Source organism: Ancylobacter pratisalsi (genome assembly GCF_010669125.1).
In the GTDB taxonomy this organism is placed as follows: Bacteria; Pseudomonadota; Alphaproteobacteria; order Rhizobiales; family Xanthobacteraceae; genus Ancylobacter; species Ancylobacter pratisalsi.
This window is the reverse complement of record NZ_CP048631.1, coordinates 1-111,975: the sequence shown is the minus strand read 5'-3', so window position 1 is coordinate 111,975 and position 111,975 is coordinate 1. Positions and strand designations below refer to the sequence as shown.

The 111,975-nt window shown below is 63.8% G+C and carries 113 protein-coding genes, 7 pseudogenes and 1 other annotated feature (1 of these 121 only partly in view); of the genes and pseudogenes, 62 read left to right on the top strand and 58 right to left on the bottom strand.

Translation table 11 applies throughout. From position 1 onward, the window contains the following. The 9 genes from G3A50_RS22100 to G3A50_RS22060 form a co-directional block, all read right to left on the bottom strand. Positions 1–436, bottom strand: the start of a protein-coding gene (locus G3A50_RS22100; protein ID WP_163078268.1) for a type II secretion system F family protein. It extends 557 nt beyond the left edge of the window; the window shows 436 of its 993 coding nt (coding positions 1–436); its start codon is at positions 434–436; the stop codon falls past the left edge of the window. Beyond that, positions 436–1,830, bottom strand: a complete 1,395-nt coding sequence (locus G3A50_RS22095) for a TadA family conjugal transfer-associated ATPase (RefSeq protein WP_163078265.1) — start codon at positions 1,828–1,830, stop codon at positions 436–438. Before G3A50_RS22095 ends, G3A50_RS22100 begins: the two co-directional genes overlap by 1 nt. A gap of 8 nt (positions 1,831–1,838) precedes the next feature. Continuing rightward, positions 1,839–3,143 (bottom strand): CpaE/TadZ family protein, encoded by a 1,305-nt coding sequence (locus tag G3A50_RS22090; protein WP_163078263.1) that lies wholly within the window; start codon positions 3,141–3,143, stop codon positions 1,839–1,841. Further along, the gene (locus G3A50_RS22085) at positions 3,143–3,880 is read right to left on the bottom strand and encodes a CpaD family pilus assembly protein (protein ID WP_163078261.1); all 738 of its coding nucleotides are present in this window, start codon (positions 3,878–3,880) and stop codon (positions 3,143–3,145) included. Before G3A50_RS22085 ends, G3A50_RS22090 begins: the two co-directional genes overlap by 1 nt. A 14-nt stretch (positions 3,881–3,894) precedes the next feature. Next, positions 3,895–5,400 (bottom strand): type II and III secretion system protein family protein, encoded by a 1,506-nt coding sequence (locus G3A50_RS22080; protein ID WP_163078259.1) that lies wholly within the window; start codon positions 5,398–5,400, stop codon positions 3,895–3,897. 16 nt (positions 5,401–5,416) lie between these two features. Continuing rightward, complete coding sequence (cpaB, locus tag G3A50_RS22075; protein WP_246252619.1) at positions 5,417–6,199, bottom strand: Flp pilus assembly protein CpaB; 783 nt, start codon at positions 6,197–6,199, stop codon at positions 5,417–5,419. 14 nt (positions 6,200–6,213) lie between these two features. After that, positions 6,214–6,738, bottom strand: a complete 525-nt coding sequence (locus G3A50_RS22070; protein WP_163078256.1) for a prepilin peptidase — start codon at positions 6,736–6,738, stop codon at positions 6,214–6,216. Between the two features lie 46 nt (positions 6,739–6,784). Further along, entirely contained in the window at positions 6,785–6,988 is a 204-nt protein-coding gene (locus G3A50_RS22065; RefSeq protein WP_163078253.1) for a Flp family type IVb pilin, read from the bottom strand. Positions 6,989–7,086: 98 nt separating this feature from the next. After that, on the bottom strand, positions 7,087–7,290 hold the full coding sequence (locus G3A50_RS22060; RefSeq protein WP_126281622.1) for a Flp family type IVb pilin: 204 nt from the start codon (positions 7,288–7,290) through the stop codon (positions 7,087–7,089). A gap of 239 nt (positions 7,291–7,529) precedes the next feature. On the opposite strand from G3A50_RS22060, the gene G3A50_RS22055 reads away from it, so the two are divergent. From G3A50_RS22055 to G3A50_RS22045, 3 genes are read left to right on the top strand one after another with little or no spacing between them, the layout of a single operon-like run. Continuing rightward, positions 7,530–7,985: a pilus assembly protein N-terminal domain-containing protein gene (locus tag G3A50_RS22055; RefSeq protein WP_246252645.1), complete on the top strand. Its 456-nt coding sequence runs from the start codon at positions 7,530–7,532 to the stop codon at positions 7,983–7,985. Further along, positions 7,960–8,526 carry a TadE/TadG family type IV pilus assembly protein gene (locus tag G3A50_RS22050; RefSeq protein WP_246252617.1) on the top strand — a complete coding sequence of 189 codons (567 nt, stop codon included), beginning with the start codon at positions 7,960–7,962 and terminating at the stop codon, positions 8,524–8,526. Before G3A50_RS22055 ends, G3A50_RS22050 begins: the two co-directional genes overlap by 26 nt. Positions 8,527–8,535: 9 nt before the next feature. Continuing rightward, complete coding sequence (locus G3A50_RS22045) at positions 8,536–9,129, top strand: TadE/TadG family type IV pilus assembly protein (RefSeq protein WP_163078246.1); 594 nt, start codon at positions 8,536–8,538, stop codon at positions 9,127–9,129. Between the two features lie 196 nt (positions 9,130–9,325). On the opposite strand, the gene G3A50_RS22040 is transcribed toward G3A50_RS22045, so the two are convergent. Beyond that, a complete protein-coding gene (locus G3A50_RS22040; protein ID WP_163078243.1) occupies positions 9,326–9,679 on the bottom strand; it encodes a MarR family winged helix-turn-helix transcriptional regulator in 354 nt (117 codons plus the stop codon). 288 nt (positions 9,680–9,967) lie between these two features. On the opposite strand from G3A50_RS22040, the gene G3A50_RS22035 reads away from it, so the two are divergent. Both G3A50_RS22035 and G3A50_RS22030 read left to right on the top strand, forming a co-directional pair. Continuing rightward, positions 9,968–10,522, top strand: coding sequence for a hypothetical protein (locus G3A50_RS22035; protein ID WP_246252615.1), 555 nt, complete (start codon positions 9,968–9,970; stop codon positions 10,520–10,522). Positions 10,523–10,537: 15 nt separating this feature from the next. Then, positions 10,538–11,140, top strand: a complete 603-nt coding sequence (locus G3A50_RS22030; protein ID WP_163078240.1) for a type II toxin-antitoxin system VapB family antitoxin — start codon at positions 10,538–10,540, stop codon at positions 11,138–11,140. Here the strand turns inward: G3A50_RS22030 and G3A50_RS22025 are convergent. Together G3A50_RS22025 and G3A50_RS22020 are read right to left on the bottom strand one after the other, a co-directional pair. Further along, entirely contained in the window at positions 11,131–11,826 is a 696-nt protein-coding gene (locus tag G3A50_RS22025) for an outer membrane protein (RefSeq protein WP_163078237.1), read from the bottom strand. The two genes, G3A50_RS22030 and G3A50_RS22025, sit on opposite strands and share 10 nt — an antisense overlap. Before the next feature lie 228 nt (positions 11,827–12,054). Next, positions 12,055–12,963, bottom strand: a complete 909-nt coding sequence (locus G3A50_RS22020) for an ArdC family protein (RefSeq protein WP_163078234.1) — start codon at positions 12,961–12,963, stop codon at positions 12,055–12,057. Positions 12,964–13,636: 673 nt separating this feature from the next. Between G3A50_RS22020 and G3A50_RS22015 the strand changes: the two genes are divergently transcribed. Continuing rightward, a protein-coding gene (locus G3A50_RS22015) for an IS3 family transposase (RefSeq protein ID WP_246252613.1) occupies positions 13,637–14,868 on the top strand; the annotation gives its coding sequence in 2 pieces (ribosomal slippage) (positions 13,637–13,934 and positions 13,934–14,868; 1,233 coding nt in all). Continuing rightward, positions 13,921–14,037 (top strand) — a sequence feature (AL1L pseudoknot). It overlaps the preceding gene by 117 nt. A 20-nt stretch (positions 14,869–14,888) precedes the next feature. Continuing rightward, positions 14,889–15,284, top strand: a complete 396-nt coding sequence (locus G3A50_RS22010) for a hypothetical protein (protein WP_163078228.1) — start codon at positions 14,889–14,891, stop codon at positions 15,282–15,284. Positions 15,285–15,596: 312 nt separating this feature from the next. On the opposite strand, the gene G3A50_RS22005 is transcribed toward G3A50_RS22010, so the two are convergent. Genes G3A50_RS22005 through G3A50_RS21995 form a run of 3 tightly spaced genes read right to left on the bottom strand, consistent with a single transcriptional unit; the run spans position 15,597 to position 17,433 of the window. Then, positions 15,597–16,229 carry a transmembrane anchor protein gene (locus G3A50_RS22005; protein WP_163078225.1) on the bottom strand — a complete coding sequence of 211 codons (633 nt, stop codon included), beginning with the start codon at positions 16,227–16,229 and terminating at the stop codon, positions 15,597–15,599. Positions 16,230–16,256: 27 nt separating this feature from the next. Beyond that, positions 16,257–16,991 (bottom strand): HupE/UreJ family protein, encoded by a 735-nt coding sequence (locus G3A50_RS22000; RefSeq protein WP_163078222.1) that lies wholly within the window; start codon positions 16,989–16,991, stop codon positions 16,257–16,259. Positions 16,992–17,040: 49 nt separating this feature from the next. Next, on the bottom strand, positions 17,041–17,433 hold the full coding sequence (locus G3A50_RS21995) for a hypothetical protein (RefSeq protein WP_163078219.1): 393 nt from the start codon (positions 17,431–17,433) through the stop codon (positions 17,041–17,043). Positions 17,434–17,555: 122 nt separating this feature from the next. On the opposite strand from G3A50_RS21995, the gene G3A50_RS21990 reads away from it, so the two are divergent. From G3A50_RS21990 to chrA, 7 genes are all read left to right on the top strand, one after another. Then, positions 17,556–17,837: a metal-sensing transcriptional repressor gene (locus G3A50_RS21990; RefSeq protein ID WP_163078216.1), complete on the top strand. Its 282-nt coding sequence runs from the start codon at positions 17,556–17,558 to the stop codon at positions 17,835–17,837. A 7-nt stretch (positions 17,838–17,844) separates the two neighbouring features. Continuing rightward, entirely contained in the window at positions 17,845–19,053 is a 1,209-nt protein-coding gene (locus G3A50_RS21985; protein ID WP_163078202.1) for a nickel/cobalt efflux transporter, read from the top strand. A 3-nt stretch (positions 19,054–19,056) separates the two neighbouring features. After that, positions 19,057–20,376, top strand: coding sequence for an MFS transporter (locus tag G3A50_RS21980; protein ID WP_163078199.1), 1,320 nt, complete (start codon positions 19,057–19,059; stop codon positions 20,374–20,376). A 25-nt stretch (positions 20,377–20,401) separates the two neighbouring features. Further along, a complete protein-coding gene (locus tag G3A50_RS21975; RefSeq protein WP_163078196.1) occupies positions 20,402–20,839 on the top strand; it encodes a YqaA family protein in 438 nt (145 codons plus the stop codon). Positions 20,840–20,841: 2 nt separating this feature from the next. Beyond that, positions 20,842–21,567: a nickel/cobalt transporter gene (locus G3A50_RS21970; protein ID WP_163078194.1), complete on the top strand. Its 726-nt coding sequence runs from the start codon at positions 20,842–20,844 to the stop codon at positions 21,565–21,567. 126 nt (positions 21,568–21,693) lie between these two features. Continuing rightward, on the top strand, positions 21,694–22,512 hold the full coding sequence (locus tag G3A50_RS21965; RefSeq protein WP_163078191.1) for a chromate resistance protein ChrB domain-containing protein: 819 nt from the start codon (positions 21,694–21,696) through the stop codon (positions 22,510–22,512). An 11-nt stretch (positions 22,513–22,523) separates the two neighbouring features. After that, complete coding sequence (chrA, locus tag G3A50_RS21960) at positions 22,524–23,924, top strand: chromate efflux transporter (protein WP_163078189.1); 1,401 nt, start codon at positions 22,524–22,526, stop codon at positions 23,922–23,924. Positions 23,925–24,177: 253 nt separating this feature from the next. On the opposite strand, the gene G3A50_RS21955 is transcribed toward chrA, so the two are convergent. Next, on the bottom strand, positions 24,178–24,858 hold the full coding sequence (locus tag G3A50_RS21955) for a class I SAM-dependent methyltransferase (RefSeq protein WP_126281268.1): 681 nt from the start codon (positions 24,856–24,858) through the stop codon (positions 24,178–24,180). A 149-nt stretch (positions 24,859–25,007) separates the two neighbouring features. Between G3A50_RS21955 and G3A50_RS21950 the strand changes: the two genes are divergently transcribed. Further along, positions 25,008–25,445: an Rrf2 family transcriptional regulator gene (locus tag G3A50_RS21950; protein ID WP_131837174.1), complete on the top strand. Its 438-nt coding sequence runs from the start codon at positions 25,008–25,010 to the stop codon at positions 25,443–25,445. 293 nt (positions 25,446–25,738) lie between these two features. Here the strand turns inward: G3A50_RS21950 and G3A50_RS21945 are convergent, their stop codons facing one another. From G3A50_RS21945 to G3A50_RS21935, 3 genes are read right to left on the bottom strand one after another with little or no spacing between them, the layout of a single operon-like run. Continuing rightward, the gene (locus G3A50_RS21945; protein WP_163078186.1) at positions 25,739–26,236 is read right to left on the bottom strand and encodes a LeuD/DmdB family oxidoreductase small subunit; all 498 of its coding nucleotides are present in this window, start codon (positions 26,234–26,236) and stop codon (positions 25,739–25,741) included. Then, entirely contained in the window at positions 26,233–27,495 is a 1,263-nt protein-coding gene (locus G3A50_RS21940; protein WP_163078183.1) for a 3-isopropylmalate dehydratase large subunit, read from the bottom strand. The genes G3A50_RS21945 and G3A50_RS21940 overlap by 4 nt, the downstream gene beginning before the upstream one ends. Before the next feature lie 30 nt (positions 27,496–27,525). After that, a complete protein-coding gene (locus G3A50_RS21935) occupies positions 27,526–28,422 on the bottom strand; it encodes an isocitrate lyase/PEP mutase family protein (RefSeq protein WP_163078181.1) in 897 nt (298 codons plus the stop codon). 260 nt (positions 28,423–28,682) lie between these two features. Between G3A50_RS21935 and istA (G3A50_RS21930) the strand changes: the two genes are divergently transcribed. From istA (G3A50_RS21930) to G3A50_RS21905, 6 genes and pseudogenes are all read left to right on the top strand, one after another. Further along, positions 28,683–30,212: an IS21 family transposase gene (istA, locus tag G3A50_RS21930; protein ID WP_163078435.1), complete on the top strand. Its 1,530-nt coding sequence runs from the start codon at positions 28,683–28,685 to the stop codon at positions 30,210–30,212. Further along, positions 30,202–30,996, top strand: a complete 795-nt coding sequence (istB, locus tag G3A50_RS21925) for an IS21-like element helper ATPase IstB (protein WP_163078178.1) — start codon at positions 30,202–30,204, stop codon at positions 30,994–30,996. Before istA (G3A50_RS21930) ends, istB (G3A50_RS21925) begins: the two co-directional genes overlap by 11 nt. Before the next feature lie 185 nt (positions 30,997–31,181). Beyond that, positions 31,182–32,150 (top strand): annotated as a pseudogene (gene istA, locus G3A50_RS21920) (IS21 family transposase); the annotation flags it as partial. Positions 32,151–32,310: 160 nt separating this feature from the next. Further along, a complete protein-coding gene (locus tag G3A50_RS21915; protein ID WP_163078175.1) occupies positions 32,311–33,924 on the top strand; it encodes a Mu transposase C-terminal domain-containing protein in 1,614 nt (537 codons plus the stop codon). A gap of 12 nt (positions 33,925–33,936) precedes the next feature. Beyond that, positions 33,937–34,818: a TniB family NTP-binding protein gene (locus G3A50_RS21910; RefSeq protein WP_163078172.1), complete on the top strand. Its 882-nt coding sequence runs from the start codon at positions 33,937–33,939 to the stop codon at positions 34,816–34,818. Further along, the gene (locus tag G3A50_RS21905; protein WP_163078170.1) at positions 34,815–35,681 is read left to right on the top strand and encodes a TniQ family protein; all 867 of its coding nucleotides are present in this window, start codon (positions 34,815–34,817) and stop codon (positions 35,679–35,681) included. The genes G3A50_RS21910 and G3A50_RS21905 overlap by 4 nt, the downstream gene beginning before the upstream one ends. 66 nt (positions 35,682–35,747) lie before the next feature. Here the strand turns inward: G3A50_RS21905 and G3A50_RS21900 are convergent, their stop codons facing one another. The 6 genes and pseudogenes from G3A50_RS21900 to G3A50_RS22760 form a co-directional block, all read right to left on the bottom strand. Continuing rightward, positions 35,748–36,440: a FecR family protein gene (locus G3A50_RS21900; protein WP_246252641.1), complete on the bottom strand. Its 693-nt coding sequence runs from the start codon at positions 36,438–36,440 to the stop codon at positions 35,748–35,750. A 140-nt stretch (positions 36,441–36,580) separates the two neighbouring features. Then, entirely contained in the window at positions 36,581–37,084 is a 504-nt protein-coding gene (locus tag G3A50_RS21895; RefSeq protein ID WP_163078165.1) for an RNA polymerase sigma factor, read from the bottom strand. Positions 37,085–37,397: 313 nt separating this feature from the next. Further along, complete coding sequence (locus tag G3A50_RS22765) at positions 37,398–37,772, bottom strand: hypothetical protein (RefSeq protein ID WP_246252639.1); 375 nt, start codon at positions 37,770–37,772, stop codon at positions 37,398–37,400. A 2-nt stretch (positions 37,773–37,774) separates the two neighbouring features. Next, positions 37,775–38,068: a type II toxin-antitoxin system RelE/ParE family toxin gene (locus G3A50_RS21885; protein ID WP_163078162.1), complete on the bottom strand. Its 294-nt coding sequence runs from the start codon at positions 38,066–38,068 to the stop codon at positions 37,775–37,777. After that, entirely contained in the window at positions 38,065–38,334 is a 270-nt protein-coding gene (locus G3A50_RS21880) for a CopG family ribbon-helix-helix protein (RefSeq protein WP_163078159.1), read from the bottom strand. The genes G3A50_RS21885 and G3A50_RS21880 overlap by 4 nt, the downstream gene beginning before the upstream one ends. Before the next feature lie 123 nt (positions 38,335–38,457). After that, a pseudogene (locus tag G3A50_RS22760) lies at positions 38,458–38,736 on the bottom strand (transposase); the annotation flags it as partial. A gap of 1 nt (position 38,737) precedes the next feature. Here G3A50_RS22760 and G3A50_RS21870 point away from each other — a divergent pair. Continuing rightward, positions 38,738–39,629, top strand: a pseudogene (locus G3A50_RS21870) (IS110 family RNA-guided transposase); the annotation flags it as partial. Positions 39,630–39,983: 354 nt separating this feature from the next. Here the strand turns inward: G3A50_RS21870 and G3A50_RS21865 are convergent. Together G3A50_RS21865 and G3A50_RS21860 are read right to left on the bottom strand one after the other, a co-directional pair. Continuing rightward, positions 39,984–43,118 carry an efflux RND transporter permease subunit gene (locus G3A50_RS21865; RefSeq protein ID WP_163078429.1) on the bottom strand — a complete coding sequence of 1,045 codons (3,135 nt, stop codon included), beginning with the start codon at positions 43,116–43,118 and terminating at the stop codon, positions 39,984–39,986. A 23-nt stretch (positions 43,119–43,141) separates the two neighbouring features. After that, the gene (locus G3A50_RS21860; protein ID WP_163078156.1) at positions 43,142–44,227 is read right to left on the bottom strand and encodes an efflux RND transporter periplasmic adaptor subunit; all 1,086 of its coding nucleotides are present in this window, start codon (positions 44,225–44,227) and stop codon (positions 43,142–43,144) included. 408 nt (positions 44,228–44,635) lie between these two features. Here G3A50_RS21860 and G3A50_RS21855 point away from each other — a divergent pair, with 408 nt between their 5' ends. From G3A50_RS21855 to G3A50_RS21830, 7 genes and pseudogenes are all read left to right on the top strand, one after another. Next, a complete protein-coding gene (locus G3A50_RS21855; RefSeq protein WP_246252635.1) occupies positions 44,636–45,247 on the top strand; it encodes a TetR/AcrR family transcriptional regulator in 612 nt (203 codons plus the stop codon). A 409-nt stretch (positions 45,248–45,656) separates the two neighbouring features. After that, entirely contained in the window at positions 45,657–46,214 is a 558-nt protein-coding gene (locus G3A50_RS21850) for a PadR family transcriptional regulator (RefSeq protein ID WP_163078425.1), read from the top strand. After that, positions 46,214–46,456 (top strand): annotated as a pseudogene (locus G3A50_RS22755) (DUF2218 domain-containing protein); the annotation flags it as partial. The gene G3A50_RS21850 and the pseudogene G3A50_RS22755, both read left to right, overlap by 1 nt. 129 nt (positions 46,457–46,585) lie before the next feature. Then, a complete protein-coding gene (locus tag G3A50_RS21845; protein WP_246252643.1) occupies positions 46,586–47,155 on the top strand; it encodes an O-methyltransferase in 570 nt (189 codons plus the stop codon). Positions 47,156–47,375: 220 nt separating this feature from the next. After that, positions 47,376–48,515, top strand: a complete 1,140-nt coding sequence (locus G3A50_RS21840; protein ID WP_163078150.1) for a DUF3500 domain-containing protein — start codon at positions 47,376–47,378, stop codon at positions 48,513–48,515. Continuing rightward, positions 48,512–49,060 carry a hypothetical protein gene (locus G3A50_RS21835; protein WP_163078147.1) on the top strand — a complete coding sequence of 183 codons (549 nt, stop codon included), beginning with the start codon at positions 48,512–48,514 and terminating at the stop codon, positions 49,058–49,060. The genes G3A50_RS21840 and G3A50_RS21835 overlap by 4 nt, the downstream gene beginning before the upstream one ends. A 45-nt stretch (positions 49,061–49,105) precedes the next feature. Continuing rightward, complete coding sequence (locus G3A50_RS21830; RefSeq protein WP_163078144.1) at positions 49,106–50,464, top strand: peptidase; 1,359 nt, start codon at positions 49,106–49,108, stop codon at positions 50,462–50,464. Positions 50,465–50,743: 279 nt separating this feature from the next. Here G3A50_RS21830 and G3A50_RS21825 read toward each other — a convergent pair whose 3' ends face one another. Together G3A50_RS21825 and G3A50_RS21820 are read right to left on the bottom strand one after the other, a co-directional pair. Next, positions 50,744–51,559 carry an NAD-dependent epimerase/dehydratase family protein gene (locus tag G3A50_RS21825; RefSeq protein WP_163078141.1) on the bottom strand — a complete coding sequence of 272 codons (816 nt, stop codon included), beginning with the start codon at positions 51,557–51,559 and terminating at the stop codon, positions 50,744–50,746. Beyond that, the gene (locus tag G3A50_RS21820) at positions 51,556–52,014 is read right to left on the bottom strand and encodes a MarR family winged helix-turn-helix transcriptional regulator (protein WP_163078138.1); all 459 of its coding nucleotides are present in this window, start codon (positions 52,012–52,014) and stop codon (positions 51,556–51,558) included. The genes G3A50_RS21825 and G3A50_RS21820 overlap by 4 nt, the downstream gene beginning before the upstream one ends. 209 nt (positions 52,015–52,223) lie before the next feature. On the opposite strand from G3A50_RS21820, the pseudogene G3A50_RS21815 reads away from it, so the two are divergent. The 4 genes and pseudogenes from G3A50_RS21815 to istB (G3A50_RS21800) form a co-directional block, all read left to right on the top strand. Further along, a pseudogene (locus G3A50_RS21815) lies at positions 52,224–52,712 on the top strand (helix-turn-helix domain-containing protein); the annotation flags it as partial. Positions 52,713–52,779: 67 nt separating this feature from the next. Continuing rightward, positions 52,780–53,927 (top strand): IS3 family transposase gene (locus G3A50_RS21810; protein ID WP_163078136.1). Its coding sequence is split into 2 segments (ribosomal slippage): positions 52,780–53,026 and positions 53,026–53,927, totalling 1,149 coding nucleotides; the frame shifts between segments, so codons are not numbered across the junction. Positions 53,928–53,960: 33 nt separating this feature from the next. After that, positions 53,961–54,995, top strand: a pseudogene (istA, locus tag G3A50_RS21805) (IS21 family transposase); the annotation flags it as partial. Continuing rightward, complete coding sequence (gene istB, locus G3A50_RS21800; RefSeq protein WP_163078133.1) at positions 54,985–55,779, top strand: IS21-like element helper ATPase IstB; 795 nt, start codon at positions 54,985–54,987, stop codon at positions 55,777–55,779. The pseudogene istA (G3A50_RS21805) and the gene istB (G3A50_RS21800), both read left to right, overlap by 11 nt. A gap of 264 nt (positions 55,780–56,043) precedes the next feature. On the opposite strand, the gene scpB is transcribed toward istB (G3A50_RS21800), so the two are convergent. Both scpB and G3A50_RS21790 read right to left on the bottom strand, forming a co-directional pair. Continuing rightward, a complete protein-coding gene (gene scpB, locus G3A50_RS21795; RefSeq protein ID WP_163078130.1) occupies positions 56,044–56,754 on the bottom strand; it encodes an SMC-Scp complex subunit ScpB in 711 nt (236 codons plus the stop codon). Between the two features lie 4 nt (positions 56,755–56,758). Next, entirely contained in the window at positions 56,759–57,715 is a 957-nt protein-coding gene (locus G3A50_RS21790; protein ID WP_163078127.1) for a DUF1403 family protein, read from the bottom strand. Positions 57,716–57,947: 232 nt separating this feature from the next. On the opposite strand from G3A50_RS21790, the gene G3A50_RS21785 reads away from it, so the two are divergent. The 3 genes from G3A50_RS21785 to G3A50_RS21775 are packed head-to-tail and all read left to right on the top strand — an operon-like array spanning position 57,948 to position 59,685. Further along, entirely contained in the window at positions 57,948–58,202 is a 255-nt protein-coding gene (locus tag G3A50_RS21785) for a type II toxin-antitoxin system Phd/YefM family antitoxin (protein WP_163078124.1), read from the top strand. Beyond that, on the top strand, positions 58,202–58,606 hold the full coding sequence (locus G3A50_RS21780) for a type II toxin-antitoxin system VapC family toxin (protein ID WP_163078121.1): 405 nt from the start codon (positions 58,202–58,204) through the stop codon (positions 58,604–58,606). Before G3A50_RS21785 ends, G3A50_RS21780 begins: the two co-directional genes overlap by 1 nt. Continuing rightward, a complete protein-coding gene (locus G3A50_RS21775; protein ID WP_163078117.1) occupies positions 58,606–59,685 on the top strand; it encodes a site-specific integrase in 1,080 nt (359 codons plus the stop codon). Before G3A50_RS21780 ends, G3A50_RS21775 begins: the two co-directional genes overlap by 1 nt. 23 nt (positions 59,686–59,708) lie before the next feature. Here the strand turns inward: G3A50_RS21775 and G3A50_RS21770 are convergent, their stop codons facing one another. From G3A50_RS21770 to G3A50_RS21720, 11 genes are all read right to left on the bottom strand, one after another. Beyond that, positions 59,709–60,146, bottom strand: a complete 438-nt coding sequence (locus G3A50_RS21770; protein ID WP_163078114.1) for a type II toxin-antitoxin system VapC family toxin — start codon at positions 60,144–60,146, stop codon at positions 59,709–59,711. After that, complete coding sequence (locus G3A50_RS21765; RefSeq protein WP_163078111.1) at positions 60,146–60,391, bottom strand: type II toxin-antitoxin system Phd/YefM family antitoxin; 246 nt, start codon at positions 60,389–60,391, stop codon at positions 60,146–60,148. The genes G3A50_RS21770 and G3A50_RS21765 overlap by 1 nt, the downstream gene beginning before the upstream one ends. A 71-nt stretch (positions 60,392–60,462) precedes the next feature. Beyond that, positions 60,463–61,686 (bottom strand): plasmid replication protein RepC, encoded by a 1,224-nt coding sequence (gene repC / locus G3A50_RS21760; protein WP_163078108.1) that lies wholly within the window; start codon positions 61,684–61,686, stop codon positions 60,463–60,465. 188 nt (positions 61,687–61,874) lie between these two features. Then, positions 61,875–62,873 (bottom strand): plasmid partitioning protein RepB, encoded by a 999-nt coding sequence (gene repB / locus G3A50_RS21755; protein WP_163078106.1) that lies wholly within the window; start codon positions 62,871–62,873, stop codon positions 61,875–61,877. A 180-nt stretch (positions 62,874–63,053) separates the two neighbouring features. After that, on the bottom strand, positions 63,054–64,271 hold the full coding sequence (gene repA / locus G3A50_RS21750; protein ID WP_163078103.1) for a plasmid partitioning protein RepA: 1,218 nt from the start codon (positions 64,269–64,271) through the stop codon (positions 63,054–63,056). Between the two features lie 405 nt (positions 64,272–64,676). After that, entirely contained in the window at positions 64,677–68,030 is a 3,354-nt protein-coding gene (locus G3A50_RS21745; RefSeq protein ID WP_163078100.1) for a DEAD/DEAH box helicase, read from the bottom strand. Positions 68,031–68,147: 117 nt separating this feature from the next. Then, on the bottom strand, positions 68,148–68,342 hold the full coding sequence (locus tag G3A50_RS21740; RefSeq protein WP_246252649.1) for a hypothetical protein: 195 nt from the start codon (positions 68,340–68,342) through the stop codon (positions 68,148–68,150). Between the two features lie 118 nt (positions 68,343–68,460). Further along, positions 68,461–68,883, bottom strand: coding sequence for a thermonuclease family protein (locus tag G3A50_RS23030; RefSeq protein WP_425483497.1), 423 nt, complete (start codon positions 68,881–68,883; stop codon positions 68,461–68,463). A 161-nt stretch (positions 68,884–69,044) separates the two neighbouring features. After that, the gene (locus tag G3A50_RS21730; protein WP_163078094.1) at positions 69,045–69,305 is read right to left on the bottom strand and encodes a hypothetical protein; all 261 of its coding nucleotides are present in this window, start codon (positions 69,303–69,305) and stop codon (positions 69,045–69,047) included. Between the two features lie 143 nt (positions 69,306–69,448). Further along, positions 69,449–70,729, bottom strand: a complete 1,281-nt coding sequence (repC, locus tag G3A50_RS21725; protein WP_163078091.1) for a plasmid replication protein RepC — start codon at positions 70,727–70,729, stop codon at positions 69,449–69,451. Between the two features lie 492 nt (positions 70,730–71,221). After that, positions 71,222–71,560: a MarR family transcriptional regulator gene (locus G3A50_RS21720; protein WP_131837300.1), complete on the bottom strand. Its 339-nt coding sequence runs from the start codon at positions 71,558–71,560 to the stop codon at positions 71,222–71,224. A gap of 125 nt (positions 71,561–71,685) precedes the next feature. On the opposite strand from G3A50_RS21720, the gene G3A50_RS22475 reads away from it, so the two are divergent. From G3A50_RS22475 to G3A50_RS21650, 14 genes are all read left to right on the top strand, one after another. After that, positions 71,686–72,369 (top strand): hypothetical protein, encoded by a 684-nt coding sequence (locus G3A50_RS22475; protein WP_210255340.1) that lies wholly within the window; start codon positions 71,686–71,688, stop codon positions 72,367–72,369. Further along, complete coding sequence (locus G3A50_RS21710) at positions 72,369–73,016, top strand: lysozyme family protein (RefSeq protein ID WP_163078088.1); 648 nt, start codon at positions 72,369–72,371, stop codon at positions 73,014–73,016. Before G3A50_RS22475 ends, G3A50_RS21710 begins: the two co-directional genes overlap by 1 nt. 32 nt (positions 73,017–73,048) lie before the next feature. Next, a complete protein-coding gene (locus G3A50_RS21705; protein WP_126278327.1) occupies positions 73,049–73,378 on the top strand; it encodes a TrbC/VirB2 family protein in 330 nt (109 codons plus the stop codon). Then, positions 73,378–73,728 carry a VirB3 family type IV secretion system protein gene (locus G3A50_RS21700; protein WP_163078084.1) on the top strand — a complete coding sequence of 117 codons (351 nt, stop codon included), beginning with the start codon at positions 73,378–73,380 and terminating at the stop codon, positions 73,726–73,728. Before G3A50_RS21705 ends, G3A50_RS21700 begins: the two co-directional genes overlap by 1 nt. Continuing rightward, on the top strand, positions 73,718–76,075 hold the full coding sequence (locus G3A50_RS21695) for a VirB4 family type IV secretion/conjugal transfer ATPase (protein WP_163078082.1): 2,358 nt from the start codon (positions 73,718–73,720) through the stop codon (positions 76,073–76,075). Before G3A50_RS21700 ends, G3A50_RS21695 begins: the two co-directional genes overlap by 11 nt. Before the next feature lie 14 nt (positions 76,076–76,089). Next, positions 76,090–76,782 (top strand): P-type DNA transfer protein VirB5, encoded by a 693-nt coding sequence (gene virB5 / locus G3A50_RS21690; RefSeq protein WP_163078079.1) that lies wholly within the window; start codon positions 76,090–76,092, stop codon positions 76,780–76,782. Then, positions 76,779–77,012 carry an EexN family lipoprotein gene (locus tag G3A50_RS21685; protein ID WP_126278331.1) on the top strand — a complete coding sequence of 78 codons (234 nt, stop codon included), beginning with the start codon at positions 76,779–76,781 and terminating at the stop codon, positions 77,010–77,012. The genes virB5 and G3A50_RS21685 overlap by 4 nt, the downstream gene beginning before the upstream one ends. 45 nt (positions 77,013–77,057) lie before the next feature. Next, the gene (locus G3A50_RS21680) at positions 77,058–77,969 is read left to right on the top strand and encodes a TrbL/VirB6 family protein (protein ID WP_163078076.1); all 912 of its coding nucleotides are present in this window, start codon (positions 77,058–77,060) and stop codon (positions 77,967–77,969) included. 90 nt (positions 77,970–78,059) lie between these two features. Continuing rightward, a complete protein-coding gene (locus tag G3A50_RS21675) occupies positions 78,060–78,269 on the top strand; it encodes a hypothetical protein (protein WP_163078000.1) in 210 nt (69 codons plus the stop codon). A 12-nt stretch (positions 78,270–78,281) separates the two neighbouring features. Beyond that, positions 78,282–78,950, top strand: coding sequence for a VirB8 family type IV secretion system protein (locus G3A50_RS21670; protein WP_163078419.1), 669 nt, complete (start codon positions 78,282–78,284; stop codon positions 78,948–78,950). Between the two features lie 35 nt (positions 78,951–78,985). Further along, on the top strand, positions 78,986–79,822 hold the full coding sequence (gene virB9 / locus G3A50_RS21665; protein ID WP_425483495.1) for a P-type conjugative transfer protein VirB9: 837 nt from the start codon (positions 78,986–78,988) through the stop codon (positions 79,820–79,822). 10 nt (positions 79,823–79,832) lie between these two features. Further along, complete coding sequence (gene virB10 / locus G3A50_RS21660) at positions 79,833–80,990, top strand: type IV secretion system protein VirB10 (RefSeq protein ID WP_163078069.1); 1,158 nt, start codon at positions 79,833–79,835, stop codon at positions 80,988–80,990. Between the two features lie 29 nt (positions 80,991–81,019). Continuing rightward, entirely contained in the window at positions 81,020–82,084 is a 1,065-nt protein-coding gene (gene virB11 / locus G3A50_RS21655) for a P-type DNA transfer ATPase VirB11 (protein WP_163078066.1), read from the top strand. After that, complete coding sequence (locus tag G3A50_RS21650) at positions 82,081–84,354, top strand: DNA topoisomerase (RefSeq protein WP_163078063.1); 2,274 nt, start codon at positions 82,081–82,083, stop codon at positions 84,352–84,354. The genes virB11 and G3A50_RS21650 overlap by 4 nt, the downstream gene beginning before the upstream one ends. A gap of 113 nt (positions 84,355–84,467) precedes the next feature. On the opposite strand, the gene mazF is transcribed toward G3A50_RS21650, so the two are convergent. From mazF to cuyA, 9 genes are all read right to left on the bottom strand, one after another. Then, positions 84,468–84,800: an endoribonuclease MazF gene (mazF, locus tag G3A50_RS21645; RefSeq protein WP_163078416.1), complete on the bottom strand. Its 333-nt coding sequence runs from the start codon at positions 84,798–84,800 to the stop codon at positions 84,468–84,470. A gap of 1 nt (position 84,801) precedes the next feature. Beyond that, entirely contained in the window at positions 84,802–85,044 is a 243-nt protein-coding gene (locus G3A50_RS21640; RefSeq protein WP_163078061.1) for an AbrB/MazE/SpoVT family DNA-binding domain-containing protein, read from the bottom strand. Between the two features lie 308 nt (positions 85,045–85,352). Continuing rightward, complete coding sequence (gene hisD / locus G3A50_RS21635; protein WP_163078058.1) at positions 85,353–86,663, bottom strand: histidinol dehydrogenase; 1,311 nt, start codon at positions 86,661–86,663, stop codon at positions 85,353–85,355. 8 nt (positions 86,664–86,671) lie between these two features. Continuing rightward, the gene (locus G3A50_RS21630) at positions 86,672–87,541 is read right to left on the bottom strand and encodes an ABC transporter permease subunit (RefSeq protein WP_163078055.1); all 870 of its coding nucleotides are present in this window, start codon (positions 87,539–87,541) and stop codon (positions 86,672–86,674) included. Further along, a complete protein-coding gene (locus tag G3A50_RS21625) occupies positions 87,538–88,326 on the bottom strand; it encodes a taurine ABC transporter ATP-binding protein (protein WP_163078052.1) in 789 nt (262 codons plus the stop codon). Before G3A50_RS21625 ends, G3A50_RS21630 begins: the two co-directional genes overlap by 4 nt. 64 nt (positions 88,327–88,390) lie before the next feature. After that, positions 88,391–89,383 carry a taurine ABC transporter substrate-binding protein gene (gene tauA, locus G3A50_RS21620; RefSeq protein ID WP_163078049.1) on the bottom strand — a complete coding sequence of 331 codons (993 nt, stop codon included), beginning with the start codon at positions 89,381–89,383 and terminating at the stop codon, positions 88,391–88,393. Between the two features lie 59 nt (positions 89,384–89,442). After that, positions 89,443–90,141: a cysteate racemase gene (cuyB, locus tag G3A50_RS21615; RefSeq protein ID WP_163078047.1), complete on the bottom strand. Its 699-nt coding sequence runs from the start codon at positions 90,139–90,141 to the stop codon at positions 89,443–89,445. Then, complete coding sequence (locus tag G3A50_RS21610; RefSeq protein ID WP_163078044.1) at positions 90,141–91,349, bottom strand: DegT/DnrJ/EryC1/StrS family aminotransferase; 1,209 nt, start codon at positions 91,347–91,349, stop codon at positions 90,141–90,143. Before G3A50_RS21610 ends, cuyB begins: the two co-directional genes overlap by 1 nt. Positions 91,350–91,352: 3 nt before the next feature. After that, positions 91,353–92,375 carry a D-cysteate sulfo-lyase gene (gene cuyA / locus G3A50_RS21605; RefSeq protein WP_163078041.1) on the bottom strand — a complete coding sequence of 341 codons (1,023 nt, stop codon included), beginning with the start codon at positions 92,373–92,375 and terminating at the stop codon, positions 91,353–91,355. A gap of 106 nt (positions 92,376–92,481) precedes the next feature. Between cuyA and G3A50_RS21600 the strand changes: the two genes are divergently transcribed. Next, the gene (locus G3A50_RS21600) at positions 92,482–93,423 is read left to right on the top strand and encodes a LysR family transcriptional regulator (protein ID WP_163078038.1); all 942 of its coding nucleotides are present in this window, start codon (positions 92,482–92,484) and stop codon (positions 93,421–93,423) included. A gap of 580 nt (positions 93,424–94,003) precedes the next feature. Here G3A50_RS21600 and G3A50_RS21595 read toward each other — a convergent pair. Further along, complete coding sequence (locus G3A50_RS21595) at positions 94,004–94,915, bottom strand: LysR family transcriptional regulator (RefSeq protein WP_163078036.1); 912 nt, start codon at positions 94,913–94,915, stop codon at positions 94,004–94,006. Positions 94,916–95,136: 221 nt separating this feature from the next. Between G3A50_RS21595 and G3A50_RS21590 the strand changes: the two genes are divergently transcribed. The 9 genes from G3A50_RS21590 to G3A50_RS21550 all read left to right on the top strand — a co-directional run bounded on the left by G3A50_RS21590 (position 95,137) and on the right by G3A50_RS21550 (position 105,340). Beyond that, entirely contained in the window at positions 95,137–95,850 is a 714-nt protein-coding gene (locus G3A50_RS21590; RefSeq protein ID WP_163078034.1) for an isochorismatase family protein, read from the top strand. 71 nt (positions 95,851–95,921) lie between these two features. Continuing rightward, positions 95,922–97,994 (top strand): hydantoinase/oxoprolinase family protein, encoded by a 2,073-nt coding sequence (locus G3A50_RS21585; RefSeq protein WP_163078031.1) that lies wholly within the window; start codon positions 95,922–95,924, stop codon positions 97,992–97,994. A gap of 11 nt (positions 97,995–98,005) precedes the next feature. Continuing rightward, on the top strand, positions 98,006–99,793 hold the full coding sequence (locus tag G3A50_RS21580; protein WP_163078028.1) for a hydantoinase B/oxoprolinase family protein: 1,788 nt from the start codon (positions 98,006–98,008) through the stop codon (positions 99,791–99,793). Positions 99,794–99,903: 110 nt separating this feature from the next. Then, entirely contained in the window at positions 99,904–100,380 is a 477-nt protein-coding gene (locus G3A50_RS21575) for a nucleoside deaminase (RefSeq protein WP_163078025.1), read from the top strand. Positions 100,381–100,450: 70 nt separating this feature from the next. Further along, a complete protein-coding gene (locus G3A50_RS21570; protein WP_163078023.1) occupies positions 100,451–101,614 on the top strand; it encodes an ABC transporter substrate-binding protein in 1,164 nt (387 codons plus the stop codon). Positions 101,615–101,772: 158 nt separating this feature from the next. Then, complete coding sequence (locus tag G3A50_RS21565; RefSeq protein ID WP_163078412.1) at positions 101,773–102,597, top strand: ABC transporter permease; 825 nt, start codon at positions 101,773–101,775, stop codon at positions 102,595–102,597. Between the two features lie 2 nt (positions 102,598–102,599). Next, positions 102,600–103,400 carry an ABC transporter permease gene (locus G3A50_RS21560; protein ID WP_210255339.1) on the top strand — a complete coding sequence of 267 codons (801 nt, stop codon included), beginning with the start codon at positions 102,600–102,602 and terminating at the stop codon, positions 103,398–103,400. Then, positions 103,397–104,488 (top strand): ABC transporter ATP-binding protein, encoded by a 1,092-nt coding sequence (locus G3A50_RS21555; protein ID WP_163078018.1) that lies wholly within the window; start codon positions 103,397–103,399, stop codon positions 104,486–104,488. The genes G3A50_RS21560 and G3A50_RS21555 overlap by 4 nt, the downstream gene beginning before the upstream one ends. Positions 104,489–104,548: 60 nt before the next feature. Further along, positions 104,549–105,340 (top strand): creatininase, encoded by a 792-nt coding sequence (locus G3A50_RS21550; RefSeq protein WP_163078015.1) that lies wholly within the window; start codon positions 104,549–104,551, stop codon positions 105,338–105,340. Between the two features lie 21 nt (positions 105,341–105,361). Here G3A50_RS21550 and G3A50_RS21545 read toward each other — a convergent pair. Continuing rightward, positions 105,362–105,705: pseudogene (locus G3A50_RS21545) on the bottom strand (transposase); the annotation flags it as partial. A 222-nt stretch (positions 105,706–105,927) separates the two neighbouring features. After that, positions 105,928–107,487 carry an ABC transporter substrate-binding protein gene (locus G3A50_RS21540; RefSeq protein ID WP_163078013.1) on the bottom strand — a complete coding sequence of 520 codons (1,560 nt, stop codon included), beginning with the start codon at positions 107,485–107,487 and terminating at the stop codon, positions 105,928–105,930. Positions 107,488–107,641: 154 nt separating this feature from the next. Between G3A50_RS21540 and G3A50_RS21535 the strand changes: the two genes are divergently transcribed. Beyond that, positions 107,642–108,712 (top strand): transporter substrate-binding domain-containing protein, encoded by a 1,071-nt coding sequence (locus G3A50_RS21535; RefSeq protein WP_246252631.1) that lies wholly within the window; start codon positions 107,642–107,644, stop codon positions 108,710–108,712. A gap of 9 nt (positions 108,713–108,721) precedes the next feature. Continuing rightward, the gene (locus G3A50_RS21530) at positions 108,722–109,318 is read left to right on the top strand and encodes an ANTAR domain-containing response regulator (protein WP_244451446.1); all 597 of its coding nucleotides are present in this window, start codon (positions 108,722–108,724) and stop codon (positions 109,316–109,318) included. Positions 109,319–109,323: 5 nt separating this feature from the next. Here G3A50_RS21530 and G3A50_RS21525 read toward each other — a convergent pair whose 3' ends face one another. The 4 genes from G3A50_RS21525 to ureG are packed head-to-tail and all read right to left on the bottom strand — an operon-like array spanning position 109,324 to position 111,975. After that, on the bottom strand, positions 109,324–110,076 hold the full coding sequence (locus G3A50_RS21525; RefSeq protein ID WP_246252629.1) for an urease accessory protein UreF: 753 nt from the start codon (positions 110,074–110,076) through the stop codon (positions 109,324–109,326). Further along, positions 110,021–110,506, bottom strand: coding sequence for an urease accessory protein UreE (locus tag G3A50_RS21520; RefSeq protein WP_126278341.1), 486 nt, complete (start codon positions 110,504–110,506; stop codon positions 110,021–110,023). Before G3A50_RS21520 ends, G3A50_RS21525 begins: the two co-directional genes overlap by 56 nt. Before the next feature lie 9 nt (positions 110,507–110,515). Continuing rightward, positions 110,516–111,361, bottom strand: a complete 846-nt coding sequence (locus tag G3A50_RS21515; protein ID WP_163078006.1) for an urease accessory protein UreD — start codon at positions 111,359–111,361, stop codon at positions 110,516–110,518. Then, complete coding sequence (ureG, locus tag G3A50_RS21510; protein ID WP_163078003.1) at positions 111,358–111,975, bottom strand: urease accessory protein UreG; 618 nt, start codon at positions 111,973–111,975, stop codon at positions 111,358–111,360. The genes G3A50_RS21515 and ureG overlap by 4 nt, the downstream gene beginning before the upstream one ends.

The window sequence follows — 111,975 nt, the reverse complement described above, 5'->3', positions numbered from 1 at the left end:
CGATCTTGCGTTCCAGATAGGCGGCGGGAAGCATGAACCCGGCAGCAAAGGCAAGCGGCAGGGAAAGGATCACCGATCCCGTGGCGACAACGAGCACAAGGAAGGCGAGGACGCTGACGCCGATCTGCACGCGGCGATATTGTGATCGGGACCAGGACAGGCCCGACCGTTCCAGGCGGAGTTCCACGGCGCGGGCGCGATCGCCGGCACCCCTGCGGGCCTGCTCGTCGCGGCTGAGCTGCGCCAGGCGTTCCATGATCATCTGACGGCGTGCGTGCCGGGCCGTGCGTTCATCCCCGAACAGGGCGGCCCTCGTGCGATCGACGAAGGCCCGCTTGCGGTCGCTCGCCAGCGAGGGGTTAAGGTACTGATAGAGGGAGCCCATCACGAGCAACGACACGGAACAGGCGCCGAACAGAGCTGCGAGGGTCTGCATCACGGCTCCCTCGCGTTCATGTTGAGGGCGGACAGCGCGGCGGCCAGGCGCTCGGCGAGGCCATAGCGTTCGGCGACCCGGTAGAAGGAGGGGCGGAGCTGCCCTTTGCCGACATGTCGGCCGCGCGCGTGGTCGTAGACGATCAGGTCTTCCGTCGTGATCGTCTCGCCTTCGACGCGCAGCACGTCGGTGACATGCGTCACCACGCGCTTGCCGGTGATCAGCTGCTCGGTCTGGATGATGACGTCGAGCGAGTCGGCGAGGTCGCGCTTGATGTTGAGGCTGGGAACGGCCTCATAGCCTTTCGCCGTGCGTATGAGCGCTTCCATGCGGGAGAGGGCAAGCCGGGGATCATTGGCGTGCACGGTGCCCATTGAGCCGCTGTGGCCGGTGTTCATCGCATTGATGAGATCGACGGCCTCTTCACCGCGCACCTCGCCGACGATGATGCGGCGCGGGCGCATACGCAGCGCGTTGCGCACCAGCTGCCGCATTGTGATTTCGCCGGTGCCCTCGGCGTTCTCGGCGCGGGTTTCCATCCGGACGACATGCGGAAGCTGCAGCTGAAGCTCGGCGGTGTCCTCACAGGTGACGATGCGTTCGCGCTCGTCGATGCAGGACGAGACGCAATTAAGCAGGGTGGTCTTGCCGGAGCCCGTGCCGCCGGAAATCAGAATGTTGAGGCGGCACCGGCCGATGACGGCGATGACGTCCATGGCCTCGGGACTGAGCGAGCCGGCGGCGACAAGCTGTTCGAGGGTGAGGCGTTCCTTGCGGAATTTTCGGATGGTCAGGATGGTGCCGTCGACGGCGATCGGCGGCAGCGTGACGTTGATGCGCGAGCCGTCTTTCAGGCGGGCATCGCAGATCGGCGAGGATGTATCGACGCGCCGGCCGGTCTCGTCGACCATGCGCTTGGCGATGCGCTGCAAGGCGTCCTCGCTGCGAAAGCGAATGTCGCTCTGCACCATGGAGCCAGCGATTTCGAGGTGAATAGCGCCGGTGCCGTTGACCATGATTTCGGAGATATCGTCACGCGCCAACAGGGGCTCCAACGGCCCGAAGCCGCACATCTCGGCGGTCAAATCGTTGATCAGCCATTCGCGATCCGCCGCTTTGAGAAAGCCGGCCTGGGGGTCGGCCTGCAGGGTCTGACGGATGGCGTTGTTGACCTCGGCGCGGAAGGCATCCGAGGAAAGCGCCGCCGGATCGGCCGGGCCGAAGGTATCGGCCGCCCGGAACAGGGTGTCGGCGGTGCGGTTGCGGACGGCATCGAGGCGTTCGCGATCCTCGGCCCGGATGGTGGAAACCGGCGCGAGCTGGACGACCTCGGGCTTGGGCGCGGGGGCGGCCGGGGTGTCCGGGAGTTTGGTCTTGCTACCGAAGAGAGCCATGGCGCCGGTCACTTCCTGAAGGGGGACAGCAGGCGGGTGGGAAGGTCGCGCAGGGCGGCCAGCGGCCCGCTGCGCGCCGAGGCGGCGGCAAGAGGGGTCACGGCGGCCGGATCGCCGGGGGCAATGCGGGCATAGACGGCGCGGAGAGCGCCGGCGGCGGCGCTGTCCGGCGCGCTGGCGGCGATAAGGGTGCCCTCGGCTTCCGCCTCGGCGAAGGTCTTCGGCTCGGCGGGAACCGTCACGATGGCGCTCGGGCTGACATTCAGGGCGCGCGCCACCTCTGTGACAGACCAGTCCTGTTCCGCGCGTCCCGCCTGCCCGGCCTGGTTGAGGACCAGAACGGGTTCGGGACCGTCGGCGGCGCGGATCTCGCGCAGGATGGCGCTAGCACGGGGTATCGCGACAAAATCGGGTGTCGCGACGAGGACCAGGTGATCGGCCCTGGCGAGCGCCGAAAGGGTATCGGGTCCGAGCAGCCAGCCCGGAAAGTCCGTCACGACCGTGCGGGCGGATTTGCGGGCGGTGTTGAGAAGGTTGGGAATGCCCCGCCGATCGACGCTGGCGCCAAAGTCGCCCTCAGTGCTGGCGATGCCGAGGTTCGGCGAGAGCGGCGTGCTCATTGTGATTTTGTCGAGCATTTCGTTATCCAGCTCGATGGGCTGGTAGAGCATGCGCGACAGGTCGGGGTCGGGCTCCAGGCCAAGAAGGGCCGGCAGCGACGACATCGGCACGGACATATCAAGCAGCAGGCTGGAGCCGGCGCGCGCCCCGAGCCATGCGAGGTTGGCCGCGATGGTGGTCGCTCCGACACCGCCGCGTGCGCCGATGACGAGCGTGACGGCGCCGATCGCGCCGTCGCTCTCGCGGCGCGACAGGACGTGATCGCCGATGGAGCGGATGAGGTCCGCCGGCGAGAAGGGAGCGACGAGATAGTCCGCCGCACCCTCGCGCTTCAGCCGGCGATAGAGCGCAATATCGTTGTGGTGCCCGATGACGAAGACCTGGGTGGCCTCGCCGCAATGGGGCGCGAGAAGCGCCAGCTCGTCCATCAGCTGATCGGCGCCCTGGCCGGGCTGCATCTCGATCGCGACGATGTCGGGAACGGCGCCCAACTGCTGGATGGCGCGAATGAGGCCGGGCACGCCGTCCTCTCCGAGGAGGCTGTTGACGCGCGACATGCTGTCGTGGCGGATCGCGGCGGACAGGACGGCGCCAACCGGCGCCGTCGTATGGGCGGCCACCAGAGAGAGCCGCGGCAGGGCGCGGATACCCGGCTCGGGCATGGAAGAGGTGTTGTCGACCGCGACAAGCATCAACGGCCTCCCGCGTCTTGCACGGAGATCGCCTCAGCGGTGTAGCCGGTGCTGGGGTCGCGGCCTTCGCGCAGGGCGCGCACGTCATTGACCCTCTTGCCGGCGTCGCCGGCGGCGGCCATTCGCGGGCGTTCAATGTCGAGCGGGTCGAGCGCCTGAGCGGCGATGTTGGCCTGATAGGCGCAGCCGAAGTTCCAATAGGGCTCGTTCGACCACCACTCATTGTCCGCGGCCGCTTGTGAAATCTGCCCCCCTCCCCCGCCCCCGCCCGCGAGGTCGAAAGGCCATTGCCCGCATTGATGGGGCACAGCGGCGGCAAGGGCTCGGTAGGAGAGGTAGATGGGGGCGATGCTGGTGATGCCGGCGTCATCGTAAGACGCCTGGCTGATGGCCCGGGCCGGGATACCCTGGCGGACAAGCTCGTCGCGGACGGTGGACACGGTCTGGCGGGTGAGCGGATCGGCGCGCCCTGCCCCGGCGGGGACGCGGATCATGACGTTGCTCCGGCTGTCGGCCCGGTAGGCGCGCGCGAACTGCGCGACGTCATCGGCCTGCCGCCGGTCTAGCCCGCGATGTGTGGAGGGATAGACGGGCAGGCTTCGGGCTTCGTCGACCAGCTCGATAGGGTGGCGCGCATTGACGGAGGACGGGTAATAGCCGGTGTCGAAACGCTGCTGGGTGCAGCCGGCGGCTGCAAGGGCGACCAGGGAGGCGGCGAGGATGTGGGTGCTGTTCATGATCGTGCCTCGGATCAATCGACGATGAACCCGGCGTGGCCGTAGTAGCCATTCGCGACGGGAGGTCCGGCTTTCGTGGGATTTGTGCGCGGGCCGGCGGGAGCGATGATCCGGTTGACCTGACCGAAGAAGACGGCGCGCGGGTCGGGGGCGTCGGCGAAACCCTGATCGGGTCGCGTTGCCTGCCGGGCCTGCAGCGGGCGCGCGAGCATCGGCTGCACGATGATGACGAGTTCGGTTTCCTCCCGCTGATAGTCACGGGAGCGGAAGAGCGCCCCGAGGACGGGCAGATGCATGAGGCCGGGCACGCCGGTGATGGCCCGCCGGCCGCCCTGCTGGATGAGCCCGGCCGTGACAAGGGAACCGCCGGAGGGGAGTTCGACGGTGGTTTCCTGCTTGCGCAGCTTGAAGGCCGGGATGGTGACGGTGCTGTTGTTGCCGACCGGATAGGTGAGCTGGTTCTGCGTATCGACGTCGGAGACTTCGGTCGCAACGCGCAGGGAAATGTTGCCGGAAGACAGCACGGTCGGGGCGAAGGTCAGCGACACGCCGAACTTCTTGTATTCGATGCTGGGTTGGCACGAATTGTCGTTGGTACAGGTGACGCCGGTCGGGATCGGCACCTCGCCGCCGACCAGGAAGTTGGCGGTTTCGCCGGAAATGGCTGTCAGGACGGGTTCGGCCAGCGTGCGGGCGACGCCCACTTGCTCCATGGCCTGGACGGACAGGGTGCCATCGGAGCCGGAAATCACCCCGGCCGTTGAAGACAGCGCCTGGCCGGCGACGCCGAAGGGGTTGGACATGACCCCGCCAAGCACGACGTCGCCGATTTCCCAGGTGCCGACCGCGTTGACGCCGAGCTGCTTGAGCACGTTGCGCTGCACCTCGGCGACCGTCACTTTCAGCATGACCTGTTCGCTGGCGCTGATGGTCATGGCATTGACGACGCGCTCGGCGGTGCCGACGAAGCCCTGCGCGATATCCATGGCCTTGGTGGCGACGGCGGCGCTGGGCACCTCGCCGGAGAGCACGACGGAGTCGGCGGACATGCGGACCGAGATCGAGGCGCCCGGGAGCGCGGCCGCGAGGATGCTGCGCAGGCTGCCGACATCGCGCGCCACCCGTACCTCCACTTCCGCGATCTGGGAGCCGTCATCGCTGCTGATGAGAATGGTGGTCGCGCCGGGGCCAATGCCGGTGATGTAGATCTGTCGATCGGTCTGCACGGTGGCGGTTGCCACCTTGGGATCGGCGACATAGGCATCGGCCGCCGCGCGAGGAACTGTGAAGACGAAGGAGCGGCCAAGCCCGACATCGAGGGTCTTGCGGATGATGCCCCGCGCTGGCGCTGCCGGCGTGGCCCCGGTCTGGTTGAACGCGGTGTTGAAATCGGGTGCGACAAAGCCCGGATTTGCGCGCGCCGGCTGGGTCTGCTGGGCAGCCGCCGTGCCGAGCGATCCGAGCAACAGGGACATGATCGTTACGAGCGACGTGGCGCACCGCGCACGGGAGGGAGCCATCTGCGATTCCTCGGCTTCACTGCTTACGGGCGATGCCGTAGCGGACGGTCATCATCTGAAGGTTGGTGCCGGCATAGGCATCGCCGGCTTCGCCGCGCGGTCGCAGGGCGAGCTTGATGGTGCCGACGGCTGCGCCAGCGATCCGCTCGGCCTGTGCCGGGTCGAGTTCGAGCGTGGCGGTCTCGCCAGTGACCGGCGTCCCGCCCATGGCGTCGGCGCCGAGATGGGGACCGACCGCGAGGACGCGGATATCGCGCATGAGCGTGGTGGCCGACTTCGCACTGCCGGCGCCGGCCGCCTCAATGGCGAGCACGTCGACATGGTCGCCCGGCATGATGAAATTGCCGGCGGAGCGGCTACCGCGCGCGTCAATGTCGACGGCGACGGCGCGCTTGCCGTCCGGCAGGCTGAAGGCGAGAAGGCTCCCCGTCCCCTTGGCGAGCCGCTGGAGGCTGATCGCCTCGCCGGCCAGCAGGCCCTGGCGCGCGACGCTGCCAACGATATCGGCCTCAATCCTGGCCGCGTCGTCCGCCGATCTGTGAAGGATGGCGCTCGCGGGATGCGAGCCCTCGACGGTCTTCACCCAGCGGACATCACTGGCGGCGAGCTTCGCGCCGATGGGAAGATCCCGCGCGGCGACGAGAAGGTCGACGGTGGCCGGACCTTCGACGCGGCCGGTGGGAGCCGGTTGCACCGCGACCGCTGGCGTGGGGGCGGGCTGAACGGAGGCGAGGACCGCATAGGCGGCGACGCCGGAGAGCAATGAGGCGCCGAAGACGCCGATGCGCTTGATGTTCACGCAGCACCTCTATTTCAACTGAGCCAGGTGGCGGCGATGGCCGCGAGAGCGAGCGGCACGCCGAAGGGAACGCGCGCCTTGCGGATGCTCACGGTGCCGAGGGTGACGTCATCGACCCAGACAATGCCGGTAAGCGGCATCACGAACGGGAACTGACGCGACATCGCCAGGGCGACGATGAAGGCGATAAGCGCCACCAGAAGGATCAGCAGCCAGGCGACGAAGACAAAGAACGGGTGGCCGAAGCCGAGCCACAATCCGATCGCGCCGGCGAATTTAACGTCCCCTCCCCCCAGCGGCAGGCTGGAGGTCAGGGCACCAAAGAGCGCGACGGCGAACAGCGCGCCGAACAGCCCGGCGCCCGTGGCGAGATGGACAAGCGTGTCGTCAAGCGAGAGCTGCCGAAGCGGCGCGCAGATGATGAAGGCGCCGATGATGAGAAAAACGACACGGTTCGGCAAGCGTAGCGATCGAACGTCAATCACGAGAGCGACGAGCAGCAGGCCGGTAAAGATTACCTTGGGAAAAAGTTCGACCATGTGAAGCGCTCGATTGTGAAATCGGAATAATCGGGGGCGGGCGGGCTTATGGCTTGTTAGACAGCGACTCCCGCGAGGTGACGATCTCCTGTGCCGCCTCATTCAGCGGCTCGTCGTAACGTCCGGCGATCAGGCTGATGGCACCGGCGGCGATCAGGACGACGGCGATGATCACCAGGCCGTATTCGAGCGTCGCGGCGCCGGCGTCGTCCCTCAGAAGTCGTCGGGCATAGGCGGGAAGGTCAGTCATCTCGCGCTCCGGTCATCTCGCGTTCCTGGGAGAGCGTTGCCGGGTCCACATGGACCCGGCTCCGCGTTCGATAGGGATTGATGTCGGCGTTGGAGGCGTCAGCTGCCGGCCTTGGCGCTGGTCTGCGCGGCCGTCAGCGTGGTGCCGACATCGGTGAAGAGCGCGGTGACCTGGTCCTTGAAGGCACCGGCGGCGCCGGTGACGGCGGCGACGACGCCGAGGGTGATCAGGCCGTATTCGACGGTGGCCGCACCGGACTCGTCGCCGAGGACCTTCTTGGCGCCGTTGATGACATTCTTCATTCTCGTCTCCTGTATAGGTGGGTGTTTCGCCTGTTCTTAACAGGCGTATTCATGCCTACTCGTGAGACGTTGGACGGGTCAACGCATCGGGATAGGCTATACAGGTTCGGAATGCTGATTTTCTTGGATAGTCGATTTGTAGCTCGTCTAGCCTATAAGGAGATGTCGGCTAGACGGTCGCCGTATCAGTCGGATTTTAACAATCGGAGGTCACTGACGTGAGGAAATATGCAGTCTTGATGCTGTTGGTGGCGCTCGGTGCGGCGCCGGCGGCAGCTCAGTCCACGAGCACGACGGCGCCGGCGGCGCTCGATGGAAAGGTGGAGATCCCAGTCGATGAGGCCCGTGTGTTCGCGGTGCCATCAGGGGTTTCCACCGTGGTCATCGGAAACCCTGCGATCACGGATGTGGTGTTCACGGTCGATCGGCAGGGCGCGATCTTCACCGGCCGGAGCTTCGGTGCGACCAACGTGCTGTTTCTGACGGAATCGGGAGACACCGTGAAAAGCGCGCAAGTGCGCGTGGTGCGCGCTCCCGGCCTCCTGACGGTGACGCATGGCGACAAGCGCGCGACCTTCGCGTGCGATCCGCGATGCGCGCCGACGCAGTCTATCGGCGACGCACCGGAGGTGACGATACCGATCGGCGCACAGTTGCAAGAGCGGACGAGTGCCGCTGCGGCCGCTGCGAGGTGATGCGATGGCAATGCAAGCTGTCGCGCGCCTGAAGCGCGAGGAATCCGGGTCGATGCTCGTCGAGTTCGGCCTGCTCTTCATTCCCCTGGTCGTCGTGATCGTCGGGATTCTCGAAATCGGCCTGGTCCTGTTGGCTCAGCAGGTTCTGCAGTCGAACACCTCCAATGCCGTGCGCGTCATCGAGCGCGGCGAGGCTTTGGGATTATCGGCGGAGGACGCGCGGTCTCTGGCGCGCCAGGCCATCTGCTCGGGCACGTTGGTCCTTGTCGGTGAAGCGGCGTGCAATGCGTCCCTCAAGCTCGATGTGCGGATCATCGACGGATCGCCGGTCCCGTCCATGTTCGACGACGAGGGCGCTGTCGACGATGACGCCTTCGCAGCCGGGAACGGGGTCGCCGGCAACAGCATGCTCGTACGGGCCGTCCTGGAGCTGCCCTCGCTGACCGGCTTCCTGCCGGACCTGATCACCGGCCCCGGCGGCCAGCGGATCGTTACCGCGCAGGCCGTTTTCCGGATCGACCCCTATGCACCCTCGCTGTGAGCAACCACGATGCGATATCTCAGACAATTCAGTTCGGACGAGCGCGGCGTCGGCACGGTGGAATTCGCCCTCATGCTGCCGGTTCTCGTGCTGGTGTTCGTCGGCAGCAACTTCCTGGCCGAAACCGTGATCGTGCAGAACAAGGTGGCCCGCGCCGCGAACGCACTGGCGCGGCTGGCATCCATGGACGCGACCATCGACGATGATCGCTGGAACAGCTATCGGGCCATGACCGCGACCATGCTGGAGCCCATGGACGGCACCCCGACAGTGGTGCTCAGCAGCGTGGGAAACGCCGGGGACGGCCTTCAGGTGCGCTGGAGCGCCAGCAATGGCGCCGCTCTGGTTCGGGGCGCTCCGTTCGCGTTTCCGGCGGGCGCGGCCGCTTACGCCAGCTCGGACAAGAATGTGCTGGTGGCAAAGGTGACGCTGCCGCACAGCTCTCTCCTGGCGCGGATATGGAACGCCCTGCCCTGGGCGCCCTTCACCTTCACGCAGGATCAGACATATAGCGACGTGGCCTATGCTCTTCCCCTGAAGAAAAGCGGCGCGGGGACGGACCTTTGGACGCGCCGCAGTACCGGCGGCGCCACGGTCTTTTGACCTGCCAGCCGCCGCGTCACCACATCAGGCGGAAATGCGCTGCCACGGCCGGGATGATCCTGAGAAGGACATCCCGGTCAGCCGGGTTATACTTCCCGGTCCACAGCGGAATAGTGCGCGACAGCCTTTGTGCGGGCTTCATGCAGCGCCCCAGCTACGCCCGATTCCGGTGTGACATATTAACCTCATATACATCTTATTCGACCACGGTGACGAGCGCCCTTGCCTTCTCCGTGAGTGAATAGACGTAAACGCGACCGCGCCCGCCATCGTGTAGATTAGTACGGTAGGTCAGGAAGCCACGACTTTCGAGCGCTTTGACAATTTCAACAACGACATTCCGAGGCGCCTTAACTCGCTCGCACAGCTTTGTCACAGTCACAGACTCGCCGGCCAGATGCATCGTGTAGATGCATGACATAAGACCGGCCTGCTTTAAACGCCGACTCGCCGTCTCTCCCGGCCGCCGATCTTCCATGATGAGATTGATTAATCTCATCATATACGTTCTCGACAGTTGGCGGGTGTCCGCCGTCTGGGGGATTGGCATGAGAATCTCCTATGCATATTATCAGCCGTAAATCGGTCGAAGAACGGGAGCCCCCTGTTCAGAAACCAAAGGCGATCGGCGCGAATGTCAGTTGACGGGTGATTTCTTGTTGCTCTCCAGCAAGGAGCGGGTCGCGCGATGCGGGCCGCGACGCCAGAGGTGAAGCAAGTTAATCGGCCGGACGACCGTACCTTGGCAAGGTGAAATTTGGTTGTGCTCATGCAGATTACGTTCATTAGAAATGTTTCAACATGCCAGAATCACGCACATCTGATTGGAGTGCGCTAAATGGTCGCTTTCGGCGTCAACGCTACGGCACAGCCGCGCTCTCGGAACAGTCATCCGATAGAGATTTACTATCACCCGGAGATTTCGCCGTGCCCTCAACGTTCGGGCGTGGCGCTGCGGCCGGCACGAGTGCCGGGCTCTATTCTGCCTCCCTTGATGCCAGAGGCTGGCGTCTCCGCTGTTTATGCGGCGAATTGGGGCAGTGAGTGCCGGCCGCTGACGGTCGAGGACGTGGTCGCGGTGACGACGCGTTATTATGGGCTGAGCCGGGCCGCGCTCGTCGGATCGAGCGCCGTCACGCGCCGGGTCACGGATGACGCTCTCGTGCCCTTCCGCTATGTCGCGCTCACCCTGGCCGTGCGGCTGACGAAAGAGACCGCCAAGACCATCGCGGCGGCGATTGGCCGTCGCGATAGCACAAGCGTGTATATGGCTTATCGGTACATTAGGGATAAGCGCCGGGCGAATGAACGTTGGCATGATGATCTTCTGTTGCTGACCACGATACTTAGCGATCTTTTTGAAGTGACGCCGTCCGGTCGTCTGGGCGTTTAGCGGCAGGAGTGAGACATGGCGTTCCATGTACGTTGCGAGAAAACCGATCGTGTGGTGCGACGCCTGTCGCGGGAAATGGGCATGGGGCTGACGGACGTGGTCCGGGAGTCCGCCCGTTTCATGCTGGAAAGCCGCGTCAAGGCGCTGCCGCTGAAGCAGCGCTTGCAGGCGCTCCAAGCCGAGATCGACGGGCCGCGCCTCACCGGGCATGTGCCGGTCGGCACGTCCGCCTCGTCGCTCTATGTGCCGGGCGTGACGTTCGCGACCATCCTCGCGAGCGAGCCATGCTCGGATGATCTTTGCGCGGCCATAGAGGCCGCCGCGCGCGTGTACACGTCCAGCAGCGCGGCCTATCGAGGCGCGGTGTTGCTCATGGAGCGGACCGGCATCGAGCCGGGCCACGCACGCCACAAGGTTGACGCGATGATCACGCTGGCCGGCATCCGCACCCTGCCGCCGAGCGACCGCGTCGAGGATCAGGCGCTCGTCATCGCGCGCGACTGGCGCGCGGCGGGCAATAATTGCCCGCCCGACCATTTCAGCCTGATGGACCGGGCGTATTGCGCCACCATGCGCGTGAGCCCGGTGATCCTCTACCCGCCCTCGCATCAGAACTGATAGGCCAGGCCGGCGCGCACGTCGTAGAGCGAGGGATCGAGCGTGACGCTCATCCCGCTGGTGTAGTCGATGATTTCGGCGTCGCCACCCTCGAAGGTGTAGTTGCCTTCGATGCGCAGTATCCAGTTCGGATCGAGCTTCACATCGACACCGGCGCCGAGCTGGAGGGCGCTGCGATAGCCGTCCTTCACCGTGTAGGCGGTGCCGGCCAGCTCGCCGAGATTCGCGAAGCGGATATCGGTCAAGGCCCACGCGGCACGAACATAAATGAGCGTGTTGTCCTGGGCGGCAAAGCCGGCGCGCACGGCCAGGCCAAGCTGCCAGTCGAGGTCGGCGGGGATCGCGCCGCCGAGGCGCTGGCCGAGATAGGTGAATGTCCCTTCCGCGCCGATGACGTAGGAATCGATCTGATAATTGTAGCCGGCATAGCCGCCGATCGTCGCGCCGCTATCGGCGAGCGAGGTATGGGCGGCGAAATCGAAGGGGGCGACGCTCAAGTTCTGTGAAGCGCTCGCGCCGGCGTAGCCGGCGGCGATGCCGATATAGGAGCCGGTCCAATTGGACGGCGCGGCCGAATAGTCGGCGCCCCACATGTCATTGAACGCCGATCCGGTGCTCTGGGCGAAGGCGGGCGCGGCCACGGTAGACAATGCCAGCCCGGCCAGCGTGGCGACTATGAGTTTCATCGCAGATGTCCCTACTATCGGTGTTTCTGCCGTTTGGCAGTCCATAGGGAACGTGCGGAAGTCGTCGCATAGAGGCAAGAAATCGGGGAGGCTATACAGTAAGTTGCCGCCAACATCGCCGTTTTCTGCGGGACTTATGTTGAGAGTCGATCTAGACATGGGCGCAACAGGAAACGGCCCCGCGTGAGCGGGGCCGTTTTTTCTCTTCGCTTGCCTGGGAGGCCGCTGCTAAGCGGCCTCCTCCGTTGCGGCGGACTGGTAGCCGTGGAGATAGCCGGCGGCCCGTTCGGCGTGCGCGGCCGCTGTGAAAATGGCGCGCTTGTCTTCCTTCAGCACCTTCAGCCAATGCGCCACATAGGAGGCGTGATCCTCGCGCGGCTCCAGAGCGATATCGAGGTCGGCCGCGAGGAAGGCCGCGCCGATCTCGGCGACCAGTTCCTCGGCCGCGTATCCGGCATCGCCCCAGCGTTTGGCCTCAAAGTTGCGATTGAGACGCGGCTTTGCCCCGCTCCAGTGCACCAGCTCGTGCAGAAGGGTGGTGGCGTAGCTCTCGGCGTCAATGAACGCCTCAAAGGCCGGCATCTGGATAAGATCAGTCGCGGGGCTGTAGAACGCGCGGGAACCGCCGTGGCGCAAATATGCGCCGGTGTTCGTCACGAAGGTATCAGCCGCCTCGTATCGTCCCGAAGGCGGGACATGCGGGACGGGCGCGGCTGTGTAGTGCTCGGGCAACCCGTCGATCTGGTCGGCGTTGAACACATTATAGGTCTTGAGGAAGGGAATGCGGGTTTCCACCTCTTCCCCGTCATTGTTGACTTCGTTGCGCTCGATGGCGCCGGCATAGACGACGACGCATGAGCGCTCGCCCTTGCGCACCTGGGCGCCGAGTTCCTGGGCCTGCCGATAGGTCATCCAGTAGTTGGACGAAAAGCCCTTATCCTGCGCCTCGATCCAGAGAAGAAGGGTGTTGATGCCGGAATAGGGCACGCCGTTGTGGCGCAGGGGTCGCGGGGTGCTGCCCACCTTCCACGGCATCGACCACGGGCGGGTGCCGGCTTCAAGGTGCGCGATAATGGCATTGGTGACGGTCTGATAGATGTCCGTCCGGGTTTCGGTGGTGAGCTTTGCCTTTGCCATCTGTCTTCCCCTTTTTTCGCTGCGAAGCAGGCTGCGTCCTGCTTCCTGAGGGTCGCGGAGACCGGGGGAGTTGGGGGGCAAGGGGGATGATGACGGGGGGAACCACCCACCCGGAGGGCGGCGGCGTTTACGCGCCGGCATGGCAGGCCGCTTGCGGCCGAATGCTGGGGGGTGGCGTCATCGCCCTTGCTGGGGCAGAGGGGGCAGCGCCCCCTGGCCCCGCGCACTGACGATGGATCTTGCGTGCCCTGGCGCGCTCTATGTGATCTTGGGCAAGGGATCGTCACCCGTGAGGGACGAGACGCCGGCGCAGCTGGGGGCTCGGTGCGCCTGGCGCATGGAGCCCGGTCACGACGCGAAGCGGCGGGAGGACCGCCCCTGCCGATCTTCGCGGTAGGTTACGCCATCAATATCGGCGACTATCGCGGCTCGAGAATGCCTGGCCAGAGGACAGAGACGGATGGAAACGCGAATCCGGGAGGCACCTGCCGGCGACTGGGAGATGCCGGACGATGCGTCTGTACTGACGTCTCTGGGTCAATTCGTGATGGCTTGGTCCTTGGCGGAATCGACCGTCGAGGTCTGCATCGCAAAACAACTCGGGCTCACTCCGCTGGACGGATTGAACCGCCCCGGGTTTGTCGGAGGCCCCAACTCCTGAGAGGATGGGGCCATGACGAGCAAGACGACGAACAAGTTCTCGCCTGAGGTGCGCACTCGCGCAGTACGGATGGTGCTGGACCACGAGGCTGAACACCCTTCGCGCTGGCAGGCGATCGTGTCGATTGCGACCAAGATCGGCTGCTCGGCACACTCGCTGAACGAGTGGGTGAAGAAGGCCGAGATCGATGCCGGCAAGCGGGCAGGCATGACGACGGATATGTCGGCGAAGCTGAAGGCACTTGAGCGCGAGAACCGCGAGCTGCGGCAGGCGAACGAGATCCTGCGCAAGGCATCCGCATATTTCGCTCTGGCGGAGCTCGACCGCCGGTCGAAGACATGATCGCGTTCATCGATGATCATCGCGGTGCGTATGGGGTCGAGCCGATCTGCAAGGTGCTGCCGATCGCCCCATCGACCTATCATGCGCATGTCGCCCGGCGGCTTGATCCGTCGAAGTGCTCGGCACGGGCGCTACGGGACGCGGCCTTGCGGCCCGAGATCGAGCGCGTGTTCGCCGAGAACTTCGAGGTCTATGGAGCGCGCAAGGTCTGGCGACAGATGATGCGCGAGGGGTTCGACGTGGCGCGCTGCACCGTCGAACGGCTGATGCAGGGCATGGGCCTCGCTGGTGTGATCCGCGGCAAGCCGGTCCGCACGACCATCCCGGACAAGTCGGCACCGTGCCCGCTCGACCGTGTGAACCGGGTGTTCCATGCGCCGGCACCGAACCAGCTTTGGCTGTCGGACTTCACCTATGTCAGTACCTGGTCGGGCTTCGTCTACGTCGCCTTCGTGATCGACGCCTATGCCCGCCGCATCGTCGGCTGGCGGGTGAGCAAGACCGCGCATGCCAGCCTCGTGCTGGATGCACTGGAGCAGGCCCTTCACGAGCGACGGCCCGTTCATCGCGGCGGCCTGGTGCACCATAGCGACCGCGGCTCGCAATATGTGAGCATTCGCTACACCGAACGGCTGGCTGAGGCCGGCATCGAGCCCTCGGTCGGCAGCGTCGGTGACAGCTATGACAACGCACTCGCCGAGACGATCAACGGCCTCTACAAGGCCGAGGTCATCCATCGTCGGGGGCCTTGGCGATCCTTCGAGGCCGTCGAGTTCGCCACGCTGACCTGGGTTGACTGGTTCAACCATCGCCGGCTGCTGGAGCCTATCGGCAACATCCCGCCGGCCGAAGCCGAGGAACGCTACTACGCCATGCTCGGTGAGACAGCCATGGCGGCATGACTTAAACCAAATGGCCTCCGGTGAAGCCGGGGCGGTTCAGATCGATTGTCACAGCAGGGCTGCAATTCCGCAGCCGTCAAGCGTTACTTGCAAGCCTTCTTGCTCGCGACACACCTCCAAACACCGCCGCGATTGCCGTGTTGAAGGAAATGGGGAGCATAGGCGACCGGAACGATATCCTTCACAGTGTGGTCGGCGGAAGCAAAGCTGGCGTTTGGTTCAACCGGCGCAAGACAGGCCCTAACAAATTCACGAGCAAAATCGAAAAATATGATGCCTCGCGCCTGATGATGCTGGTCCTGAAATGCTCAACCCTCGCCTCGGATCTAATGGCAGCGCTTGATGTCAGCGCCGACGATTACAAACGTTTCTTCCAAGAATCCCACAACGCTGTGAACAGTGATGTTGCCCCCTAACTTCTATCCAGCTGTGAGTTCGCTCTGACGGCTGGATTGGCCTTCTCGGCGTGCGGAGCGGGAAGGGCAGACGCGGGCTGATTCATGATGTGCAGCGTCAGATCCCCCGGCGGGTGGAACGTTGATGCGAAGGCGGTTGCGACTCGTGTTCCGATCCTCTCAATAGAGAGAATCGAGAGAGAGAATCGAGCCTGCTGCATTGCGCCAAGAACCTATATCTGCGGGAGCGTCGACAGCAGATGCTTCGGTGAAGACGGCATTCCCGCACCACGGAGACGCAACGAACTCCGTGGCGCGGGCGAGACTAGCTCATCAATCGGTCCGCTTGATCTCGGCGTAAGCGCCGCTCGTCTTCAAGGTGAGGGTCACGTCGGCGCTGCCACGGTTGCGCCAGAACCAGCCGTGATTGCCGTCGAAGGCCGCTTCAAGCACGCCGTCATCGCCTGGCACCGCGCGGCCCTTCTCATAGCTGATGGACTTGCCGCCGCCGTCGCCATGGGTATCGAAGTTCACCACGCCGCCGGCGACTGTCCAGCTGTAATCGGCCTTGGCACCGGCCTTCATCACCAGCTTGATCTCGGCGCCCTGGCCGGGCGTGAGCGTAAGGGTTGTCACATCCTGCCGCGAGGCGGTCTGGGCCGACGCCGGGGAAACGACGAGAGCCGCAAAGACCCGGCCGAACAGGCTGGAACCGGGGGCAAGCACCGTGGAGTTCTGGTCCATCTGCCGGTCGCGCTCGGCTTCCTCGGCGAGTTGCACCTTGATCTCGCCCATCTGCGCGAGGCCGAGCACCCGGCCGACGCCGGTCGGGTCGATATTGTACTCGGCGGGCAGCACGATGGTGATGAGGATCGCCAAGGCTGCGACGATGGCGATGAGGGTGGAGCGCAGAAGCTGGCGGGAGGTCGGTAGTTCGGCGCGCGAAGGAATGTCCGAATTGTACATGTCAGTACGTCCTTGAATTGGGAGGGGTCACGCGACGAACCAGCCGGTGATTTGATAGCCGATCAGCACGAAGCCGGCGGTCATCATCACGACGTTGGCGGTGTAGGCGTGACGGAAGAAGCTGTCGGTGCGGCGCCAGTAGCTCATGACGATGAGGATCGCAGCGAGCGCGAGGAGCTGGCCGATTTCCACGCCGACATTGAAGGCGAGCAGGTTCGGTAACAGGCCGTCCGGCGAGATGTCGTATTCGATGATCTTGGTCGACAGGCCGAAGCCGTGCAGGAAGCCGAAGATCAGCGTCGCCGCTTTTGAATCCGGCTGCACGCCGAACCAGCGCTGGAAGGCGCCGAGATTGTCGAGCGCCTTGTAGACCACCGAGAAGCCGATGATGGCATCGATGATGTAGCTGTTGATGCCTATGTTGAAATAGACGCCCAGCAGCATCGTCGTCGAATGCCCGATGGCGAACAGGCTGACATAAATCGCGATGTGCTTGAGCTTGTAGAGGAAGAAGATCACGCCCAGCAGGAACAGGATGTGATCATAGCCGGTCACCATGTGCTTGGCGCCGAGATAGACGAAGGGCAGCAGGTGCACGCCTGTGATTTCCTGGATGTAGCCCTTGTCGCCTTCGGCCACGGCATGGGCGAAGGCCGTTGCCACGGTGAGCGGCAGCAGGAGAAGCGCAAGGCCTTGGCTATGGACGAGCCGCGTCAGCGACGCGCGCACGCCAAACCGGCCCTCGCGAGAGGTGGGATGCATGGAAACTCCGAAATGTCGTCGATGAGGGGGGCCGCGTGTGCGGCCGCGATCACACGGTGACGACGTGTTTCGGAGGCTTCTCGAAGGGATAGGTCTTCGTCACCGCAGGCGCATCCCGGACCGCGACGCTCCAGACCCGCCATGCCGGCGGCGTCATCTGGACGAGCGCAGAAAGAGCGCTGGGAACGTCGTGCGAGTGATCAGTGGGGTCGTGGCCATGGGAATGGCCGGGCGCCTGCTCGTCCTGCCAGCCCTCGTCATGGGAATGGCCGTGGTCGGCGATCTCCTGGGCGAGGGCCGCGTGCCGCTCGGCCTCGATCGCGAGAAGAACTACAGGGTTATGGGACAGCGCGGTTCGCACGGTCGCCGCCACCGACCCCAGCGCCATGACAAGCGCGAGGAAGCCGCAAAGCAGGACGGTGCGGGCACGAGGCGTCATCACGGATAGGTATCGCCGAAAATCTGAATCGTTCATTAACCCTAGGTCATCCGGCCTGAGACGCAACCGTCTTTATCCCCCTCAGGGGGATCGACATAACCCCTCTAGGGGGATAGGATATAGAAATGAACGATCACCCGCACATCCATGAGACGCATCCCGAAATCGTCAAGCGGCTGAAGCGCGCGGATGGTCATTTGCGCAGCGTGATCGAGATGCTTGAGGCCGGCCGCAGCTGCCTGGACATCGCCCAGCAGCTCCACGCGGTCGAAAGGGCAATCACGCAGGCGAAGAAGACCCTGATCCAGGATCATCTCGACCATTGCCTCGATGAGGTCGTCGCCCCGCTGCCGCGCGACCAGCGCCGTTCGATCGACGATTTCAAGGACATCATCAAATACCTATGAGGACCGCATGACGCCCTTTGCCGAACTACTGCAGCAGGGGGCGGGGAACGCCTGGCTGTTCATTCCGAGCGCCATCCTGCTCGGCGCGCTGCACGGGCTGGAGCCGGGCCATTCCAAGACCATGATGGCCGCCTTCATCGTCGCGGTGCGCGGAACCGTGGCGCAGGCGGTCCTACTCGGCCTGGCGGCCACCGTGTCGCACACCATGGTGGTCTGGGTCATCGCCATCGGCGGCATGTCTATATGGCAGGGCATCGCGCCCGAGACATTCGAGCCCTATCTGCAGCTCGTCTCGGCGATCATCATCGTGGCGATGGCTATCTGGATGCTGTGGCGCACCTATGAGGACCAGCGACAGGCGAAGCTGGCGAGCGGGCACAGCCATGGCCATCACGGGGACGGTCATGACCACGGCCATGACCATCACCATGGCCATGACGCCCATGCCCATCCCGCCTCCGATATCCGGCTGATCGACACCGGGCACGGCCTGCACAAGCTTGAGCTGCACGACCACGGTCATGGCGACGCGCATTGGCGTTTCCGGCCGGAGCGCGGCAAGCCCTGGGCGGCCGACGAGGTGAAGCTGACCACCGAGCGGCCCGACGGGCGCGTCCAGACCTTCGCCTTCGCCGAACGTGGCGGCTATATCGAGAGCGTCGCGGCCGTTCCGATGCCCGTCGATTTCATGGTCCGTCTCGCCCTTGGCCACGGCAACCATTCGCATGATTTTGACGTGTCGTTCCTCAAGAGCACGCAGGGCCACGACCATCTGCACGAGGAAATGCGCGGGCTCGAGCTTGGCACCGACGGCTACCAGGACGCCCATGAGCTTGCCCACGCCAACGACATCCGCAAGCGTTTCGCCGACCGCAAGGTGACGACCTGGCAGATCGTGCTGTTCGGCCTGACCGGCGGCCTCATTCCCTGCCCGGCGGCCATCACCGTGCTGCTGCTGTGCCTCCAGCTCAAGGAGTTCACCCTCGGCTTCGGGCTGGTGCTGTGCTTCTCGATCGGGCTCGCCCTCACGCTGGTGGCGGTCGGTGCGGCGGCGGCGCTCAGCGTGCAGCATGCGAGCAAGCGGTTCACCTGGTTCTCCACCTTTGCCCGGCGTGCGCCCTATGTCTCCGGCCTGTTGCTGGTCGTGGTCGGCCTTTATGTCGGCTGGCATGGCTGGAGCGGCATCGCCGCGCTCGCCAGCACGCCGGCGGTGTGAACCATGCTCGCTGTCCTTGCCAACCGGACATACCGGCACCTGTTCCTCGCCCAGGTCATTGCCCTGATCGGGACCGGGCTGGCGACCGTGGCCCTCGGCCTTCTCGCCTATGACTTGGCGGGGGCGAATGCGGGGGCGGTGCTGGGCACGGCACTTGCGATCAAGATGATCGCCTATGTCGGCGTCGCGCCGGTTGCCGCCGCCTTTGCCGAGCGACTGCCGCGACGGACGACGCTGGTTTCGCTGGATCTGGTTCGTGCCGCCGTCGCGCTCCTGCTGCCCTTTGTGAGCGAGATCTGGCAGGTTTATGTGCTGATCTTCGTGCTGCAGTCGGCGTCCGCCGGATTCACGCCGACCTTTCAGGCGACGATCCCCGATGTCCTGCCGGATGAGCGCGACTATACCCGCGCGCTCTCGCTGTCCCGGCTCGCCTATGACCTCGAAAGCCTGGTCAGCCCTATGCTGGCCGCCGCCCTGCTCACGCTGATCAGCTTTCACAGCCTGTTCGCCGGCACCGTCGTCGGCTTCCTCGCCTCGGCCGCCCTCGTGGTCTCGGTGGTCCTGCCGAGCCCGCAGGCGGGAGAGAAGCGGGGCATTTACAACAGGACCACGCGCGGCATCCGCATCTATCTGGCAACGCCGCGCCTGCGCGGCCTGCTGGCGCTGAACCTTGCCGTCGCGGCGGCCAGCGCCATGGTCATCGTCAACACCGTGGTTCTGGTTCAGGCGGTGCTGGGCCTCGACCAGAGCGCCGCTGCACTGGCGCTCGCCGCCTTCGGTGGCGGCTCGATGGTGGCGGCGCTCGTACTGCCGCGACTGCTGGAGACGGTTCCTGACCGCACCGCCATGCTCGCCGGCGCCGGGGTGTTGGTCGCGGGGCTTCTGGTCGGGTCCGCGCTCCACAGCTACGCATTCGTGCTGCCGCTCTGGTTCCTGCTGGGGCTTGGCTATTCGCTGGTGCAGACGCCCTCGGGCCGTCTGCTGCGCCGCTCCTCGCGGCCTGAGGACCGTCCCTCGCTCTTCGCGGCGCAGTTCGCGCTGTCGCATGCCTGCTGGCTGATCACCTATCCCCTTGCCGGCTGGCTGGGCGCGAGCATCGGCCTGCCGGGCACGTCCGCCATGCTTGCCCTTCTGGCCGGGTTCGCCGTTCTCGCCGCGTTGCGGCTGTGGCCGGCGAGAGATCCCGATGAGCTGGAGCATGTCCACGGCGCGCTGGCGGAGGATGATCCCCATCTGGCTGGCGCTGTTCCCGTTGCCGGCGGCCATCGCCACAGCCATGTGTTTGTCATCGACCGCCACCACACGGAATGGCCGCACCCATGATGCTCCCTGCCGGCCGCGGCCGACCATGACGGAGCTTGCGGCCTATGCCAGCCTGTTCTTCAGCGCACTGGTCGCGGCGACAATCCTGCCGATGCAATCCGAAGCCGTTCTGGTCGGACTGCTGCTGACGACCGACTATCCGCCCTGGGCGCTGGTGGGAGTGGCGAGCCTCGGCAATGTGCTGGGGTCGGTCATCAACTGGCTGCTCGGGCGCGGCATTCACCGTTTTCGCGACCGGAAATGGTTTCCGGTAAAGCCCGCCGCTCTGGCGCGCGCGGAGAGCTGGTATCGCCGCTACGGCAAATGGTCCCTGCTTCTCAGCTGGGCCCCTGTCATCGGGGATCCGCTGACCGTCATTGCCGGTGTGCTGCGCGAGCCGCTGCCGATTTTCCTCATCCTCGTGACCCTGGCCAAGGTCGGGCGCTACCTGATTCTTGCCGCCGTCACGCTGGGGCTGGGCTGATCATGGCCTTCTGGCAGCTCATTGTCGGGTTCCAGCAGGAAATCTATCAGGCGTTCGCCGCACAGATCCGCGATGTCGCGGGTGCGGGCGGCTGGGGGGCGTTCGTGCTCTACCTGCCGATGGGGATCCTGTTCGGCGCCGCGCATGCGCTGACCCCGGGACATAGCAAGACGATCCTGGCGACCTATCTGGCGGGCTCCCGGCTCGGCATGCTGCGCGGGTTGGGGGTCTCTCTGGCGCTCTCGTTTACCCATGTACTGATGTCGGTGCTGATCGCCCTTCTGGCGCTCCCGCTGATCTCCGCCTCCCTGGGCAGTGTCGGCCGCGCGCCTGTTCTTGAAGATGTCAGCCGCGCACTTCTCGGCATCATCGGCCTGTGGATGGTGTGGCGGGCCTTGCGCCCGCGAGGGCATGTCCACGCGCACGGCGAGGGCCTGATGGTCGGCGTCATGGCCGGCCTCATCCCCTGTCCATTGACGCTTTTCGTGATGACCTTTGCCATCTCCCGTGGCGTGCCGGAGGCGGGGATCGCCTTCGCCTTCACGATGATGCTCGGCGTCGCGCTGACCCTGTCCACGGTCGCTATCGCGACGATCCTGTTCCGCGACCGACTGATGCGGCTGCTGGCGCATCGGGCGACGCTCCTGGACCGCTCGGCGCGGTTCATCGAGGCCGCTGCCGGGCTTGTGTTGCTGGCGGTTGCCTTGAGAGAAGTGTGGCTGCGCTGATCGCGCGGCTTGCGGTCGACGGACGAGTTCAGCTAGAAGCGGACACAAGGGGTTATTCGCGATTGCCCCGTGAGGCGACAGCCCAAAGATCGCGTCCATGTTCCCTGACAAATGGGATGGACGCTCATGCCGTCAAACACTGAAATCACCGTTTCCCAGCTCTCCCGCCTTATCGGTCTTCCGGGCGCGCCCGCCATCATCGACGTGCGTATGAGAGAGGACATCGACGCGGACCCGCGCCGACTGCCGGGCGCAGCCCGATACGAGGCGCAGGCTGTGCCGTCCTGGGCCTCGCAATTCGCCGGCCGTGAGGTGGTTGTGGTTTGCCAGAAGGGCGGCAAGCTGGCGCAGGGCACGGCGGCATGGCTCCGCCAATCGGGCGTCCGGGCCGAAACGCTCGAAGGCGGCTTCGAGGCGTGGAGTGCCGCTGGAGGACTGCTCGTCAAACCTGACAGGCTGCCCGTGCCGGACGCGGCTGGACGAACCGTCTGGGTCACGCGCGCGCGCCCCAAGGTCGACCGTATCGCCTGCCCGTGGTTGATCCGGCGGTTCGTCGACCCGTCGGCCATATTCCTCTTCGTCGGCGCCTCCGAGGTTGCCGCCGTTGCCGATCAATTCGATGCGACCCCCTTCGACATTGACGGTGTGTTCTGGAGCCACCGGGGCGATCGCTGCAGCTTCGACACCATGATCGAAGAGTTTGGCCTCTCCTGCACGCCGCTGGAGCGGCTGGCCGACATTGTGCGCGCCGCCGACACGGACAGGCTCGACCTCGTTCCGCAGGCGGCCGGCTTCCTTGCCGCCTCCCTGGGACTGTCGCGCATGTTTCGCGACGACCTCGAACAGCTCGACGCCGGCGTGACGCTCTATGACGCCTTCTACCGCTGGTGCCGCGACGCGACCGAGGAGACCCATGACTGGCCATCCCGCTCGAACCCGGCGTGAGGGAGGCGACCATGTCGACATCCACCACTGATGTGGCGGCGTCCGCGAGCGACTGCGCCGTTCCGTCCTTCCGCGAAGCCACCAAAGTGTGGGCGCGCATCGGCCTTCTCAGCTTCGGCGGCCCGGCCGGTCAAATCGCCCTGATGCACAAGGAGCTGGTCGAGGACCGCCGCTGGATCGGCGAGCAGCGCTTTCTGCACGCCCTCAACTACTGCATGGTGCTGCCCGGCCCGGAAGCCCAGCAGCTCGCCACCTATATTGGCTGGCTGATGCACCGAACCCTGGGCGGTCTCGTTGCCAGCGTTCTCTTCATCCTGCCGGGCGCGCTGGTCATGTTTGGCTTGAGCGTCCTGTATGTCGTCTACCGACACGTGCCGCTGATCGACGCCATGTTCTTCGGCGTCAAGGCGGCGGTCCTCGCGGTCGTCGTGGAGGCCGTTATGCGCATCGGCAGGCGGGCGCTGAAAAACCGCGTGATGATCGGCATCGCGGTGGCCGCCTTCCTCGGCATTTACCTGCTGCGCATACCGTTTCCCATCATCATTCTCGCCGCCGGGCTTGTTGGCTGGCTCGGGAGCCGGCACGCCCCAGCGGTCTTCGCCGGCGGCGGACATGGTGGGAAAAGCCAACCCGCCGACACCCATGGCGTGATCGACCGCATGTTCGACCGCGGGCAGCTGACCCATGCAATACCCTCGACGCGACGCACCATCCGCGTCGTGGTTCTGTGGCTTGCCATCTGGCTCGCCCCGGTGCTGCTCCTGTGGCTAGCGACCGGCGGTTCCAGTCTGTGGACGCAGCTCGGCACCTTCTTCGCGACCATGGGCGTCGTGACCTTCGGTGGGGCCTATGCGGTGTTGACCTATGTGGCGCAGGCCGCCGTCGACAGCTTTGGCTGGCTGGCGCCGGGCGAGATGGTCGATGGCCTCGGGCTCGCCGAAACCACGCCGGGGCCGCTGATTCTGGTGCTGCAGTTCGTCGGTTTTCTCGCCGCTTACCGGGCCCCGGGTCCGCTCGATCCGTTGGTGGCGGGAGGGTTTGGCACCCTGCTGACCACATGGGTGGTGTTCGCGCCGTCGTTCCTGTTCATTTTCGCCGGCGCGCCCTATGCCGAAGCTCTACGCGGCAACCGGGCGGTTTCGGCGGCGTTGTCCGCCATCACCGCCGCTGTCGTCGGCGTGGTCATGAATCTTGCCCTGTGGTTTGCGATTCATGTGGTTTTTCGGGAGGTGCGGGCATTTGAGTTCTTCGGGATAGGACCGGAGCTGCCCGTGCTCTCGTCCATCGATTGGCGCGCCGCGCTGCTGGCCGCTGGCGCCATGGTCGCCATGCTCCGCTTCAAGGTCGGCATGATCCCGACACTGGCAGTGTGTGCGGCAGCGGGTGTTGCGCTCCAAATGCTGCCGTCTTGACGCTATAACGGAAATAGAGACGAGACTTCACCTCCCGAAGCCTGGATAATGGATTCGGAAGCCACCGTCTCAGAACACTCGCACCACCACGCGACCTGCGCAAAGGCATCGAAAGTCAGTGCCGTTGCTTGATGGCGCCCGAGTGCTCATCTTCGTCGGGCGGGGCCCGCCGATCGCTAAACGCCGCTAAGGTATAAGGTGTATAGTCAAGCGCCCATACCGCGCCGTAGCTCACGGGGGCGCGTCATTGGCGTCAGCCAGCAGTGCCGACCCAGCCGCGGAACGAGAAGGCGGCGTAAAACAGCTCTACGTCAGTGAACCCTGCCTCGCGCAGCATGTCTTCTTCCTGGGCCGGCGTCAGCAGCGGCAGACGCTCCATCATCATCCTGCCAATGGCTGCCGCCTTGGCCCTGTCGGGGCCGTCGCGATCGCCAAAGGCGACCGAACGCGCCATCCACCGTTCGGGGTCAGGACCAGGTGCCGAGTGCGCCGCGGTCACAAGCCTGGCGCCCGGCCCGAGACGGCGGCGAATCTCCTTCAACGTTCGCAGTCGCTCGTTTCGGTCGAGGTGATGCAGTGTGAGCAGGCATGTCGCGCCATAGAAGTAGCCTTCGGGCGCCTGATCGATGATGCCCTGGATCAGATCGACACGATCCGCAACAGGCGCAACCGTTTGGCGCGCGAGGTCCAGCATTGCGGGTGAGGGATCGACGCCGGTGAAACGCCATGCCGGTTGTGCCTCGGCCATGGCCTTTATTTCCATGCCGCCTCCCGCGCCGACAACGAGTATATGCGCGTCTCCCGGCGCCCCTTCGGCAAGAAGCAACATCACCATGCGATGGAGATCGGCCAACCCGGGCACCTTGCGAGGGGCATCGGCCGCGTAGGAGGCGACGACGGCCGGGTTGATGAAGGGCGCATGTCTGTGATCCATGGCGGGCAGCCTCCGAGCCTCACGGTATGTAACAGTTGGAGATACATAATCGCATCGATATCACGTATCAATTGAAGATACGAATTAGCCGTACGGATCGATGGGCGCCGTGGCGCTATCCAACGACGATGCACAGAGGGAGCTGTACGATGAACCGAGACACCCGCCTTTCCGACGTGCTCCACGTCCTGCTGCACATGGGCCAGGCGAAAGGACTGCTTACGTCAGATGTGCTGGCCCGGAGCATGGGAACCAATCCCGCCGTCTTCAGGCGGACAATGGCGGGGTTGCGCGAGGCGGGCCTGGTCCGTTCTGAGAGGGGGCATGGCGGGGGGTGGCAACTCGCGCGTCATTTAAGCGAGATCACGCTTCTCGACGTCTATGAAGCGCTCGGCCGCCCCAGTCTTTTCGCCATCGGTAACCGCAGCGCGCATGCCAAGTGCTTGGTGGAAAAAAACGTCAACGCTGTGATGGTGGATACCATGGCAGAAGCTGCGACCTTTTTCGCCACGCGTTTTAGAGAGATCACGCTCGACCAGATTGCGCCGCGCGATCCGGCGTTCGCCAGCGTGCATGCTCACCGATGACGTCAGCGGTCGCGCCAAGCGGCTAGCAACTCTCGGTAGAGAGTCGGTCGCTGCGGCCAATCAGACTGATTCCTATAAACTCAGCAGCATAGCTTATGAGCCGAAGGTCACTGGGGCGGCTACGCCTGACCGGTATGGGGCCGGTGACAGACTGTCCGCTATTGGGGAATTGAAGCGAAAAGCGGACATATCGCCGATGAATGACCGAGGCCGAGACTGATCCATCGCCTCCGGTGGGAAGGTCTATTTTTGGGCCGGTAGCAGTTTCCCGGCGCATAGTTTGCTTGGAATGCCTATCGCTGAACGACGATCAATCCTTCCCTCTCGAGAACGGGAAATATGCCGCCACCGCGCATGATCGCGAGGAGACGGGGGGGAACAGGAAGAATGGGCAGGACTTTGCCCGTCCCGATTTCCCGTAGCTGCCAGTTGTCGATATCGATCTCCAGTTCGCCTCCTTCCTCGACCAGCGCCGACACGCCTTCGCATTCCAGCGCGAGCAGGCCGAAATTTACGCAGTTGCGAAAGAACAGGCTGTTGATGGAATCCGCGACCAGACAGGCGCAGCCTAGATTGCGCAACGACCGCGCGGCGGGGCGGCTTGATCCGGTGCCGAAGTTCGTCCCCGCGACGATGAGATCTCCCGCCTGAAAAATATCCGAGAAACCGGGCCGGACGCCCGCGAAAGCGGCCTTGGTCTGGATCGCTTCCGACTGGTCGTAGACATGGCCCGGCATGATCACATCGGTGTTGATATTGGCACCGAACTTCCAGACATGACCCCGGATCATTGGCTGTCTCCCAGCAAGGGACGCGGGTCAGCGATGGCGCCGATCACGGCAGAAGCGGCGACTACGGCGGGTGACCCCATGAAGATGCGTGCGGTCGGGTCGCCCATGCGCCCCCTGAAATTGCGCGTGCTTGCGGTGATGCAGGTTTCCCCCGGCGCGAGCACGCCCATATGCGCGCCGCAGCAGGCCCCGCAGGTGGCATTCGTCACGACGGCACCAGCTTCCATCAGTGTGGCGATATAGCCGGCCTGCAAGGCTTCCCGATAGACCGCCTGCGAGGATGGCGTAACGATGAGGCGGACGCCCTCGGCGACCTGCCTTCCTTCCAGTATACGTGCCGCAATGGCCAGATCTTCCAGACCGCCATTGGCGCAGGATCCGATGAAGGCCTGCTGGATCGGCTCGCCCGCCACTTTGGAGAGCCCCACCGTATTGCCGATGATGGCATCGGGGAGGGCGACCAAAGGCTCCACGCTGGAGAGGTCAAGGGTTCGGCGCTCGATATAGTCGGCATCGGCATCCGGCATCTGCGCCTCGAAAGGCACCTGCGTGCGCTCCCGCACATAATCCAGCATGCGCCGATCCGGCTCGAAGGTCGCGAAATCGGCGCTGAGTTCGGACGCCATGGTCGCAATGGTGCGGCGGGCATCGATGCTGAGGGCCGAAAGCCCTTCGCCGCCGAATTCGACGTTGCGGTTGGCATGTTCGCCGAAGCGATCCGCGATGGTCAGGAACAGGTCCTTGGCCGTGATGCCGGTGCCAAGCCGGCCGACGATATCGTAACGGATGGTTGGGGCGAGGCGGAACCAGGTCCGTCCGGTTGCCGCCGCATAGATCATGTCCGGCTCGCCGACGCCACGTGCCGCGCAGTTCAGGGCTCCGGCGGCGCAGGTATGGGAATCGTCGCACACCAGCACCGTGCCGGGACGCGCATATCCCTGCTCGGCGATCACCGTGTGGGCGATGCCCATGTTTCGCCCGACATCGTGGATGCGGCTGATGCCGAAGCGCCGGGCGAAGTCGCGGCCGACCTTCTGGGCGGCCGCGCTGCGGGCGTCCGAGGCCGGCGAGCGATGATCGAAGATGATCGCCAGCCGCTCGGGGGCCTCTACCTTGAGAATGTCGCGCCAGGCGGCAGGGTAGAAATTGGTGTCGATGAGCACCACTGTGTCGACGGGCATGTCGAGAATGTCGCCCGGCACCGCCCGCGCCTTGCCGGCAGCGCGCGCGAGTATCTTCTCGATAATGGTCATGCCCATGACGTCTTCCCTGCCTGACCCGCGCGCCGACTATTCCGCCGCCTTGGGCAGGCTGTAATTGTAGTGCTGGTTCATCGCGTCGATGCGAGGCAGCCCGATCAGCTCGTTGAAGTCCTGAAAGCCGGCCATGCGGTCTGCTGCAGGATAAACGCCCTTCTGGAAGATCGAGCTGTACATGTGGGAGACCGCCTGCGTGGTCGCAAACACCACGTCGGGATAGGAGATGATGCGATAGCCGAGAGCGGCGATCTCATCCATCGGTGGCACGGGCGATTTACCATCCCAGCTTGCATTGTAGAGCAGCGGGGCCGAGAAGCGCTTGGGAACTTCGCGCATCTGGAAGTCGTCCTCGGGGGCTTCGATGAAGATCACGTCGGCGCCAGCCTCCCTGTAGAGGTGACCGCGCTCGATAGCGGCTTCGAAACCTTCAACCGCCACCGCGTCGGTACGGGCGATCAGCACGAAATCGTCGTCGCGGCGGGCGTCGCAGATCGCCTTGATCTTGTCGATCATCTCCTGCGCCGGCACGACGCGCTTGCCTTCCATGTGGCCGCAGCGCTTGGGGAATGCCTGATCCTCGATATGCATACCGGCCGCGCCGGCCTTCTCGACATCGCGGATCAGCCGGTCGGCATTCACGTAATTGCCGTAGCAGGTGTCGCCGTCGGCCACGACCGGACGCTCCGCCATGTCACAGATATGGCCGAGCGCGAACAGCATTTCGGTGGCAGTCAGCAGGCCGACATCCGGCATGCCGAGCATGGAGGCGGAGATACCGTAGCCGGTGGCGTAGACGACCGGGAAGCCGGCACGGGCGGCGAGCTTGGCCGTCAAACCGTCATAAGCGCCGGCCATCGGGAAGGCGTCGGGGCCGTTCACGAGCTGCCGGAGCTGGCCGGCCATCGGCAGTGACGAAGCTTTGGTCATGAGTGGAGTTCCTTCCATCGGAAATTTGGATGGTCGCCCGGCACGGGCGCCCGAAAGTCGGTGCCGAGCCTAGGGGCGGCGCCAGCGGTTGAGGATTTCTTCGAGGCGCTTCAGAAGAAGCGTCATGCTGACGCTGACCAGCATCACTGTTGATTTCCATTGAGAGTTGACCCGGTAGGCACGGATTTTTCCATCTAGAAGTGACCCATGTTTTCACCACGTCTCACGCGGGCTACGCGGGGGACAGCGGAGTGATCGACATGGAGTTATTGAGCGTCATCAGACGCTGGCATCATCGGGATCGTCGCTCGATCCGAGAGATATCCCGCAGCACCGGCCTCTCGAGGAACACCGTGCGCAAGTATCTGCGGGCGGACAGCATTGAGCCCCAGTTTCAGGCTCCTGACCGGCCGAGCAAACTCGATCCCTATGCCGACAAGCTCGCGGCGATGCTGCGGGTCGAGAGCGGCAAGTCACGCAAGCACAAGCGCACCGTCAAGCAGCTGCACGCCGATCTCGTGACGTTGGGCTATGAGGGCTCCTACAATCGGGTGGCTGCCTTTGCTCGCGACTGGAAGGCCGCCCGGCTGCGCGAGCAGCAGACCAGCGGCCGCGGCATCTTCGTGCCGCTGGCCTTTGTGCCGGGCGAGGCGTTCCAGTTCGACTGGTCGGAGGACTGGGCGATCATCGCCGGCGAGCGCACCAAGCTGCAGGTCGCTCATGTGAAGCTGTCCTACAGCCGCGCCTTCACGCTTCGAGCCTACCTGCTGCAGACCCACGAGATGCTGTTCGACGCCCACAACCACGCCTTCCGGGTGCTGGGTGGCGTGCCGCAGCGGGGGATTTACGACAACATGCGAACGGCCGTCGACAAGGTCGGCCGGGGGAAGGAGCGCCAGGTCAACATCCGCTTCTCGGCCATGGTCAGCCACTTCCTGTTCGAGGCGGAGTTCTGCAACCCGGCTTCCGGCTGGGAGAAAGGGCAGATCGAGAAGAACGTCCAGGATGCCCGTCATCGGCTCTGGCAGCCCATGCCGAACGTCCCCTCGCTGGAGGCCTTGAACGCGTGGCTGGAGACCCGGTGCCGGGAGCTATGGACACAGATCGAGCATGGCGCGCAACCCGGCTCGATTGCCGATGTGTGGGCTGAGGAGGTCCGCCACCTGATGACGATGCCGCGGCCGTTCGACGGCTTCGTCGAACACGCCAAGCGCGTTTCCCCGACCTGCCTCGTCCACCTTGAGCGCAATCGCTACAGCGTGCCGGCCTCCTTCGCCAACCGCCCGGTGAGCTTGCGGGTCTATCCCGACCGAATCGTCGTGGTCGCTGAGGGACAGGCCATCTGTGAGCATGGTCGGGTGTTCGCGCGCTCCCATGATCGCCAAAGCCGTACCGTCTATGACTGGCGGCATTATCTGGCCGTGGTCCAGCGCAAGCCCGGCGCACTGCGCAACGGCGCACCGTTCGCCGAGATGCCGCCAGCCTTCCGATCCCTGCAGCAGCACCTGCTCAAGCGGCCGGGCGGTGACCGCGAGATGGTGGAGATCCTGTCCCTGGTCCTCCAGCATGACGAGCAGGTCGTGCTCACTGCCGTCGAACTCGCTCTGCAAGCCGGCGTGCCGACCAAGACCCACATCCTCAACCTGCTGCACCGGCTGATCGACGGTACACCACTGAGCACGCCAACGATCCCGGCTCCTGGCTCCCTTACACTGACCACCGAGCCTCAAGCCAATGTCGAACGCTATGACGCCCTGCGCCGGGCCAGGGAGGCGCGCCATGCGTCATGATCCGGCCAGCGGGGCCCTCGTCATCATGCTGCGAAGCCTCAAGATGCACGGCATGGCGCAAGCCGTCGCCGAACTCACCGAACAGGGGGCTCCCGCCTTCGAGACCGCCATGCCGATCCTCTCGCAACTTCTGAAGGCCGAGACCGCCGAGCGGGAGGTGCGATCAACCGCCTACCAGCTCAAGGCCGCACGCTTCCCGGCCTATCGCGACCTCAACGGCTTCGACTTCGCCAGCAGCGAGGTCAATGAGGCGCTCGTGCGCCAGCTCCATCGCTGCGAGTTCCTTGACGACGCGCACAACGTTGTTCTGATCGGCGGGCCGGGTACCGGCAAGACCCACATCGCCACGGCTCTCGGCGTCCACGCCGTCGAGCATCATCACAGGCGGGTCCGCTTCTTCTCCACCATCGAGCTCGTCAACGCCCTCGAACAGGAAAAGGCGCAGGGAAAGGCCGGCCAGATCGCCGGCCGGCTCGTCCATGCCGACCTCGTCATCCTCGATGAGCTCGGCTACCTGCCGTTCAGCACCTCGGGCGGCGCCTTGCTGTTCCACCTGCTGAGCAAGCTCTATGAGCGCACCAGCGTGATCATCACCACCAATCTCAGCTTCTCCGAATGGGCGACCGTCTTCGGCGATGCCAAGATGACCACGGCCCTGCTCGACCGGCTCACCCATCACTGCCATATCCTCGAGACCGGCAATGACAGCTTCCGCTTCAAGAGCAGCTCGGCAAAGCCACCAAAACCGACCAGGGAGAAGCCACGAAACTTGACCGCCACCTGACCCAAGACAACCATCAGCCCGGGTCACTTCTCAGTGGAAATCCAGGGTCACTTCTCGACGGAAATCAACAGCTGTTGATTTCCATTGAGAGTTGACCCGGTAGGCACGGATTTTTCCATCTAGAAGTGACCCATGTTTTCACCACGTCTCACGCGGGCTACGCGGGGGACAGCGGAGTGATCGACATGGAGTTATTGAGCGTCATCAGACGCTGGCATCATCGGGATCGTCGCTCGATCCGAGAGATATCCCGCAGCACCGGCCTCTCGAGGAACACCGTGCGCAAGTATCTGCGGGCGGACAGCATTGAGCCCCAGTTTCAGGCTCCTGACCGGCCGAGCAAACTCGATCCCTATGCCGACAAGCTCGCGGCGATGCTGCGGGTCGAGGGCGGCAAGTCGCGCAAGCACAAGCGCACGGTTAAGCAGTTGCACGCCGATCTGGTGACGCTGGGCTATGAGGGATCGTACAACCGGATCGCCGCGTTCGCCCGCGACTGGAAGGCCGCCCGGCTGCGCGAGCAGCAGACCAGCGGCCGCGGGACCTTCGTGCCCCTGGCCTTTGTACCGGGCGAGGCGTTCCAGTTCGACTGGTCGGAGGACTGGGCGATCATCGCCGGCGAGCGCACCAAGCTGCAGGTCGCCCACGTCAAACTGTCCTACAGCCGCGCCTTCACGCTTCGAGCCTACCTGCTGCAGACCCACGAGATGCTGTTTGACGCTCACAACCACGCCTTCCGGGCGCTGGGCGGCGTGCCACGGCGGGGCATCTACGACAACATGCGAACGGCCGTCGACAAAGTCGGCCGGGGCAAGGAGCGCCAGGTCAACATCCGCTTCTCGGCCATGGTGAGCCACTTCCTGTTCGAGGCGGAGTTCTGCAACCCGGCCTCCGGCTGGGAGAAGGGGCAGATCGAGAAGAACGTACAGGATGCCCGTCATCGGCTCTGGCAACCCATGCCGAACGTCCCCTCGCTGGAGGCCTTGAACGAGTGGCTGGAGACCCGATGCCGGGAGTTGTGGACCCAGACCGGGCACGGCTCGCAACCCGGCTCGATCGCCGAGGTATGGAGCGAGGAGATACGGCACCTGATGGCGATGCCGCGGCCGTTCGACGGCTTCGTCGAGCACGCCAAGCGCGTTTCCCCGACCTGCTGTCACTTGGCACTTAATTATGAGAATTACATATAAACGATTCCAAATGCTTAGGCTGGCACTTAAATTGAGAATTAGCAGTTAATTTGATAATCGCTCTTGGCGTTTGCCATTTAATGTGAGAATCAGGCTTACGGAGTTTTTTCACTCGCGAGCCTCTATGAGCGACCCATTTCCCGACGAAATTGATGAGGCGCTTTGGGATGAAGCGTGCCGGCGTGCGGATGCGATTCGTGGCTTTCTAAGGCGCCACCCCGGCCGCACTACGGCCGGAAATGTTGCAGGACTCGCGGCGGAACTCGGCCTTAGCCAAGCTACAGCTTACCGCATGGTCAAGCTGTTCCGCGCCGGGGGAACCGTCCTGTCGCTTGTGGACCGCAAACGCGGGCGGCCGGAGGGTCATCGCACCCTGGATGAGAAGCGTGAGGAAATCGTTCGGAGGACCATCAACGCGTTCTACCTGAAGCGGACACGACCGACGGTCTCGCAGCTGGTCCGGGACGTGCAGACGAACTCCATGTCGGCGGGGCTGAAGCCGCCGCATCGCAGAACGATCGTCGCTCGCCTTGAGGACATAGACCTCCAGAAGCGTGCCAGGCGACGCGGTGAACAGAAGATCGTCAAGGCGACAACGGCCGTTCCCGGAGCGTTCGGTGCCTCCCGCCCCCTCGAGGTGGTCCAGATCGACCATACCAAGGCCGATGTATTCGTTGTTGACGAGGAGACCCGGCAGCCGATCGGCCGGCCGTGGCTGACCTTGGCGATGGACATCTGCAGTCGGATGGTCACCGGGTTCTATCTCACCATGGACGCACCGTCGCGGCTGTCGACCAGCCTGTGCCTCTTGCATTCCGTCTTCGATAAGTCGGCATGGTTGAGAGAACGCGAGATCAGGGAGCCGTGGCCCGTGGCTGGCCTGCCGAACACGGTACATGTCGACAACGGATCCGACTTCCGAAGTCGAGCATTCAAGAGAGGTTGTGAGGATGCCGGGATGGCAATCGAATGGCGGCCGCCGGGCGAGCCGCGCTTCGGCGGTCACATCGAGCGTCTGATCGGCACGCAGATGGGAAAGCTGCACCTGCTGCCCGGGACAACATTCAGCAACGAACAGGAGCTCGGCGAATACAACTCAAAGCGGCACGCAGCGCTGACGTTGAGAGAACTCGAGCGCTACATCGCCCTCGATTTCGTCGGCTCCTACCATCAGTCGATCCACAGCTCCCTGAGCCGCCCGCCGATTGCGGTCTGGCGGGAGCACGAAGGCGAGATCCCGCTTCGACTGCCACAGGATCGGCTCCGCTTCTGGCTGACCTTCCTGCCTGAGCAGGAGCGCACCTTGCGGCCGACCGGTATTCATCTGTTCGGCCTGCGCTACTGGTCGGCAGCGCTCACCGCCGACGTCGGGCGTACTGAGCGCCGCCTGCTTGTGAAGTACGATCCGCGCGACCTGGCGCGCATCTTCGTTCGACGGCCATCAGGAAACTTTGTGGAAGCCCGTTATGCCGACGTCACCCTGCCCTCGATAACCCTGCACGAGGCGTTGACCGCCCGACGCACCCTGCTGGCGAAAGGCCGCCGTGAAGTCGACACCCGCGCCATCGTCCGCACCGCGTTGGTGCAGCGAGAACTGGTCGACGCCGCGACCAGAAAGACGGCGGCGGCGCGCCGCGGCGAGGCTTCGTCAAAATCGAAGGTGGACGATCGGGGATGGGGCTCGCTCCGCGGTGTCGACTCCAGCAAACCTGTACCCTTTGTTGAGGATACGGATTGAGCTGGAGTGAATATGAACGATGAAGTCTCCCACCTGACCGCCAGCGCAGCAGCACTGCTTGCCGAAACTGACGAGCGACGCATTCGAGCGATACGATCACGCCGCTGGGTTCTCTACCCGCGCGCCAAGCAGGCGCTCGACCGGCTGAGTGGCCTCCTCGACCATCCGCGAGGCACGCGCATGCCCTCGGTCGCGATCTATGGCGACAGCGGTATGGGAAAGACCATGATTATGAAGCGGTTCCGGGACGAGCACCCGCCGAGCTTCAATCCACTGACCGGCACGCTAAAGACACCGGTCCTGGCCATGGAAATGACCAGCCGTCCCGGCGAGCGACGGTTCTACTCCGAACTACTTACCCTTCTCGGCGCGCCGCAGCGGCCTCGCGCCGACATCGCCCAGATGGAACAGGCGGCGTTGCGGATCATGGAAGCGATCGGCGTGCAGGTGCTGGTCATCGACGAGGTGCACAACATCCTCGCCGGATCCTACCGCGAGCAACGCATCGTCCTGAATACGTTCCGCTTCCTCAGCAATCGTCTGCAGATCTCCCTGGTCTGCTTCGGTGTCAACGAGGCGCGGGAGGCCATCAGTGGTGACGTCCAGCTTGCGCGCCGGTTCGAGCAGTTCACCTTGAGCCGGTGGGCTGCAAACGAACAGTTCGAGACCCTGGTGGCCTCGATCCTGCGCAACACGCCGCTGCGTCGACCCTCGGTGCTTACGCCGAAATCGCTGCGACGGATCCTGCAGATCACAGAGGGTATCACCGCCAGCATCTTCCACGTAATCAACAGCCTGGCCGTCGAAGCCATCGAGTGCGGCCGCGAGCACATCAACGACGAAGCCGTCGAGAACTGGGAGCCAGAGTTCGATGCCGAGGCGGCATTCGCATGATTGAGAACCCACCGCCACGGCAGTTGCCGGTGTGCTTGCCGCCCCATTCTGATGAACTCCTGTCCTCCTGGATCAGTCGCCATGCCGCCTTCTACGCGGTCCCTCCGCTTGTCATGCTTCGGCATTGCCTGCCGGAGGCCTCCGCGTTGCGCGCGGCCGATCTCCATCTGAGCAGTGATCAGGAAATCCGCCTGGCCAACATATTCGGCACCGAACCGGCCGTGGTGCGTCGAATGATCTTCACAAATGTCGCGCAATCATCGCGTCGGCTCATCGCCACGCGGCCAACGCAGGTCTGCACGAGTTGCAGCCCGGGACATGCGGAACCGGCGCCGATCCTGCGAAGCCAGCTTCTGGGGTGGCGTATTACGTGCGCTTTGTGTGGAAACCAACTCCGGGATGCCGGCGGTCGCGAACTCGCCTCCCCTTTCCGGCAACATCGCGTTGCGGCCATTCATGGCGAAAGGCTGCTCGACGATGAAGCCGAACGGGGTATCGGAACCTGGACATCACCAGCCGACATTGCTCGGCTTCTCCTGATGCGACGCGTTCCAACGCTTGTACCCCGGGAGCACGACCTCTGGCGCTTCCGGCTGCTCGGCGCAGTCATCCCCGATCTCGACCATGTCATCGCCGAGCGACAGGAGAACCTGCCTACACCTGCAAAGCCGATCCTGCCGCTCCACCTGCGGCCGGCTCTGCTCGCCGGCGTTGCCATCGTCGAGCGTGCCGGACCGGAGATGCTCCGGATGCTACGGGGGCACATGATGGGTGACAACAGGGTCCGGTTCACTGACGCCACCGAGAACATGATAGCCCGAGGTCGTAAGTGGAAAGCTTCATCGCAGATGCACTTAATTTGAGAATCATGCAGTAATGATTCTCACAATTAGGTGCCAAGCTTGAGCCTAACCGGCACATTCTTACAATTAAGTGCCAAGCGACACATGCCGCCATGCCTGCACCATCGACAGGTCGACGCGAATGGGAGGCTGGACGCTGACAGCGTCGTATCTGAGTTGCCACCCGGCCTGGAGAATGACGGGAGAAGATTGGGCGGCTTCAATCCGCACCGAATGCTCGATGACGGACACCAGGACGCCCTCCGGCGTGAGCTTCACGTCGAACTCCGTCCCGAGCGCCTCGGCCGTTCCCATCTCCGCCTGAACGATGAAGGGGCGCGTGGCATCGGACGCCACCCGGAAGAACGCCTGGCCGCGGTGCAGAACCAGACGGCGCTGCTGCGGCGTGAAATCCAGCGACAGCGCCGAATAGCTGCCCAGTTCCACGAGGCTGCCATCGGAAAGCGTAAAGGTGAGCCGTTCGGCTACCCCGGTTTGATAATCGGGCGACGAGGCCTGCCGCATGAGCAGGTAGACGGCCGGTCCGGCCGCCAGCACCGCCAGGCCGCCGAGCATCGCGTTCCTGCGGCTTATCCGACCTGACCGGCGCAGCCGCTCATACTCCGGCGTTACGATGTCGAAGCGTTCCCACAGCACCCCGGCTCGATCATAGGCGGCAGCGTGCGAGGGATCGGCCGCCAGCCACTTATTGAAGGCGCGGCGATCCGCCGGGCTGACCTTTTCGTCCTTCAGAAGGACGAACCATTCCAGCGCCTCCATGTAGATGGGATCGGTCTCGTAGTCCTTCATGGCCGCTCTGAGTGTGTCGCCCGAGATCACCGCCGCCGGCGGATTGCCAGCGCGCAGCCGTTCTATTCTCTAAGACACCTGAGAAACGTCAGCTAATGAGCGAACAGGAATTATTTCACCGGCAGCCGACGATCGAGCTCTGCAAGCGCGGCGACCACTTGCGTGATCACGGTATTCCGGGAGATGCCCATGCGCACGGCAATCTCATCATAGGACAGACCTTCAATCCTGTTCAGCACGAAGGCCTCGCGTCGGCGTGTGGGCAATTGCGCGATTGCTTCCAGCAGCCGGCGTAATTCGCTGCGATACAGCGTTGCCATTTCGGGCGACGGCAGCGCATCCGCGACATGTTCGATTTCGAGGCCGGACAGCTCGACCTGCGCCCGTCGGCGGACGTCGCGCAGATGGTTGAGGGCAAGATTTCGTACTGTCTGGGTGATGTAGGCGCTGCCGTCCAGCGCCGCATCCTCACTTCGCCCGATCAGGTTGGTGAAGGCTTGCTGAACCAGGTCCTCGGCCGTTGCCGGGTTGCCGACAAGGCGACGCACAAAGGAGCGAAGCCGACTATGTTCGGCCTCGTACAGCTTGCCCATCTTCAATGTGCGGACGTTCATGGAATGCGGGACCACCCCTAAAATTCACCGCACTTATCCGCAGCGAAGGAATGGCCATTCAATAGGGTGTGAGAAAATATCCTGCAATAACAATCATTTATATTACTTCTAGAATGGGCCTCTTCTTATTTGAACAAACTTTAAATGAGGGTATTAGCCTTTGATTCCATTGAGGCGCGCTGGTGTTATGCGGCTTGAGATTCACGATCTGAGAAATGGGGTGCGCGAGATCCCATGAGGCGCGCTCGGCGGAATTCGCGCGACCGCACAAGCTCGCCGCATAACATCACCCCCAGACGAGGCCGACACTCCGCTAATTTACGCCGCGAGATGCGCCAAATGTTCTGACGACAGACAGATCGGGCCAATCATCGGTGACGGTCCAGGTCGAGAGGTCGTCCTTCGGAGGCCGTCCGGCAAACGGCCACGGATAACCGAGCACGCGTTCGATCCGATCGGACGCCGGACAGGGCTGCGACTTGGACTGGCGCGGCGCTGGCAAGTCGGCATAATCGTGCAAGTCGCCCGGACATTGCTCCGGGCGGCGCGGCGTTCGACGACGGAGCTTGCGGGGTGCGGCCATGCTGCCGCTCGCCTTCGCTTCGCGCAAAGCCTGTGATGCGTCATAGCGCAGAAAGGGGCGAATTGCGGCGGGAGGCAGAGCAGCGCGCCCTTCGGTCGACCGCATCGCTACTCCTCCGACTCGAAGCTGCGGTTCTCGCGGCAGTGCCACAGACGCAGGATGAAGATGGTGGCGTTCGCGATCTCGTAGCGCATCTCATAGTTGCCGACGATGATCCGGCGAACCTCGCGCGGCTCATAAGCTTCTAGCTTCTCGCCGATCCTCGGATAGTCGAGCAGTCGATCCGGCGCGTGGGCGAGCTGCTGGACCACGCGCGCCGCCGCCTCGGGTGCGACCGGGCTGAGATGCTCGTGCAGACGCACAAGGTCCGACGACGCCTTGCTGGTCCACTGGATCTTCATTTGACCGGCGCGGGCAGCGGCTTGTCCGTCCCGAGGCTGTCGGCCCACGCCTGAATCGCTTGGTGGTCGATCACTCGGCCGGCATCGACATCCTCTAGGGCTTCGAGCGTCATTCTGTGACGCTCCTCCTCCTGATCGACCCAAGCCGCGAGCGCCTGCTTCATCACCCAGCCGCGCGAGCGTTCAAGCCGCGAGGCCATCGCCTCGACCTTCTCCGCGAGCCCGAGCGGGACATGCGCGGTCAATACTTTCGTCTCGGTAGCCATACTTATCACCTGCTATCAGTCCGATTAAAATATAATCTGAACGTGAGGAAAAGGCAAGTTGAGAGGGAGGATGTTGATTTCCATCGAGAATTGGCTCTGACGCACATCTGCTGATGGTGCTGGCTACGTCGCGCCGATCAGTCGGGCCTGCAGCAGATCCAGTTTTGCTCTCCCGTACATCTGGCGTTTGATGAGTTTCAGGCGGGTGATCTGACCTTCTGTCTGTCCATTCGACCATGGTGAGACGATCGCGTTTCGGACCGCGGCGATGTCCTTTTCGACGCCGCTGGCGAACGATCCGACCAAGGTCGGCGTGGCCGCCATCAGCCACTCATCGAGTTTTGCGGCCGCCTTCGATCGGATTATGGCGTGAAAGTCGAGGATCGTTGTACGAGCGGCAACTTGCCTAGTCGGGTTGGAAGCCTGCGCAAGTTCGCATCACTGGGCGCGCGAGATTGCTTCCCTCGGACATGACACCCGAATGATCCCCCCGATCTACGTCAAAGCCTATGTGAAGCGTGGCAAGACTGATGCTGCCGATGCCGAAGCGATCTGCGAGGCGGTGACCCGCCCAACGATGCGCTTTGTGCCGATCAAAAGCGTCGACCAGCAGGCGGCAGGCATGTTGCTTCGCACGCGCGATCTTCTAATTCGTCAGCGCTCGCAGCTCGCCAACGCATTCCGCGCACAGATGAGCGAACTTGGCGTCGTCACCGCACTCGGCATGGCTAGCGTCGCCAAGCTGGCCGACAAGGTCCGCGATCCATCTCTGCCGATGCCGGCCATTGCCCGATATGCCCTACTGGAAATGGCTGAGCAGATCGACGTGCTGACCAGCCGTATAGAACGGCTCGATGAGCAAATCCTGGCCAGCATCAAGGCGGACGAAACCGCGCGACGCCTGACCAGCATCCCAGGGGTCGGACCGTTAATTGCCGCGACCGTCCGCGCCAGCGTGAACGACATCTCTGCGTTCAAGAGCGGCCGCGACTTTTCCGCCTGGATGGGGCTCACGCCAAGGCTGCTCTCCAGCGGAGGGAAGGAAAAGCTTGGTTCAATATCGAAGCAGGGCAACAGGCAACTGAGGACGCTCCTAGTGGTCGGCGCCTCGTCGATCATCAAACAGGCCAAACGTGGCGCTAAGCTACCGGAATGGCTCGCCAGCCTGATGACCAGAAAGCCATACAAGCTTGTTGCCGTGGCGCTCGCCAACAAGATGGCGCGCATTATCTGGGCGCTGCTGGCCAAGGGGTGGTGTTTACAGGCCGCCGGCACAGATGGCTGCCGTAATCTGATCAAGAGTTCCGGCGTAATTGCCGGTCCGCCGCACAGATGCAAAGGGGTGATGACCCGTAGGGGACACGATCCCGGTAGAGGATACGCCGTCTGACTCAGTGCGCATCAAGCGCGGGAAAATGATAAGGCGACCTATCTGCCGCGGAATGCATCATGGCCAGTAGTCGCATGACCGCACCCAAAGGCCGGACATATGAACGCACCGTCCCGGATGGATCAGACCTCCAAAAACACCTTGCCTGTCGGGCCGTTCCACATATGAGTCAGAGCCAAATCTCTCCACGGAAATGAACAGGCCGACAACGCATTAGACTGAAACCGGACCACGCAATAGGGGCAGGCCAGAAGGCATTTCAAGTGCGGTCAATTTCTGTCTCCAGGCTTGTCACTGCCGATGATCCGCGAGCACCAACCAATCTGGCGATCGTTACGAAGAATACTGGCACGAAGAAGACGCCCAGGACGGTGGCTGTCAGCATGCCGCCCATGAGGCCTATACCAATCGAGTTCTGAGCCGATGATCCCGCTCCCGTCGCTCGGGCAAGCGGCAGCACGCCCAGGACAAATGCCAGCGAAGTCATCACGATTGGTCGCAGACGCAATCCTGCAGCGTGCAGTACCGCCTCGATGGGCGGACGTCCCTTCGATATCAGGTCTTTGGCAAACTCTACAATGAGAATTGCGTTCTTGGCCGTTAATCCAATGGTGGTGAGCAGGCCGACCTTGAAATATACGTCGTTCGATTGGGCAAATACCGAAGCTGCAAGCAAGGCCCCCAGGACACCGACCGGGACGGCCAGGATGACCGAAAACGGGATCGACCAGCTTTCGTAGAGAGCGGCGAGACACAGAAAGACCACCAGAACCGATATTGCGTACAACATGGCGGCCTGCGAGCCTGCCAAGCGCTCCTGGTAGGAAAGGCCGGACCACGCCGAGGTGAAGCCGCCGGGGAGTGCCGAAACAAGGCTCTCGGCTTGGCCCATGGCTGCCCCGGAGCTTTTGCCCGGCGCCGCCGATCCAGCGATTTCAATAGCTGCGGTGCCGTTGAACCGCGCGAGCGACGGTGATCCCTGAATCCAGGAGGACCCGGCAAAGGCGGTAAATGGCACCATCTCGTCATTGCTGCTGCGCGCATACCAGTGGTTGATATCCCCTGGCTGCATGCGATACGGCGCGTCCGCCTGGACGTAGACCGGCTTAATGACCCCGTTATAGACGAAGTCGTTGACGTTGGTGCCCGAAAACACGGTGCTGACCAAGGCGTTGATCGTCGAAGGGTCGACACCCATCGCACTGGCCTTTTCCTGGTCCACATTTAGCTTCAGTTGCGGTTCGAGCGTTTTGGTGTTGCCGCGCAGGTTGGTGATTGCGGGCTTCATGGCCCCCTGCTCTACAAGCGTGTTGCTTGCCGCCACGAGCGCGGCGCGGCCCTGATTGGCACTATCCTGCAGGAACATCGTGAAGCCGCTGGACTGGCCCATACCTTGGATCGCAGGAGGCTGAAGCACAAAGACATCAGCGTCGCGGATCTGCTTGAAATGGGCCGCAGCGCGCTTGGCAATGGCGGAAGCCGACAAACGTGCATCAGTTCTCTGATCGAAATCCTTAAGTCTCACGAACCCGGTCGCGGTGTTTTCCCCGCTGGTGCCAAAGCCGAATCCGAGGCTCATGAATACGCTTTGGACTCCATCCTTCTCGTCTTGGAGGTAATAGTCTTTGACCAGGTCAACGACGGCCTGTGTGCGTACGGCGTTGGCACCCGCCGGCAGCGTAATCTGTGTCATCAGCACGCCTTGGTCCTCCTCGGGGACGAAGGAGGTTGGCAGCCGTTGATACAGAACGTAGGCCCCGATCACGATGGCGGCAAAGGCAACGAACACGGTGAACGGCCGCGCCACCAGTTTTCCCACGACAGCCGTGTAACCGCTGGTGGTGCGGTTGAAACCACGGTCAAACCAGCCCAACCAACGGGACAGGGGACCGCCATGCGTCGGCTTGAGCATGATCGCACAAAGCGCAGGCGTCAGAACCACCGCGGCAAGCACCGAGAGAATCATGGCGCTGGCTATCGTCACGGAAAACTGCCGGTATATGACCCCGACCGATCCCGAAAAGAATGCCATCGGGATGAACACCGCCGTCAGGACCAGAGCAATGCCGATCAGGGCATTGGTGATCTCCCCCATCGATCTTTCGGTTGCTTCGCGGGCGGAGACGTTTTCGTCACGCATAATGCGTTCCACGTTCTCCACGACGACGATCGCATCATCGACGAGCAGCCCGATCGCCAGCACCATTGCGAACATAGTCAGCATGTTGATCGAATAGCCGAGCGCCGCGAGGACGCCGAATGTCCCCAGTAAGACGACCGGCACGGCGATCATGGGGATGAGGGTTGCGCGGAAGTTTTGCAGGAACAGCAATAGGACAAGAAACACAAGGACGATCGCTTCAATGAGCGTATGGATCACCTTCTCGATCGAAAGCACGACAAATGGCGTAGTTTCATAGGAATACGCCACCTCGACTCCTGCGGGGAGCGAATTCGCCAGGCTGTCGAGCTCGGCGTGAACCAGCTCCGCGGTCGTTACCGCGTTGGCGCCTGATGCCAGCTGAACGCCGAAGCCCGCCGCGGGCATGTCGTTGAAGCTCGCGCTCTGCCCATAGCTTTCGAGGCCCAGTTCGACCCGGCCGACGTCGGTGACGCGAACCACTGAGCCATCCCCTGCGGTTTTCAGGATAATACGCTCAAATTGCTCAGCCGACGTCATTTGCGTCCTGGCGATAATAGTCGCCTTGATCTGCTGGCCCTGAATGGCGGGGCTAGCTCCGATGTACCCGGCGGCAACCTGGATATTCTGGGCACCAACGGCGGCGACGACATCACTGGGCATCAACTGGTATTGTTGCAGGGCAGCGGGATCCAGCCAGATACGCATCGCATAGCCCGAACCAAAAGCCTGGACGGCTCCCACGCCTTCTATGCGTTCGATGCGCTCCTCAATCTGGCTCGACATGATGTCGGACAGCTGATTCATCGTATAGCGTCCGTCACGCGAGATGATGTTGCCGATCATGAGAATGCCCAACGGCGCCCGGTTGACCCGCACGCCCTGGTTCTGAACCGCCTCCGGGAGTTGCGAGGTTACGGTGGACAAGCGGTTCTGCACCTGAACCTGCGCCAGTTCAGGATCCGTGCCGTTTGCGAACGTCAGGGCAACCGATGAAGTGCCTGTATTTGATGTGGAGCTCATGTAGAGCAGGCCAACCAGACCGGTCATCGCGCTTTCGATCTTACGGGTGACTGAGTTCTCGACGGCTTCGGCAGTGGCTCCCGTGTAGGTCGAGGTCACCCTGACGGTAACCGGAGCGATTTCCGGGTACTGCGAAATCGGCAGCGTCGAGATAGACATCAGCCCCCCAAGCACCGTCGCAAGGGCGAGGACGATTGCAAAGACCGGGCGCGCAATGAAAAAACTAGCGATGGCGTTGCGAGGGGCTGCAAGCGTCACTGAGGAGCCTCCCGTGTTGTCGCTGGAGCAGATCCAAGTGTCTGCCGCACAAGGCCATTTTCATCAACCGACGCGTTGACCGCCTTGATTGCGGTCCCATCCGAAATTTTCTGGAAGCCGTCGACCACGATGCGGTCTCCGTCCGTCAGTCCGCCGACGACGATCCAATTGTTGCCGGCGGTGCCATTCGTGGTCACTGTCCGCAGTTCAGCCTTGCCCCCGGTGGAGGCGACATAGACCGTTGCCTCCCCGTTGGTCCCGCGCATCACAGCGCGCTGCGGTACGAGATAGGCGTTGGGGATCTCACCAAGGGACAGCTGTGTCCTGACAAACATGCCTGGAACCAGAATCTGGTCCGGATTGCGGAATGTAGCGCGCACGCGGAATGTACCGGCCGTCAGGCTAACAACCCTGTCGACCACCGCGATGGTGCCTGTTGTGTTGTATTGTTTTCCGTTCTCGAGCGTGAGCGTGACCGGCCTCGGTCCTTGCTCACGACCAAGCCGCCCTGCGTCGATTTCATCGCGAACACGAAGCAGGTTGACGCTCGAATCCACCAAGTCGACGTAGACCGGATCGATCTGGCGTATCGTTACAAGTGGTTCCGTTTGGTTTTCGGTGACAAGCGCCCCAATACTGACCGCGGACACCCCGATCTCTCCATCCAGAGGAGCCGTGAGGGTGGCATCGTCGAGGTTGATGTTGGCGGTCTCGAGATTTGCCCTGGCCGCCTCAACGTCGGCTTGTGCCTGCAGCAGCGCGGACCTCGCATCGTCGAGCGCCTGGACGCTAACAGCGTTGGATTTTGCCAGGGTGTTGATACGATCGAAGGTCGCTTGCGCCCCCACGACCACGGCCCGCGTCTTGTCCAAGGCAGCGTTTGCGGCCGCGACGGCGGCCTTGAATTTGGTATTGTCAAGCTCATAGAGGACATCGCCTGCCGCGATTCTCTTGCCTTCCAGAAAGGCGATGCGACGGACGATGCCGTTGACCTGCGGTCGTATCTCCGCCGTTGCAGATGCGACAACCCGACCGGGCAGGGTGAGTTCAAATGGGACGGACTGGCTGCTGATTGCGATCACTCCGACCGGCACTGGCTCTGCCCCGCCCGGCGCCGTGGAAGGCGCTTGCGAGTCGTTGCAGGCGACCAGCGGTAGCAGCCCCACCAGCAGGGCAAGAGGTCTAATTATTCTAAGCATGTGCGTCCCGTGCGTTGCCGGCCTATTTCCCGATGCGGACAAGGCCTATTTCCGTTGCCGGAAGAGGCATTCGTTGCAGCACGCCTGCGATGCGCGGGTCACAGATGCCATGCCGCTCGGCGTTGGAAATGAAGTCTGGGCACATGGCCGTCTCCGTGGGCGCGTTTGATGAATTTCATATTGGAATTTTAGGTACTATATGGTACCGATATTGTTGGGTGACCCGCGATGTCAAATGAAACTTCCGTAACAAAGACGAATGGGCGACCGCCACGGCGTGGGCGCCCCAAGGTGCTCAGTGACGAGATGCGACGCCGCGCGATCGTCAAAGCCGCCCATGAGGCATTCGTTGATCTGGGATTTGGGCGAACGACCACCGCCGTGGTCGCCGCGCGGGCCAAGGTCTCCAAACGCGCGATCTATCAGTTCTTCAAGAACCAGACGGAGTTGTTCGCTGCGGTGGTGAAAGACAACCGCCACATCATCCTTGATCTTCCGCGGCCGGTCGGGGAAGACCTTCCGCTCATGGAGACCCTCGTACGGATTTTCCGGCTGGACATCGACGACGACGCTGAGAAAGAGCGTGAAGCCATCCTGCAACTCATCACGCGAGAGTCGAGCCAGTTTCCGGAGCTTTCGGATTATCTCTATGAACACCAAATAATCCGGTCCCGCGGAGACTTGATCGAGTGGCTGGAGAGTGAGCGCCTCCGTGGCCGGATCAAAGTCGAGGATCCGCTTGTAAATGCCGGAATGCTTATGGATATCGTGTTCGGCGCATTGCTTCCGCGCCGGCGTCTTCAAAATCGCACCGACCGCGCGCGCCGTACGGAACACATCAAGAAGCGTCTCGAAATCTATCTGCGTGGAACCGCGCCTTGTTCTGAGACATCGGCCCAATAACGCTCCCAAGTGATCGGATGCGAGGCCTCATAGGCTTCTGCAAGGGATGGCACTGCACCGCTCTTCGGAGCGTACCCGCGGCGCATTGAATGCGCGTCCTGCCCTTACCTTTCCCATTTGTAATGTCGGTCAAACTTGACATCCGAAACTCAGCCCAACATATCGGTACCATATAGTACCAGAATTAGCGCGGCCTGCTGGAGTGGACGTTGCTGGCACACACTGTTGGCCATGTCGGTATGGTCTTGCTGCACAGCGTGGCCTGGCGGGACTTGCACTCGACCGGATGCCCCGGGGCTGGAGTGCCCCAGAGAGCCTGCGGACGTGCCTCGCGTCATTGTTCAACCAGCGTCCAATCAAATTCTCGATATATCTTGATTTTCGATATATCGAGAACTATATCGGACGCATGAAAACAAGATACAGAGGCGGACCGGACCGCCATCCCCTCCATCCGGACCACCCTGAAGGCCACCACGGCAAAGGCCATCGGCACGGTCGCCACGGCGGTGGCCGGCTCTTCGACTATGGCGAACTGCGGCTTCTGCTTCTGGCGATGATCGCCGAGCGGCCGCGCCACGGCTATGAACTGATCAAGGAGATCGAGGAACGCTTCGGCGGCGCCTACACCCCGAGCCCCGGCGTGATCTATCCGACGCTCTCCTGGCTTGACGATATGGGCTATGCCGCGATCGAACCCGAAGCGTCGGGCAGGAAGCTCTACCGCATCACGCCCGAGGGAGAAGCCTTCCTCGTCGCCAACCGGACGGCGGCCAACGAACTCCTGTCCCGCATGGCTGCGGCGGCCGAAGGCGCAGGGCACCTGCCGGAGTTGGTCGCTGACGCCATCAGGAACTTCAAGCTGGCTCTGCGGCTTCGGTTGAATCGCGAACCGCTCGACGTAGAAGCGGCCGGCAAGATCGCCAACGCTCTCGACCAGGCGGCCCGGACAGTGGAGCAAAGCTGATGAACGCACAGTCCCCTATGCCTTCCGCCGTGCAGCGTGTGGCCGCGGTCAGGACGCCCAACGCCAGCCGCTATCTTCAGCAGCTCTGCAAGCATTTCGCGCACAAGCTTCCCGTCAGCTTCGACGAGCGGTCGGGACAGATCACCTTCTCCATCGGCGAATGCCGTCTTTCGGCTCGTGACGGGCTCCTGCGCCTGTCTCTGATAGCCGAGGACGAGGAGAAGATGGCGCAGCTTGGGGACGTCGTCGCGCGCCATCTCCTGCGCTTCGCCTTCCGAGAGGAACTCGCGATCGACTGGCGTGTGCCTTCCTTCGGCGAGCATGTGCTTGACGACCGGGTGAGCGCTGTCCTCGACACCTATCACGCGCGGATGCGCGAGGAGCGCACAGGCCCGCACGCCGAGACGCCCGGCGGCCGCGACGGCGGACAGGACCAGCGCATGCGCGCCATCGGCCCGGACACGGGTCGCCTCCTGAACATACTGGTGAGGAGCCTCGCCGCGCCGACCATCCTGGAGATCGGCACGTCCTTCGGCTATTCCGGCATCTGGCTGGCGGAGGCGGCGCGGGCGACCGGCGGCCGGCTCGTCACCATGGAACTGCACGGCTACAAGTCGGCCCATGCGCGGGAGATGGCGGAGAAGGCCGGTCTTGCCGACCATATCGACTTCAAGGTCGGAGACGCCGTCGCGATGATTGGCGAGCTGCCGGGCACGGTCGACTTCGTCTTCCTCGACCTCTGGAAAGATCTTTACGTTCCCTGTCTCGAGGCCTTCTACCCTAAGCTCGCTCCGGGCGCGATCATCGTCGCCGACAACATGCTGGGTCCGGACCCCGCCGTGAAGGATTACGGCAAGGCCGTTCGCGCCAGGCCCGGCATCACCAGCGTGCTCCTGCCGGTCGGCTCCGGCATCGAAGTCAGCCGCTACGAGCCGGCCTGAGGTGCGTCGCATGTCGGCAAACGGAGAGAGGCGGAAACGGATCATGCGGGAAAGAAACGTGGCGGCGCATCCGGGCTCGTCGTCGGCTACACGAAGCCAGGGCACTTTGACGAGGCGGTACATCCTTTCCGTTTCCGCTCTCGCCCTGGCCCTCATTCCCGTCACCTTGTCGCGCTCGACAAGTTGGGCGCAATCGAGTCCGAACAGCGTAGTGCAAGACATGGCTTCCACCCGCACCAAGATCATCGTGGACGCCGCGAACACCTTTCTGGAGACGCTCGACCCCGGGCAGCGGGAGACAGTGCTGCTCCCCTTCAACCCGGCCGCCAGACCCGCTGCCGCGCAATTCGCGCGGCAGGGAACGCCGGGGGGACCCGGCAGGCAGGATGCGGCAGCCCAACGTCCGCCCCGAGGTGAACGCCCCACCGGTATCGGCGGTCCCGAGGGGGGAGGCCGGAATGGCGGCGGGCCGGGCACCGGAGTCTTGCCCGGCTTCGTGGGCGAGCAATATGGCGCGGCGGTCTGGTCGAACTTCCCGGCCAGCGACGTGCCCCGGCCGGGTCTTTCGCTGGGCGAGATGACCGGGGACCAGCGCACCGCCGCGCTGCACCTTCTGGAAACGGTGCTCAGCTCTGATGGCTACCGCAAGGTGCTGGAGATCATGGGCTCCGATCAGGTGCTACACGAGGGCGGCACGAACTACGCCTCGGGAACCGATCACTATACGCTCGGCCTGTTCGGTATCCCCGGCATGCACGATCCGTGGATGCTGCAATTCGGCGCGCATCACCTCGGCCTGAACGTGGTCGTCCGGGGCGCGCAGGGCGTGGCCACGCCGGCGCTGACCGGCGCGCAACCCGCCGTCTATACCAATGCGTCGGGTGAAACCGTGCGAGTGCTGGCGGGCGAGAACGACAAGGCTTTCGCGCTGCTCGATGCGCTGGACGAGAAACAGCGCGGCAAGGCGATCCTCGACTATCAAATCGGCGATCTGGTCTTCGGCCCCGGCCGCAGCGGCGAGACCATCGTGCCCGAGGGGCTGCGGGCCTCGGAGATGACGCCAGCGCAGCGGATGCTGCTGCTGGAGCTGACCCGGGAATGGGCAGGCATCGTCAACGAGGACTATGCCGCGCCGCGCATGGCCGAGATCGAGGCGGGGCTGGACGAAACCTGGTTCGCCTGGAGCGGCCCGACCACGCATGTGTCGGGGCGGAACGGCTCCTCCTATTACCGGATTCAGGGACCTAAGCTGATCATCGAATTCTCGCCGCAAGGCGTCGGCGGCGATCCGACCATGCATGTCCACACCGTCTACCGTGATCCGGCGAACGACTACGGCCAGGGGATCACGACGCCATGACCGCGCGGGGGATCGCGCTCGCCGTGGCCTTGTTCGGGTTCGTCACGCCGGCCTCGGCGCATCGGCTAGACGAGTATCTGCAAGCCGCGACCATCGCCGTGGCTTCGGACCGGGTGGAACTGCACCTGCGCCTGACACCCGGCGCGGAAGTTGCCGACGCCGTCATCGCCGGGATCGATAGCGACGGGGACGGAGCCCTGTCGCAGGTGGAATGGGACAGCTATGCCGCCGGGGTGCGGGAGGAACTGTCGCTGGAGGCCGATGGCTCTGCACTGCCATTGCAGCTGACCGGCGGCAGCTTTGCCGATGTCAACCAGATAAGGCGGGGCGAGGCCGCGATCCTGCTGGATTTCGAGGCGAACCTGCCGCCCGCCAACGGTCCCCGCAGCCTGACCTTCGAGAACCGACACCGGAGCGGCATCGCCGTTTACATGGTCAACGCGCTCAGTCCGCACGACCCCGCCATCCGCATCCTCAGCCAGCACCGCAGCCCGGAGCAGTCATCCTGGCGGCTGGATTTTGTGGTGGAGAGGCCGGGGCAATGAGCGTGGCGCAGATGGAAGAGTTTGAGGATTGAAGGAGGTCATGCAATGCCGACACGCCGCAATCTGCTGATCATGGGTGCCGGAGCCGGTATGGTGCTGACCATCGGTGTGCCCATATTCGCCCATGACGGCCCCGGCCATGCGAAATCCGCCACGGCCGTCACCGAGGTCTTCGGCGAGGGCGTCAAACTGACGGCGGTGGCGGTAGAATACGACGCGCCTGTCAAAGGGGTCGATTTGTCCGCCGGAAACTTCGCGGTCGAGGGACGGACCGTCACCGGCGTCTTCGCCAGCACCTCCGCCGATCCGGCGGGCCGGGCCGAGATAGGCCCTTTCGTCATCGTCGCCCTGTCGCCCGAGGATGCGAATGCCGCGCTGGCCCGGAAAATCGGACAGCAGGGCGGAGCGGCCAGCGGCCCCGGCGGTAATGTGGGTGGCGTCGGCGGACGCGGACCGGGTCAGGCGGGCGACATCCCGGCCTATGACACGATCTATCCGGCCGCCAGCGCGGCGGTGCTGCAACCCGGCCCAATCACGCTGGCCGACGGGCATGTCGTCGCGGGCGGCGACAGCGCCATCGAGACGACGAAGGTGAAGAACCTCGTTGTGGACGACTTCCGGCAGCTTGTGTTCAACGATCCTGAGACTGGCGATCTGCTGCGCTATAATCTCTTCGTGCCAAAGGATTACGATGCAAGCCGATCCTATCCGCTGGTTCTGTTCATGCACGACGCTGGCGCGACCAGCGACGTGACGCGTACGACGCTGTTCCAGGGCCTGGGCGCGATCTCATGGGCCAGCCCCGAGGACCAGGCCAAGCGCCCGTGTTTCGTGCTGGCGCCGCAATATGCCGAGATCATCGTTGATAACGAGTCCCGGACGTCGAGCATGATGGAGACCACAATCCATCTCGTGGAGGCGCTGGCGAAGGAATACAGCATCGACCGGAAACGCCTCTACGCCACCGGCCAGTCGGGCGGCTGCATGATGTCGATCGCCATGAACATCGCCTATCCGGGCTTCTTCGCCGCATCCTTCCTTGTCGCCGGCCAGTGGGGATCGACATTGGTGAAGCCGCTGGCGCAGGCCAAGCTTTTTGTGCTGGTCTCGCAGGACGATCCGGGGGCATTTCCCGGCGAAAATGCCATCATGGAGGTACTGGAACAGGAAGGTGCGAAGATCAGCCGCGCCGTGTGGAACGGGACATGGAGCGCGGAGCAATTCCGCACCGCCTTCGAGGCGATCGATGCAAAGGACACCCCAATCAACTATGTCAGCTTCGAGAAGGGCACCGTCATTCCCGCAGGCGAATCGACCGCCGGTGCGAGCGGCCATCGGAACACTTGGCGCATTGCCTATACGATCGAACCTATCCGCGAGTGGATATTCCGTCAGCATGGGTAGTGGTTGCGGATGCGGATCATACGTCGCGGAATTCCTAAGTTCCCGACGAAAATGGCGGCATTGATTTTGTAGGATAATTTCTGTCGCAGAAGTCGGTCGCGACAGGCAAAGCTTCGCGACCGATTTTTTGCGACAGCTCGGGATGACCGTTCAAGACCAGACAAAGCCGTTCGCGATCCAACTCTCATGCCTGAAAGCTGCCGATCTTTCTAAATCTGGGAGCTAATCGGAAGGAGTGGCTTCGCCCGGCAGGTTTGATCTTATGCTAATGCCCTGTTCTCAAAGTATCCCGTCCTGCGCCGCTTGATAAACAGTCCTCACCGTCGATTGAAAGCCAAGACTACGTGAAAGCGAAGCGTCGATATGAAGATGCCAAGGGTTCTGCATTGGTTCGGATGACGAGGCCATCGTTTCGCCGACGAGCCTGACCAGCTCGTAGATTGTAGTGGGCGCTTCGTCAGAGATGTTGACGATGCGACCGTCGAACGCCCCGGCCAACGCTAGGTTCGTCGCGGTCGCGATGTCGCGATGATGTATCGTGCTCATTCGATTGGCAGGATGGAATCCGAAGGCCGCCACATGCTTTGGCAACATTTCCAGATGGCCGTCGCCATCGCCATAGACGAAAGGGAACCTAAGGATCGACCAGTTCAGGCCGCTTTCGCGTAGCGCCTTCTCCGCCGCGACCTTGCTGGCCGGATACGCCTGTTCCGGTTCGACCGCATCCGTTTCGCATCCCGGATGTGAGGTGTTTCTGTTGTAAACGTTGGAAGTGCTCGACATGATGAAGCGTGCCTTGGGGGCATGGGCCTGTGCCGCTGCAATCAGGCTGCGCGTGCCCTCCAGATTGCTTTTCCAGATCAGGTCGGTGTCCTGCGTGCGAAACACCGCCGCCAGATGGATGATCGCCGAAACTCCATCGACAGCGTGCGCCAGCGATGCCGGATCGAAGAGGTCGCCTTCGACGGCCACTATCCCAGCGGGAACATCCCTGCCGCGGCGAACCAAGGCGCGGCAGTCCACTCCAGCCTCCGCGAGGCGCGGCAACAAGCGCTCACCGACCAATCCGGTCGCGCCGGTCACGAGGATTGTCATGCCTGTTCTCCTTTCAATCGTTGATTGAGGCGCTCGGTTGCCGCTTTGAGCACCCGCGCCGTAATCTCGATGTCGGCTTCGGAAAAGCCAGCAAACGCCGCGTCATGGATGAAGCCCAGATCGGGCAGTTCGCCCCACAGCGTCTTGCCCGCCAGCGTCAGGCGAAGCAGTTTCTGGCGCTGATCGACGGCATCCGGGACCTGTTCGACTAGGCCCTTTCGGACGAGCGTTCCGACAATGGTGCTCACCGTCGCGCGCTCGATCTGCAGCAATCGCACCAGTTCACGCTGCATCGTCGGCCCGACTTGGGCGAGCTGATGCAAGACATACCATTGCGTAGCGCCCAGACCATGAGACCGGAGGGTGTCCTCCATCATCGCGCGTCCGGCGAAGTAGCACCGTTTTGCCCAAGCCCCCACCGAAGCGTGTTCAGGACCATCAATCTTGTTAGCCATCTGACAATAATGTTAGGAAGCAAACATATTGTCAAGGGTGTCATGATGGGGTGGGGCCAACGGCGGCTAGTCTGCTCTGCTCATCCAAAAGCAGTTAGTGTTGATTTCCATTTAGATTTGACCCTTTAGGCGGCGATTTTTCCATCGAGAATTGACCCATGTTTTCACTGTCTCTCGCCATGTGCGCGGGAGGCCTTGGAGTGATCGACATGGAGTTATTGAGCGTCATGCGGCGCTGGCATCGCCGGGACCAACTCTCGATCCGGGAGATCGCCCGGCGGACCGGGCTCTCGAGGAACACGGTTCGCAAGTATCTGCGCGCGGATAGCGTAGAGCCGCGGTTTCAGGTTCCGGAGCGGGCGAGCAAACTCGATCCCTATGCGGATAAGCTCTCGGCCATGCTGCGGGTCGAGAGCGGCAAAACACGCAAGCAGAAACGCACCATCGGGCAGCTGCATGCCGATCTGATGGCTCTCGGCTATGAGGGCTCGTATAATCGGGTTGCAGCTTTTGCCCGTGACTGGAAGGCCGCTCGGCAGCGCGAGCAGCACATCTCTGGCCGCGGCACCTTTGTGCCCCTGGCGTTTGTCCCGGGCGAGGCCTTCCAGTTCGATTGGTCCGAGGACTGGGCGATCATTGCCGGCGAGCGCACCAAGCTGCAGGTCGCTCACGCCAAGCTGTCCTACAGCCGTGCCTTCACACTTTGGCCTGCTGCCGGTTTCGTGGACACCGAGATAAGGTGTTCAACGGGACTGGAGAGCGGGAATGCAACGACGGAGGTTCAGCCGCGAGTTCAAGCTTGAGGCTGTGAGATTGGTGAAGGATCGGGGCGTTGCCGTTGCGCAGGCTGCCCGCGACCTGGATGTGCACGAGAACGTGCTGCGTAAATGGGTTCGCGAGGCTAAGGCGGATCCTCAGCATGCCTTTCCCGGGCAGGGTCAGATGAAGCCCGAGCAGCTCGAGATTGACCGGCTGCGCAGGGAAGTGGCCAAGCTGAAGGCGGAGCGCGACATCTTAAAAAAGGCCGCAGCCTTCTTCGCGAGGGAAGCGATATGAAGTTCGCCTTCATCGCGAAGCACCGGAGCATCTGGCCGGTGGCATGGCTATGCGACGCTCTGGATGTCTCGCGGTCGGGCTTTCATGCCTGGCTCAATCGCAGCCCCAGTGCGCATGCCCGGCATGATGACGTGCTCGCGACGGCGGTCGACCGGAGCTTCAAGAGCAGCGATCGGACCTATGGTGCACGACGGGTCTGGCACGATGTGCTGGCGGAAGGGCTCTCCTGCGGGCTGCATCGGGTTGAACGGATCATGCGGGAGCGTGGGTTGCGAGCCCGGCCGCGCCGTCGTGGGTTGCCGAAGGATGTCGGCGTGCGGGCAGCCGCGTCTGACAATCTGCTCGACCGCGCCTTCGAGGCCTCGGCCCCGAACCAGAAATGGGTGGCGGACTTCACCTATATCTGGACCGCGGAGGGCTGGCTCTACGTTGCCGCCGTCGTCGACCTGTTCTCACGACGTGTCGTCGGCTGGGCGATGAAGGCAGAGATGACGGCGCAGCTCGTCACCGATGCCCTCATTATGGCGATCTGGCGCCGCGGCAAGCCGGACAGCCTGCTGCATCACTCCGACCAGGGCAGCCAATATACGAGCGAGCAGTTCCAGCGACTGATGGCTGACCACGGCATCACCTGCTCGATGAGCCGATCGGGCAACGTCTGGGACAATGCTGCGATGGAGAGCTTCTTCTCGTCGCTGAAAACCGAGCGGACAGCCCGCAAGGTCTACAGGACGAGGGATGATGCCAGGGCCGACGTGTTCGACTACATCGAGCGCTTCTACAATCGCCGGCGCAGGCACTCGACATTGGGCTATCTCAGCCCCGTCGAGTTCGAGGAGCGAGCCAAATTAGCTTAACCTCGTGTCCACAGAACCGGCAGCAGGCCACTTCGAGCCTATCTGCTGCAGACCCATGAGATGCTGTTCGACGCGCATAACCACGCCTTCCGGGTGCTGGGCGGCGTGCCGCAGCGGGGCATCTACGACAATATGAGGACGGCGGTCGATAAGGTCGGGCGCGGTAAGCAGCGCCAGGTCAATATCCGCTTCGCGGCCATGGTGAGCCACTTCCTGTTCGCGGCCGAGTTCTGCAATCCTGCCTCAGGCTGGGAGAAGGGACAGATCGAGAAGAACGTACAGGATGCCCGCCATCGGCTCTGGCAGCCGACGCCGAACGTATCTTCTCTGGAGGTTCTGAACGACTGGCTGGAGATGCGATGCCGGGAGTGGTGGTCGCAGACCGGGCACGGTTCGCAGCCCGGCACGATCGCCGAGGTATGGGCTGAGGAGGTGCGGCACCTGATGGCGATGCCGCGTCCCTTCGACGGCTTTGTCGAACATGCCAAGCGGGTCTCTCCAACCTGCCTGGTGCATCTGGAGCGCAATCGCTACAGCGTGCCGGCCTCGTTCGCCAACCGGCCGGTCAGCCTTCGCGTCTATCCCGACCGCATCGTCGTGGTCGCGGAAGGGCAAGCCGTTTGCGAGCATCGCCGGGTCTTTGCACGCTCTCACGGCCGTCCAACCCAGACCGTGTACGACTGGCGGCACTATCTCACCGTGGTACAGCGCAAACCCGGTGCCCTGCGCAATGGCGCTCCCTTCGCGCAGATGCCACCAGCCTTCCGATCCCTGCAGCAGCATCTGCTCAAGACACCGGGTGGCGACCGCGAGATGGTGGAGATCCTGTCGCTGGTTCTCCAGCATGATGAGCAGGTGGTGCTCACAGCCGTCGAGATGGCGCTCAAGGCCGGCGTGCCGACCAAGACCCACATTCTCAATCTGCTGCACCGCCTGATCGATGGCACCGCGCTATTAACGCCGACCGTGGACCCTCCTTCTGCTCTCACTTTGACCACTGAGCCGCAAGCCAACGTCGAACGCTACGACGTCTTGCGGCGGACCAAGGAGGCGCGCCATGCGTCATAACCCGGCCAGTGGCGCCATCGTCATCATGTTGCGCAGCCTCAAGATGCACGGCATGGCGCAAGCGGTCAGTGAACTGACCGAACAGGGCGCGCCGGCCTTCGAGGCCGTCGTGCCGATCCTGTCGCAACTGCTGAAGGCAGAGGCCGCCGAGCGCGAGGTCCGATCGAGGGCCAATCAGCTCAAAACGGCGCGCTTCCCGGCCTACCGCGACCTCAACGGCTTCGACTTCGCCAGCAGCGAGGTCAATGAGGCGCTCGTGCGCCAGCTCCATCGCTGCGAGTTCATGGAAGGTGCTCATAACGTCGTTCTGGTGGGAGGCCCTGGCACCGGAAAAACCCACATCGCAACGGCGCTTGGGGTTCAGGCTATCGAGCATCACCACAAGCGGGTCCGCTTCTTCTCCACAGTCGAGCTGGTCAATGCCCTCGAACAGGAGAAGGCCCAGGGAAAAGCCGGGCAGATCGCCACTCGGCTGTCTCACTGCGATCTCGTCATTCTGGATGAGCTGGGCTACCTGCCGTTCAGCACCTCAGGCGGCGCCTTGCTGTTCCACCTGCTGAGCAAGCTCTATGAGCGTACCAGCGTGATCATCACCACCAATCTCAGCTTCTCGGAATGGGCCAGCGTCTTCGGCGATCCAAAAATGACCACGGCGCTGCTCGATCGCCTGACGCATCACTGCCACATCCTGGAGACCGGCAATGACAGCTTCCGCTTCCGGAACTCCTCGGCAAAGCCACCTAAAACCACAAAGGAAAAGTCGAAGAACTTGACCGTCACCTGACAAACCGACGACCATCAGGGAGGGTCTTCTCAGTGGAAATCCAGGGTCACTTCTCCCCGGAAATCAACAGACTCGAGGAAGCATGATCAATTTGGCAGGGTTTTTGGGGCCAGATCCGAGGCTGGCGGGAGACCGCCCAAAACCGGTCGTAGTCGGCAGCTCGAAAACACATTCTATTCGGCAGCGGTTTTTGGGCGCATTTGCTAGCTTTCCAGTTATCTCAAAGCGGACGCCATAATCGGCTGCTTAAAGTCAAAAGCGGAGCTAATCATTCTCCGTCAGGACCGGCGCCCCGAGATCCAAAGTGCTGTCCTCCATTTCGTCGCTCCCCTCCTCCGCAGTGTCCCGCGCCAAGGGAAAGTCCCCCGCCAGCAGCCGGTCCCGGCTCAGCAGCCCGGCGTCTTCAAGCGCTTCCATGTCGGGCAGATCGCGCAGCGTGTTCAGCCCAAAATGCGTGAGGAACGCCTTGGTAGTCACATAGGTGTAGGGCGCGCCCGGGGTTGGGCTGCGCGGACCGGCCGCGATAAACCCAAACCGGCGCAGTATGCCGATGACATCGCGGCTGATCTCCTTGCCAAAAAACTGACCCAACTCCCCGCGGGTGATCGGCTGGTAGAAGCCAATGCACATCAGCACCAGGGAGTCCGATTTCGACAGCGACGGGGTCTGCGTGCCCAGGCCGGTGGCGGTGCGGATCGCGTCGGCAAAACCCTTCTTGGTGCGGTGCTGCCAGCCGCCGGCAACCGCGACAAGCTCGTAGGGCCGACCCACCAGCTCAGCACGGATATCGTCGAGGAGAAGATCGAGATTGCACTCCCGTCCGACCACGCACGCCAGCCTCTCGCGACCGACCGGCTCCGGAGAGGCAAAAATCACCGCCTCGACCCGGCCCATCCATTCGCGCCAGCGCAGCTCGGGCGGCAGCTCGGCCAGCTCGAGGTCCAGACCTTCCTGGGTTGGTTTGCGCCGTGCCATGACGTCAGAGCCCGTAGAGTTTGAAGGCGGAGCGACCGGAGAGCTCGCGCACCGCATCCAGGGCTACGAGACGCTCGAACAGCCGGCGCGCCCCCCAGCGGGTCAAATGCGCGGTCTGCAGCGTGCCCGGCACCGCATCCTCGTCGAGCAACAGTCTTATCGCCTCCCCGGCCCCCTTGGCGCGCAGTTTGGGCACGGCGCCCTCAAGCCGGGCGGCGCGCGGCGCGATGTCGGCGGCCAGCCGGCAGGCCTCGGCTGCCGCCTGCGCTAGAGCTACACACACTCCGCGTTCAAAACCTTCTTCGCCTGGGCGAATGCGCCTGCTGCGACCGCCCTCCTCCCGAAAAGCGCTGCTGCGCGCCTGGCTCACCAAGAGCGGCACCGGCAGCGGCCAGCGCAGCTTCAGCGCCACGACCTGATCGGCAAGCCACCAGCCGAGCAGTTCGGCGTCCGGGCGGATCGCCATCACCTCAATGACCATAGCGGCGGCGGCGATTGGTGCTGGCTCGCTGGAGCGGCCGAGCGCGGCGACCCGCTCCATCAGCGGCTCGAGCTCGTCGCCCCCGTGAATTCCCATCCAGCCAACGGTCGATTTGAGAGAGGCGCTGTCGATCCCGGGCGAACGGCTGGCCAGCCGCTTCCAGGCCTCGAAAACTCGACCGGCGGGCCCGGGATCGCCATTCACGGGGCGCAAATACCAGGCATCGCGCAACGCCGCCTCATCCTCGGTGCGACCGACAATGGAGACCGCCGTCGCGGCACATTTCAGGGCCAGCCGTTGACGCCAAGCGCCGGCCCAAAGCGGGGCGATCCGCACCAGATTATCCAATGAATTCAATGCTGCGCCGGCGATGAAGGCGGCTTCCACATCGCTGGAGACACGGCCGCGTGGCTGCGCCCAACCCGGCACAGCGGGCAGCGAGGGAACGGCAGGGAGAGCGCGATTGGCGGCCGGAATCATCGCAGCAGCGTAGCCGATCTGTGCGGTTTATGCGATAAATTTAGTCAATAAACGCACACCCTGTCGTTCGCAGAGAATGAACGATAATGTTGCATTATCGGTCATTTCACTCTTTATATAGAGACGGGTGAGGTAGCGGGCCGAAATCGCCCCTCTTGGATGGGAATGGGTGGCGTTGACGGTGGCGAACCGCCCCTTATATAGCTAGACAGTCTAGCTAGGAGCTTGCGCGATGGAATGGCCGCTGCAGGATGCCAAGAACCAGTTCTCCCGCGTGGTGCAGAAAGCACGCACTGAGGGACCGCAGATTGTCACCCTGCGCGGCGAGCGCGCGGCGGTGGTGCTCTCCGCCGCCGATTACGACACGCTGCGTGCCGGCCGGCCGAGCCTGGTCGATGATCTGCTGTCCGGCCCCGCCTGGGACGCGGACCTCGCCGAGGCTGTTGAGCGGCGCGCCAGCGCTCCGAGCCGCGACGTCGCGCTCTGATGTATCTGGTCGATACCAACGTCATCTCGGAAGCCCGGCGCGGCTCACGGCCGGCGATAGCCTGGTTGCGCGGCATCGATCCGCTCAGCGTCCATCTCAGCACCCTGACCCTCGGCGAGATCATGCGCGGCATTGCGCTGAAGCAGAAGGCCGATCCCAAGACGGCCGGTCACCTCGCGGAATGGCTGCGCAAGCTCCGCCACGATCATGCCGACCGCATTCTTCCCGTCACCGATCCGATTTCGGTCGAGTGGGGGCGGATTGCCGCCCTCCGGCCGCGCGGTGACATTGACGGGCTTATCGCCGCGACCGCCATCGTTCACGACCTCATCCTCGTTACCCGCAATGTGAAGGATTTCGAAGACACCGGCGCCTCCTTCATCAACCCCTGGGATGCCGATTGATGAATGACGCGGAGGGACCGTTCACGGAGGCGAAGGATCAGCTGCCCGACCGCCCCCTCCCCTCGCCCGTTGTGCAGCCGTCATCTGCCCTGCCCGCTCATCTCGAACGACTTACCGATCGTGCGCGGGACTATGTCGAGGCGGCGAGTTCAGCGAACACGCGCCGCGCCTATGCCAGCGATTGGGCGCATTTTTCCGGATGGTGCCGACGCCACGGCCTCGATCCGCTGCCCCCCTCCCCTCAGCTCGTCGGGCTCTACATCACCGCATGCGCCTCGGGCACGGCTCTCCCCGGCGGCAAGAAGAGTTCCGTCGCGACTATCGAGCGGCGGCTCTCGGCCATCGGCTGGAACTACGCCCAGCGCGGCACGCCGCTCGACCGCAAGGACCGGCATATCGCCACCGTGCTCGCCGGCATCCGCAACACCCATGCCACCCCGCCCCGGCAGAAGGAGGCGGTGCTTCCCGAAGACCTGCGCGCCATGCTGGAGACCCTGGAACGCGGAACCCTGCGCGGCCTGCGCGACCGCGCCATGCTGCTGATCGGTTTCGCCGGCGGCCTGCGCCGCTCCGAAATCGTCGGGCTGGACTGCGGCCGCGACCAGACGCCGGATGGGCGCGGCTGGATCGAGATCCTCGACAAGGGGATGGTGGTGACGTTGCGTGGAAAAACCGGCTGGCGCGAGGTGGAAATCGGGCGCGGCTCCTCGGATGCCACCTGTCCGGTCACGGCGCTGCAGACCTGGCTGAAGCTGGCGCGCATCGGCCATGGCCCGCTGTTCCGGCGCGTGACCGGCCGCGGCACGGATGTCGGCACTGAACGGCTCAACGACCGCGAGATCGCCCGGCTGGTCAAGCGCGCGGCGCTGGCCGCCGGTGTGCGCGGCGACCTCACCGAAGGCGAGCGGGAGATGAAATTCTCCGGTCACTCGTTGCGCGCCGGGCTCGCCTCCTCGGCCGAAGTCGACGAGCGGTATGTGCAACGCCAACTCGGCCACACCTCCGCCGAAATGACCCGCCGCTATCAGCGCCGCCGCGACCGGTTCCGCGTGAACCTCACACAGGCCGCGGGACTGTAGCGGGAAGGCGCTTCCCTGCCGTATCAGGGCAAGGATGGCAGCTCCTGGAAGGGATCGGCGACGCGAACGCCCAGGGGCTGGAAGTGACGCACATTCCGCGTCAGCACCGTAAAGCCGTGAACCTCAGCCGTTGCGGCGATGGCGATATCCTCAAAGCCGGGCTCATGCCCGCGCGCCCGATCAAAGATGAGTCCGGCCGCACGGGCACATCTCAGATCGAAGGGCAGCAGTTTTTCGGCATAGAGGTGTTCGAGGCTTTGCCACCACTCTGCCAACTGGCGAGCCTTTGTCGTTGCTCCATCCCGCTCGGCCTTGGCGATTCCTCTGCCCACCTCGGCGGCGGAAATGACGGAGAGGAACAGATGCGGACTGGCCTCGTCCAGCCAAGCGATGATCTCCGGCACCACGGCACGCTTTGACGGCGCCAGTGCGGAGATGACGTTGGTGTCGACCAGAAACATCAGAAATCGACAACGGCCCGGGCAGGGCTGGCGCCTCGCGGGGGGATATCGCCCTCATCCCCGGGGAAGGAGGCCAGCAGCCTGCCGAAACTCGGAACATTCGCCAGCTTTTCATAGTCCTCGAATGAGAGGACAACCGCCTGCTTGCGGCCGTGCCGTGTGATGATCGCAGGATGGCCCTTCACGGCCTCGTCAATCACCGCCGACAGGCTCGCCTTCGCGTCCTTGAGCTGAATCTCCCGCACGGCCACCTCCCATATGACTACAGTGGTCATATAATCCGAGCCACATCGGGCGACAAGATGCTCCCACCTCGTCACGCCCGTTTCTTCTCACCTTTCCGCTTTCCGATCAGCGCCATGAGCATGGGTCCGATGGAAAAGGCGCCGGCTTCCGCTTTTCGCGTGAGATCGCGGATATAGCCGCCGGCGCTGTTGATCGCCGTGCCGCGCTGGAGAATGGCGGCGACGACCACGGCGGCCTGCACCTCACCCATCGCCGCTTGCGCCTCCTCCCAGGCGCTGGGGCTGATCCCGAGCATTGGCCGGACTACGGCGACGGTCGCCATGAAGTCCCGCCAGTTGGAAATCCCGCTCCGGGCATAGTCGATAATATCGGGGCAGGCATCGAGGATCATGCCGAGGGGGTACGCGCCTTCTGGCTGACGCGACGGTTCCGTTTTCAACTCAGTCCCCGCCCCCCTGCTTTCTCGAAAGCGAGGTTCAAGATCAATAGGGGAATCTGGATTTGAATTCTGTTTGTGGCGCTCAGTTTGAGACTCATTGCCGCTCGAAACTGACGTTTTCACGTGTGCTTCCAGCAGGGTAAGGATCTCCTCCGCCAGCAGTGTCAGGTCCTCGGCGATCGGCTCCAGCGCCTGCCGAATGGCGTTGCGCGGAATCCGCTCGACAATGGCCCGGTAGAGGCCATGGATCTCCATCCAGTCGGCCGGCCCCTGCGCGCGCGTGGGGACGCCCTCCGCCATGCCAGTGGCGATCATCTTAGCGATGTCCCGCCGGCACAGGGTGATGCGCTCGCGCACCAGCTTGAGCGCCCGCTCTTCGGCCCTCACCTCCTTGGCCCAGGCTTCGAACTCATCGGCTCGCGCCACCAGCGGCGACAGATCGAAGCCGAAGGCCAGCTCGACCTCGCCGCCCCGGTCCTTACGGGCATAGCGCTTGCCGTTCGGGCTATCGCGCCGCACGATCAGCCCGGCATCAACCAGCACCGCGAGATGCCGGCGCAGCGTCGCCGGCGCCATGCCATGCGCCCGCAGCGACAATTGCTGGTTCGAGGGGAAGACGATGAGGTCCTCGCCGGTCAGCGCGGTCTCCGGGTGAAACGACAGCAGCGCGTCAAGCACCGCCAGCGCCCGTTCGGACACGCCGATGCGCGCTTTCGCGGTGCAGATCGCCCGGAACACGTTCCATTTGTGCACCGCCTTGTCGAGCGGGCGCGCCTTCGCCACGGCCTGGCTCGCCACATGGGCAAGCGAGAGTGATCGCCGCCCAAAGGGCGTCGTCGTGATATGCGTCTGCATCTTCCTTCACCTTGATCTGGGCAAAGAAAAACGCTCGCCGAAACGGCGCGAAGGCCTCACGGGAGGCTTGACGGTGATTTCTGGAAGTGCGATTCTCAAACTCGCCAAAGATCGAGAAGGGCTTCCGGAATTCGTTTCGGGGGCCTTTTTCTTTGCGGCTACAGCCTGCGGGCCTTACCGGCTAATCGTCATTCATCAACGCTCCTTTCCTGCGTATAGAGGTCGTAAAGATCGGGCAGCTTTCGCAGCACAAAGTCAGCGAAAGCCTCGTTCCGCTGCCGATCGATCTGTAGGCGCACGATTCTCTTCGATCGCACCAATGTTGCGAGCTCGGTTCCATCCCGGCTGCGGACAGTCTGTTCCTGCGTTGCGGGTGCCAGCGGAGCCGGGGTCTTGTGCAAACCGTAGATCGTATCAAACCGTTCGCCGGTCGATTGCGTCCGAAAATCCGGCCGTGCGATAAGCTCCCGCGCCCTTTCCACCAGCACCGCGTCCTGAAGGAGCTCCGCCAGTGACTGCCAGCGGCCGCGGCCGACCTTGGGTGCCCGCCCGATTGCTGCGACCAGATCGGCTGGAATCGCCTTCGCCACAGCAATGAGTTTGGAGGCCTCGGCCCGATCGATCGTCAAGGCGGACTGCACCACTGTCCGCTGGAAACCGGCACCTTCCAGCCTGAGCGCAAACAGCGCACGCTCGATGAAACTGAGATCCTCGCGCGCCGAGTTCTCAATGCCCTGCGAGACGACCAGGTCCTCATCGGTCAGCGGCCGGACATAGGCTTTGACCTGCACTCCGAGATCGCGAACGGCGCGCACCCGGCGATGTCCATAGGCGCTCTGGTAGCGTCCCGGTAAAGAGGGATGGGGGCGAACCAGAATGGGGATTTCTTGCCCGCGCTCAGCAATGGAACGCTTCAGCTCCTCGAAGGAGGATTCGTCCTGATCCTGGATGCGATCAGTAAAAGGCGATGGGTCCACGAGAGTGGGATCAAGCTCGACCACGATAGCGCCATTCGACAGCTGTTCGCGCAACGCCTGGTAATCGCGCTCGACATCGGTGAAGGTTTCCTTCAGCGAACGAACCGCGCCGGCGGTCACGCGGGGCAGGGAGGGCTTGTTGTCAGCTGACAACTCGCCCTCGCCGCGCCCGGCGAACATAGAACGAATGGATTGGGTGCGCTTGCTCATCTCGCCTCTCTCATCGCCACGTGGCCCGGCCCGCTGTGCGAGGACGGTCCGACGGCGGGCACGCGTCTGGCAACCAATCCGGCCGCATAAGCACTCGACTACTTACGATGCGTCCGTTGTCCGCAGACAACAAAGGCAGGCGAACAAGCGGTTCGGTTGAGGGTAGGGGGGCTCGCTCCGTCACGGCACCCGCCCCCAGACACGCGCGATCTGCTCGATGACCTCTCGGTTCACCGCATTGACCGATTCCATCGCCCGATCATAGACCGAGCGCCCCACGGACCCACGCGACAGCTCGTAAAGCGACTGCTTGGTCAATCCGGCATTCGCGATGGCCGTCGACTTCCAAGCCGTCGCCGCCAGCACGTCGGCACCGAAAATATCGCGCAGCAGCCCGACAATTTCCTGTTCCGGCACATCCCTGGGATCATGCCGGGTGATCAGGAACTTCATGAAGTCGAACTCCAGCGCCCCACCAGCCTCCTCGATGACCGTCAGCAGATCGGAGGTCATAAGTAGGAACTGGCTCATGGACGCGACATCGACCATCTGCGGGTGAACCGTGACGATCATTCCGGTCGCAGCATTCAACGCTCCCATGGTGAGGAAGCCGAGCTGGGGCGGGCAGTCGATCACCACCACGTCGAAATCCGCCTCCACCTGCCCGATGGCCGCCGCCACCCGGCGGAAGAACAGATCCTCGGCAGCACCGCGATTATTCAGCATGTGGCGCGGCGTCTGATGCTCGAACTCCATAAGCTCAAGATTGCCCGGCACGATGCTGATTCCGGAGAAATAGGATGGGCGCACAACGTCCTTCATCGGCACGCGCAGCTCGTCGTATCGAATGGCGCCGTAAAGCGTCGCGTTTTCCGGAATATCGAATTCGGGCTGATAGCCGAACATGGAAGAGAGGGAGGCCTGCGGATCAAGATCAATCGCCAGGACCCGAAAGCCCTGCAGGGCGAGTCCCTGCGCGAGATAAAGCGAGGTCGTTGTCTTGGCCGAACCGCCCTTGAAATTTGCGACCGTGAGCACTTGAAGCTTGTCACCGGGCCGCCGGCGCGGCCAGAATTTCAGGCTCTCTTTCGGTCGGCTGGAGGCCAGATAGGCGCGAAGTTCATTGATTTGAGTCAGCGTATAGGAACGCCTGCCACTCGAGCCAATATCAGGAGCAGGTCCCAGGCCGTCCAGCGACAATTGTCGAAGATAGCCATCCGACACTCCGACAATCTCCGCCACCTCGCCCGAGGTGAACGAACGTAGCGACTTCTCTGCGGACGGCGGAAAGGCAAGCTCTCCGACGGCACGCAGACGGGCCGACAAAGCCTCCGCACGTTGGGAAATCCAAGCGGCGGTAGACCCATTCTGAAACCCGAGCCTCACAGGAGTCGCCATATCTTCGTGCTCAAGACGGTTTTAGAGCGTCAGACGCGCCCTTTCCGTCTCAAGATAACGCATGATTCTGACCCTTCGGCAAGGAGATATGGGTTAATGAATGGTTAATCATGACCACCGGCGAGCCCAGGTGCCGTGCGTGATATTAGCCCTATTTTCCTTTATTCATAACGTCTTGCTAAACACGACGAAGGGGCCCCTCTTGGTTTCTAAACCCCTTTGATTAACCGTGGTAGCCAGCGGTGCATTGCATCTTCCGACCTGCCCTTATGGCGCAGAGCTCACCCCCGCCGCAGCGCACCTATGCACGAGCGCGACGGGGACTAGTGCGCGGCAGTGCCTCAGTCGTGGCGTGTACTCAGGAGTTGGGGCTTCCGGCAAAGCAGGAGCGGTTCAGTTCAGCTGCTAAACTTGGGGATCGCCAGATTCACGCCCACGCATTTCCGCCCGCGCAAGCACGGCGTCGAGATCGGCGAAGACGCCAGCCGAGCGCCATAGACGACGATTACCGAGCACGTAGAGGGCTTCCTTGGCCCGCGTAACCGCGACATTGAGCAGGTTCGGCTCCCGTCCGGCCCAGCCGCGGGCTCCGGTCTGGTCGGCATTGGGAGCGCCGAGCACGAAGATCACCGCCTCGGCCTCGCGGCCCTGCACTGTGTGAATGGTGCCGACCCGTTCATAGGCCCAGCTATCGAGTGAAGGAATGCCTGCCGCCAGCGCCGCGCTTTCACGGATTGCCCGGCGCAGCCCGTCGGCGACCTGGACGAAGGGCGTCACCACATAGAGGTCCGGCGTGAGGCCGGCAGCCACAATGTGTTCGATCATATCGACCGCCGCGCGGCCTTCCTCCGGGCACCATTTGTCGGTGCCGGAACCCGAGATGTCGATCCAGCGTGAGGGGCCGAGAAGATCGCGGATGGGGGAGGGAGCCGCCGCCTTCGCCGCCACCATCAGATTCTCATAGGCGATGCGGTTGGCAATGCCGAACATCGGCTCGGCGCAGCGCCGGTGGACCAAAAGCGGCACGCCCACGGTGCGGCTGCCGGTTCGCGCCGGGAACTCGGCGCACCAGCCGGTCGCGTCGTCGGCCAGGGTCTGCACGGAGGCGGCCGGGGCTGCGAAGCGCCCGGCATCGATACCGAAGCTCCGGCAGATCGCGGTCGTAAGCCGCTCCGGCAAGAGTACTACCGGAGGCACCTGGATCGGATCGCCCACCACGATGGCGCGCCCGGCACGCATCAGTGCGCCGACTGCCTGCTGCGGCGACGCCTGACCAGCTTCGTCCACCAGCAGCCAGCCGAGCGCGGCGGGGGGCAGACGGCCGAGCATGGTGCCGACCGAGGCAAAAGTGGTGGAAAGCGCCGGTACCACCAGGAACAAGCTCGCCCAGAGATCCGGGATCAATGCATCCTTCGCCGGATCACCGAGGCTCTTGCCGTCGAGCGCCTGCAACATGGCGCCGAGATTGTGCCGCAGGGGCTTCGCCGCAGCGTCGATGAAGGCGTGATGCAGGTCGAGTGCCGCTTCGAACAAGGCGTCACGAAGCCGGTGCTCCTCGGCTGCGAACCATGGCGCGGACGCCTGAATCTGCTTGCGGCCGCCCTCGAAAAAGGTCGCGTCGACAATGGTGCCCCGAAGAGCGCTACGGTCGCGCTTGAGCTCGTCCGCCAGCGGGGACAGGGCGGATACCATCTCGGCCGCGCGCCGTTCGGCACCAAAGCCGAGCCATGGCGAGCCGGCGAACATCCGCGCTGTTCCGGAAGACACCACGTTGGCTGCTGCGGCCTCCTTCGCGGCGGATGCCAGTGCCATCGACAGCGGTAGATGCGCGGCCTTCCAGTCACGGAACCGGCGGAGCCCAAAAAGCCGCTGGATCAGTCCCGGACGCCTCGGCCCATGAGCCTGTACGGCCTCAAAAGCCTGTTCGAGAACTGGAAAGATGCGGTTGCGACAGCGGAAGTGTTCAAGCTTCTCACGCACCGCCGACAGTTCTTTCTCAAGCGTGCGGTAGGCGGTCCGCGCCGCCTGCCAGCGCCGGAGCGCCTCGCGCCGGTCACGCGGCGGGTCGAGTGCGGAGACGATGCGCGGCGGCCGCTTGCCGCCATCGGGAAGATCGATTTCGGGATTGCGGCCGTCCAGCGCCTTGAAATAGCTGAAGAGACCAGTTTCTTCGTTCCACCAGAAGCGATCCTTGAAGGCGGCACGGTTACCCGCATTACCCAGCACCGCGGCGATCGCGCCCCAGCTCTCCGCTTCTAGAAGGCCGTCGGCCATCGGCTTGAAATAGCGCAGGCTCGTGGCGTCCCCGGAGATGGCGCCGAGGGCCGGTAGCTCGCCGCTGACATTCTCAACCGCCTTGTTGTTGGAAGAGGCGACGATCATCTCGAAGCCGCGCAGGCGCGGATCGGGCCGGTAGAGATGAATCCATGCTCCACCAAGATTGAGCTTCAGCCCGGTGGTCGCAAAGGCGTCCTCAGGATCATTGAAGCCGGCCATGACGCCTGCGCGAGCCGTCACCAGCGCCGCAACGACATCACGCAGCAGCGTGGTCTTGCCAGTGCCGGGCGGCCCGTTCACTGCTAGGACTTCGCCTGGTTTCTGCGACGTGGCGAGGTTGACGGCTGCCTGCTGCATCAGCACCAACGGGTGACGTCCGGGACCCGGCCAGCGCCCGAGAGGAAAGCGCGACGGCGCGACGGCATCCTCGATTGCAGCGTCGTCAGTGAGCAGGTCACGGCGGCTTGCTGGCGGAAGAAGTCCGACGAAGCGTTTCAGCGTATCGGGTGCGGTGCCTGAGGCAAACAGGCTGACCGCCTTGCCGAGATCCTTCAGGTAGAAACTGTTCAGCAGCAACGCTTCAGGCGGATCGTTGGAGCGGAACGGAACGGTGCTGCGCACCGCAAAGGCGGGCGGCTTCAGCAGAGATCGATCAAGGTCGAAGCGCGCGACCAGCCAGTCATAGGCACTCTGGATTGCCGCAAGGTCCAGCGGGATCGCCTTGCCGTCCTTGCCCTCGCGGTACAGACGTTCATGCAGCGCAGTATGAAGTGGCTCCTCTTCCTGCGACCAGCGCCCGAGCGCGGCGGGATTTTCCCTAAGCGCAAGCGGCAGGCCCCAGCCGAAGCTCGACGCAACCGCGCAGGCCTCGGGAATGGGGCGTCCCTCGCGGTCGACGATGACGACCGCAAGCGGCGTCTCGCCGCGCGCCTGCGGCCGTTCCGCCCGCGTGTCGGCGAAACGCTGGAGAAGCTGATCAGTGGCCGGAGGCATCAGGATCGAGCCAAGCACAATCTGGAAATAGAGCCGTGCCCCCGGCGGCCCCTTCGCCGCGCCATCCGCCCATGGCAGGCCGCGGTCGAACCGCGCGATGCGGCGCATATCCCCGCCCCCAAGATCGGCTGGCGTGCGAAAGGTGGAAGGCGAGAGCACCTCCATCACGGTCCAGGCGCGCAGGATGTCCTGCGGGTCGTTGGTGATTGTCTCACGCTCGGGCATTGGCGTGGGCGGCTGACGTTGGGGCAGCAGATCGGCCTGAGGCGAAGAGGGCGCATCGGCCCGGCGACCCGAAGTTGGCGATGGTGTACCGGACGCCAACTGCCTTTCCAGGCGCTGTTGCAACGTGGCAGCCCGCGCCGTGCTGCGATGCTTCAGCTCGGCAAGAACGGTTTCATTGATCGCACGATGCTCAGGCCCGTCTTTAACCAAAGCTTCCAGTTCGGCGATGCCGAGCTGGATGTAGGGGCGGCTACGGATATTCATCGGGCAAACGCAAACGGGGGCTGACAGCTTTCAGGATCATCACATGGGAGAATAGGCGATCCTGCCGACGTTGGGGAAACCTAAATTTGTAGAGCGCGCGGGTCGAATCCGCCGATTTCACGCTGCCATTCCCCAAAGCGAGGAGATGGCGCCCGACTTCTCGAACACCACCGCCTCGCTGAAGGTGATGTGCTTCAGCGCGATCAGTTCCGGCTCCATGTTGATTGACAGGCCCCTCGCTCCGCCCTCGATCGGCGCCAGTTCCTGCAGCTGCGCCTGCGCCCGCGCCCGCGCCCGCGCCTGCTCGACCACGCGCGCGGAACAGCGCCACCTTACATGGGAAGCGGCGATAGATGGTGTCCTTGCTAGCCCCGCAGAGCACGGCAACCTGATCGATCGAGGTGCCGGCGAAGCCACCGGAGGCGGTGCCTCACCGCGATATTTGCTGACGCCACTGGGCGGGTGCGTCGAACGTACCGGCCCAGAGACCCCGCCGTGCAATCTGAGCGTCGCGTTGTTCCACCGAATATCTCCCACCGCTGTATCGGACGTAATCGATTGCCCAACCGGCCCGGACCATTTCGTGATTAAGGGAGATGCCGGCCGCCGTGTCGCACTCGGCGACCAGCCTCTGATAGGAGTCAACGTCCAGGGGTCGGCAAACGACATTTCCGCCGCGGCCGACTAACTGCGAAAGAAACGCGGTCGCTCGACTCCCACAAGGGTAGCGGCGACCCTGCTCGTTGAAACAGGGCTGAGTGCTTTCCGGCGCATCAATGCCGAACAGCCGGATCCTCGCATGTTGCCCCGCGATCGCTAGCGTATCGCCGTCGATCACCGTCGCGCGGCCCATGATTTCGCGTGGCATAGCCGTCGGGGCGGGCGTCGCCGCCTTCTTTCCCGCTCGAGTTGCCGTTCCGGACCAATCATACTGAGCAACTACCAAGAGACCAGCAACGAAGAGCATAGTCAGTTGGAGCGGCCTCATGGTCCGCCTTATCCGCCAGAAGAGCTTCATTCCTTGGTCCCGGGCTTGGGAGCGTAGGCCAATCCGGCCTCATCGATCACGCCGTTCGGAGCGAGGCGGCCCTGCACCACGGCAAACCGATCCTCGCGCATCGGTCCATCGGAGATGACAGACTTGAGGCAGCGACGGAATGTCTTGCCGGCGATGCGAACATGTAGCTCGATGCCCCCGCTCGATCGGAGACGAAGCGTCACGTCGGGCTGATGAGAAGGCTCGGGCACGTAAAGTTCGAGGGGTAAGCGGGTCACGGGAACATGAATCGATATCTTGGGATGCCCGACCTCAATGGGCCTCGTCACAACCGCAGACGCGAGAAACGGTGGACTCAACTTTTGTGGATGGACCTTCGGAAGACGTCCATCGTTCGGAACAAACCGCTGTCGTCCTTGCATTAATTGGCCTCTCCGAGCGTATTCTTAGCCATCGCAAAGAGGCTTCGCGAAATGAAGAGCTCGCCCTTGGCTCCCCGCTGCACAAGCCCGCGCAGGTAGGCGCCAGCGTTCTTGACGTCACCATTGAAAGCGCGCTGCACCGTCACGGCCAAAGCGGCGATCGCGAGATCCGCGCCGAGCTGCGATTTAGCTTCCTCCCAGACCTGGGGGTTGATGTAGGCCATGCGGCAAAGCGGCTGGCTGGCGGCGCGGAGGCTGGACCATGACGCGAACATGGCTGGCAGCGTGTCTGCCAGGTCGGGGCACGCCTGCTTCACAAGCGGCAGCGAGATATTGAGAATGTCGCTGTCAGCGGCCTTGCGCGCGGCTTTTCGGTCTTGCTCGCCCCCGCAGCCGCCGCAAGGCTTTTTCTGGAAAGCCTCTTCGCCGAAGGCGCTCGTATGTGCGTGTCGGTCGTTAGACCGACTCTGATTAGTTCTACTTTCTACGATGTCACTAGGGGCTGTATCTTGTATGTGGCGCTCATCTTGCGCTGCATTGGCGTCCAAAATCTTTGTTTTAACGAAGGCTGCCAACTGGTCGCTGATCGTCGTGTGGACAAGCTGAAGATCGTCGGCAACAGCGTCGATGATCTCTCGGCAGGCCCCGCGCGGCAGGCGCGCGAGGATGCTCTGATAGGCCGCCTGATGTCCGGGCCAGTCGGCGGGCACACCCTCCCGCACGCCGGTCTCGATCATCTTGGTGATGTCGCGTCTGAGCAACGACAGCCGCTCTTTCGAGCGGCGCAGGGCTCTCTTTTCAGCCTGGACGGTCTGGGCGAGCCCTAGCAATTCCTCGGCGCGCGCCACGATGGGCGAGAGGTCGAACCCGAACGCCTGCTCGATCTGCCCGTCCTGGCCTTTCCGCGCGAACCGTTTGCCGTTGGGACTGTCGCGCCGGATGATAAGCCCACAATCAACAAGCACGGCAATGTGCCGCCGCAGCGTCGACGTCGGCATGCCGTTAGCCCGCGACGCGAGGTGGTCGTTTGAAGGCCAGACGATGTGTTCGCTGTCACCCGACAAGGCTGTTTCCGGATGGAAGGAAAGCAGGGCGTGAAGGATCGCGAGGGAGCGATCCGTAGCACCGACCAACTCTCTGGCCTCTCGTATGGCCTTGAAGATCTGCCATTTGTGAACAATGGCGTCGGGTTTCGCCGATTGGGCGACGAGCTGGGAGGCGATGTGCCCTAGGTCCAGGCGTCGTTGGCCGAAGGGTGTAACGGACATCTGCGATGCCATCAGCGATCGCTCCCGCCTGGTGCGGCTGGCGCCGCTGGAGACGCGAGGTGGCCGCCGCCGACCTGTCCGGTCACGTCGATGGCATCTAAGCCATGGGTATGATTTGACACCGTTTTCTCCTGAAAACGGCAAAAAGGGTTCGTCGCCGGGAAGGGCGTTTTCGCTTGACATCAATTCAAGTCCCGGCGAAACTAAACCCGTAAATTGCTGGGGTTTTGGTTCAGTTCGCGCAGGCGAGAGCTATTCCCTGAGACCGAAAGGCTTCGATGTTGATCGCATCGGAGCCTTTTCCTTTTTGTCCGTCCGCTTCTCCTGGGTTGCAGATGCGATCGAACGCCAACTCTTTGGGTTGGTCGGCGATTCGAGCGCTTGGCGCGCAACACTAAGCGGGATCCGGAACCCGGGGCAATCATTTATTGCATGCATATACGTTCTATATGGCGGCAGAGACGTGTGACATATACGCCTCATATGCAGCTCTTTTAGCAGCCGCTACAGGGACAGCGCCTTGTCCGCAAGCGCGTAGACAAAGACGCGACCTCGACCTCCATCATGCGTTTCTGTCGAGTGCGTCAGCAAACCGCGATCTTCCAACGACTTAAAGAGCTCTACGATAACCTGTCTTGGCGCTTTGAGGCGCTCCTTAAGCTTTGAAACAGTGATTTTCTCGCCGTTTAAATGCATCATGTAGATGTAAGACATTATGCCCGCTTGCTTCAAGCGATGGCTCGCCGTCTCTCCCTCGCGCTCATCCTCGACGATGCAGTCCATCAACTTGGCAACGAAGATCAGTGTTTTAAGCGGGGTATCGGCCGCATAGGGGCTTGGCATGGCATTCTCCGCTGCCTAATATAAGCTGCAAATAGGTCGATGAAAGGCAGAACTCTGCCTTAATGGCTGGGCTTCGCGGGTGATCGCCCCGAAAGCCCGCGGCTTTTCACGGGGGCGCCAAGTCCATGAAGACGGCTGGGTTGAGCGAGGAGAATGGCGTGCCTAACAGCGGATGGGGCCATCCGGCACAATCTCTGGGTGGTGTTTGCACTGGCCAGTTTAGTTTTGCGGGCATGAGCAAAGAGCAGGAATCATCGAGAGCGGGTGGAGAGCTTCGCGAGGAAAGCGGGCGGAGAAGTGTCACCGTCGGCTTTACTACAACGTTTGTGGGGTGCGCCCTAGCCGCCACCACTTTTTTTGGCGCTCCAGCGGCAGCGAGCGATTGGGGCTGCCAGGTATTGCTGTGCATTTCCAACCCGGGCGGGCCCATGCAATACGCGGCATGCGTTCCGCCCATCACCCAGCTTTACGACGTTCTGCGGTCCGGGGGGAGCTTCCCGACCTGCACCGGCGTGGGCTTCTCATCCTCCATGCCGCGATTCGAGCCCTATCGGTGCGCGGACGGGTCCGTGTTGACGCGGATCGAAGGCGAGACGGGCTCTGACAGCCTGACCTGCCGCTCGGTCGCGCGCCAGGAAGTCGGGCTTGAGAAGTGCAGGGGTAGCGATGCGAGCGAAACCGCCCGGCTGGTTCACAGCGGCGGCAAAGCGGTCTGCCTGGATTACACGCACACCCGCCCCGAGGTGCGCGAACAGCCGCATTATGTCGATGTGACCATTGACGGTCTGACCCAGCGGATCTGGTTCTGATGCCCGGCGCCTTTTTGGCTGTCGCGGAGAACTGCGCGCCGATGGTGGAGCCGGCGGCGCTGGCCGCCATCGTGCGGCTTGAAAGCGGCTTCAATCCGCTGGCGATCAGGGTGCACAGCGACGCGGCCCTCAAGGGACAGCCGGCGACGAAGCAGGCGGCGGTCGCTGCCGCAAACGATCTGTTGGCGAAGCGTGCCGAGTTCGGCCTTGGTCTCGGCGGTCTGAGTGTCGAGATCGGCCGCAAGCACGGATTAAGCCTCAAAGAGATGTTCGATCCGTGCAGGAACCTCGCCGTCACGGGGCACTTGCTGGCGGGCTACCTCAGGGCATCTGCGACGCCCGACGCGGGGGACGGCGCATTCGGCGCCGCCTTCGCCCGGTATTTCGGGCAGGGGGATGAGGAAGCCGGATACCTCGCGGGCTACGACCAGCGAGCGCTGTCGGCGATGGCGGAGCTGCGCCCTGTCCTGCCTGAGCTGCCCCTGACTATCGGCCCTTCTGCGGTCGCCGCCGAACACGAGGCGTCCGAGGAGGCGCCGCCCGCGACCGGCACGCGGTCGGCCGCTCCCCCCCAATCTGCGCCGCCGTGGGACGTCTACGGCAACTCCAGCGGCAGCCGATCACACCTTCTTATCTTCACCCCGTGACATCACCCGATGATGCAAGCTGGAGCAATCCGATGACGAAGCATGCGAATGACGCGACGAACAATGGGCTCGTGTCGCGTTCGCGCCGCCACAGTGCCGTTCTGATGATGGGCCTGACCCTGGCGCTGGTGGGGGCGGAACCGGCCTTCGCGCAGGCTACGGGTATTCAGACGGCCCTCGAAAGCCTGATCGACATGATTACCGGCGGCGTCGGCAAGGCGCTGGCGGTTCTGGCGATCATGGGTGTGGGCATTGGCTGGATGTTCAACGTGATCCAGCTGCGCACGGCGGGCTTCGTCGTGATCGGCATCGCCATCGTGTTCTCGGCCGCCACCATCGCGTCGATGCTGGGGGCTGGCTGATGTCGAAGGCCGCCGGCGAGCCTGCGCTTGAAGAGGAAATGCTGTTTCTCGCCTGCACGCGCCCGGCGGTCTTTGCTGGCGCGCCGATGGAGACGTTGCCCGTCAACTCCGCTATCGGCCTGCTTACCGGCTTCATCCTGCTCGACAATTTTATTGTCGGCGTCGCGATCACGGCAAGCCTGCATATGGTCTGCCGGGAGATTGTGAAGCGCGACCCGAACCGCTTCCGCCTCATCGGCGCGTGGCTGTTCACATCCCTTCGGTGCCTCAACCGGGATTATTGGGGCGGCTCCAGCGTGACGCCGCTCCAGACAATCCGTCACTACGACGAGCGCGATTATGGCCTCTGACAACGCTGCTCTCCGGGCACGGGAGATCGAACCCGAGAGCCGTATCCCGCATGTGCGGCACGTCGACGAGCATGTCATCGCGCTCGCCGGCGGCGCGCTCATGACCATGATCGCCGTGGAAGGCATCTCTTTCGAGACGGCCGGCGTCGACATCATCAATGCGCGCTATCGCGGCCTGGACACGATGCTGCGCAACATCGCGGATGATCGGCTCGCGGTATGGAGCCATGTGGTTCGGCGACGCGAGACGACCTATCCGGCCGGCTCCTTCGATCAGGCGTTCGCGGCGGGCCTCGACGCGCGCTACCGCGCGCGCATGGTCGGCCAGGAGCTGTACCGGAATGACCTGTTCATTTCGCTGGTCTGGACGAGCGATCCGTCGTCGCTCGCGAAGATGGCGGGTCTTGCACGGCGCGCCCGCAAGGGCGGCGTCGAGGTCAATCCCGAGGCGCTGAAGCATCTGACGGATGCGCGCCAGACGATGATGGGGTTGTTGGCCGACTTCCGGCCTCGGCTGCTCGGCCTCTATGAGGCGGATGGGCTGATGTGGTCCGAGCCGTCCGAGGTGCTGCACCAGCTGGTCGGCGGCCGGCGTGAGCGGGTGCCGCTCACGATGGGACCAATCTATTCGGCGATCTATACCGATCGGGTCATTTTCGGCCGGGAGACGGCGCAAATCCGGCATGAGGCCGGGGATCGCGTCGCCGGGGCGCTGTCGCTCAAGGAATACCCCTCGCGCACCCGTCCCGGCATGCTGGATGGCCTGCTGGCGTTGCAGTGTGAATTCATCCTCACGCAGTCCTTCGCCTTTCGGTCGAAGGGCGACGCCCTGGCGCTGTTCACGCGCAAGCAGAACATGATGACGGCCGGCGGCGACAAGGCTGTCTCGCAGATCGACGACCTGGTCGACGCGGCCGATGACGTGCAGGCCAATCGCATCGTCATGGGCGAGCATCATCTGTCGCTGATGGTGTTCGCGGGCGATGTGAAAACGCTCGGGGAGCATCTGTCGAAAGCGCGGGCAGAGCTGGCGAATGGCGGCGCCGTCGTGGCCCGCGAGGACATCGCCCTGGAGGCGGTGTTCTGGGGGCAGCTGCCGGGCAACTTCTCGATGCGCCCGCGCTCGGGGGCGATTTCGTCCCGTAACTTCGCGGCGCTATGCCCGCTGCACTCCTATCCGATAGGGCAGGCGGAAGGGAACTATTGGGGTCCGGCGGTCGCCATGTTGAAGACGGCATCGGGCGCGCCGTTCTATTTCAACTTCCACTACGAACAGCTCGGCTCGACGTTCATCTGCGGCCCGTCCGGGTCGGGCAAGACCGCCCTGATGAACTTCCTGCTGACGCAGATCACCAAGCATGCGCCGCAGGTCGTGCTGTTCGACAAGGATCGCGGCGCGGACCTGTTCGTGCGCGCGATGGGCGGCACCTATCTGCCGCTGCAGAATGGTCGCCCGACCGGCTTTTCGCCGCTGAAGGGGCTGGAGCTGACCGAGGCGAACAAGGTGTTCCTGTCGCGCTGGATCGAGCGCCTGGTGCACGGCGGCCGGCCGATCACCACGAATGAGCAGCGCGCCATTGAGCAGGCCATTGCGGCGCTGGGCCAGCTTGACCGGCGGGACCGCTCCATCGGGGCGCTGATCCAGTTTCTCGACACCACGGACCCGGAGGGCGTGGCCTCGCGCCTGCGCCGCTGGGCCGCCGGCGGCGCGCTGGGATGGGTGTTCGACAATGACGGCGATGCCATCGGCGAAGGCGCGCAATTCCTCGGCTATGACATGACGGACTTCCTCGACAATGAGGAAATCCGGATGCCGCTGATGTTCTACCTGTTCCATCGGGTCGAACAGATGATCGACGGCCGGCGGATCGTCGTTGTGATCGACGAGTTCTGGAAGGCGCTCGCGGATGAGGGCTTCCGGGACTTCGTGCAGAACAAGCTCAAGACCATTCGGAAGCAGAACGGTCTGATGGTGTTCGCCACGCAAAGCCCGCGCGACGCGATATCGAGCCCGATCGCCCACACCGTGATCGAGCAATGCGGCACGCAGATATTCCTGCCGAATGAGAAGGGGCAGCACGCCGATTATGTCGGCGGGTTCCGGCTCACCGAGCGGGAATACGAGCTGATCTCACGCGACCTTCAGAAGGCGTCCCGGCGCTTCATCGTCAAGCAGGGTCATGGAAGCGTGGTGGCCGAACTGAACCTCGCGGGCTTCGACGACGAAATGTCGATCCTCTCCGGCACGACGGCGGGCGTCGATGACCTTGAACAGATCCGCAAGGAAGTGGGCGACGATCCGTCCCGCTGGCTTCCGCTCTTCTACAGCCGTCGTCGCGGCGCTTAATCTGGAGTCCTGGCATGTCTCGGCTGCGCCTTGCCTTTATCATCTCCACCTTCCTGTCGGGCTCCCTTGCGGTTAGCGCGCAGGGCATTCCGGTCCTCGACACGACCGCGATCGCCAAGCAGGTCGAACAGATCGCCCAGCTGAAAAGCCAGCTCGACACGCTCAAGGAGCAACTGGCGCAGGGCCAGGCGCTGTTCGATTCGATGAACGGCGTCACGAATATGAGCAATGTCGCGAGTCTGTTGAACGATCCGGAGATCCGCAACGCCCTTCCTGGGAATTTCTCGGATGTGGAAGGGCTTCTGCAGGGCAATGGCTCGGGCGCTTTCGGGTCTTCGGCCCAGCGCCATCTGGATAGCAATTCGAGCTACCAGACCAATGCCAATGACTTCTATGCGCAGGAGCTGGCCAAGGTCCAGAAGCAGAATGCCGGCCAGCTGTCGCTTGGCGAACAGATGTACGAGGCCGCGACGAAGCGCGTCGATGGCCTGGAAGAGCTGCGCAAACAGATCTCCAAATCGTCTGACGCCAAGGAAGTCGCGGCTCTCTCGGCCCGCATCCAGAGCGAAAGCGCTCTTCTCCAGACCGATACGCTGCGCATGCAGGCGCTGAAGATGGTGCAGGACGCTCAAATCAAGGTAGACGAACAGCGTGCGCGTGAGAACTGGCGGCAGAAGCTGGACAGTATGGAGAAGTCGTTGAAATGAAGAAGTTGCTGATAGCTACCGTCGCCTGCCTCGGCCTGGCCGCCTGTAACGGCAACGAGGAAAAGGTCTATACGGTCGATGAGCTTGTGAACGACCCGGCCACACTAGAACGTATCTACAAAGAGTGCGGCAATGACCCGGGCCGGCTTTCCGAGACGCCCAACTGCAAGAATGTTGCACAGGCGCGATGGAAGAGCCGGCTGAACAATATGTCGAAATCTCTTCAGTAGGGCTGCGGTGCGGGAGCACGGCTGAAACGGGAACGGGGCGCCGGCATGGCTGGTTACACGACATTCGAGAGCATCGAGGACAGTTTCACGGCGCCCCTGGAGAGCTTCATCTCCTCGGGCTCGTCGAATATCGCGTCCGCGATAGTCGGCCCCCTGTCTCTGGCGGTTACACTCTATGTGATCATCACCGGCGTCCTGATGATGCTGGGAAAAATCGACACGCCGATCCGGGAGATTTCCCTTCGGGTGATCAAGCTGGGCATCATCATCGCCCTCATCAAGGAGAGTGGGACGTACCAGCAGTTCGTCACCGACATTTTCTTTGAGAGCCTGCCGAATGAAATCTCGTCCGCTCTAGCGACCGGCAGCGCCATTAGTGGATCGAGCCTCGACGGCCTGATGACCCAGATTCAGCTGACCGCCACGAAGATCATGGCGGCGGCGGGCTGGGATTATACGATCGTCACCTATGGCATGGCGGCCCTCGCTTTGATCATCATCGCACTGATCACACTCGCGGTGTCGTTCGTGGTGACGCTGTACGCCAAGATCGCGCTGACGCTGGTTCTGGCTCTCGGTCCGATCTTCATCGCCTGCGCACTTTTCGATTCGACCCGCCGGATGACGGAGGCGTGGTTCGCTCAGGTCATCAACTACGTCGTGCTGCAGGTGCTGGTGCTGGCGCTCGGTTCGCTGCTCGTCGATATCCTGGATTCGCAGGTCAGCTCGGCCGGGAGCTTCACCGACGTGTTGATGATCCCGCTGTCGCTCGGCGCCACCTTCGTGGCGGCCGGCTACATTCTGTACCAGCTGCCGCAGCTTGCGGCCTCTCTCGCCGGCGGCGGGATGTCCCTGGCCTATGGCACGCTGGCGAAGAACGATGCGCGGGGAAGCGCCGTAGCGCAAAGCGCGCGGTATCTGGCCGGCAAGATGCGCGGCGGCTCGAAGGGCACATAGTAACGCCCGGACAAATCACACGAATTTTGAGCCGGCCGCGAGGCCGGACGCCACCCTTACGCTTTGCGTCTGAGAATTGGACCTGAACCGATGAGAAAGCCCCCCGTCTTATTCATCCTCGCGCTGGGCCTGACGGTCTCGGGCTGCGCGTCGATTCAGTACCCGCTGCCGTCCTGTGACGGCTCTGCCCGGCGGCCGCTCAATCGGTCCGTCTGGGATTGGAACGCCACCTCCATGACCTCGCAGCCGGTTCCGGCCGGGCTGGAAGTGGCGGCCGGCGTGAAGCCGGCCGCGAGTTGAGGGGAGGGGATGATGGTGCCTACCAAAAGCCTCGACGAGTATTTCGACAGGGCGCGCCGTTTCGATCAGGATCGGGTGATCGCGGCGAACCGCTCGCGCAAAGTCGCCTGGACGATCGCCGGTTTGTCGGGTGGCGTCGCGCTGGTGGCTGTGGCGGCCGTCGCCGGCCTCACGCCGCTCAAGACGGTGGAGCCCTTCGTGGTGCGGGTCGATAATTCGACCGGCATTGTCGATGTGGTGTCGGGCCTTAAATCGGGTCCGCTCGAATATGACGAGGCCGTGCGCAAATGGTTCGCGGCTCGTTATGTGCGCGCCCGTGAGGGCTTCGCGGCGAGCGAAGCAGAAGAGAGCTTCCGGGCGGTGATGCTGATGTCGGCGCCCGCGCAACAGGCGCAGTTCGCGGCCTTTTTCAACGGCCGCAATCCCGAGAGCCCCCAGAACATCTACGGGGAGCGAGCAACGGTCCGGATCAAGATCAAGACCATTGCCCTGATCGGCTCGAACGTCATGCAGGTCCGCTACCTGCGCACTATGACGCGGGGCGATGAGGTGAACCAGACGCACTGGATCGCCACGCTGACCTATTCGTTCGTCAACGCGCCGATGTCCGAGCAGGACCGGCTTGTGAACCCGCTGGGCTTCCTGGTGAGCGATTTCCGAGCGGACCCGGAGGTAAACTGATGAACCGCTTCACCATGCTATCAGCGGTGATCCTCATGGCGGCTTCCGCGCCGATCGGCACAGCGCTCGCGCTGGAAACGCCGGTCGCGGCGCCCCGCGATAGCCGCATCCGCTTCGTCCAGTTCGAGCCGTACAACGTGGTGCGGATCATCGGTACCCTGCGTTCATCGGTGCAGGTCGAATTCGCGCCCGACGAGGAAATCGTGCACGTCGCCACGGGCAACAGCATTGCCTGGGAGGTAGCGCCGGCGGGGAGCATTCTGTTCCTCAAGCCGCGCGAGAAGCAGGCCGTGACCAATCTTCAGGTCGTCACGGCACGTCGGGACGGCTCGAAGCGCAGCTATCAGTTTGAGCTGACGGTTCGGGAAGGGGCGGTTGGTCCCGGCGCCGACACCTATTTCCTTGTGAAATTCCGTTACCCCGGCGACGAAGCCGAGGAGCGGCGCCGGATCGCCGCCGCCAGGGCGGAAGCCGAGAAGGCGAACCAAGCCGACAAGGTGCTGGAATTTCACGGTGCGTTCGGGCCGCGCAACTGGCGCTACTCGGCGCAGGGGTCGCAGGTCATCGAGCCGGCGTCGGTCTACGACAATGGCAAGGTGACGACGTTCGCGTTTTCCGGGAACACGCAGGTTCCGGCGATCTACATCGTGAACGCCGATGGGTCTGAGAACCTGGTGCCCAGCTCGACCGATGGCGATCTCGTCATGGTCCATGCCATTGCCGCGAAATTCGTGCTGCGGCGCGGCCGGGAAGTCACTTGCATCTTCAACGAGGGGTTCGTTCCGGCCGGGATCAATCCCGGCACGGGCACCACCTCGCCATCGGTGCAGCGCGTCGTGAAGCCGTCCGCCACCTCGACCCCGGCACAGTGAGGAAAAACCGATGTCCGATGCCGATCATGAGAAGGATGGCCTCGCCGGTGAACGCGGCGCACTTCGTGCTCCGCCAAGCCGCTTTGGGATCGACGCCAGGAAGCTCCTGGGCGGGGCCGCGTTCATCGCAATTGGTGCTGCGGCCCTGGTCTATTCCGCGCTCGGGAATGAGAAGGCGGGTGAACCGGCCAAGCCGGACAACGTCATCCGCTCCAATGTTCCCTATGAGCCGGCGCCGGTGCAGCTGCCGAAGGTCGAGCCAGTGCCCGCCCCCGTCCGGGAGCGCGCCGCCGCTGTTGTGGCGCCGCTGCCGCAGGAAGAGCCTGACCCGCTTCTCGGCTCCGCAACCCGCGCGCCGGTCATTGCCTTCAGCGCGGGAACCGCGCGCGGCGGCCAGGGTGCGCCGCGCGCCGCAGGCGACGACGCCTATGTGCCCGCGCAGCAGCAGCGATCCGAAGACGAAGCGCGCTTTCAGGGGCTGTTGAAGCCGACGATCCTGCAAGGATCGAAGGCGGGCACTCTGGGAAATCGGAACTTCATCGTGGCTATGGGCGCCTCGATTCCGTGTGTGCTGGAAACCGCCCTCTCGTCGGACCAGCCCGGTTTTACCAGCTGCGTCATTCCGCGCGACGTGCTTTCGGACAATGGCCGCGTCGTGCTGATGCCGAAGGGAACGCAGGTCGTGGGCGAATACCGGGGTGGGCTGCGTCGTGGTCAGAGCCGGCTGTTCGTGCTCTGGACGCGGGCAAAGACGCCGGATGGGGTCATTGTCTCGCTGGCGTCGCCGGCGACGGATGGCCTCGGCCGGGCGGGGTTCGACGGCTATGTCGATACCCATTTCTGGGAGCGTTTTGGTGGCGCCATTCTGATGTCGATGATGAGCGACATTTCGAGCTGGATCGGGGATGAAATCTCCAAGGGCAGCGAAGTGTCGGCCACTCAGACCACGAGTTCGGGCGAAGACGCCGCCGCAATCGCTGTCGAGCAGTCGATCAATATCCCGCCGACCCTGATCAAGCATCAGGGCGAGGTGGTGTCGATCTTCGTCGCGCGCGACCTCGATTTCTCCAACGTCTACGCGCTGAAAGTCACAGAACCGCTGCGCAAGGTCTACGATCGCGGCGTTCTCGGTGACTTCGGCGTAGCCGATCCCTTGATCACGAAATAGGCCGCCGGCCGCAACTCGGGGACATAGCGATGACTGCCAAGCAGGACCCGTTGGTCGTGCGGGCGCTCCTGCGCCCGTTCGACCCGTTTCTCACCGACGACTCGGTGTTCGAGATCGTCGTGAACCGGCCGCAGGAGGTGCTGGTCGAGCGCCGCGACGGTTGGATAGCGTATCCCTTCCCTGAGCTGACATTCGAGGCCCTGGCCAGCCTGGGCAAGGCGGTCGCGACCTGGTCGCACCAGACGATATCGGATGCGCGTCCGCTGCTCTCGGCAACGCTGCCGGCGGGCGAGCGTATCCAGATCGTGTTTCCGCCGGCCGTCGGCGCCGGAACGGTGTCGATCACGCTGCGCAAGCCATCGTCCAAGACCTTCACGCTCGACCAGCTCGACACGTTCGGGCTCTTCAACGACGTGAGGACGATTGTGCAGTGCAATCCGGCCGATGAGACGCTGATCGATTTGCATCGCAGGGGAAACTGGTCGGAATTCCTTCGGCAGGCGGTTCGCGCGCGCAAGAACATCGTGATTTCGGGGGCGACGGGCAGCGGCAAGACGACCCTGTCGAAGGCGCTGATTGCCCATATCCCGCTTGATGAGCGGGTCATTACGGTCGAGGACACGCCGGAGCTGGAGATACCCCAGACGAACGCGGTGCGCCTCTTCTACTCGAAAGGCGGGCAGGGCGTGGCGAAGATCGGGCCGACCGAGCTTCTGGAATCGTGCATGCGGATGCGGCCTGATCGTATCCTGCTGCAGGAGCTGCGCGACGGCACGGCCTTCGATTACATCGTCAACGTCAACTCGGGGCACCCGGGCTCGATTACGACGGTGCATGCCGATAGCGCGCTGCTGGCGATCGAACGGCTGACGCTGCTGGTGAAGCAGAGCGAGGCCGGCCGGGATCTCGCGCGTGACGACGTGCGGGCGCTGTTGAACACCATGGTCGACATCGTCGTGCAGTGCCACAAGGTGGCCGGCCGCTTCCGCGTCACCGAAATCGACTTCGCGCCGGCGCGGATGTGGGGCGCGAGCACCATTGGCGAGGATGCACCGTCGACGGTCGCGACGCGGAAGCCGGGGCTTGCGGCATGAATTCCATCATCCTCTGTGAAAAGCCCTCTCAGGCCCGCAATCTGCGCGCCGCCCTTGGCGATCGGCATGGCCGCATCCTGGCCGCGCAAGGCCACCTCCTGCGTCTGGAAGTCCCGGAGGAGGTGAACCCGGCCTGGAAGGTCTGGGGCCTCGACGTGCTGCGCCCGGCAAAGGGCCGCTATGGCTGGCGTCCGGACGAGGGCAACGGCAAGGCCGAACGTCTCGATGAGATCCGCAAGGCGCTGTCCGGCGCCGGCCGGGTGATCATCGCCACGGACTGCGACCGCGAGGGGCAGGCGATCGGCGAGTCCCTGGTTCGGCATCTTGGCTTCAGGGGCGAGGTGCTGAGGGCCATGTTCACAGCCGAGGACGAAACCTCGCTGCGGGCGGCATTCGCCGCGCTTAAGCCGAACGCGCATTGGGGCAGGCTGTTCGAGGCCGCCGTGGCACGGGCTCAATCGGACCAGATTTTCAATCTGACGATGACGCGGGCGGCAACTGTGAAACTGAGGCCGGAGGGTTGGCGCGGGCCGCTTGGCATCGGCCGGGTTCGCACGCCGACCCTGGGGCTGGTCTGCGCGCGCGAGTTGGAGATACGCGGCTTCACCCCGCGCGATTTCTACGAGATCGAGGCCGTCGTCGCCGGCGCCGCCGGCGAGGGGTCCCTGTGGTATCGCCCGCGCGGAGACGCGCGGATCTTCGATCCGGACAGGGCGGACCGCATTGCGCTCGCGGCCGCGAGCTATCAAGGCCCGATCGAGGTCTCACGAGAGGCGCGGAAATCTGTGCCGCCGCGCCCGTTCGATCTGCCGTCACTGCAGAAGCACGCCGGCAAGTGGGGATGGAGCGCAAAGAAGGTGCTCGATGTCGCCCAGGCGCTCTATGAGCGGCACAAGCTGATTACCTATCCCCGGGCGGAAACCCGATATCTGCCGGAGAACCTGGTGCCGAGCGCCGGCAATCTGCTCGATGCGCTCCGCGGTATTGGCGAGCTGGCGCCGCAGCTGCCGGCCGTGCCGGTCATTCGCAAGGGCAAGTCCGGTCTTTGGTCTGACGCCGGCATCGCCGGCGCCAGCCATCATGCCCTTATCCCGAACGTCAACGCGCCGAACATGTCGGCCGCCGTGGCGGCGCTGGATCATGACGAGCGGGCGCTGTTCGACGCGATCGCGCGGGCCTTCATTGCCGCGATCTCGCCGGACCATGAGTTTGACGAGACCACGCTGTCTTTCGCCATCGAAGTGCCGGCGGCGCCCGGTTCGGTCGACGTGGTGCGCTTTCAGGCGCGAGGGCGCGTCGTCACTCGCCCAGGCTGGAAGGCCGTCCTTGAGGACGAGGAGAATGGGGAGGACGATGAACAGGGCGATGACGCCGTGCTGCCGGCGTTCGCCAACGGCGACACCGTCTCCTGCAACTCCGTGAGGGCTCGCCCGCGTCAGACGACCGCGCCCAAGCGCTATACCGAGGGCGACCTGATCGACGCGATGCACAACGCTTGGCGCTTTGTGAAAGACGAGGCCGAACGCGAGCGCCTGAAGGAGGCCAAGGGCATCGGCACCCCGGCGACGCGGGATTCGATCCTGGAAGGGTTGAAACGTCAGGGCATGCTGGTCCTGGACAAGAAGAACCTGGTCCCAACCGATCTGGCGCTCTGGCTCTACAAGCTGCTCTGTGAAAGCGCTCCTGAACTGGTCGACCCGGGCGCGACCGCGCGCATGGAGGCCCGCCTCGATGACGTTCTTGCCGGCTCGGCCGATGCGGATACGGTGATTGGAGAGATAGCCGATCGCGCCGGCGGCCTGGTGGCGCGGCTCTCGGAGGTGACGCCGGCGACGTCGCCGACCTTCAAGCGTCCGCCCTCGGGCGCGATGCTGGCGGCCGCCAGGGACAAGGCCAAACGGGAAGGCACGCGCCTGCCGCGTGGCGCCGCTGATGACGCCGAGATCTGCCGCACCTTCCTCGGTCCGCGCCGGCTGGCAAGCGCGGGACCTTCGGAAAAGCAGCTCGCCTACGCTCAAAAGCTGTCGGAGGAGACCGGGATGGACTTGCCTGAAGCGGCGCGGCTCGATGCGGCGGCTCTGTCGAAATGGATCGACGCGGCACGGTCTGCCGGCGGAAAGGATCTCGCATCGCCCAAGCAGCGCGAGTGGATCGCAAAGCTGGTGGGGGAGGGCGCAAAGCCGCCGCGCGGCTATCCCGATCGGATCGGCGCCAACGACGCACGAGCGTTTCTCGACAAGGCGTTTGGGAAGAAAGCGGCGCGCCGCTGATCGCGGCGCCCGTATAAATGACCGGCAAAAGCGAAGCCTCACCCTGCCTTGTTCCGTCACGCGGCGGGTGAATGCCGACATGGCGGGACAACCCGTTCCTGAGGCAGCAGCTGTCAGGGTCGACCGATCAACGATCGTGCTTTAGCACGGACCTGGGCCAGCTCTGAATCGGATATCCGACCTTTGAAGCTGGCGGCTCGGATCCGCCAATCCAGGGATTTTACCTGATCTGCCAGAACGGCGACTTGTCGCTCGTCCTCAATCGGCACCTCAAATGGGTACCCCTTGCGCTTGGTCGTCAGGTGGCAACACAAGATCAGCCCAAGGCGATTATAGGATGCGGGAGATAGCACGACGGCAAGGCGATGCCCCGCTTGCTCGTGTCCGGCTTGCGGTGAGAATTGAAGCCAGACGATATCGCCGGCTTCGGGAACATAGGCCACCACCTTAAAGTGCCTCTTTTCCAGCGGGCTCACCGATATCGACTTCCTCGTGCATGTTCTCGGGCGTGATAGCAGCGATCAGCTCATCGAGATCATATTCGAGGCTCTTGATCGGCTCGATGATGATGGCGCCATTGTTAGAGCGGATATCAACGGGCTGGTCCAAGCTCAGCCCTGCCTCGGCCAGCATTGCGGCAGGAATTCTGACCGAGGCACTGTTACCCCATTTTTTCACAACAGCGCGCATCGCGACCCTCCTGTAGCAACAATGTCGCTATTTTCGGGCCAAATTTCCCGAGCGCCGCGCTTGGCCCGCGTGCTGTAGGCGAGGGGCGCCGCAAAACTGCGGGAGCTGGTGCAGAGCACCGGAGCGAGGGAACTGACGCGCCGACCGGGGTGAAACTACGAACACCTATGTCATTGATATTTCGCTAGTTTGATGACCGGAAACGATCAGAGGCCGAGCGGTGCGGCAGGGCTCCTCTGCAATCATGATGCGAACACGCCATGGGATACGACGTCACTCGATCTCGTTTTTCATTCAACGCGCCCCCCTCATTCTTCTGCGGGAGAGAGGTCAAACGTCTCGTCGGGAAAGAAGCGCGCGAGGCGGATGTCCGCCGTCCGGGCATGCCCTTCCATGCCTTCCTTGCGCGAGATGCGGGCCGTGACCACGCCAAGGTCGCGCGCCGCCGCACGGGTGGCGCGCTGCCACGTCACCGTCTTCATGAATTTGTGCACCGACAGCCCGCCCGTGTAGCGCGCCGCGCCCGAGGTCGGCAGCACATGGTTGGGGCCCGACGTCTTGTCGCCGAAGGCCACCGTCGTCTCCTCGCCGAGGAACAGCGAGCCATAGGCCTGCAGCCGCCCCAGCCACCAGTCGAGATCGGCCGCCTGCACATGCAGGTGCTCGGGAGCGTAGGTGTCGGCGACGCCGGCCATCTCCTCGGCATCGCCGCACAGGATCACCTCGGCATAGTCGGCCCAGGCGGCGCGGGCGCTGGAGCGGTTCGGCTCCGGCAGCGCCTCGATCAGATCAGGCACGCGCGCCATCACCGCCTCGGCGAGGGCCGCCGAGGTCGTCGCCAGCCATACCGGCGAATTATAGCCGTGCTCGGCCTGGCCGATCAGGTCATTGGCGATGAACTCGGCATCCGCGCTTTCATCGGCGAGGATCATGCTGTCGGTCGGCCCGGCGAACATGTCGATGCCGACGCGGCCATAGAGAATGCGCTTGGCTTCGGCGACATATTGGTTGCCGGGTCCGGCGAGCACGTCCGCCTTGGGCAGACCGAACAGGCCGTTGGCCATCGCCGCCACGCCCTGCACCCCGCCGAGATTGAGGATCACATCCGCCCCGCACAGATCCATGGCGAAGACGATCTCGGGCGGAATACCGAGGCCCGGCCGGGGCGGCGAGCAGGCCACGACATGGCGCACGCCCGCCACCCGCGCCGTGGTGATGGTCATGATCGCGCTGGCGATATGAGAATAGCGCCCGCCGGGGACATAGCAGCCGGCGGCCTCGACCGGGATCTGCTTCTGCCCCGCCATCAGACCGGGGATCACCTCGATGCTGCAATCCAGCACCGTCGCCTTCTGCGCCTCTGCAAAGCGGGCGATGTTGGCGTGGGCGAAGCGGATATCGTCCTTGGTCTTGTCAGGCACGCGGGCGATGGCCGCCTGCCGCGCGGCGTCCGAGAGGACGATCTCGCCCTCCCATTTGTCGAACTCCCGGGAGAAGCGCCGCACGGCGGCCTCGCCTTCCGCGTCGATGGCGGCGAGCATGGCGGCGACGGCGTCGCGCACGTCGCCCTCGTCGGAATGGGCGGTACGGACGGCCTTCTTGAGATAGGTCACGGTCATGGCAGGGCTCACATCTTGCCCTTCCAGGGCACAATTCGGCGCTCGATCAGGCGCATCAGCATGTCGAAGAGGTAGGCGATCGCCGCGATCACCACGATGCCCATGATGACGGTGGAGGTCTGCAGGAACTGGCTGGCGGACAGCACCATGTAGCCGAGCCCTTCGGTTGCGGCGATCATCTCGGCCGCCACCAGCGTGGTCCAGCCGAAGCCGATGCCGATCCGCATCGCGGTGAGGATTTCCGGCAGCGAGGCCGGAAGAATAACGTAGCGCAGCACCTTCCAGCGCGAGGCGCCAAAGGAATAGGCGGCGTGGATCTGCTCGATCGCCGCCGATTTCACCCCCGCCCGCGCGCCCAGCGCCACCGGGGCGAAGACGCTGAGGAAGATGAGCAGTACCTTGGAGAGTTCGCCGATGCCGAACCAGATGATCATCAGCGGCAGATAGGCCAGCGGCGGGATCGGCCGGTAGAACTCGATCGGCGGATCGAGAATGCCGCGCATGGCCGGGCTCATGCCCATGGCGAGCCCGAGCGGAATGCCGATCACGCAGGCGAGCAGGAAGGCGCCGAACACCCGCGCGGCGGAAATCGCGATGTGCTGCCAGAACGGCGTGTTGGTGAAGCCGTCGCGGGCGACATCCAGAAACTTCTGAACCACGGCGCCCGGCGAGGGCAGGAACAGCGGCTTGATCCAGCCCATCTCGGTGACGAGCCACCAGACGAAGAGCAGGACGCCGATCGAGAGCAGCGAGAGCCAGAGCGTGTCGCCATCGCCCGGCACGCCATAGGCCTGCCCGGGCTTGACCGAGCGGCCACGGGCCAGGGCCTTGAGCCGGGACGAGAAGCGCGGGGCGTGCTCGTGATCGACGGGGCTCATGCGGTGGCTTCCTCGTCGGCGAAGATGATGCCCAGCACCTCTTCGCGCAGGGCGATGAATTCGGGGGAGGCCTTGACCTCGCGCGCGGACGCCCCGTCGAGGAAGCGCCGGGAGAACGGCAGGTCGAAGCGATGGGCGATGCGTCCCGGGCGCGGCGACATGACGATGAGCCGCGTGCCCATGAACAGCGCCTCTTCCACATCATGGGTGATGAAGAACACCGCCTTGCCGGTGCTGTTCCACACCCGCAGGATCAGCTGCTGCGCCTTCTCGCGGGTGAGCGCGTCGAGCGCCCCCAGCGGCTCGTCCATCAACAGAAGGCGGGGGTCGCAGGTGAGTGCCCGCGCGATACCCACACGCTGCTGCATACCGCCGGAGAGCTGGTAAACCGGCGAGTTCTGGAAGCCGTCCAGCCCCAGCAGGGCGATGTACTTCTCCGCCGTGGCATGGCGCTCGCGAAGCGGCACGTCCTGCATCTGCAGCCCGAACGCCACATTATCGCGCACATTGAGCCAGGGCATCAGCGCGTGCTTCTGGAACACCACCGAACGGTCGGCGCCCGGTCCGGTGACGGCCTTGCCGTCGAGCCGGATGGTGCCGGAACTGGGCGAGAGAAACCCTGCCAGCAGGTTGAGAAGGGTCGACTTGCCACAGCCCGACGCGCCGAGGGCGACAACGAAATCGTTGCGGTCCATCGTCAGGTCGATCTTGCGCAGCGCCTCGACCGGCGGTCGGCCATTGGCGGCCGGATAGACGACGGACACGTCGTCGACGATGAGCACCATTGCATGTCCTCCAAACCGCCGGGCGGGCCGCTTGTCAGCCCACCCGGCGTCGAGACGCGGAGCCTTATTTGGCGGTGGCGGCCTTGGCGATGGAGGTGTTCACGAACGGGGCGTAGCTCTCCGCCACCTTCTCGATGCGGCCGGCGCTCTTGAGGAACTCGGCGGTGGACTTGAGCGTCGCCGGGGCGCTGCCGAGCCATTTGTCGCTGAGCTGCTCAACCAGTGGCACGAAGGTGTAGCCCTTCATCGAGTCCGGGATTTCCTCGGGCGAGGCGCCGGTCATCTTGGCGATGGTGAGCACCTGCGGGCTGGTCGCGGTCCAGGCGGCCGGGTTGGCGAGATAGGCGGCATTGGCCTCGTCGGCGACCTTGGCGAAGGCGGCCATCTGCTTGAGGTTCTTGGCGGCGAACTCCTTGTCGACCACCCAGCCATCGAAGGTCGGGAACCCCCAGCTGGCGGTGGTGTCGGCGCCGAGAATGCGCTTGCCGGTCTTGATGATCCGGCTCTGGGCGGGTTCCCAGATGAAGGCGGCGTCAATGGCGCCCTGCTCCCAGGCGGCGGCGATCTGGTCTGGCGGCATGCCCATAATCGTGACCTCGCTCACCGGCACCTTCTCATGCTGCAGCGCGCCCATCAGCGAAAAATGCGCGGTGGAGCCGATCGGCACGGCGACGCGCTTGCCCTTCAGGTCGGCAACGCTGGCGATGCCGGTGCCGTCGCGAGCGATCAGGCTCTCGGCCTGGCCGATGACGATGGCGAGCATGAACATCTGGATGTCGACGCCCTGGCTCATGGCGATGGTCATCGGCGAGGAGCCGAGCTCCGACACCTTGACGTCGCCCGAGGCCATAGCGGCGATGATCTCGGCGCCGGAGGCGAATTTGCGCCATTCGATCTCCCAGCCTGTGGCCTTCTCGAACAGGCCCTCGGCGCGCGCCACCTGCATCGGCGTGGGGTTGCCGAAATGGCCGATGACGATCTTCTCCGCATAGGCGGAGCCGGCGGAAAGGACGAGGGCGACAGCACCCGCCATCAGACCTCGCATGGTCTTGCTCATGTCACTTAACTCCTCTGTCAGGTCGGTCGTGGTTGCGGGCCTTCTGTGGGCCCGTGAAGTCAGGCTTCCCGCGCGAGCGAGAAATCCAGGATGGCGCCCACCAGCACGTCCAGCGTGTCGAAGGCTTTCGCGCCCTCTTCGGCACTGTCGGCGAGGAGCGAGAACTCGGTGCAGGCGATCATCTGCGTGGCGACGCCCGCCTCCAGCAACTGCATCGAGGCCCGCCGGAAGATGTCGCGGGCGACAGCGTCGACACCCGACGCCTTGATGCGGCGGATGGCGTCGAGCAGCGCCTCCTCGTCCTCGGGGTAAACGGCCGTCAGCCCCGCCTGCCCGAGCTTGCCGTCGAACAGGCCGATGCGGCGAAGGGCGGGAGAGGCCAGCACGCCGATGCGTCCGTCGGGACCGGCAAGGCGCCGGGCGTGGGCGACCGACAGTGCCGTCATGTCGAGAAAGGGAATGGCCACCGCCGCCGTGATCGCCGGGGCGAAATGGTGCGCGGTGTTGCACGGCATGGCCAGCGCCTCGACGCCCGCCGCCTCCAGCCGCCGCGCCATGGCCACCAGCACCGGCGCGGGGTCCTCGCCGGTGCCCTCGATCAGCCGGGCGATACGCGAGGGCACTTGCGGGTTCTGGTCGACGATCAGCGGGACATGGTCGCGGTCATCCGCTGCCGGTACGGCGGCGATGACCCGGCTCATAAGCAGGACCGTCGCCTGCGGCCCCATGCCGCCCAGTATTCCGACCCGCCGCGGCATCAGCGAACGTCCTCCGCCAGGGTCTCATCCAGCGCACCGAGAATATGCGTGGCGATGAGGTCGCAATCGTCGAGCGTGAAGGTGAGCGGGATACGCATGTCGAACAGCGTGGCCAGCACGCGCTCGGTCTGCGGCAGGTCGTGCCGGGCGATGTAGCGCCAGCTCTGATGGGCGGAGGTGAAACCGACCGGCTCGGCCGCACCGAACCATTTCAGCTCCACGCCGCGCTCCGCCGCCGCCGCGAGAAGGGCCGTACAGCCCCCGGCGGACAGCGCCGGCGCGCGGAACTGAATCGAGGAACCGACATAGCTTTCCTGCGGCGGGCGGGCCGGCATCCGCACCGCCGGATGCGCGCCAAGCCGCGACGCGAGATGGTCATGGCGTGCGTTCCAGCCGGTGAGGCTGTCTTCGATGCGCGCGAGCTGCGGGCGCAGCAGGGCCGCGCGCAGATTGTCCATGCGCGCCGACATGTTGGGCGTGTCGAGCCGCACCTCGGCAAAGACCTCGGCGGAGGGCGCCGCGCCGTGACGCTCGTAGAGCATGTAGGAGCCGGAAAGCAGCACCGCCCGCGCCATCAGATCGGCATCGTCGGAGGTGAGCAGCCCGCCCTCGCCGGAGTTCAGGTGCTTGTAGGTCTGGGTGCTGAAGCAGGCCGCGAGGCCGAAGGCGCCCGACCTCCGCCCGTTCCAGCGCGCACCCATCGTATGGGCGCAATCCTCGATAACGCGCAGGCCACAATCGCGCGCCAGCGCGGCGAGCCGCTCCATGTCGCAGATATGCCCGCGCATATGCGACAGCAACAAAACGCCCGCGCCCGACTGGCGCGCCTTGGCGGCGAGATCGTCGAGGTCGATCACCAGATCGTCGGTGGTCTCCACCAGCACCGGCACCGCTCCGACCGACGCGATCGCCCCGGGCACGGGCGCCAAGGTGAAAGCATTGGTCAGCACGCGATCGCCCGGTTTGACGCCGGCCGCGCGCAGCGCGATCTGCATCGCCTGCCCGCCGGAAGCCAGGGCGAGGCAATAACGCGCGCCCTGCCACCGGGCGAACGCCTCCTCCAGCCGGGCCGCCTCCGACACCTCGCCGGGGGCGACGTTGTAGCGGTGCAGCCGGCCCGAGCGCATCACCGCCTCGGCGGCGGCGATGGCGTCCTCGGGGAGTGGCAGCTGCTGGGTGAAACTGCCGGTGAAGCGGGGCGGTCGCATGGCTCAGGCCGTCGCGCGGGCGGGCTGGTCGTCGGCGAAATAGGCGTCGTAACCGAACAGCGCCGCCGATCCGCCGGTGTGGAGGAAGACGATGCGCCCACCCTTCTTGAAGATGCCCTTGCGGACATAGTCGATGAGGCCGGCCGCGCCCTTGCCGGAATAGACCGGATCGAGAAGGATTCCCTCCAGTTCCGCGAACAGGCGGATGGCCTCCAGCGTGTCGGCGCCGGGAATGCCGTAGCCGCGACCGACATAATTGCTGTCGGCCACAACATCCTCGCGCCGCACCACGCCGGGGCAGCCCAGTTTCGCGGCGGTGCGCTCGGCGAGGGCGAAGACGCTCTCCTCCTGCTTCTGTTTGGGCGCACGCACCCCGATGCCGAGCAGCGGCACCTGGGCGTTGAGGGCCTTGAGGCCGACGATCAGGCCGGCCTGCGTGCCGGCGCTGCCCGTCGCGGTGACGATATGGTCGATGGCGAGGCCGATATCATTGGCCTGATTGATCAGTTCCAGCGCGCAATTGGCATAGCCGAGCGCGCCGGTCGGGTTGGAGCCGCCGCCGGGGATCGTATAGACCTTGCGCCCCTCACCCCGCAGGCGCTCAGCGACCGTCTCCATCTCGGCGTTCATGTCCACGCCGCCGGCGCGGGTCTCGGTCGTCGCGCCGTGCAGATGGTCGAGCAGCACATTGCCGTTGGTCTTGTAGTTGCGATCGTTCGAGCCCGTCCGGTCCTCCAGCAGCAGGTGGCAGGCGAGGCCGAGCTTGGCGGCGAAGGCGGCGGTCTGCCGCGCATGGTTGGACTGGGTGGCGCCCTGCGTCATCACCGTGTCGGCGCCCTGCGCCACGGCCTCGGCCATCAGGAATTCCAGCTTGCGGGTCTTGTTGCCGCCGGTGGAAAGCCCGGTGCAGTCGTCGCGCTTGATCCAGATCTCGGGCCCTCCCAGTTCGCGGCTCAGTCGATCGAGCCGCTCCAGCGGAGTCGGCAGATGGGCGAGGTGGATGCGGGGGAAGCGGGCGAAATGCATGAAAAGACCCTCAACTTGCGTAATTCGATGCTTACAGATCCTGTTCGCCACTTCAAATGCGAAATTATTCACTTAAGATGCAAATTCTGCATATTAGGAGGGGTCGATGCGACTGGAGTGGCTGGAGGATATTCTCGCGGTTGCAGAGACAGGCTCCTTCAGCGAGGCGGCCGAACGGCGCCGCCTGACGCAGTCGGCCTTTTCGCGCCGGGTGCAGCATATCGAGGACCATGTCGGCGTGGCGCTGTTCGATCGCTCGCGCAAGCCGGTTCAGCTGCGCCCGACCACCGCCGAACAGCGCGACCAGATCGCCCGGCTCGCCCGCACCCTGCGCCAGCTCACCGATGATCTGCGCCGGGGCGACCGCACCGCCGGCAACCGCCTGGTTCTCGCCAGCCAGCACGCCCTGACCGCCTCATGGGCGCCGCGCTTCATCAACACCATCCAGTCGGAGAATGCCGATATCTTCCTGAAGCTGAAATCGGCCAACCTCGATGAGTGCTTCGCCTTCCTGCTGTCGCGGCAGGCCGATATCGCCGTGGTGTACCGGCGCATCGGCGAGGAGCACCCGATCGCCGCCAACTACATCGAGACGACCATCATCGGCCGCGACCGGCTGATCCCGGTTTTTGCCCGCGCCCATGGCACCCGCCTCAACCGGCAGTTCGCCCATGGCGAAGTGCCGTTCATCGCCTACCCGTCCGAGGTCTTCCTCGGCGAGGTCATGGACCGGATCGTGCTGCCGGCCATCCAGGGGGCAAGCCACATGGTGCCCAAGGTGGAAACCGAGCTGACGCTCGCGGCGCTGGAACTAGCGGCGAACGGCATCGGCGTGGCCTGGGTGCCGGCGACGCTGGCCCGCGCGCGGATCGAGGCCGGCGATCTCGCCGATCTCTCGGCGAGCCTTCCCTATTGCGATCTCGACGTCACGGCCGTGCGACTGGCCAATCAGGCCACGCCCGTCGAGGCCACGGTCTGGGACCAGCTGTCCCGCATGGATGCGCCTGGTCCCGCAGGCGCGTCCGGGGCCGACATCGAGACGACATGAACGCACTTGGCAGTGGGTGGAACAGCCGGAACTGTATCGTCCAATGTCAACTCGGGCGTTCAATAGGCTGCGGTCGGCTAAACCGGCTACCAAGTCGGTGAAAAGTCTCAGGTCAGCGCCCGGAAGCTCAAATGGACCCGGCAGAATGCAGGTAACGGACGATCACCATGTCGCGTTGCATCCGGTGGGGTGCATTTGCACGGTGGGGAAGCATCCATACCCCAACAATTCACGACCACCTCGTACCCTAGCGCAGGCGAGCGTGAAAACGGCGATGGCGCGACCACTGGGGAATCAAACCGCAGTTTTCGCCGCAGACTGAGATCTGGCATTTGGCGCCGGGCGGGCTTGACGACTGGCAGTCCGAATATCGCCAGACGCTTAAGCAGGGGATCACATTGTACGGAAACGGCGAGAAAAACATGGTAGCCGAGATCCAGATTGGAGCGCCGACGACATGGAGCGCCGACGTCGCTGCGCAACAAGCGAGCCGAGCGTCCAGTGAAGGCGAAGCTACGGGGAGGATCGGGCGCCTGCCACCCTGCCGAACGATGTCGGGGCTGTGGGCCTCTTCGGTCGATCAGTAGATGATACCCTCGCGTCCATAGATCGACCGCGCCACTCCGATGAAATTGGTGAGCGCGTGGCTGCGATAGGCACGGTTCCAGACCAGGAGCGTCTCGATCCGTGCGGACGCGTCGGCGATCGGCTTGGTGACCACCGTTCGCGGCTGGAAGCGAACGATGCCGTGTGAGTAGACGGACACGCCGATCCCGCTGCCGACAAGACCGAGTATCCCCATCGCGTCGGAGATCTCGTACCTAGCCTCGATGCTGATGCCGGCGCGCGCGAAAATGTCGACGACGAACGGACGAAAGAAGTCCCATTCCGACATGCTGCCGAGCACCAGGGGAAAACGCGCCAGTTCCTCAAGCGTCACGCTCTCCCGCGTCGACAGGCGGTGCTCCATCGGCAGAACCGCGACCAGCGGCTCCAGCGAGATGGGCTGCGTCTCGAACTGCGGGTGCGTGAACGGGCCCAGCATGAAGCCTACATCGATGTCATTGCGCGCAAGGTCGATCTTCTGACCCTGGGTGCGGATGTATTTCAGCGTCAGGTCAACTTCGGGATAGAGCCGGGTGAATTTGTGCACCACCCGCGGCATCGCCTCGATGGCGGCAAACGACATGTAGCCGACCCGCAATTGCCCCTTCTTTCCCTCGGCGGCAATGCGCGCCGAATGAACGGCTGACTGAATGGTGCTGCCCAGCAGGCGAGTCCGCTCGTGGAAGATCTCCCCCGCCGCCGTCAGCGACACCTCCCGCGTGGTGCGACGTATCAATTGATAACCGAGCAGTTCCTCCATCTGACGGATGCGCCGCGACAGCGCACTCTGGTCGATCGCCAGCCGCTCGGCGGCGCGCCGGAAACTCAGCTCCATCGCCACGACGTTGAACGCTTCAATGTCGCGGGAATTGGGCAGCGCAGACATTGGCGGTCTCATGGTCCGGCGGCGCCAAGGTCAGGCGGAAAGGCGGGCGCGGCATTGATGTCATTTCGTCCATAATAATGGGGAAGACGGCAATGGCGTCAAGATAGGCTTGCCCTCAATCTAGGCATCAACACGGTGCTTAGCTGCTCTAAAGGCGTCCGAAGGATTGCCCAGGGCTAGGCTGCATCCGCCCGTTGGACGTCTTGCAGAGGACCTTGACCATGACCGAAATCGACAACGCAGCCCTCGATCGCATGTTGCAGCAAGCCTTTGAGACTGCGTCTCAGCTCTACAAGGAACGCGGTTTCCAGCGCCGCGTCGGCTTCGGCTCCCGTCCCGCTCTTATCAGCGTCGATCTGGCCAATGCCTGGACGCGACCGGGTAATCCCTTCACCTGCGATCAGGAGAAGATGAACGGCGAGATCATTCCCGGCATGCAGAAGCTGCTCGCGGCCTGCCGCGCCAATGGCATTCCGGTCGTGCACGTCACCACGGCCTATGAGATCCCCGACCGCACATCGGCCTTCACCGACATGGGTCTGTGGCATTGTAAGATCCCGATCGAAGTCGTCGATATCGCCAACAAGGACCTGTGGGCGATCGACAGCCGCATCGCCCCGGTTCACGGCGAATACACGCTGCTGAAGAAGCGGGCCTCGGCTTTCCACGGCACCGAACTCGCGGGAATTCTGCGCGCCAACGACATTGATACCATCATGGTGACGGGCGTCACCGCCTGTGCCTGCGTGCGGCAGACGATCTGCGATGGTCTCGCGGATGGTTTCCGCACCATCGCGGTCAAGGAATGCATCGGTGACCGCGTGCCGGGCGCAGTGGCGTGGAACCTCTTCGATATCGACGCCAAATTCGCGGATGTCGAGACCGTCGACACCTGCATGACCTACCTCAACGGCCTCCAGCGCGCCGCGGCCTGATCCGCCGGCGCGGCCGCCAGAAGCGGCCGCGCTCCCGGACGGAAAAGCGAACCAACAGGCGAGGAATTGAGATGGCGCGAATTGGCGTGGACGTCGGCGGCACGAACACCGACCTCGTCCTGGAATGCGACAAGGGAATCTTCTTCCACAAGGTGCCGAGCACGACGAAGGATCAGTCCATCGCCGTGGTGGAGGGCGTCCTGCAGATCTGCGACATCGCCGGCGTCGCCAAGGAGAGCGTGGACGTCATCGCCCATGGCACGACGGTCGCGACCAATATCACGATCGAGCACAATGGCGCTGAGGTCGGGATGCTGACCACGCGCGGCTTTCGCGACATCTTGCATATTGGCCGCCACAAGCGCCCGCACAATTTCTCGCTTCACTTCGATGTGCCATGGCAAAGCCATCCGCTGGTCAAGCGGCGCAACCGAATTGCGATTACCGAGCGCATCCTGCCGCCGACCGGGGAGGTGGCGGTCGAGCTGGCGGAAGCCGAGGTCCGCGAGGCCTGCGCCCTCTTCCGCCGGCGTGGGCTTCGTTCGATCTGCATCGGCTTCATGTTCTCCTTCCTGAACAGCCGGCACGAGAGGCGGGCCCGCGAGATCGTGCTTGAGGAGATTCCCGACGCCTATGTGTCGATCTCCTCGGAAGTGGCAAATGTGATCCGCGAATATGAGCGCTTCTCCACCGTGGCCATGAATGCCTTCGTCGGCCCGAAATCGGCGCTCTACCTGCGAAATCTCGAACGTAAGGTCAGCGAGGCCGGCATTGCCGCTAAGCTGCGCGTCATCCAGTCGAATGGCGGCATCACCACTATCGACGGTTGCGTGAAAAAGCCGGTTGGTATCCTGATGAGCGGTCCGGCGGGCGGCGTTCTGGGGGCACTGGCCGAAGCCCGCCTCGCCGGCATCGACAACATCCTCACCATCGATATCGGCGGCACGTCGGCCGACATTTCCATGGTCACGGGGGGACGCTTCCGTATCAAGAATGCCCACGACACGGTGGTGTCCGGCCATGCCGTGATGTCGCCGATGATCGACCTCGAAACCATCGGGGCAGGGGGCGGCTCGATCGCCTTCATCGATACCGCCGGAGGCTTCAATGTCGGCCCGCGCTCCGCCGGCTCGGAACCGGGCCCGGCCTGCTACGGGCGTGGCGGCACGGAGCCTACCGTGACGGACGCGCAGGTCGTTCTGGGGCGCATGGATGCCGACAAGTTCCTCGGCGGCGACCTGCCGCTCGACCCCGCGCTCTCAGAAAAGGCAATCCGCGAGAAGATCGCCGAGCCGCTGGGCCTTTCGGTGGTGGAGGCGGCGCTGGGCATCATTCGCGTCGTCAACAACAACATGGCCCTCACCATCCGCGCCAATTCCGTTGCGCGCGGCTATGACCCCCGTGATTTCTCGCTGATGCCCTTCGGCGGGGCCGGTCCCTTCCACGGCGTCGCGCTGGCCGAACTCGTCGCTGCCCGTGACGTAATCGTGCCGGTCTCCCCCGGCATCACCGCCGCCATGGGGCTACTCGGCACCGATCTGCAATATGAACATACGCGCTCCGTGATCACCCCGCTCTTTACCGCCGACCAGCCGGCCCTCGACCGCGTCAACGCGGTGATCGACGAACTGCGCGCGGCGGGTCGCCACGAACTCGACAATGACGGCGTGGCCCCCGAGAGCCGGGTCTTCGAGGTGGTGGCCGAGGTGCGCTATCACGGCCAGGGCTTCGAACTGCGCGTGCCGGTGGCCGCGGGCCGGCTGACGCTCGCGAACAAGTCTGCGGTCATCGCCGCCTTCCACGCCATGCATGTGGCCGATTATGGCTATGCCTTCGACGACAGCCTGGTCGAACTCTACAACATCCGCGTCATCGCTACGGCGCGCGTGCCGCATCTCGCGCTGCCGCTTGTCGCGCTCGGACAGCTCGACGATCTCAACTGGGCTCGGCTCTACGAGCGGCCGACGGTCTTCGACGACGGTTCCACGCACATGACCCCGCGCTATGACCGCCGCAAGCTCGGCATCGGCACGCGGGTGAGCGGGCCGGCCATCCTCGTCCAGCACGATTCCACCACGCTGCTGCCGCCCGGCTACACGGCCGAGACGCTGGCGCATGGCAGCCTCAAGATCACCCGAGCCTGAGAGGGATCACCATGACAGCCGCTCAGAAAATCGATCCGATCACCTTGCAGGTCGTCCGGGGAGCCATCGAGACCATCGCGGAAGAGATGGCGCATGTGCTTTTCCGCATGTCCTTCTCGTCCATCATCCGCGAGTCCGAGGATCTCGGAGCGGGTCTGTTCGACACGGATTTCAACACGCTTTGCGAATCCGAATCGACGCCGATGCATATCGGGTCGATTCCCGGCTATCTGCGGGGCATTGCCGAAACGCTCGATGATGGAGAGTGGTTCGAGGATGACGTGGTGGTGCATAACCACCCCTATTTCGGCGCCTCGCATTCGCCCGATCTGGCGATCGTCATTCCCATTTTCCACGGGGGCAAGCTGGTCGGATTCTCGGCGAACACCGCCCATCACATCGACATCGGCGCCGCGACGCCGGGGCTGATCATCGATGTACCCGATGTCTATGCCGAAGGCATGCTGTTCGCCGGCACCAAGCTCTATCGCAAGGGGAAGCGCAACGAGACGATCTGGAGCTTCATCCGCCGCAATTCCCGCGCGTCGCGGCAATTGGTGGACGACATCGAGGCGCAGATCGCGTCCGCCCGCCTCGGGGCGCGGCGGTTCAAGGAACTGCTCGACCGCTACAGCGAAGTTCTCGTCTTCTCGGCCTGCAACCAGCTCATGGATTATTCGGAGACCATGCTCCGCCAGCGCATCGCCGCCATTCCGGACGGCGAGTACCGCGCGGAAGGCTGGCTAGACGATGATGGTCGCAATCGCGGCCAGCATCTGCCGGTCAAGGTGTGCGTGCGGGTGATCGGTGATCGTGTCGAGGTCGATCTGACGGGATCGGCGCCGCAGACGCCGACAGCCTACAACGTGCCTTTCGAGGGCTCGACCAAGGTCGCCGCCTTCGCCGCCTTCCGCAAATTGCTGCTCGATACCGCCACGTCGGAGACGCGGGTTCCCTCGAACCAGGGGTCGTTCCGCCCCATAAGCGTGATCGCGCCGAAGGGCTCGATCTTCAATCCCGAGGCGCCGGCCTCCGCCGAGGCGCGCTTCACCCAGTGCAACTTCATGATCGACCTGATCATCAAGGCGATGGCGCCGGTTCTGCCTACCGAAATCATCGCCGGCTCCTCGGCCTCGATCTCGTTCGCTTCCTACGCCGGAGTCCAGCCAAACGGCGAGTACTGGGTGTTCCTGGAAGTCAATGAAGGCGCCTATGGCGGCCGGCCCCGCTCCGACGGACCGGACGCGATCGACAATCTCATGGCCAATACCCGCAACAACCCCATCGAGGATCTGGCCATGCACATCCCGATGATCTGCGACCGCTACGAACTGCGCGACGATGTGGTGCCGGGCGCCGGCCGGTTCCGCGGTGGCATGGGGGTCGTCAAGGCCCAGCGCATCCTTACCGACGGCATCATCACGCATGAGAGCGAGCGCCACAGCAATGTGCCGTGGGGCATCTTTGGCGGCCACGAGGGCGCGCCCGGCAAATGCGAGATCTACAACATCGAAACCGCCGAGCCGCTGCGCCAAATGCACTCCAAATTCCACGGCCTGGCCGTGCGGCGAAACGACGTGATGGCCTATTACAGCCCGTGCGGCGGCGGCTTCGGCAACCCCCTGGAACGGGACCCGCAAAAGGTTCTCGAAGACGTGCTCGACGGCTTTTGCTCGCCCGAGAATGCGCGGGATGTCTATGGCGTGGTTCTCGATCTTGAAGCTGAAACCCTGGACCTCGCCCAGACCGAAGCTCTGAGGCTGCAACTGGAAGGCCAGTTGCAACGCCAGTCCCTGTAGGGCGCACCGTTTGCGCTCAAGCGTCCGTTGCCTCTTCCGCTCCGGGCCCGCGCATCGCCGTCATCCAGACCCGCAGTTCCCGTGAACACTTTTCCATTCGAGGTTCTTCCATGAGCACACCCGAATTCTTCATGCGCCGCGCCATCGAGATCAGTCGCGACCGGATGCGGACCGACGGCTGCGGGCCGTTCGGCTGCGTCATCGTCAAGGATGGCGTCATCGTCGGCGAGGGCGTGAACAACGTGGTCAACAACCACGACGCGACCTCCCATGGCGAGATGGAAGCGATCCGGGATGCCGGCCGCAACCTGAAAACATGGGATCTCAGCGGCTGCGAGCTCTACACCTCCTGCGAGCCCTGCGAGATGTGCGCGTCGGCGATGTTCTGGGCCAAGATTGCGAAGATGTACTACGCCAACACGCTGGCTGATTGCCAGGAAGTCGGCCTCGACGTCGCGCCGCTGCGCAAGATGATCCGCTCGGATGTCGAGGACCGTGCGCTGCTGGCCGAGCGATTGCTGGGCCCAGAGGCCCGTGAGGTGCTCGACGAATGGGCCGCCTCGCCAGACTTCGATCCCTTTCAGTGACGTGCCGATGCCGGCACCGCAACGCCGGCCAATGACTCGATAATCAACCTTCCCGATGGAGCCATCGTTCATGAACGAGTTTGACGGTCCGATCACCGATTTCCGGGGGCTGCTGCACCCGATGAACCGCCGCCGCCTGCTGCAGGGCGCCAGCGCGCTGGCCGGCGCCGCCGCGCTCGGCGTTACCGCCACGGCCCCGGAGCCAGCCTATGCGCAGGACAAGGTGCTGAACCTGCTGTCCTGGCCCGGCCACGCCGACCCGGCGGTAGTGAAGCCGTTCGAGGACAAGTACGGCGTCAAGGTCGTCGCCAAGGAATATGTCGGCGGCGAGCCGATGCTGGCGCTGATGAACCAGTCGCCGCCCGGCTCGTTCGACGTTGTGCTGGCGGATGCCGAATATATCCACATGCTGAAGGAAGGCGGCTTCATCGACAAGATGAACCCGGCCGACTACCCGCTGGCCGATTACTGGCCGGAATTTCAGAAGTTCGAGCCGCACTGGGTCGGCGACGCGCTGTATTCTGTGCTGATCCGCTTCGGCTATCTCGGCATCGCCTACCGCACCGACATGCTGACCGAGACCGACGTGAAGTCGTACAAGGCGTTGTGGGACCCCAAGATCAAGGGCAAGCTCGGCTTCTTCGACTGGTACCTGCCGACGATGGGCTGCCTGAGCCTGTATAACGGCAACAAGCCGCCGTTCGACATCTCCGACGCCGCGTTCGGCAAGCTGAAGGAGACGCTGTTCTCCCTCAAGCCGCAGACCGCCGGCTTCTACTCCATGGCCGATCAGTTCTCGATGCTGACCAACGGCTCCGCCGCGGCCATTCCCGGCGTCGGCGACTGGGTCGTGTTACTGCTGCAGCAGAACGGCGTGCCCGTTTCGGCCACCGTACCGGACGAGGGTGGTATCCAGTGGACCGAGTCGATGTCGATCGTCTCCTCCTCCACCAAGAAGGACCTCGCCAAGGCGTTCATCCAGTACATGTCCTCGCCGGAAGGCCAGATGCGCTCCTCGATCATGCCGGCCTACTGGGCCTCCATCCCCAACAAGAAGGGCTGGGAGCTGTTGAACAAGGACCACCAGGCCGAGGCCAAGGCACTGCGCCACACCTTCGACGCCCGCAACGTCATGGACGAGTACAAGGATGGCAAGATCTTCATCCGCAAGACCCCGGTGAAGCAGACCATCGAGCAGTGGAACGACGTCTGGTCCGAATTCAAGTCGATGTAGTCCGACCGCTCATCACGACAGGCGGCCGCGTGCCGCCTGCCGCTTCCCCGAACAGCACCTGCGAAGGCCGCATGAGCGAACCTCTGCCATTGCCGGACACAGCCTCCGAACCCGCACGGGCGGCCTCATCGCGGTGGGCCAACAGAGCGCGCTATGCCGTGTTCTGGGGAGCGCCGCCGGCGCTCTGGCAGGCCGCCTTTTTCCTGGTGCCGCTGTGCTTCCTCATCGCGATGACCTTCTGGTCGGTGAGGAATTTCCGTCTGGCGCCAGACAGCACGCTGGCGAACTGGAACTTCATCCTCACGGCCGGCTTCTTCCGTAACGCCTATGTCTACACGTTCTGGCTCTCCGCCCTGACGGCGCTGATCGCTAGCCTCGCCGCCTTTCCGGCCGCTTACACGCTGGCCTACAAGGTCAGCCCGGTGACGCGCCGCTTGATGATCTTCATGCTGGTGGTGCCGTTCTTCACCAGCTATCCGGTGCGGATCTATTCCACCCAGATTTTCTTCAGCCCGCAAGGCATCATCAACACCGTGCTGGCGCCACTCGGGCTCGGGTCACTGCAGGTGCTGAACACGCCGACCGGCACGGTGGTGGGTTATCTCGTGCTGACCCTCCCGCTCGTGGTGCTGCTTCAGACCTTCGCGCTGTCCAACGTGTCGCGCATCCTGATCGAGGCGGCGCATAATCTCGGCTGCGGACGGTTCCGCACCATCTGGCAGGTGATCATTCCCTCGGCGCGCATCGGGCTGATCGTGGCCGGCACCTTCGCCTTCGTGCTGGCGTTCGGCGACTATGTGGCGCCGACCTATCTCGGCGGCTCCAGGCCGCCGACGCTGAGCATCCTAATCGCCGATCAGGTGAAGTCCGGTAATAACTGGCCGCGCGCCTCGGTGGTGGCGGCGACGATGATCCTCACGCTGATGGTGGTGATGCTGGTGATGATCGCCCTCGCCTATGGCCGGCGCAAGGGGAGGGCGTGAGCATGGCCGTTCTGCGCCGCACGCTTCTGATCGCCTACACGGTGCTGCTGTTCGCCTTCATCTTCGCGCCGATCGTCTCGACCATCGTGTTCTCGTTCAACGCGGACCGTTTCCCCAGCCTGCCGTGGGGCGGGTTCAGCCTGCACTGGTACGCGGCGATCTACAACGACGCCTCGATCCAGCGCGGGCTGGTGAACAGCTTGATCGTGGCCGGCGTCACCTGTGCGATCGCGACGTTTCTCGGCTTCTCCGCCGCCTATATCGACTACCGCTACCGCTTCTTCGGCAAGTCGGTCTATCTCGCGCTTGCCGCGCTGCCGCCGACCGTGCCGGTCGTCATCCTCGGCGTCGCGCTGCTGACCTTCGAGGGGCGGATAGGGCTGTCCGGCACCCTTATCGGCATCATTGTCGGCCATGTCGTGCTGAGCACGCCCTTCGCCATGGCGCTGGTACGGATGCGCCTCGCCGATCTCGACCCGGATATCGAACGCGCGGCCTGGAATCTCGGCGCGACGCCATGGGCCACCATGTTCGGCGTGATCGTGCCGTTCTGCCTGCCGGCGATCTTCGCCGCGATCTTTCTCACCGCCGCCGTGTCGTTCGATGAGTTCATGATCGCTTGGTTCGTCTCCGGCGTGAACGAGACGCTGCCGGTGCGCGTGCTGGCGATGCTTCAGGGACAGGTCAGCCCGCGCATCAACGCCATCGGCGCCATCGTCTTCGCCGTCAGCATCACGCTCATCGTGCTCGCCCAAGTGCTGCTCGGGAGCATCGCGGGCCGTGCCGCCCGAAGGAAAGGATGACGCGCATGGCCATTCCCATGATCGAACTCGACCGCGTCGCCAAGCATTATGGCGACCAGGCCGCCGTGGCCGACGTGTCCTTCGTCATCGAGAAGGGCGAGTTCATCGCGCTGATGGGCCCGTCCGGCTGCGGCAAGACCACCACGTTGCGCATGATCGCGGGCCTCGACCAGCCGACCTCCGGCGAAATCCGGCTCTGGGGCCGCCGCCTCAATGAGGATGCGCCCTGGGAGCGCGACGCGCCGCTGGTGTGGCAGAGCTATGCGCTGTTCCCGTTCATGTCCGTGCGAAAGAACGTGGAATTCGGCCTCAAGCAGCGCCGGCTGCCGGCGCCTGAACGCCGCAAGAAGGCTGACGAATGGATGGAGCGGCTCGGCATTGCGGGCTTTGCCGAGCGCGGCGTCGACCAGCTCTCCGGCGGCCAGCGCCAGCGCGTCGCGCTCGCCCGTGCCCTCGCGCTGGAGCCGGAAATGCTGCTGCTCGACGAGCCGCTGAGCGCGCTCGATCCGCATCTGCGGGTGCGGATGCAATCCGAGCTGGTGCGGCTGCATCGCGAGCTCGGCATCACCTTCATCTGCGTGACGCACAGCCATTCCGAAGCCTTCGCCATGGCCGACCGGGTGGTCATCATGAATGAGGGGCGGGTGCAGCAGGTCGGTGCGCCCCGAGATATCTACCGCCGCGCCGCCAACCATTTCGTCGCCGAGTTCGTCGGCGGGAATAATCTGTTCGCCGGCACGGCGTCTTCCGTCGGCACGAGGCTGCGCGTCGACGGTCCGTTCGGCACCGCGCTCGCCCCGCGCCCGGCCGAGTTCACCCTTCAGGACGGCGACGCGGTGACGCTGGTCGTCGCGGCCGACCGTATCGAACTCGCGCCGGCGCCGATGGGAGCGGACAACGAAGTTGAAGGACGGGTGGTGACGCTCGACTTCGTCGGCTCCAGTGTCACGGTGTTCCTGGAGACCGCCGGCGGCGCGGAACTGCGTATCCAGCAGTCGCTCAGCCAGATCGAGAACGCCCCCCTCAGCCCCGGCCAGACCATCACCGCCCGATGGTCGCAGGATGTGGGCTTCTTCCTGCCGTCGTGACGACGTTGTCCTTTCGGTACCAGCGCGATGTCGCTGGCCTACCCCTGAGCGGAGCCCTACATGACCGGCCTCTCGACCCGTATCGCGGACATGACCTGGTATGAATTCGCCGATCGGGTCAAAGACAACCCCATTGTTTTCGTGCCGACGGGCTCGGTGGAGCAGCACGGGCCCCATCTGCCGCTCCTGACCGACGTGATCCTTCCGTCCGCGCTGGCGGAAGCTGTGGCGGCCGAGGTCGGCGGCATGGTCGCCCCGCCGGTGGCCTATGGCTATAAGTCGCAGCCGAAATCCGGCGGCGGGAACCATTTCCCCGGCACGCTGAGCCTTGACGCCAACGTGTTCATCGCTCTGGTCCGCAACATCATCAATGAACTGGTCCGCCACGGCGCGCGCAACATCGTGCTGTTCGACGGGCACATGGAGAATGCCTGGTTCCTCGTCGAGGCCGCCGATCTCGCCCTGCGCGATCAGGCCATGCTGGGGCGCACGGAAGTGAAGATCATCAAGCTCGGCTACTGGGACTTCATCACCAAGGCGACCGAGGCCCTACTCTTTCCCAACGGCTTCCCGAGCTGGGAACTGGAGCATGCGGCGGTAATGGAGACCTCGCTCATGCTCCACATCCGCCCCGATCTGGTGCGGCAGGACCGCATTCCCGATGATCCGGCGGCGGACTTCCCGCCCTATGACGTCTATCCGTTCGACACCCGCCCCATCCCGCCCACCGGCGTTCTGTCGTCGGCCAAGTCCGCCTCGGCCGACAAGGGCAGGGCCGTGTTGGCGCAGGTGGTGCCGGACATCGCGGCGGCGCTATCGAGGGAGTTCCCGTCAGGCCGTGGACATTCGTGAAACGTCCATTGGTTTTTTTGCGGCTTTACACGCCCGCCGTTCGCTCATCCCATGGCTTCCATGAGGTGGGGGACAGCCCAGCGCTCGGCAGCGGACGTTACGACTTCTTTCCCAGGAGATTCTTCAGCGCGACGTTGTCCAGCGCGGCGTCGGCGAGCATGCGCTTCAGCTTAGCGTTCTCGTTCTGGAGCGCCCGAAGCCGTTTTGGCCTTCGATACGTCCATCCCGCCGAAACGGGCCTTCCACCTGTAGATGCTGGCATCGCTGCCCCCGTGCTTACGGCACAGGTCAGAGACCGGCACCCACGCCTCGTGCTCCTTAAGGACGCCGATGATCTGCTCTTCCGGGATGAGGCTGCGCCTCATGTTCTGCTCCCCTCACGGGGCCAGAACGAACTTCAAGCTGGATTATCTAAGAGGGGCAACGTCAGTAAAACCGCCTGGCACCAACCCTGAGACCCGCAAATGCTGACCCATGGCATTGATTCTCCACGTGAACCAATGCCGCCCAGACGCTCAACTACATCAAAAGTGAGTCAGAGCCCTTATTCCACGCCGATTCACACCCCTGGCCGCTGCCAAGGCCACTCAGCCGAGTGGCCCGCGGACGGCGCCAGAAAGGCTTACATTACGGAATGAATGCCAATTTTGTCTGGCATAACGAAAGCCGGCCACTCGAGGGCTGTGGACCACCGTTCCGCTGTTGACGGTAAGCACCGGCAGCACTGGCAATTCACGCATGACGACGTCATTCGCGCACCGGTAAAGCCGCGTCCGTTCGGCATCTTCGCGCTCATGACGGGCAGCCTCTAGCAGTGAATCAAGCTCGTATATACGGCAGTATCCTGCATTGACCCCATGAGGGGAGACGTTCCGCGAATGTAGAACCTGATCAAGCCAGACGTCGCAGGACATACCCCAACTCATCTCGGATACCCCTACCCCGGCGGGCATACCGTTTTGCCAGTGCTTGCAGTACTCAACCCAGTCCTCATGCGGACACAGCTCTAGATTTATGCCGACCTTGGCGAGGTCTGAGGCCAATCGACCAATGATTGCAGTGGGCTGGAGCTGGGCCGAGCCCGCCGTCGCAAACATGACTCGCAGGACCCAATCCGGGGGTGGAGCCGCCTGTGCGAGGAGCCTTCGTGCCTGGTCGAGGTCGTAGGGGTACGGATCGACGTACTCTGGATCATAGGCCGGAGACGCAGGAGGTAGAATTCCCTTCGCCGTACGGGTCTGTCCTCTGAACACCTCGTCGCTCAGCGCTTCCCGATCGAAGGCATGGGCGATGGCTTGACGCACGCGCCGGTCCGCCAGCACCGGATCGCTCATGTTGAAGATCAGGTACCAGACATAGGGAACGCTGCCCGAATGCACGACGAAGCCGCGCTGCTGCAGGTCCTCCAGATCGGCTCCGTCGAGGCCATAGGCGAGGTCGACCGTGCCGTCGAGCAGGGCGGTCAGGCGCTCGGTCGCATCGGGAAACGGAAGGAAGCGCAGCTTTTCCAGCTTTGCCGCCTCGCCCCAATAAGCATCGTTTCGGCGCAGCGTGACTCCGCTGCCGCGAGATGTCTGAAAGCGCTCTTCGAAGATGAATGGCCCGGTTCCCGGCGCGCGGTCCGACAGGTCCGGCCCGAACGCCTCCAGCGCCGCAGGGCTGACGAACACCTGCGCCCCGGGCGCATCCTCCTGGGTCATGTAGCGGAGAAAGTCCGGGAACGGCCTGCCGAGCTCGATGTCCACGGTGAAGGGGTCGACCAGTTTGATCGCGTCGATCCACTCGATGCCGATCCGGTTGTAATTGGCGGCGATCGGCGAATAGACCGGACTGAGAGTGTCCCGCATCCTGGCGAAGTTCAGGCGCACCGCCTCGGCATCGAAGGCGGCTCCATCGTGGAAGCGGACGCCTTGCCGCAAATCGAAACGATAGGTGAGGCCGTCCGGCGAGACCGTTACCCGCTCGGCGAGTGCAGGTATGAGTGCCGTGGTGGCACCGATCTCACCTTCGAGATCATCCTCAATCAAGCTTTCGAATATGTTTTGGACGACGCGCCCAGTATTCCAGCCTCCAAATGAACATGGAGGATCAATAAGATCGACTTCCCAATCCAGTCCTATATTTAGAGTATTTTCTGAAGCGGCCATTTTATTTAACTTTCTTTTTGTGTTTCGGAAGGATTGGGCTATATGGCGGGGAGGGTCGCTTGGCGGCTGAAGGCAGGGCCGAAGCGGGCTGATGGAGGTCGAATTGGAAGGCTGGCCGGTAGGCGTACTTTTTTCTCATTCCGGTGTGACGTCGATGTCGGAAATTTCGCAGTTGCAGGGAACGCTGCTGGCGATAGACGAGATCAACGACGCAGGCGGCGTGGGGGGGCGGGCGATCCAGCCGATCATCAAGGACCCGGCGTCCGATCCCACGGCCTATGCACGGCTCGCCGCCAACCTGATACTGGAGGAAGGGGCGGCCAACATCTTCGGCTGCTCGTCCTCGTTCAGCCGAAAGGCGGTCCTCCCATGGATCGAGCGCCGAGGCGGCCTGCTGTGGTACTCGGTAGTTTATGAAGGTTTTGAATATTCGCCCAACATCATCTACACGGGCCCAACCATCAACCAGACGCACCTTCCTTTGGCCAACTACCTCTTCCGCCATGTCGGGAAGAGGTTCTTTCTCATCGGCTCGGACTATCTTTTCCCGCGGGAATCCAACCGCGTGATACGCGACATCGTCGAGGATGTGGGCGGCACCATCCTCGGCGAGCACTACGTTCCCCTGAGCGCGGGATACGAGACCTATGCCGAGGCGGTAGCGTGCGCGGCCGAGGCGGATGCCGACGTCATCTTCTCGACCGTGATCGGGCCGGGGACGTCCCATCTGTACGACTCGCATAATGAAGCCGGCCTCGACGCGCGCCGTATGCCGATCGCGGCGCTGACCACCAGCGAGGTGCATCTGCGCGCCATGCGCACGCCGGTGGGAGCCGGTCACCTGGTCTGCGCGCCCTATTTCGAATCGCTGAAGACCGCCGAGAATCTCCGCTTCGTGGAGCGCTACCGCGCGCGGTACGGCAGCGCGCGGCCGGCCGACGGCCCGGCCGAGGCGGCCTATTCGACCGTCCATCTGTTCGCGAAGGCGCTTGCCGATGCAGGCACGACGGATCCGGAACGGGTGCGGGCGGCGGTGCTGGGGCAGCACTATCTGGCCCCCGAAGGACTGATCACCGTCGATCCGGACAACAGCCACACCTATATCCGGCCGCGTATCGCGGTCACGACCGGTCGTGCCGATTTTAGGATCGTCGAGGAGGCGCCAGAACCGGTCAAGCCCGACCCCTACCTTGTCTATTATGAAGCGCCCGAACGGTGTGAATGAGCCGCACCGATGAGCTTCTCTCAAATCATGATCCGGGAATTGCGGTCGCTTCGGGTTGCGGTCTTCCATCCGGCCGATGGCGACCGCGAAGAGTTGATGCTTCACATCCGGCGCATAGGCTGCACGGTCTATGCCGACTGGCCGATCCCGACGCATCCGACACGCGAAACCGACATCGCGCTTTGCCTTCTCTCCGAGACGGGAGAGCAGCTCCCCGACTGGCCGGATGTCGCGCTGATCGCGATCCTCCAATACGAAAGTCCGGTCGTCGTGCGCAGCCTTCTGGACTCGAACGCCCACGGAATCGTCACCAAGCCGATCCGAGCTTTCGGTATCCTGTCGACACTGCTGCTGACCCGCTCGCTTCATCGTTTCAGCCAGCGACAGAAGGCGAAGACCGACAAGATCGAGGAAACGTTGCGCTCGCGGCGGTTGATCGATCGCGCCGCCGAAGCTCTTTCCGCCTCGGGCTTCGGCACACTTGAAGCGTGCCATCAGGCGATCCGGCGCGCCGCCATGGAAGGCCGCGTCACCGCGGCGAGCGTCGCGGAGAACATACTCGCCGGAAAAGCAGTTCCGGTCATCGAGATGCTGCGCAGGGGCTGAGTGTCTCATGTCGCGAACATCCGTCCGTCGAGCCGACGCACCGCCATCATCGCGATTTCGATTTCGAAGGAACTGGAACTCATGGCATCCAGGTCGCGGCTCAGCGCATCCTGTACGGCCACGATCACCGCAGGCTCCAGAAGGCGCTGAACAACCTGCGCCCGCGATGCGGTAAGACGCCCCAGGCGGACCGCGGCTGAGAGATGCAGGCTGACGACGCTCCTGACCTCCATCAACACCGTCTGCTCCGCCGTCAATCCCGAAGCCGCAGCCACAGCGCCGAACACGACCGCAAGATGACCGGAGGAACGCTCGGCGCGGATGGAGGCGCAAAATTCCGCCACGGGTCCATTATCGAACAACTGAGGAGCGAGGACCGCCAGCTGGCGGCCGCAACTGGTCGACATACGCCGGGCCGTCTCGCTCAGCTTGCAGGTGCCCAACTCGGCATCCACGCGGAGCATGCCGGCAACATCGCCACATTCGGCCGACCGGTGAGCATGCGCCGCTGCTACGCCGTCCGTCCGGGCTGCTGCGTACCGCAGGCTCGTCTCGATCCACCGGATGAGGTCGCCTTCGCAGACATCCCCGCGGGGATGCAGCCACGCTTCGAGGCCGCCCGAATGGGCGAAGCGACCGATTGGCAGTCCGCTATCAGAGAGCTGCATCACGGCCAGCAGTTGCTGCGGCGAGGGGGGCATCTCAGTGCGCGTGCCCGGTCGCCAGCGGCCGATCGAGGCCGAGCGGAACGCCGACAAAGCTGAACGTCACCCCTTCAAGGCCGAGGCGTTCGACCGCCGCTGCCATGACTGTTGGCGAAGTTGTGACCGGGACAAAGATCGATCCGCCGCTCACCTCAATGGGTGCATGCTGGTTGCCGAAGCAATGGCCGATGCGCGCTGCAGCAGTGATCAGCGATGAGGTGTCCAGGGCGCTCAGTCGGATCGCCATCACCGGCTGTGGCTTGCGCTCGACCACGAGGATGGTCTCGCCGTCGTCGGCCAGCACAGCGCCATGACGGAGATAGCTGCCATGAGGAAGGTCGATGGCGACCTCGCTTCCGGCCTCGGAAAGAGCAAGCTGGCGGCGACGCATGGCATTGTCGGCATCGAGCAGCACGACTTCACGCGCCCGGCCGCGGAACCCGGGATCATCGAAGTGTCCGATGATGGCGTTTACTTGCCTCATGGCTTTTCCTCATTTGCGGATCGGAGGGGGCGGATGGCCGAGCAGCGACCGTCGGGCTTCGCCCCAGGCGAGATCGACGACCTCTCGGGCGGCAGATGGCGTGCGGCACAGCGCCCGCACAATGACACCGGCGCCCTTCGGCAGGATCGACGCCGCGCCATAGACGCCGGCAACGGAGCGAGCCGCATCATCAAGGCTCCGGTCCAGGGTCGCTGGCAGCGTGCCGGGGGCAAGCACCAACACTGTGGCGATGAAGCGGTGTTCGGCGAACAGCCCCGGCCCGCCGAGCGGCATGCTGTCGGGCACAAGTTCGAACGCGTCCTTGCACGTCGGCACGCCGTCTATCTCGACAGTCGTGCGGAAGTGCAGCCGCGAATAGGCGAATACCTCGCCCGCCGCGAAGCGCCCGCAGGCGACGATTTCGCTCAGCACGGCCGTCGCGCCCGTCGCCATCCTCATAAGCGTATATTGCTCGTAGCAGGCCATTTTCAGCGGAATGACAGGATCGGGCACATATTCCAGATAGGCCCCCTCCTCCATATCGATCGTCATTCGCTGGCTTGCACTCACACCACCCTCGGCGCCAAAAATCTTGGTCGCTGACGGCGTCGAAACATGCACCCGCGCATGGCGGCGCAGTCGTAGCTCGACGATGAGCCGATCCGCTTCGAATACGCCGCCACTGGGATTGTGCACATAGACGAACGCCATGTCCGGCACTGCCGGATCCAGGCGCAACGGCGACGTGACGTGAAGGGGAAAACGTTGGTCCCGACCGATGATCTCGGTCTGCCCGCAGCCGGTGCGAGCGAAGTCGAGATGCAGCCATCCGTCGGTTGTTGCCTCGTCGGTCATATGGGCGCATGGAAGAGCAGGGAGCGCTGGAGATGATCGAAAACGGCTTCTGCTCCCGCAGCATCCCTCAAATTGGTGAACAGGCTCGGCCTCTCCGGCCGGATCATCGCCACGTCCGCTCGAATACGATCGAGATCGGCATCTACATGAGGGGCGATGTCGATCTTGTTCACAACCAGAAGGTCCGCCTGAAGGCAGCCCAGCCCGCGCTTCCGCGGAATATCGTCACCCGCCCCGCAATCGATCACGAAGATCCAGTAGTCGACGAGTTCCCGGGAAAACGACGATGCCAGATTGTCTCCACCGCTCTCGATCAGAATGAGATCGAGTGGATTTTGGCGTTCAAGCCGATCGGCCGCCTCGATGTTCACAGAAGGGTCCTCGCGGATCGCTGTATGCGGACACGCGCCGGTTTCCACGCCCACGACAAGGCGGGGATCAATCAGGCCGCCCTTCTGAATCCGCTCCGCGTCTTCCAGCGTCACAAGGTCATTGGTGATGACCGCTACCTTCAGGCCGGCGGCCTGGACCAGCGGCAGTAACCTTTCCACGAGGCGGGTCTTTCCGCTCCCGACCGGGCCGCCGATGCCGATGCGTATAGCCTGTCTCTGCAT

Bases quoted from the DNA above. Each gene is read 5' to 3' on its own strand.
- G3A50_RS22095 (WP_163078265.1), bottom strand. From the start codon at position 1,830: ATGGCTCTCTTCGGTAGCAAGACCAAACTCCCGGACACCCCGGCCGCC.
- G3A50_RS22090 (WP_163078263.1), bottom strand. From the start codon at position 3,143: ATGCTTGTCGCGGTCGACAACACCTCTTCCATGCCCGAGCCGGGTATC.
- G3A50_RS22085 (WP_163078261.1), bottom strand. From the start codon at position 3,880: ATGAACAGCACCCACATCCTCGCCGCCTCCCTGGTCGCCCTTGCAGCC.
- G3A50_RS22080 (WP_163078259.1), bottom strand. From the start codon at position 5,400: ATGGCTCCCTCCCGTGCGCGGTGCGCCACGTCGCTCGTAACGATCATG.
- G3A50_RS22070 (WP_163078256.1), bottom strand. From the start codon at position 6,738: ATGGTCGAACTTTTTCCCAAGGTAATCTTTACCGGCCTGCTGCTCGTC.
- G3A50_RS22065 (WP_163078253.1), bottom strand. From the start codon at position 6,988: ATGACTGACCTTCCCGCCTATGCCCGACGACTTCTGAGGGACGACGCC.
- G3A50_RS22060 (WP_126281622.1), bottom strand. From the start codon at position 7,290: ATGAAGAATGTCATCAACGGCGCCAAGAAGGTCCTCGGCGACGAGTCC.
- G3A50_RS22055 (WP_246252645.1), top strand. From the start codon at position 7,530: ATGCTGTTGGTGGCGCTCGGTGCGGCGCCGGCGGCAGCTCAGTCCACG.
- G3A50_RS22045 (WP_163078246.1), top strand. From the start codon at position 8,536: ATGCGATATCTCAGACAATTCAGTTCGGACGAGCGCGGCGTCGGCACG.
- G3A50_RS22040 (WP_163078243.1), bottom strand. From the start codon at position 9,679: ATGCCAATCCCCCAGACGGCGGACACCCGCCAACTGTCGAGAACGTAT.
- G3A50_RS22035 (WP_246252615.1), top strand. From the start codon at position 9,968: ATGGTCGCTTTCGGCGTCAACGCTACGGCACAGCCGCGCTCTCGGAAC.
- G3A50_RS22030 (WP_163078240.1), top strand. From the start codon at position 10,538: ATGGCGTTCCATGTACGTTGCGAGAAAACCGATCGTGTGGTGCGACGC.
- G3A50_RS22025 (WP_163078237.1), bottom strand. From the start codon at position 11,826: ATGAAACTCATAGTCGCCACGCTGGCCGGGCTGGCATTGTCTACCGTG.
- G3A50_RS22020 (WP_163078234.1), bottom strand. From the start codon at position 12,963: ATGGCAAAGGCAAAGCTCACCACCGAAACCCGGACGGACATCTATCAG.
- G3A50_RS22005 (WP_163078225.1), bottom strand. From the start codon at position 16,229: ATGTACAATTCGGACATTCCTTCGCGCGCCGAACTACCGACCTCCCGC.
- G3A50_RS22000 (WP_163078222.1), bottom strand. From the start codon at position 16,991: ATGCATCCCACCTCTCGCGAGGGCCGGTTTGGCGTGCGCGCGTCGCTG.
- G3A50_RS21990 (WP_163078216.1), top strand. From the start codon at position 17,556: ATGAACGATCACCCGCACATCCATGAGACGCATCCCGAAATCGTCAAG.
- G3A50_RS21985 (WP_163078202.1), top strand. From the start codon at position 17,845: ATGACGCCCTTTGCCGAACTACTGCAGCAGGGGGCGGGGAACGCCTGG.
- G3A50_RS21980 (WP_163078199.1), top strand. From the start codon at position 19,057: ATGCTCGCTGTCCTTGCCAACCGGACATACCGGCACCTGTTCCTCGCC.
- G3A50_RS21975 (WP_163078196.1), top strand. From the start codon at position 20,402: ATGACGGAGCTTGCGGCCTATGCCAGCCTGTTCTTCAGCGCACTGGTC.
- G3A50_RS21970 (WP_163078194.1), top strand. From the start codon at position 20,842: ATGGCCTTCTGGCAGCTCATTGTCGGGTTCCAGCAGGAAATCTATCAG.
- G3A50_RS21965 (WP_163078191.1), top strand. From the start codon at position 21,694: ATGCCGTCAAACACTGAAATCACCGTTTCCCAGCTCTCCCGCCTTATC.
- chrA (WP_163078189.1), top strand. From the start codon at position 22,524: ATGTCGACATCCACCACTGATGTGGCGGCGTCCGCGAGCGACTGCGCC.
- G3A50_RS21955 (WP_126281268.1), bottom strand. From the start codon at position 24,858: ATGGATCACAGACATGCGCCCTTCATCAACCCGGCCGTCGTCGCCTCC.
- G3A50_RS21950 (WP_131837174.1), top strand. From the start codon at position 25,008: ATGAACCGAGACACCCGCCTTTCCGACGTGCTCCACGTCCTGCTGCAC.
- G3A50_RS21945 (WP_163078186.1), bottom strand. From the start codon at position 26,236: ATGATCCGGGGTCATGTCTGGAAGTTCGGTGCCAATATCAACACCGAT.
- G3A50_RS21940 (WP_163078183.1), bottom strand. From the start codon at position 27,495: ATGGGCATGACCATTATCGAGAAGATACTCGCGCGCGCTGCCGGCAAG.
- G3A50_RS21935 (WP_163078181.1), bottom strand. From the start codon at position 28,422: ATGACCAAAGCTTCGTCACTGCCGATGGCCGGCCAGCTCCGGCAGCTC.
- istA (WP_163078435.1), top strand. From the start codon at position 28,683: ATGGAGTTATTGAGCGTCATCAGACGCTGGCATCATCGGGATCGTCGC.
- istB (WP_163078178.1), top strand. From the start codon at position 30,202: ATGCGTCATGATCCGGCCAGCGGGGCCCTCGTCATCATGCTGCGAAGC.
- G3A50_RS21915 (WP_163078175.1), top strand. From the start codon at position 32,311: ATGAGCGACCCATTTCCCGACGAAATTGATGAGGCGCTTTGGGATGAA.
- G3A50_RS21910 (WP_163078172.1), top strand. From the start codon at position 33,937: ATGAACGATGAAGTCTCCCACCTGACCGCCAGCGCAGCAGCACTGCTT.
- G3A50_RS21905 (WP_163078170.1), top strand. From the start codon at position 34,815: ATGATTGAGAACCCACCGCCACGGCAGTTGCCGGTGTGCTTGCCGCCC.
- G3A50_RS21900 (WP_246252641.1), bottom strand. From the start codon at position 36,440: ATGGAGGCGCTGGAATGGTTCGTCCTTCTGAAGGACGAAAAGGTCAGC.
- G3A50_RS21895 (WP_163078165.1), bottom strand. From the start codon at position 37,084: ATGAACGTCCGCACATTGAAGATGGGCAAGCTGTACGAGGCCGAACAT.
- G3A50_RS22765 (WP_246252639.1), bottom strand. From the start codon at position 37,772: ATGCGGTCGACCGAAGGGCGCGCTGCTCTGCCTCCCGCCGCAATTCGC.
- G3A50_RS21885 (WP_163078162.1), bottom strand. From the start codon at position 38,068: ATGAAGATCCAGTGGACCAGCAAGGCGTCGTCGGACCTTGTGCGTCTG.
- G3A50_RS21880 (WP_163078159.1), bottom strand. From the start codon at position 38,334: ATGGCTACCGAGACGAAAGTATTGACCGCGCATGTCCCGCTCGGGCTC.
- G3A50_RS21850 (WP_163078425.1), top strand. From the start codon at position 45,657: ATGAAAACAAGATACAGAGGCGGACCGGACCGCCATCCCCTCCATCCG.
- G3A50_RS21845 (WP_246252643.1), top strand. From the start codon at position 46,586: ATGCGCGAGGAGCGCACAGGCCCGCACGCCGAGACGCCCGGCGGCCGC.
- G3A50_RS21840 (WP_163078150.1), top strand. From the start codon at position 47,376: ATGGCTTCCACCCGCACCAAGATCATCGTGGACGCCGCGAACACCTTT.
- G3A50_RS21835 (WP_163078147.1), top strand. From the start codon at position 48,512: ATGACCGCGCGGGGGATCGCGCTCGCCGTGGCCTTGTTCGGGTTCGTC.
- G3A50_RS21830 (WP_163078144.1), top strand. From the start codon at position 49,106: ATGCCGACACGCCGCAATCTGCTGATCATGGGTGCCGGAGCCGGTATG.
- G3A50_RS21825 (WP_163078141.1), bottom strand. From the start codon at position 51,559: ATGACAATCCTCGTGACCGGCGCGACCGGATTGGTCGGTGAGCGCTTG.
- G3A50_RS21820 (WP_163078138.1), bottom strand. From the start codon at position 52,014: ATGGCTAACAAGATTGATGGTCCTGAACACGCTTCGGTGGGGGCTTGG.
- istB (WP_163078133.1), top strand. From the start codon at position 54,985: ATGCGTCATAACCCGGCCAGTGGCGCCATCGTCATCATGTTGCGCAGC.
- scpB (WP_163078130.1), bottom strand. From the start codon at position 56,754: ATGGCACGGCGCAAACCAACCCAGGAAGGTCTGGACCTCGAGCTGGCC.
- G3A50_RS21790 (WP_163078127.1), bottom strand. From the start codon at position 57,715: ATGATTCCGGCCGCCAATCGCGCTCTCCCTGCCGTTCCCTCGCTGCCC.
- G3A50_RS21785 (WP_163078124.1), top strand. From the start codon at position 57,948: ATGGAATGGCCGCTGCAGGATGCCAAGAACCAGTTCTCCCGCGTGGTG.
- G3A50_RS21780 (WP_163078121.1), top strand. From the start codon at position 58,202: ATGTATCTGGTCGATACCAACGTCATCTCGGAAGCCCGGCGCGGCTCA.
- G3A50_RS21775 (WP_163078117.1), top strand. From the start codon at position 58,606: ATGAATGACGCGGAGGGACCGTTCACGGAGGCGAAGGATCAGCTGCCC.
- G3A50_RS21770 (WP_163078114.1), bottom strand. From the start codon at position 60,146: ATGTTTCTGGTCGACACCAACGTCATCTCCGCACTGGCGCCGTCAAAG.
- repC (WP_163078108.1), bottom strand. From the start codon at position 61,686: ATGCAGACGCATATCACGACGACGCCCTTTGGGCGGCGATCACTCTCG.
- repB (WP_163078106.1), bottom strand. From the start codon at position 62,873: ATGAGCAAGCGCACCCAATCCATTCGTTCTATGTTCGCCGGGCGCGGC.
- repA (WP_163078103.1), bottom strand. From the start codon at position 64,271: ATGGCGACTCCTGTGAGGCTCGGGTTTCAGAATGGGTCTACCGCCGCT.
- G3A50_RS21745 (WP_163078100.1), bottom strand. From the start codon at position 68,030: ATGAATATCCGTAGCCGCCCCTACATCCAGCTCGGCATCGCCGAACTG.
- G3A50_RS23030 (WP_425483497.1), bottom strand. From the start codon at position 68,883: ATGGGCCGCGCGACGGTGATCGACGGCGATACGCTAGCGATCGCGGGG.
- repC (WP_163078091.1), bottom strand. From the start codon at position 70,729: ATGGCATCGCAGATGTCCGTTACACCCTTCGGCCAACGACGCCTGGAC.
- G3A50_RS21720 (WP_131837300.1), bottom strand. From the start codon at position 71,560: ATGCCAAGCCCCTATGCGGCCGATACCCCGCTTAAAACACTGATCTTC.
- G3A50_RS22475 (WP_210255340.1), top strand. From the start codon at position 71,686: ATGAAGACGGCTGGGTTGAGCGAGGAGAATGGCGTGCCTAACAGCGGA.
- G3A50_RS21710 (WP_163078088.1), top strand. From the start codon at position 72,369: ATGCCCGGCGCCTTTTTGGCTGTCGCGGAGAACTGCGCGCCGATGGTG.
- G3A50_RS21705 (WP_126278327.1), top strand. From the start codon at position 73,049: ATGACGAAGCATGCGAATGACGCGACGAACAATGGGCTCGTGTCGCGT.
- G3A50_RS21700 (WP_163078084.1), top strand. From the start codon at position 73,378: ATGTCGAAGGCCGCCGGCGAGCCTGCGCTTGAAGAGGAAATGCTGTTT.
- G3A50_RS21695 (WP_163078082.1), top strand. From the start codon at position 73,718: ATGGCCTCTGACAACGCTGCTCTCCGGGCACGGGAGATCGAACCCGAG.
- virB5 (WP_163078079.1), top strand. From the start codon at position 76,090: ATGTCTCGGCTGCGCCTTGCCTTTATCATCTCCACCTTCCTGTCGGGC.
- G3A50_RS21685 (WP_126278331.1), top strand. From the start codon at position 76,779: ATGAAGAAGTTGCTGATAGCTACCGTCGCCTGCCTCGGCCTGGCCGCC.
- G3A50_RS21680 (WP_163078076.1), top strand. From the start codon at position 77,058: ATGGCTGGTTACACGACATTCGAGAGCATCGAGGACAGTTTCACGGCG.
- G3A50_RS21675 (WP_163078000.1), top strand. From the start codon at position 78,060: ATGAGAAAGCCCCCCGTCTTATTCATCCTCGCGCTGGGCCTGACGGTC.
- G3A50_RS21670 (WP_163078419.1), top strand. From the start codon at position 78,282: ATGGTGCCTACCAAAAGCCTCGACGAGTATTTCGACAGGGCGCGCCGT.
- virB9 (WP_425483495.1), top strand. From the start codon at position 78,986: ATGGCGGCTTCCGCGCCGATCGGCACAGCGCTCGCGCTGGAAACGCCG.
- virB10 (WP_163078069.1), top strand. From the start codon at position 79,833: ATGTCCGATGCCGATCATGAGAAGGATGGCCTCGCCGGTGAACGCGGC.
- virB11 (WP_163078066.1), top strand. From the start codon at position 81,020: ATGACTGCCAAGCAGGACCCGTTGGTCGTGCGGGCGCTCCTGCGCCCG.
- G3A50_RS21650 (WP_163078063.1), top strand. From the start codon at position 82,081: ATGAATTCCATCATCCTCTGTGAAAAGCCCTCTCAGGCCCGCAATCTG.
- G3A50_RS21640 (WP_163078061.1), bottom strand. From the start codon at position 85,044: ATGCGCGCTGTTGTGAAAAAATGGGGTAACAGTGCCTCGGTCAGAATT.
- hisD (WP_163078058.1), bottom strand. From the start codon at position 86,663: ATGACCGTGACCTATCTCAAGAAGGCCGTCCGTACCGCCCATTCCGAC.
- G3A50_RS21630 (WP_163078055.1), bottom strand. From the start codon at position 87,541: ATGAGCCCCGTCGATCACGAGCACGCCCCGCGCTTCTCGTCCCGGCTC.
- G3A50_RS21625 (WP_163078052.1), bottom strand. From the start codon at position 88,326: ATGGTGCTCATCGTCGACGACGTGTCCGTCGTCTATCCGGCCGCCAAT.
- tauA (WP_163078049.1), bottom strand. From the start codon at position 89,383: ATGAGCAAGACCATGCGAGGTCTGATGGCGGGTGCTGTCGCCCTCGTC.
- cuyB (WP_163078047.1), bottom strand. From the start codon at position 90,141: ATGCCGCGGCGGGTCGGAATACTGGGCGGCATGGGGCCGCAGGCGACG.
- G3A50_RS21610 (WP_163078044.1), bottom strand. From the start codon at position 91,349: ATGCGACCGCCCCGCTTCACCGGCAGTTTCACCCAGCAGCTGCCACTC.
- cuyA (WP_163078041.1), bottom strand. From the start codon at position 92,375: ATGCATTTCGCCCGCTTCCCCCGCATCCACCTCGCCCATCTGCCGACT.
- G3A50_RS21600 (WP_163078038.1), top strand. From the start codon at position 92,482: ATGCGACTGGAGTGGCTGGAGGATATTCTCGCGGTTGCAGAGACAGGC.
- G3A50_RS21595 (WP_163078036.1), bottom strand. From the start codon at position 94,915: ATGTCTGCGCTGCCCAATTCCCGCGACATTGAAGCGTTCAACGTCGTG.
- G3A50_RS21590 (WP_163078034.1), top strand. From the start codon at position 95,137: ATGACCGAAATCGACAACGCAGCCCTCGATCGCATGTTGCAGCAAGCC.
- G3A50_RS21585 (WP_163078031.1), top strand. From the start codon at position 95,922: ATGGCGCGAATTGGCGTGGACGTCGGCGGCACGAACACCGACCTCGTC.
- G3A50_RS21580 (WP_163078028.1), top strand. From the start codon at position 98,006: ATGACAGCCGCTCAGAAAATCGATCCGATCACCTTGCAGGTCGTCCGG.
- G3A50_RS21575 (WP_163078025.1), top strand. From the start codon at position 99,904: ATGAGCACACCCGAATTCTTCATGCGCCGCGCCATCGAGATCAGTCGC.
- G3A50_RS21570 (WP_163078023.1), top strand. From the start codon at position 100,451: ATGAACGAGTTTGACGGTCCGATCACCGATTTCCGGGGGCTGCTGCAC.
- G3A50_RS21560 (WP_210255339.1), top strand. From the start codon at position 102,600: ATGGCCGTTCTGCGCCGCACGCTTCTGATCGCCTACACGGTGCTGCTG.
- G3A50_RS21555 (WP_163078018.1), top strand. From the start codon at position 103,397: ATGACGCGCATGGCCATTCCCATGATCGAACTCGACCGCGTCGCCAAG.
- G3A50_RS21550 (WP_163078015.1), top strand. From the start codon at position 104,549: ATGACCGGCCTCTCGACCCGTATCGCGGACATGACCTGGTATGAATTC.
- G3A50_RS21540 (WP_163078013.1), bottom strand. From the start codon at position 107,487: ATGGCCGCTTCAGAAAATACTCTAAATATAGGACTGGATTGGGAAGTC.
- G3A50_RS21535 (WP_246252631.1), top strand. From the start codon at position 107,642: ATGTCGGAAATTTCGCAGTTGCAGGGAACGCTGCTGGCGATAGACGAG.
- G3A50_RS21530 (WP_244451446.1), top strand. From the start codon at position 108,722: ATGAGCTTCTCTCAAATCATGATCCGGGAATTGCGGTCGCTTCGGGTT.
- G3A50_RS21520 (WP_126278341.1), bottom strand. From the start codon at position 110,506: ATGAGGCAAGTAAACGCCATCATCGGACACTTCGATGATCCCGGGTTC.
- G3A50_RS21515 (WP_163078006.1), bottom strand. From the start codon at position 111,361: ATGACCGACGAGGCAACAACCGACGGATGGCTGCATCTCGACTTCGCT.
- ureG (WP_163078003.1), bottom strand. From the start codon at position 111,975: ATGCAGAGACAGGCTATACGCATCGGCATCGGCGGCCCGGTCGGGAGC.